The sequence below is a fragment of the Flavobacterium aciduliphilum genome, assembly GCF_003268855.1.
Classification (GTDB): Bacteria; Bacteroidota; Bacteroidia; order Flavobacteriales; family Flavobacteriaceae; genus Flavobacterium; species Flavobacterium aciduliphilum.
The window spans coordinates 115344-214229 of sequence record NZ_QLSZ01000005.1; the positions used below are offsets into that span (position 1 = coordinate 115344).

At 34.7% G+C, this 98886-nt stretch carries 85 protein-coding genes and 1 pseudogene (1 of these 86 cut by a window edge); 48 read left to right on the top strand and 38 right to left on the bottom strand.

Going from position 1 to position 98886, the window contains the following annotated elements:
• From CLV55_RS12840 to CLV55_RS07025, 7 genes are all read right to left on the bottom strand, one after another.
• On the bottom strand, positions 1 to 1287 hold the 5' portion of the coding sequence (locus tag CLV55_RS12840) for an energy transducer TonB (RefSeq protein ID WP_158527026.1). Its footprint begins 99 nt before the window's first position; 1287 of the gene's 1386 nt are visible here — the first part of the coding sequence; it begins with the start codon at positions 1285 to 1287; the stop codon falls past the left edge of the window.
• Complete coding sequence (locus CLV55_RS07000; RefSeq protein ID WP_112113033.1) at positions 1284 to 1643, bottom strand: zinc ribbon domain-containing protein; 360 nt, start codon at positions 1641 to 1643, stop codon at positions 1284 to 1286. Before CLV55_RS07000 ends, CLV55_RS12840 begins: the two co-directional genes overlap by 4 nt.
• Before the next feature lie 4 nt (positions 1644 to 1647).
• A complete protein-coding gene (locus tag CLV55_RS07005) occupies positions 1648 to 2127 on the bottom strand; it encodes a zinc-ribbon domain-containing protein (RefSeq protein ID WP_112113034.1) in 480 nt (159 codons plus the stop codon).
• Between the two features lie 58 nt (positions 2128 to 2185).
• The gene (locus CLV55_RS07010) at positions 2186 to 2605 is read right to left on the bottom strand and encodes a hypothetical protein (protein WP_112113035.1); all 420 of its coding nucleotides are present in this window, start codon (positions 2603 to 2605) and stop codon (positions 2186 to 2188) included.
• 37 nt (positions 2606 to 2642) lie between these two features.
• The gene (locus CLV55_RS07015) at positions 2643 to 3041 is read right to left on the bottom strand and encodes a hypothetical protein (RefSeq protein WP_112113036.1); all 399 of its coding nucleotides are present in this window, start codon (positions 3039 to 3041) and stop codon (positions 2643 to 2645) included.
• An 87-nt stretch (positions 3042 to 3128) separates the two neighbouring features.
• Positions 3129 to 6116, bottom strand: a complete 2988-nt coding sequence (locus CLV55_RS07020; protein ID WP_112113037.1) for a sensor histidine kinase — start codon at positions 6114 to 6116, stop codon at positions 3129 to 3131.
• The gene (locus CLV55_RS07025; RefSeq protein ID WP_112113038.1) at positions 6076 to 6837 is read right to left on the bottom strand and encodes a LytR/AlgR family response regulator transcription factor; all 762 of its coding nucleotides are present in this window, start codon (positions 6835 to 6837) and stop codon (positions 6076 to 6078) included. Before CLV55_RS07025 ends, CLV55_RS07020 begins: the two co-directional genes overlap by 41 nt.
• A 203-nt stretch (positions 6838 to 7040) precedes the next feature.
• On the opposite strand from CLV55_RS07025, the gene CLV55_RS07030 reads away from it, so the two are divergent.
• Both CLV55_RS07030 and CLV55_RS12940 read left to right on the top strand, forming a co-directional pair.
• The gene (locus CLV55_RS07030; RefSeq protein ID WP_112113039.1) at positions 7041 to 7322 is read left to right on the top strand and encodes a hypothetical protein; all 282 of its coding nucleotides are present in this window, start codon (positions 7041 to 7043) and stop codon (positions 7320 to 7322) included.
• Positions 7323 to 8039: 717 nt separating this feature from the next.
• A complete protein-coding gene (locus CLV55_RS12940; RefSeq protein WP_112113040.1) occupies positions 8040 to 8240 on the top strand; it encodes a hypothetical protein in 201 nt (66 codons plus the stop codon).
• Positions 8241 to 8266: 26 nt separating this feature from the next.
• Here the strand turns inward: CLV55_RS12940 and CLV55_RS07040 are convergent, their stop codons facing one another.
• The gene (locus CLV55_RS07040; RefSeq protein ID WP_112113041.1) at positions 8267 to 8854 is read right to left on the bottom strand and encodes a riboflavin synthase; all 588 of its coding nucleotides are present in this window, start codon (positions 8852 to 8854) and stop codon (positions 8267 to 8269) included.
• 60 nt (positions 8855 to 8914) lie between these two features.
• On the opposite strand from CLV55_RS07040, the gene pdxA reads away from it, so the two are divergent.
• The 6 genes from pdxA to accC all read left to right on the top strand — a co-directional run bounded on the left by pdxA (position 8915) and on the right by accC (position 13866).
• On the top strand, positions 8915 to 9955 hold the full coding sequence (gene pdxA, locus CLV55_RS07045; protein ID WP_112113042.1) for a 4-hydroxythreonine-4-phosphate dehydrogenase PdxA: 1041 nt from the start codon (positions 8915 to 8917) through the stop codon (positions 9953 to 9955).
• A gap of 104 nt (positions 9956 to 10059) precedes the next feature.
• Positions 10060 to 10602 carry a YceD family protein gene (locus tag CLV55_RS07050; RefSeq protein ID WP_112113043.1) on the top strand — a complete coding sequence of 181 codons (543 nt, stop codon included), beginning with the start codon at positions 10060 to 10062 and terminating at the stop codon, positions 10600 to 10602.
• A 9-nt stretch (positions 10603 to 10611) separates the two neighbouring features.
• Complete coding sequence (gene rpmF / locus CLV55_RS07055; RefSeq protein WP_112113044.1) at positions 10612 to 10806, top strand: 50S ribosomal protein L32; 195 nt, start codon at positions 10612 to 10614, stop codon at positions 10804 to 10806.
• Positions 10807 to 10929: 123 nt separating this feature from the next.
• Positions 10930 to 11928: a beta-ketoacyl-ACP synthase III gene (locus CLV55_RS07060; protein WP_112113045.1), complete on the top strand. Its 999-nt coding sequence runs from the start codon at positions 10930 to 10932 to the stop codon at positions 11926 to 11928.
• 24 nt (positions 11929 to 11952) lie between these two features.
• Positions 11953 to 12435, top strand: a complete 483-nt coding sequence (accB, locus tag CLV55_RS07065; RefSeq protein ID WP_112113046.1) for an acetyl-CoA carboxylase biotin carboxyl carrier protein — start codon at positions 11953 to 11955, stop codon at positions 12433 to 12435.
• 84 nt (positions 12436 to 12519) lie between these two features.
• Positions 12520 to 13866, top strand: coding sequence for an acetyl-CoA carboxylase biotin carboxylase subunit (accC, locus tag CLV55_RS07070; RefSeq protein WP_112113047.1), 1347 nt, complete (start codon positions 12520 to 12522; stop codon positions 13864 to 13866).
• Positions 13867 to 14018: 152 nt separating this feature from the next.
• On the opposite strand, the gene CLV55_RS07075 is transcribed toward accC, so the two are convergent.
• On the bottom strand, positions 14019 to 19331 hold the full coding sequence (locus tag CLV55_RS07075) for a putative Ig domain-containing protein (RefSeq protein ID WP_112113048.1): 5313 nt from the start codon (positions 19329 to 19331) through the stop codon (positions 14019 to 14021).
• A 157-nt stretch (positions 19332 to 19488) separates the two neighbouring features.
• On the opposite strand from CLV55_RS07075, the gene CLV55_RS07080 reads away from it, so the two are divergent.
• Positions 19489 to 19932: a regulatory protein RecX gene (locus CLV55_RS07080; RefSeq protein ID WP_112113049.1), complete on the top strand. Its 444-nt coding sequence runs from the start codon at positions 19489 to 19491 to the stop codon at positions 19930 to 19932.
• Here CLV55_RS07080 and CLV55_RS07085 read toward each other — a convergent pair.
• From CLV55_RS07085 to CLV55_RS07140, 12 genes are all read right to left on the bottom strand, one after another.
• Complete coding sequence (locus CLV55_RS07085; RefSeq protein WP_112113050.1) at positions 19929 to 21089, bottom strand: beta-ketoacyl synthase N-terminal-like domain-containing protein; 1161 nt, start codon at positions 21087 to 21089, stop codon at positions 19929 to 19931. The genes CLV55_RS07080 and CLV55_RS07085 overlap by 4 nt on opposite strands.
• Positions 21090 to 21144: 55 nt before the next feature.
• A complete protein-coding gene (bioA, locus tag CLV55_RS07090; RefSeq protein ID WP_112113051.1) occupies positions 21145 to 22416 on the bottom strand; it encodes an adenosylmethionine--8-amino-7-oxononanoate transaminase in 1272 nt (423 codons plus the stop codon).
• A gap of 102 nt (positions 22417 to 22518) precedes the next feature.
• A complete protein-coding gene (gene bioD, locus CLV55_RS07095; protein ID WP_112113052.1) occupies positions 22519 to 23136 on the bottom strand; it encodes a dethiobiotin synthase in 618 nt (205 codons plus the stop codon).
• 65 nt (positions 23137 to 23201) lie between these two features.
• On the bottom strand, positions 23202 to 24356 hold the full coding sequence (locus CLV55_RS07100) for an aminotransferase class I/II-fold pyridoxal phosphate-dependent enzyme (RefSeq protein WP_112113053.1): 1155 nt from the start codon (positions 24354 to 24356) through the stop codon (positions 23202 to 23204).
• A 32-nt stretch (positions 24357 to 24388) separates the two neighbouring features.
• Positions 24389 to 24880 (bottom strand): hypothetical protein, encoded by a 492-nt coding sequence (locus CLV55_RS07105; protein ID WP_112113054.1) that lies wholly within the window; start codon positions 24878 to 24880, stop codon positions 24389 to 24391.
• A gap of 64 nt (positions 24881 to 24944) precedes the next feature.
• A complete protein-coding gene (locus CLV55_RS07110) occupies positions 24945 to 25226 on the bottom strand; it encodes a F0F1 ATP synthase subunit epsilon (RefSeq protein WP_112113055.1) in 282 nt (93 codons plus the stop codon).
• 74 nt (positions 25227 to 25300) lie between these two features.
• A complete protein-coding gene (atpD, locus tag CLV55_RS07115) occupies positions 25301 to 26812 on the bottom strand; it encodes a F0F1 ATP synthase subunit beta (RefSeq protein ID WP_112113056.1) in 1512 nt (503 codons plus the stop codon).
• Positions 26813 to 27098: 286 nt separating this feature from the next.
• Entirely contained in the window at positions 27099 to 28610 is a 1512-nt protein-coding gene (locus CLV55_RS07120; protein ID WP_112113057.1) for an SGNH/GDSL hydrolase family protein, read from the bottom strand.
• 34 nt (positions 28611 to 28644) lie between these two features.
• Positions 28645 to 31488: a TonB-dependent receptor gene (locus tag CLV55_RS07125; protein WP_112113119.1), complete on the bottom strand. Its 2844-nt coding sequence runs from the start codon at positions 31486 to 31488 to the stop codon at positions 28645 to 28647.
• A 175-nt stretch (positions 31489 to 31663) separates the two neighbouring features.
• Positions 31664 to 33511 carry a glutamine--fructose-6-phosphate transaminase (isomerizing) gene (glmS, locus tag CLV55_RS07130; protein ID WP_112113058.1) on the bottom strand — a complete coding sequence of 616 codons (1848 nt, stop codon included), beginning with the start codon at positions 33509 to 33511 and terminating at the stop codon, positions 31664 to 31666.
• An 11-nt stretch (positions 33512 to 33522) separates the two neighbouring features.
• On the bottom strand, positions 33523 to 35220 hold the full coding sequence (locus CLV55_RS07135; RefSeq protein WP_112113120.1) for a DUF4270 domain-containing protein: 1698 nt from the start codon (positions 35218 to 35220) through the stop codon (positions 33523 to 33525).
• Between the two features lie 13 nt (positions 35221 to 35233).
• Entirely contained in the window at positions 35234 to 36040 is an 807-nt protein-coding gene (locus tag CLV55_RS07140) for a glycogen/starch synthase (protein ID WP_112113059.1), read from the bottom strand.
• A 105-nt stretch (positions 36041 to 36145) separates the two neighbouring features.
• Between CLV55_RS07140 and panC the strand changes: the two genes are divergently transcribed.
• The 8 genes from panC (at position 36146) to CLV55_RS07180 (ending at position 45543) form a co-directional block, all read left to right on the top strand.
• Positions 36146 to 36994, top strand: coding sequence for a pantoate--beta-alanine ligase (gene panC / locus CLV55_RS07145; RefSeq protein WP_112113060.1), 849 nt, complete (start codon positions 36146 to 36148; stop codon positions 36992 to 36994).
• A 14-nt stretch (positions 36995 to 37008) separates the two neighbouring features.
• Positions 37009 to 37359, top strand: a complete 351-nt coding sequence (panD, locus tag CLV55_RS07150) for an aspartate 1-decarboxylase (protein WP_112113061.1) — start codon at positions 37009 to 37011, stop codon at positions 37357 to 37359.
• A 4-nt stretch (positions 37360 to 37363) separates the two neighbouring features.
• On the top strand, positions 37364 to 38323 hold the full coding sequence (locus tag CLV55_RS07155; protein ID WP_112113062.1) for a lysylphosphatidylglycerol synthase transmembrane domain-containing protein: 960 nt from the start codon (positions 37364 to 37366) through the stop codon (positions 38321 to 38323).
• A gap of 53 nt (positions 38324 to 38376) precedes the next feature.
• On the top strand, positions 38377 to 39528 hold the full coding sequence (locus CLV55_RS07160) for an alpha/beta hydrolase (RefSeq protein WP_112113063.1): 1152 nt from the start codon (positions 38377 to 38379) through the stop codon (positions 39526 to 39528).
• A gap of 25 nt (positions 39529 to 39553) precedes the next feature.
• Entirely contained in the window at positions 39554 to 40912 is a 1359-nt protein-coding gene (radA, locus tag CLV55_RS07165; RefSeq protein WP_112113064.1) for a DNA repair protein RadA, read from the top strand.
• A gap of 9 nt (positions 40913 to 40921) precedes the next feature.
• Positions 40922 to 42880, top strand: a complete 1959-nt coding sequence (locus CLV55_RS07170; protein WP_112113065.1) for a transglycosylase domain-containing protein — start codon at positions 40922 to 40924, stop codon at positions 42878 to 42880.
• Between the two features lie 81 nt (positions 42881 to 42961).
• A complete protein-coding gene (locus tag CLV55_RS07175) occupies positions 42962 to 43714 on the top strand; it encodes a hypothetical protein (protein WP_112113066.1) in 753 nt (250 codons plus the stop codon).
• A gap of 11 nt (positions 43715 to 43725) precedes the next feature.
• A complete protein-coding gene (locus tag CLV55_RS07180; protein ID WP_112113067.1) occupies positions 43726 to 45543 on the top strand; it encodes a DUF4139 domain-containing protein in 1818 nt (605 codons plus the stop codon).
• A 235-nt stretch (positions 45544 to 45778) separates the two neighbouring features.
• Here CLV55_RS07180 and CLV55_RS07185 read toward each other — a convergent pair whose 3' ends face one another.
• Together CLV55_RS07185 and CLV55_RS07190 are read right to left on the bottom strand one after the other, a co-directional pair.
• Positions 45779 to 46372: a dual specificity protein phosphatase family protein gene (locus CLV55_RS07185; protein WP_112113068.1), complete on the bottom strand. Its 594-nt coding sequence runs from the start codon at positions 46370 to 46372 to the stop codon at positions 45779 to 45781.
• Positions 46372 to 48291, bottom strand: coding sequence for an LTA synthase family protein (locus CLV55_RS07190; protein WP_112113069.1), 1920 nt, complete (start codon positions 48289 to 48291; stop codon positions 46372 to 46374). The genes CLV55_RS07185 and CLV55_RS07190 overlap by 1 nt, the downstream gene beginning before the upstream one ends.
• Before the next feature lie 113 nt (positions 48292 to 48404).
• Here CLV55_RS07190 and CLV55_RS07195 point away from each other — a divergent pair, with 113 nt between their 5' ends.
• From CLV55_RS07195 to CLV55_RS07230, 8 genes are all read left to right on the top strand, one after another.
• Positions 48405 to 50180: an AMP-dependent synthetase/ligase gene (locus CLV55_RS07195; protein WP_112113070.1), complete on the top strand. Its 1776-nt coding sequence runs from the start codon at positions 48405 to 48407 to the stop codon at positions 50178 to 50180.
• Positions 50181 to 50263: 83 nt separating this feature from the next.
• On the top strand, positions 50264 to 51025 hold the full coding sequence (locus CLV55_RS07200) for a Rossmann-like and DUF2520 domain-containing protein (RefSeq protein ID WP_112113071.1): 762 nt from the start codon (positions 50264 to 50266) through the stop codon (positions 51023 to 51025).
• The gene (locus CLV55_RS07205; RefSeq protein ID WP_112113072.1) at positions 51009 to 51536 is read left to right on the top strand and encodes a KdsC family phosphatase; all 528 of its coding nucleotides are present in this window, start codon (positions 51009 to 51011) and stop codon (positions 51534 to 51536) included. The genes CLV55_RS07200 and CLV55_RS07205 overlap by 17 nt, the downstream gene beginning before the upstream one ends.
• Before the next feature lie 6 nt (positions 51537 to 51542).
• Positions 51543 to 52469, top strand: a complete 927-nt coding sequence (locus CLV55_RS07210) for a geranylgeranylglycerol-phosphate geranylgeranyltransferase (protein WP_112113073.1) — start codon at positions 51543 to 51545, stop codon at positions 52467 to 52469.
• Positions 52462 to 53052 (top strand): Maf family nucleotide pyrophosphatase, encoded by a 591-nt coding sequence (locus tag CLV55_RS07215; protein WP_112113074.1) that lies wholly within the window; start codon positions 52462 to 52464, stop codon positions 53050 to 53052. The genes CLV55_RS07210 and CLV55_RS07215 overlap by 8 nt, the downstream gene beginning before the upstream one ends.
• Positions 53053 to 53096: 44 nt before the next feature.
• Positions 53097 to 53342, top strand: a complete 246-nt coding sequence (locus CLV55_RS07220) for a hypothetical protein (RefSeq protein WP_112113075.1) — start codon at positions 53097 to 53099, stop codon at positions 53340 to 53342.
• 116 nt (positions 53343 to 53458) lie between these two features.
• On the top strand, positions 53459 to 55174 hold the full coding sequence (locus CLV55_RS07225; RefSeq protein WP_112113076.1) for a sodium:solute symporter: 1716 nt from the start codon (positions 53459 to 53461) through the stop codon (positions 55172 to 55174).
• Positions 55175 to 55183: 9 nt separating this feature from the next.
• Positions 55184 to 56470, top strand: coding sequence for a cryptochrome/photolyase family protein (locus CLV55_RS07230; protein WP_112113077.1), 1287 nt, complete (start codon positions 55184 to 55186; stop codon positions 56468 to 56470).
• A 10-nt stretch (positions 56471 to 56480) separates the two neighbouring features.
• Here CLV55_RS07230 and CLV55_RS07235 read toward each other — a convergent pair whose 3' ends face one another.
• From CLV55_RS07235 to CLV55_RS07245, 3 genes are read right to left on the bottom strand one after another with little or no spacing between them, the layout of a single operon-like run.
• Entirely contained in the window at positions 56481 to 57140 is a 660-nt protein-coding gene (locus tag CLV55_RS07235) for an HAD family hydrolase (RefSeq protein WP_112113078.1), read from the bottom strand.
• Positions 57137 to 57859, bottom strand: a complete 723-nt coding sequence (locus CLV55_RS07240) for a tRNA threonylcarbamoyladenosine dehydratase (RefSeq protein ID WP_112113079.1) — start codon at positions 57857 to 57859, stop codon at positions 57137 to 57139. The genes CLV55_RS07235 and CLV55_RS07240 overlap by 4 nt, the downstream gene beginning before the upstream one ends.
• Before the next feature lie 12 nt (positions 57860 to 57871).
• Positions 57872 to 58531 carry a TatD family hydrolase gene (locus CLV55_RS07245; RefSeq protein WP_112113080.1) on the bottom strand — a complete coding sequence of 220 codons (660 nt, stop codon included), beginning with the start codon at positions 58529 to 58531 and terminating at the stop codon, positions 57872 to 57874.
• Positions 58532 to 58634: 103 nt separating this feature from the next.
• Between CLV55_RS07245 and CLV55_RS07250 the strand changes: the two genes are divergently transcribed.
• The 7 genes from CLV55_RS07250 to CLV55_RS07275 all read left to right on the top strand — a co-directional run bounded on the left by CLV55_RS07250 (position 58635) and on the right by CLV55_RS07275 (position 63880).
• Complete coding sequence (locus CLV55_RS07250; RefSeq protein WP_112113081.1) at positions 58635 to 59861, top strand: MDR family MFS transporter; 1227 nt, start codon at positions 58635 to 58637, stop codon at positions 59859 to 59861.
• A gap of 581 nt (positions 59862 to 60442) precedes the next feature.
• Positions 60443 to 61234: a DUF4145 domain-containing protein gene (locus CLV55_RS07255; RefSeq protein WP_112113082.1), complete on the top strand. Its 792-nt coding sequence runs from the start codon at positions 60443 to 60445 to the stop codon at positions 61232 to 61234.
• A gap of 199 nt (positions 61235 to 61433) precedes the next feature.
• Positions 61434 to 61922, top strand: coding sequence for a hypothetical protein (locus tag CLV55_RS07260; protein ID WP_146739548.1), 489 nt, complete (start codon positions 61434 to 61436; stop codon positions 61920 to 61922).
• A 161-nt stretch (positions 61923 to 62083) separates the two neighbouring features.
• Positions 62084 to 62530 (top strand): hypothetical protein, encoded by a 447-nt coding sequence (locus CLV55_RS07265; protein ID WP_112113084.1) that lies wholly within the window; start codon positions 62084 to 62086, stop codon positions 62528 to 62530.
• Complete coding sequence (locus tag CLV55_RS07270; RefSeq protein ID WP_112113085.1) at positions 62523 to 62729, top strand: hypothetical protein; 207 nt, start codon at positions 62523 to 62525, stop codon at positions 62727 to 62729. Before CLV55_RS07265 ends, CLV55_RS07270 begins: the two co-directional genes overlap by 8 nt.
• 4 nt (positions 62730 to 62733) lie before the next feature.
• Positions 62734 to 62901 carry a hypothetical protein gene (locus tag CLV55_RS12885; protein WP_170122244.1) on the top strand — a complete coding sequence of 56 codons (168 nt, stop codon included), beginning with the start codon at positions 62734 to 62736 and terminating at the stop codon, positions 62899 to 62901.
• 508 nt (positions 62902 to 63409) lie between these two features.
• Entirely contained in the window at positions 63410 to 63880 is a 471-nt protein-coding gene (locus CLV55_RS07275) for an SRPBCC family protein (RefSeq protein ID WP_112113086.1), read from the top strand.
• Positions 63881 to 64015: 135 nt separating this feature from the next.
• On the opposite strand, the gene CLV55_RS07280 is transcribed toward CLV55_RS07275, so the two are convergent.
• Positions 64016 to 68464 carry a translocation/assembly module TamB domain-containing protein gene (locus CLV55_RS07280; RefSeq protein WP_146739549.1) on the bottom strand — a complete coding sequence of 1483 codons (4449 nt, stop codon included), beginning with the start codon at positions 68462 to 68464 and terminating at the stop codon, positions 64016 to 64018.
• A 136-nt stretch (positions 68465 to 68600) separates the two neighbouring features.
• Between CLV55_RS07280 and tsaD the strand changes: the two genes are divergently transcribed.
• Genes tsaD through CLV55_RS07315 form a run of 7 tightly spaced genes read left to right on the top strand, consistent with a single transcriptional unit; the run spans position 68601 to position 75026 of the window.
• Entirely contained in the window at positions 68601 to 69623 is a 1023-nt protein-coding gene (tsaD, locus tag CLV55_RS07285; RefSeq protein WP_112113088.1) for a tRNA (adenosine(37)-N6)-threonylcarbamoyltransferase complex transferase subunit TsaD, read from the top strand.
• Between the two features lie 2 nt (positions 69624 to 69625).
• Positions 69626 to 70333 (top strand): 16S rRNA (uracil(1498)-N(3))-methyltransferase, encoded by a 708-nt coding sequence (locus CLV55_RS07290; protein ID WP_112113089.1) that lies wholly within the window; start codon positions 69626 to 69628, stop codon positions 70331 to 70333.
• Position 70334: 1 nt separating this feature from the next.
• The gene (locus CLV55_RS07295; protein ID WP_158527027.1) at positions 70335 to 71522 is read left to right on the top strand and encodes a thioredoxin family protein; all 1188 of its coding nucleotides are present in this window, start codon (positions 70335 to 70337) and stop codon (positions 71520 to 71522) included.
• Positions 71522 to 72166: a DUF4159 domain-containing protein gene (locus tag CLV55_RS07300; RefSeq protein WP_112113121.1), complete on the top strand. Its 645-nt coding sequence runs from the start codon at positions 71522 to 71524 to the stop codon at positions 72164 to 72166. The genes CLV55_RS07295 and CLV55_RS07300 overlap by 1 nt, the downstream gene beginning before the upstream one ends.
• 2 nt (positions 72167 to 72168) lie before the next feature.
• Positions 72169 to 73260, top strand: coding sequence for an AI-2E family transporter (locus CLV55_RS07305; RefSeq protein ID WP_112113122.1), 1092 nt, complete (start codon positions 72169 to 72171; stop codon positions 73258 to 73260).
• A gap of 11 nt (positions 73261 to 73271) precedes the next feature.
• On the top strand, positions 73272 to 74453 hold the full coding sequence (locus tag CLV55_RS07310) for a THUMP-like domain-containing protein (protein WP_112113091.1): 1182 nt from the start codon (positions 73272 to 73274) through the stop codon (positions 74451 to 74453).
• A 9-nt stretch (positions 74454 to 74462) separates the two neighbouring features.
• Positions 74463 to 75026 carry a hypothetical protein gene (locus CLV55_RS07315; RefSeq protein ID WP_112113092.1) on the top strand — a complete coding sequence of 188 codons (564 nt, stop codon included), beginning with the start codon at positions 74463 to 74465 and terminating at the stop codon, positions 75024 to 75026.
• On the opposite strand, the gene CLV55_RS07320 is transcribed toward CLV55_RS07315, so the two are convergent.
• The 5 genes from CLV55_RS07320 to CLV55_RS07340 form a co-directional block, all read right to left on the bottom strand.
• A complete protein-coding gene (locus tag CLV55_RS07320) occupies positions 75005 to 75718 on the bottom strand; it encodes a M15 family metallopeptidase (protein WP_112113093.1) in 714 nt (237 codons plus the stop codon). The genes CLV55_RS07315 and CLV55_RS07320 overlap by 22 nt on opposite strands.
• Before the next feature lie 15 nt (positions 75719 to 75733).
• Positions 75734 to 76327, bottom strand: coding sequence for a hypothetical protein (locus tag CLV55_RS07325; RefSeq protein WP_146739550.1), 594 nt, complete (start codon positions 76325 to 76327; stop codon positions 75734 to 75736).
• Between the two features lie 178 nt (positions 76328 to 76505).
• Positions 76506 to 78704 (bottom strand): M12 family metallo-peptidase, encoded by a 2199-nt coding sequence (locus CLV55_RS07330; protein ID WP_112113095.1) that lies wholly within the window; start codon positions 78702 to 78704, stop codon positions 76506 to 76508.
• A 56-nt stretch (positions 78705 to 78760) separates the two neighbouring features.
• Entirely contained in the window at positions 78761 to 79120 is a 360-nt protein-coding gene (locus tag CLV55_RS07335; RefSeq protein ID WP_112113123.1) for a YraN family protein, read from the bottom strand.
• A gap of 25 nt (positions 79121 to 79145) precedes the next feature.
• Complete coding sequence (locus CLV55_RS07340; RefSeq protein ID WP_112113124.1) at positions 79146 to 80042, bottom strand: S66 peptidase family protein; 897 nt, start codon at positions 80040 to 80042, stop codon at positions 79146 to 79148.
• Between the two features lie 323 nt (positions 80043 to 80365).
• Between CLV55_RS07340 and metG the strand changes: the two genes are divergently transcribed.
• From metG to CLV55_RS07355, 3 genes are all read left to right on the top strand, one after another.
• Positions 80366 to 82456: a methionine--tRNA ligase gene (metG, locus tag CLV55_RS07345; RefSeq protein WP_112113096.1), complete on the top strand. Its 2091-nt coding sequence runs from the start codon at positions 80366 to 80368 to the stop codon at positions 82454 to 82456.
• A gap of 252 nt (positions 82457 to 82708) precedes the next feature.
• Entirely contained in the window at positions 82709 to 83398 is a 690-nt protein-coding gene (locus tag CLV55_RS07350; RefSeq protein WP_112113097.1) for an HAD family hydrolase, read from the top strand.
• Between the two features lie 32 nt (positions 83399 to 83430).
• Positions 83431 to 84057, top strand: a complete 627-nt coding sequence (locus tag CLV55_RS07355) for a chloramphenicol acetyltransferase (RefSeq protein ID WP_112113098.1) — start codon at positions 83431 to 83433, stop codon at positions 84055 to 84057.
• On the opposite strand, the gene CLV55_RS07360 is transcribed toward CLV55_RS07355, so the two are convergent.
• Both CLV55_RS07360 and CLV55_RS07370 read right to left on the bottom strand, forming a co-directional pair.
• Entirely contained in the window at positions 84054 to 84530 is a 477-nt protein-coding gene (locus CLV55_RS07360; RefSeq protein ID WP_112113099.1) for a hypothetical protein, read from the bottom strand. The genes CLV55_RS07355 and CLV55_RS07360 overlap by 4 nt on opposite strands.
• A gap of 359 nt (positions 84531 to 84889) precedes the next feature.
• On the bottom strand, positions 84890 to 85216 hold the full coding sequence (locus CLV55_RS07370) for a single-stranded DNA-binding protein (protein ID WP_112113101.1): 327 nt from the start codon (positions 85214 to 85216) through the stop codon (positions 84890 to 84892).
• Positions 85217 to 85436: 220 nt separating this feature from the next.
• Between CLV55_RS07370 and CLV55_RS07375 the strand changes: the two genes are divergently transcribed.
• Both CLV55_RS07375 and CLV55_RS07380 read left to right on the top strand, forming a co-directional pair.
• A complete protein-coding gene (locus CLV55_RS07375; protein WP_112113125.1) occupies positions 85437 to 85787 on the top strand; it encodes a hypothetical protein in 351 nt (116 codons plus the stop codon).
• Between the two features lie 61 nt (positions 85788 to 85848).
• Positions 85849 to 86664: a Rossmann-fold NAD(P)-binding domain-containing protein gene (locus CLV55_RS07380; RefSeq protein WP_112113102.1), complete on the top strand. Its 816-nt coding sequence runs from the start codon at positions 85849 to 85851 to the stop codon at positions 86662 to 86664.
• On the opposite strand, the gene CLV55_RS07385 is transcribed toward CLV55_RS07380, so the two are convergent.
• Positions 86642 to 87574, bottom strand: a complete 933-nt coding sequence (locus CLV55_RS07385) for a bifunctional riboflavin kinase/FAD synthetase (protein WP_112113103.1) — start codon at positions 87572 to 87574, stop codon at positions 86642 to 86644. The genes CLV55_RS07380 and CLV55_RS07385 overlap by 23 nt on opposite strands.
• A 157-nt stretch (positions 87575 to 87731) precedes the next feature.
• On the opposite strand from CLV55_RS07385, the gene CLV55_RS07390 reads away from it, so the two are divergent.
• Complete coding sequence (locus CLV55_RS07390) at positions 87732 to 90104, top strand: zinc-dependent metalloprotease (protein WP_112113104.1); 2373 nt, start codon at positions 87732 to 87734, stop codon at positions 90102 to 90104.
• Positions 90105 to 91261: 1157 nt separating this feature from the next.
• Here CLV55_RS07390 and pth read toward each other — a convergent pair.
• The gene (gene pth / locus CLV55_RS07400) at positions 91262 to 91828 is read right to left on the bottom strand and encodes an aminoacyl-tRNA hydrolase (RefSeq protein WP_112113126.1); all 567 of its coding nucleotides are present in this window, start codon (positions 91826 to 91828) and stop codon (positions 91262 to 91264) included.
• 211 nt (positions 91829 to 92039) lie between these two features.
• Positions 92040 to 93581, bottom strand: coding sequence for a glycine--tRNA ligase (locus CLV55_RS07405; protein WP_112113106.1), 1542 nt, complete (start codon positions 93579 to 93581; stop codon positions 92040 to 92042).
• 96 nt (positions 93582 to 93677) lie between these two features.
• Between CLV55_RS07405 and CLV55_RS07410 the strand changes: the two genes are divergently transcribed.
• Positions 93678 to 94358, top strand: coding sequence for a ComF family protein (locus tag CLV55_RS07410; protein WP_112113107.1), 681 nt, complete (start codon positions 93678 to 93680; stop codon positions 94356 to 94358).
• A gap of 79 nt (positions 94359 to 94437) precedes the next feature.
• Positions 94438 to 96036: an Ig-like domain-containing protein gene (locus CLV55_RS07415; RefSeq protein ID WP_112113108.1), complete on the top strand. Its 1599-nt coding sequence runs from the start codon at positions 94438 to 94440 to the stop codon at positions 96034 to 96036.
• On the opposite strand, the gene CLV55_RS07420 is transcribed toward CLV55_RS07415, so the two are convergent.
• Positions 96033 to 96800 (bottom strand): amidohydrolase, encoded by a 768-nt coding sequence (locus CLV55_RS07420; protein WP_112113109.1) that lies wholly within the window; start codon positions 96798 to 96800, stop codon positions 96033 to 96035. The two genes, CLV55_RS07415 and CLV55_RS07420, sit on opposite strands and share 4 nt — an antisense overlap.
• 223 nt (positions 96801 to 97023) lie before the next feature.
• On the opposite strand from CLV55_RS07420, the pseudogene CLV55_RS07425 reads away from it, so the two are divergent.
• Positions 97024 to 98886 (top strand): annotated as a pseudogene (locus CLV55_RS07425) (SusF/SusE family outer membrane protein); the annotation flags it as partial.

Consider the following 98886-nt stretch of genomic DNA (forward strand, 5'->3'; position numbering starts at 1 on the left):
TCTTATAGCTTCTTTTCCTGTATTGTAACCAATATCTCTAATTACTTTGATGTCAGACAATGAACCATCTTTTTCAACTACAAAGGTTACAAATATTTTACCTTTCAATCCTTCTTCCTCTGGAACTTGGAAATTTTGACCAATAAACTTGTAGAATTTCTCTATTCCTCCAGGGAAGTCAGGTTTTTCATCTAAACTAGCTGTGTTATAAATATTATCATCAATATTTTCAACACTATTTTGATTGTATTGTTCGGAATCATTATTAATATAAATGTTTGAATTATCAATAGTGTCAACTGAGTTGGGTGTTTGTACTTCAATTGGTTCGACGATGTTATTAACTGTATCTGATGTTTCAACTTTTGTAGAGTCTTGGGCTGTAGCAACTGCTGCATCTTCAGATTTTTCGAATATATGGCTAGTCATAAAAAAATATACGACTCCTATAAGTAATAAACAACCAGCTAATAATATAAATAATTTTTTATTTGGGTCATTGTCTTTATTTATGACATTATCATTTGTTATATTAGATTTTGTTTCTTTACAGAAACCACAATCATTACTTTCTAATGATATACTATTACCACAATTTGTACATGTTTTTTCATTACTTTTTTCGTTTATAAAATTTGAACCACCGCATTCCATACAAAATTTATGTTCATTAGAAGTTGGGGCTCCACAATTAGAACATGTTTTATTATTTTTTATTTGATATAAAGATTTATTATATTCTTTTTGAGTTGATTCGTTATAATCTGATTTAAAATTTATTAATATGCTTTTATATTTATCTATTTTTACCCAATAAATAATGAAAAAAAATATAGTTAATAACGATACTAACGGAATTAATATTAATGATGGTTTTATTTCATTTTTAAAATTTTCTAGTAATGAATCACTATAATTTTGAATAAATAACAATTTGAAATTGGAAAATAATTTAAAATAAAAAAAAATTATTAATCCTAAATTTATTCTGCCTAAGAACCAATACATTAAACCATAGTTTTTACCATAAGGATATTCATTATAGTCATCAATTCCTTTTTTTTCAAAATCTTTTTGAATTGTTTTTGATATTCTAATAATGTGAGATAAATGAAAAAACACACCAACAATAGGTATTAGACATAACCAAACTTCGTATGGTTCAATAACTCTAATTGATGCGTCTGTTTTTTTAATTGTATTTTGAAGTGAATTCAAAAACAAAAAAGGAACAGCAATTAATATTATAATTAATATTATAACTATGAATAAATTATGTTGTATCATAATGCACTAAATAAATTAAAAATTAAACTTAGAAAACTTAGAAACATACCTATTGTGCCAAATAATATTGAAATGACTATTTGAGCAGTTCCATGGCCTTTTTCTCCTTTAGAAATATTTAATATTCCAATAGTAACACCCGCTATCAAAAAAACTATAGGAAATACAAATAAAGAAAAAAACGAAACAATGTAACCAGCTATAATCATTCCATTATCACTTTGTGTATTTGAAGATTTTTTATACTCAATTGATGGTTTAAAAATCTGTTTATATAGAGGAAAACCACACTTTATACATTTATCAGCAAATTCGGAAACTTTTTCACCGCACTCTGAACAAAAAATTAACCCCATTACATTAAATAAATAGACTTATTAAAAAGGCAAGTATCCATATCCAAAAGTAAGTTTGATTTTGGTTTAATAATTCTGCCCTTTTGAATAAATAAACAGGAACAAAAAAGAACCCCCATAGACTTAAATATTTACCCTTTGTGTTAATATTATTTTTTTGTAAATTTTGAATATCAACGACACAAAAAATACTGTTTAAAACAATGTAAACCCACCAAAAACTATCAAAATTATAATAATGATTGCTATTAAATGAGTTCATAAAACCAAACATGAAACCTTGAACAAAAGTTCCAATGATTGGTGTGAAAGCAATTATCCATGCATATACATTACTGACTTCGGAGTTATTTATTTTATCATTTGACAAATAACTTGTTTTAGAAATGTTGTTGTTTGAATTTATAGGATAACCACATTTAATACATTGAATAGCAAATTCTGAAACTTGAGAACCACATTCAGGACAATATTTTAATGCCATATTTTAGAAGATATTAATATATTTATTTTGTAAACTTGATAGGATAATAGTTGTGTAATTAATATTCTGAATATAATGCTGTTCTTATTCCATTAACACAATTTTCATGAGCTCGATTTCCAAGTGGACCTAAAAATGATTTATTTATTAAAGATTTATTATCAGTCCCAATTTGTATCATTACTTCTGATTCATTTTTTTCAAAAATGTTAATAGGATAAATATATCCATTTGTGTTTGTTGAAAATGATGCAGAATCACTTAAAATTATAACACCTTTACTTTCATCAAAATCATCTACTTTATAGCCATTATTTTGAGCAAATTTTATAATTACTTTTAAAGTTTTCTGCAATGATAAATTTGATTTAATGGTTGTAATGTTTTTAGATGTATCCATATCAACTGACCCTTTTTTGTTTTGATTTAAAACAAAAATCCCAATACTTATTATTAAAGCTATAATAATTCCGAACATTATATTATTAGTTATTCAGTTATATTTTTAAATGGTTTTATTTTTTAAGTTTAGCCAACCTTGCTGTTACCGTAACTTCTGCATTTGTGAAAATAAACCCAGAAGATTTGGTTTCAAACTTTGGATAAAATACTACGTCATACCCTGGGTGCTCTTTTAATAATTTATATATAGCCACATCTTCAGCTTTATCTAGTTTGGTTCTGAAACCAATAATTTGGATACTGTTTTTACTGAATCTCCCTATTTTTTTTGTGTCTGATAATGGGAATCCAAATAGGAAATTAATTTTGGTGGTGGCAGATATTTGGTCTGTGAATTCAAAATCATTTTTATTAAATTCAACCAAATTGTTTGGCTCTTTAATAGAACTACTAGATACAGAACAGCTCGTAACTAAAAATGCAGAAAATAAAATAAGAATAACTCTTTTCATGTGTTTAAGATTTTAAAATTAAACCACAAACAAAAAGAAAAATATTTTAGTTTTTTTTAAGAATTAGTTAACGTGTGTTTTTAAGAGTTATCGTATGGAAATTGAAATCTGAACCAAAGTTCCATGAACCAATTTTTGAATATTTAAACTGTTTTTAGGCTCCGTTTGAAACAGTTGTAGTCTTTCTTGAACCAAGTTCAGCCCTTTAGAAGTTTTACCTTTGCCATCATATCCTTTGCCATTATCGGTGACTTTGCAAATAAGAGTGTTACTTTCTAACAAAAATGCAATATCAAGTTGGCAATTTTTCATAGCGCTATCAAACGCATGTACAAATACGTTCTCAACCAAAGGTTCAAGTAACATTGGAGGTATTTGAATTTCATGTGTGTCAATTGCCTCATCAATCGTTAATGTATAGGATACTTTATGCTTTCTTCTTAGGTTTTCTAGTTCAATGTAGCGGTTCAAATAATCTATTTCCTCTTCTAATTGAATAGTAGTTTTAGATGAAAAATCGAGTGTTTGACGCATTAGCTTAGAAAATTCGCCCATATACCAAAGAGCATCATCCGTTTGGTTGTCAATCACAAAGTTTTGTATTGAGCTCATAGCATTAAAAACAAAATGAGGGTTCATTTGGCTTTGTAAAGCTTGGAGTTTGGTTTCGGCTATGCGCTTTTCTAATTCTGCTTTGTGCTTGATAGCTTTAATTTTCCTTTTTAAATATAGAAATAACAAAAGGATAAGTGTCAAAGTAACAAATCCCATGAACCAAGTCGTTTGCCAAAAAGGAGGAAAAATTGTAAATCGCATTGAGATAGGCGCAATGAGTTCATTGGTTCCTATATTTTTCCCTTGAATGATGAGCTTGTAGTTACCACTTTTTAATCCAAATAACTTTAAGCTGTTTTCAGAAGAATAAGCACTCCAACTATTCTTCAATCCCACTATTTTGTATCGGTATCTGTTTTTGGTGGCGTTGTATAAATTGTTACTGTTAAAATAGAATTCTATATTGTTTTCATTGTAGTTTAATTGCAAATCAGATTGGTTCTTAATCGATTTGTCATTTACCTTAACACCCGTGATTCGAGTTGGACTGTTTACTTTTTGTTTTCTTAATATAGTTTCTATGTTTATGCTTAACAAACCATTATTAGTTGATATAATTAATTTATTGTTCTTGAAGTCAATTTGAGCATCGGTGTAAATAGTTTGTTTAAGATTTTCTGTTTGGTTAATAAATTTAAACAACTTAAAGTCTTTTATGATGTTTAATCCCTTATTGGTTCCAATAAAATAGTATTTATCATATTGCCGAATAAAGAAAATAGCGTTTCCGATAAGGTCTTTATCTGGAACCATAATTTTAAAATGTGATAAACGATTGTTCTTCCATCGGCTGAAATAGACTTTGCCACTTATTGTGCTTGTGACGACGTTTTGATTGGAGTCAACAAATACTTCATTGATATTTTTATCATAAAGAAACCCCATGTCGGTCATAGATTTCAAAGTACCATTTTCTAATAAAAGTAATCCTTTGGAATAGGATGCAATCCATAAACCTTGATTTGATTTGAATATCTTTGTGGCATCGAGTCCAATTGGTTTTTCCTTGTATAGAAGTGTTTTATATTGTTTTATATTTTCATAACGTACAATATATCCATCATAATAGTTTTGACTCAATAAAATAGTTTTGGAGTCAATAAAATCGAATACACCTCCTGTTCCTTGGTAATATAGAAACGTAATTATTTTTAAATGTTCATCTAATGAAAATAGCCCATAATTTGTCAAAGCCCAGATGGTTCCTGATTCGTCTTTTTTTATAGAATGGCAAACAAAGTTTTTTGAATTCTTTAAAAAGATTTTATAGTTATTTTTATCTAAGTTGGTTTTATCGCTTATGAGTCTAAGTATTTGAATTTTAATATTTTCGTTGGTAAGAGACTTTATTCCATCTGTATCTTTTTTAGCAATAAAATTGTTCCCACCATACCAAATAGCATTATTCTTGTCAATGCAAATGCTATTAATTTCTGGCTTTTGGATTCCTAAAATGTCTTTGCTATAATAGGTTATATCCTTACTTAAATTAATTACAAATACACCTTGGTCAACTGAACCAACCCATAATTGATTCGTTACTTTGTCAAAATACAAACACCAAAACAAAGACGTTGGTAGTTGTAGTTTTTCAGAAAGATTACTTAACTTATTTTTTTCAAAACATAGTAATCCTCCCCTAGGTTCATTGACATCCCAACAAGCAGCATAAATATTATTTTGATTATCAGACGCATAATCCCAAATCACAGGGCAAAAGCCATAACTTGTTTTTTGATGTGTTTTTAAATTGTATACATCAAAATCATTTAAAAAATCATGCCCGTAAAAATTATCACCAACAATTAAACCTGAATAATTTTTAGTCTCAGGAAATAAATAATCGAGAACTTGTGAATTTTGAATGTTATTTGGGTTTATTTTTAACTCATAGATATTGTAATGATTGACTCCAAACACTATTTTATCATTGTATTTTGAAATAAAATTAACTTGAAAATTTTTGTTTGGATTATTTATTTCAAAATCAAAGTTTTTAAATTTTTTACCATCAAACACACTCAATCCATCTTCGGTGCCAAAGACCATGCAATTGTGTTTTTCAGAAAAACACATACTTCTGACAGCATTATTTATTAAACCTTCCTTTTTAGAATAATAGGTGAATTTTTTACCATCGTATTTAGCAACACCATTACCATATAGTGACAACCAAATATTCTTTTTGTTGTCTTCTGTTATTTTCCAAATTAAATTGTATTTAAGTCCTTGCTCTTCTCCTATAATTCTATAATGCAAGCCATCATAGGTACACAATCCCGTTTCTGTTCCAATCCACATCAACCCATTAGAATCTTTGAATAAACATTTTATTGCATTCCCAGGCAATCCATCAGCAATGGTAAGATTCTTAACCGATTGACTTTGGGTAAGTAAAAAGAAAAAAAATAAAACAATACTAAGCGTTTGTTTTTTGGGTAATAGCACTAATAAATTCATCTTTCTTTCGGATTGAAACTGGAAGCTTTTGACCAGTTATGAGTTCAGCCAAGAATTCATCTGTTTTACTAAATCGTTTAACAAAATTCATATTTACTAAATACGATTTGTGGATACGGAAAAATAATTCGACAGGTAGTAACTCCTCAAAGTGTTTTAATGTTTTTGAAGTAGTGACACTTGTACCATCGGTTAAGTAAAACTTAGTATAGTTACTTTGTGCTTCTGAATAAATAATAGTATTAAACTTTACAAATTCAAAACCTGTCTCAGTAGCAATCGCAATTTTCTTATGAGCAGTATCGCCCGAATCAATGTTTTCAATCAAAATATTTAATTGTTTTTCTTGATTCCCTTTTTTATTTTTTTGTTCAAATCGGTTCACTGCTCCCAATAAATCAACATAATTGATTGGTTTCAATAAATAATCTAATGCACTTCTCTTAATAGCATCTATGGCGTATTCAGAGTGTGCGGTGGTGAATATTACTTCAAAGTTGATATTTTTAATCTCTTTAAAAAGTTCAAAGCCGTTTTTTTTTGGCATCTGTATATCCAAAAAAACTAGTTCGGGCTGGTATTCTTCAATTGCTTCTACAGCATCATCAATACTTTCGCAAGTTTTACAGATATGAAATTTGTTTGGAAAATAGCGTTTAAGCATTTTTTCCAAAAACTCACTAGCATTGTGTTCGTCATCAATCAATATTGTTTTTATCATTTGATAAAAATAGGAAAATATTAAAAACTAGAATTCACCTAGTTAGTTAACGTAGAATTATGTTATTTAACGTATTTCTATCCTTTGTTAAGTGTTAATATCTACTCATAATAACACCGTGTATATCTTTAATTTTTTCTGAACCAATTTTCATCAAAAATTTAAGTTCATATATATCCATATATTTATATTAAAAAACACTTATGCATATCCGAGAACAAATCTTTAACAAACACAATATAAAGCTTCCTATTATGGGTGGCGATGGTGCCACCATTGAAACATGCGTTATTATAACGGCCGATGGCAAGTATGACTATATATCAATACAAAATCGATATATCAATTGTTTTTTGGGCATGGGTAATTGGAGAAAAGTCAAACAATCTTTGATAATTCAAGAAGACAAAAAAATTGATAAAATTGTAATTGATTATGGTGGAGAAACTATAGAATACTACTTTGATATAACGGAATGTTTCTAATAAAGTAAATTTTCCTAAGTGGTGTTTTTAAGTGGAAAAATGACAAAAAATGTTTATATTTGCACGGTTTTAAAATGGTCTAGCCTTGAATATCAGCTGATTGTGATTGTTTAATCCCACTCATAATCAGGTGGTCCCTGGTTCGAGCCCAGGTGGGACCACTAATAAAATCAAAGCCTTACAGAAATGTAGGGCTTTTTTATGAATGTTACTTCAAAATCATGAAAGACATAGGTTGTTATATTTTATGGTCGGACAAAATTAAAAAATACTACGTCGGGGTTTGTCAAGATAATCTTGAAAGTAGAATTCTTGCACATAACGAACATCTTTATGGAACAAAATCTTTCTCATCAATTACAAACGATTGAACTTTGTTTCTTTTTATTAAAACGGATGATTTCTCTAAGGCCTTTAGAATTGAACGAAAAATAAAATCTATGAAAAGTAAAATTTACATCCAAAATCTTACAAAATACCCCGAACTTATTCATAAAATTTTAAACGAAACAAAATAAGCACCTGACTCTCCCGATAGCTTTTAAAAGAACCAAGACAAAACAGAAGTTTTCACTAAAAAAATTTTTTGTGTACTATTATTGTATTTTGCTTGTTTTAAATGAATTGAAAATTATTCATTTCAATTTTTAAAAAGTAATACCAAAATATAAAACAAAAAATTTTGATACAGAATTTTTTTTTATACTTTTACGCCCTATGAAAAAAACAACAAGCAAAATACCATTTCTTCTTCTGAGTTTGCTTTTTAGCAATTTAATTTTTGCTACGCCAACTCCTCCTCAGCCAGCACCTCCAGGGCCTCCAGGATTTCCAATAGATGAGAATATTCTTGTTTTGGTAATAGCTTGTCTCGTTCTTGGTTTTTATAAAATATATCATACAAAAAAAGCTTCCTAACGAAGCTTTTTCTTTTTTTAAGTATTTTATCGAATACTGTTGAGTTTTGTGACGTACTTTCCTATAACATCAAATTCCAAATTGACTGTAGAGCCTATAGTAATGTTTTTAAAATTAGTATGCTCAAAAGTATAGGGAATAATAGCCACACTAAACGTGTTTATTTTAGAGTCAACTACCGTTAAACTCACCCCATTGATGGTTATGGAACCTTTTTCTATAGTAAGATTATGTAACGTCGCATCATATTCAAAGGTAAATTTCCAACTTCCGTTTTGATCCTCACGCGCAATGCAAGTTCCTATTTGATCCACATGACCTTGAACAATATGTCCGTCCAGCCGATCCCCCAGCTTCATCGCGCGTTCTAAATTCACTATATCGGACACTTTCCAAGTTCCAATAGTCGTTTTTACAATCGTCTCGTGTATGGCGGTAACCACATAATCATTGCTATCAATTGCGACTACAGTCAAACAAATACCATTGTGTGCCACACTTTGATCAATTTTCAATTCAGAAGTCACCTCAGACCATACTTTAATTTGGAGGTTATCATCACTTTTTTGAATCTCTTTTATGATTCCAAGGGTTTCTATGATTCCTGTAAACATTCTCGTTTTATTTTACTAAATTTGCACCTCAAAATTAGCAATAAATAATAAGAATTCGCTATGAAAAAAGCAGAAAATATAATTATTGGCGTTTCAATTGGAGATTTAAATGGTATTGGAAGCGAAGTTATTCTTAAAACATTCGAAGACTCGCGCATGCTTGAATTATGCACGCCTGTTATTTTTGCGAATGTAAAAATTCTATCCTTCATTAAAAGAAATCTAAATTTAGAAACACCCTTGCATGGGATTGATAAATTAGACCAAATACTAAAAGGAAAAATCAATGTCCTGAATGTATGGAGAGAAGGCGTTGATTTAAACTTTGGCCAAAACGATGAAACCGTTGGAAAATATGCTATAAAATCTTTTGAAGCAACAACTAAAGCCTTAAAAGAAGGATTGATTGACGTGATGGTAACGGCACCAATTAACAAATACAACATCCAATCGGAGGCGTTTAAATTCCCCGGACATACCGATTATTTAAATCAAGAACTTGAAGGAAATGCGTTGATGCTTATGGTTCAAGATAATTTACGGGTTGGCTTGTTAACCGATCATGTTCCCGTTCATGAAGTGGCAAAACATCTTACAGAATCTCTTATCCTTCAAAAAGTAGAAACCATCAACAAAACCTTAATTCAAGATTTTAGAATCAACAGACCTAAAATTGCGTTGTTGGCACTCAATCCGCATGCGGGTGATAACGGAGTGATTGGTAAAGAAGAAGAAATGATTTTTAAACCTGCCATAAAAAAATTATTTGAAAAAGGAATAATGGCTTTCGGCCCTTATCCTGCTGATGGATTCTTTGGAAGTGGTCAATATGAAAAATTTGATGCCGTTCTTGCTAGTTATCACGACCAAGGATTGATTCCTTTTAAAACATTGTCTTTTGGAAATGGGGTAAATTATACCGCTGGACTAAACAAAATCAGAACCTCGCCCGATCATGGTACGGCCTATGATATTGCTGGAAAAGGTGTGGCTGATTATACTTCTTTCAAAGAAGCAGTATACCTTGCCATCGACCTATACCATTCGAGAAACGAACATTTCGAACTTACAAAAAATCCATTACTTGTAAAAGAAAAGTAGTTATAAACAAAAAAATGTATACAACGCTTTTGGATTTATAATAATTTTATATCTTTGCACACCCAAACCTAAAATATATAGGTTTAGGTCAAATTGATGACATGATGAAAGTTACAAATGAATTTTTAATTCCTTTTATAGGACTAAAATTAGGAAAACATCAATTTGAGTTTGAAATTAAGAAATCGTTCTTTGATGAATTTGAATATCATGAATATGATGATTGTTTGGTTCACGTTAAGGTAGTTTTAGAAAAAAAGACTACTATGCTTGAAATACAGTTTAAACACAAAGGTACCGTTTTGGTTCCATGTGATTTAACTGGTGAAATGTTTGATTTACCTATAAAAGGAAAATTAAAACTAGTAGTGCAATTTAGCGATGAATTTAACAATGACAACGAAGAATTATTAATTCTTCCTCACGGGGAACATCAAATAGATCTTTCTCAATATATTTATGAAATGATTGTGCTTTCGGTTCCTTTTAAACGGGTTCATCCCGGAATAAAAGAAGGAACTTTACAAGTAGAAACCTTAGAAACACTATCACAAAAAGACAACAAAGAAGCTAAAGAAACGCAAAAAGAAGAAATACATACTGACCCTAGATGGGACAAATTAAAACAACTATTAACGGATAAATAATATAGTAAAATGGCACATCCTAAGAGAAAGACCTCGAAAACAAGAAGAGACAAAAGAAGAACGCACTACAAAGCAACTGTAGCTACAATTGCAACTTGTCCAGTAACTGGTGAGGCACATTTGTACCACAGAGCGTATTGGCATGAAGGTAAAATGTATTACAGAGGTCAAGTAGTTATTGATAAATCAGTAGCTGTTGCCTAATATACGCTTAAAATAACATTTAAACTCTCACTATGTGAGAGTTTTTGTTTTTTTAAATCTATTTTTTTTGTAAATTCAGCCACTTTTTAAAATACTTTTTTAAAGAGTACATAAAATACTATTATGAATACAATAACAGCTGCAATCACCGCGGTGGGTGGTTATGTACCCGATTTTGTTTTGTCTAATCAAGTTCTTGAAACTTTGGTAGATACTAATGATGAATGGATTACAACAAGAACTGGAATAAAAGAAAGACGTCTACTAAAGGAAAACGGAAAAGGAACGTCCTATTTAGCTATAAAAGCAGCTCAAGATTTAATACAAAAATCGAATCTAAATCCTGCAGAAATTGATTTAGTTATTGTAGCCACTGCCACACCCGACATGCCTGTTGCTGCCACTGCCGTTTTTGTAGCTACACAAATTGGTGCCGTAAATGCCTTTGCCTACGATCTTTCTGCGGCTTGTTCGAGTTTTCTTTACGGAATGTCAACTGCAGCAGCCTATATTCAATCGGGGCGTTATAAAAAAGTGCTTTTGATTGGCGCCGATAAAATGTCCTCAATCATAGATTATACTGATCGTGCTACGTGCATCATTTTTGGTGATGGAGGGGGCGCTGTTTTATTTGAACCTAACTATGACGGATTAGGTCTTCAAGATGAATATTTGCGCTCGGATGGAATTGGTCGTGAATATTTAAAAATTGACGCAGGGGGTTCTATTCTTCCGGCTTCAAAAGAAACAGTAGAAAACAGCCAACATTATGTTTTTCAAGACGGAAAAACCGTGTTTAAATATGCTGTTTCTGGAATGGCCGATGTGAGTGAAAAAATCATGCAACGCAATAATCTAACCAAAGACAGTATTGACTGGTTGGTTGCACATCAAGCCAATAAGCGAATTATCGATGCTACGGCTTCAAGAATGGAACTTGATGAGTCAAAAGTATTGGTAAACATACAAAGATACGGTAACACGACCTCAGCCACTTTACCTTTATTGTTGAGTGATTTTGAAAGTCAGTTAAAAAAAGGAGATAATTTAATATTTGCTGCATTTGGAGGTGGTTTCACATGGGGAGCTATCTATTTAAAATGGGCATACGACAAAAAATAAATAATAAACTAAAAGAAAAATAGTATGGATTTAAAAGAAATTCAAAATTTAATCAAGTTTGTTTCAAATTCTGGTGTAGCAGAGGTGAAATTAGAAACTGGTGATGTTAAAATTACCATCAAAACTACTTTAGAATCTAGTGCTCCAGAAGTAACTTATGTACAACAAGCTCCTATGGCGCAAGCCATGCCACAAGTAGTTTCTGTACCACAAGTTGCGGCTCCAGCGGAAACAGCTCCAGCAGCTCCGGCAGCAGACAACTCAAAATACATTACAGTAAAATCTCCAATGATTGGAACCTTCTACAGAAAACCTGCTCCAGATAAAGCGCCTTTCGTAGAAGTGGGTTCTTCTATAGGAAAAGGAGATGTACTTTGTGTGGTGGAGGCGATGAAACTTTTCAATGAAATTGAAGCTGAAATTTCAGGAAAAATCGTTAAAATTCTTGTAGACGATATGTCTCCAGTGGAGTTTGATCAACCTTTATTCTTAGTAGACCCATCATAGTCATTTTGAAATTCCAATAATCAAAATACAAATTCCAATATTGGATTTTGGGATTTGGGATTTGTAATTTTAAAATTTAAAAAGATGTTTAAAAAAATATTAATTGCCAATAGAGGGGAAATTGCGCTTCGAGTAATTAGAACCTGTAGAGAAATGGGCATTAAAACCGTTGCGGTTTATTCTACTGCAGACGCAGAAAGTTTGCACGTAAAATTTGCAGATGAAGCGGTATGTATTGGGCCTCCTCCAAGTAATTTATCTTATTTAAAGATGTCAAATATTATAGCAGCTGCCGAAATTACAAATGCTGATGCGATACATCCAGGATACGGATTCTTATCTGAAAATGCTAAATTTTCTAAAATCTGTCAAGAACACGGAATCAAATTTATTGGTGCTACTCCTGAGATGATTGAGAAAATGGGAGACAAAGCTACCGCTAAAGCTACGATGAAAGCAGCGGGAGTTCCTTGTGTACCTGGTTCTGATGGCATTTTAGAAGACTTTGAACAAGCTAAAAAAGTAGCCAAAGAAACGGGATATCCTGTGATGATGAAAGCTACCGCTGGTGGTGGAGGAAAAGGAATGCGTGCCATTTGGAAGGAAGAAGAGCTTGAAAAAGCATGGGAAAGTGCTCGTATGGAAGCCGCAGCTGCCTTCGGAAATGATGGGATGTACATGGAAAAACTAATCGAAGAACCTCGCCATATTGAAATTCAAGTAGTGGGCGATTCGTATGGAAAAGCCTGTCACCTTTCTGAAAGAGATTGTTCGGTACAAAGACGTCACCAAAAATTGACTGAAGAAACTCCTTCTCCATTCATGACCGATGAATTACGTCACAAAATGGGTGAAGCCGCTGTGAAAGCAGCAGAATATATCAAATATGAAGGTGCGGGTACGGTAGAATTTTTAGTAGATAAACACCGTAATTTCTACTTCATGGAAATGAATACGCGTATTCAAGTAGAACATCCTATTACAGAGCAAGTCATAGATTATGATTTGATTCGCGAACAGATTCTTGTGGCTGCTGGGGTGCCAATTTCTGGTAAAAACTATTTGCCTCAATTGCATTCTATTGAATGTCGTATCAATGCGGAAGATCCTTATAACGATTTCCGACCATCTCCAGGAAAAATAACCGTTTTACACGCTCCAGGGGGACACGGAGTTCGATTGGATACGCATGTTTATGCTGGGTATACAATTCCACCAAATTACGATTCTATGATTGCTAAATTAATCACAACAGCTCAAACTCGTGAAGAAGCAATCAATAAAATGAAACGAGCGTTGGATGAATTTTATATTGAAGGCATCAAAACAACGATTCCTTTCCATAGACAATTGATGGATGATCCTGATTATATTTCAGGGAATTATACTACCAAATTTATGGAAACGTTTCAAATGAAAGAAAGAGACTAGACCAAAATAAAAAAAACGGCTTTTCGCCGTTTTTTTTATTGCTTATTATGTTAGAAAAAAACTTAAACTTCTCTTTATTTGATGTAATACCCCAAAGATTCATGAAGCTTATTTTGGGATTTTGAAAAATATTATTAGTTCACGAAATTTCTCTACATCGCTGTCTTCTTAGTGAGTACTTTCCCGTTTTCTAAAACAATTTTTACTATCAAAACTTGGTTTCTGAAAGCATTATTTTGCAATACTACTTCATAGGCATCAACATTAGTTTGTGTGGCGATAGGACGGCCTAAAAGATCATAAACAGTTACCTCACTAATTTTTTCAAGAGTCGATTTAACAACCATCTGACTTTCTTTAGGATGGTAGACTACTACATTGGCCAACGAATCGGATATAGAATCTGTGCTTAAAGAGGCATTCGTATATCGCAATTCAAAACGGTTATCATAGGTTCCGTAGTTGGTGTCAAATGAATATGCACTTTGTTTTAAATCGTGAACGATACCCAAAAGTTTGTCATACAAATACACCTCTTGCGTGTCGAAAAGCCCATCATAGGATTCTAAACCTATAGAAAAATTTCCAGTAGCCGCACTAAAATAGCCAAGAGGAACTACATCATTTTCATCAAATGTGCCACGAGCTTGAATTGTATATGGATCGTCCTCTAGCAAAGAATAAAAGCGTACATAATTATTCGATCTATTACTCAATCCATCATAGCCTTGATCATATCCCATAGTAGATTGTGGTAGATAGGCTATCAATTGTTGACTGAACATTCCTTCTGGGTTTTGAAAATTCAACCACAAACGACTTTTTTGAGCCTCGGTTTGTGTTTGTGTGAGGCTGTGTTTATAAAAAGCGTTGTTGGCATAACTTTTACTACGCATCGAGTTGTTAAACAACACATTACCCGCGGTAACTGCTTCTACAAAAAATCCTTGCCCTGATGCAATATATCCTGTTGGTGTAGCCCCTCCATTCAACCCAGCACGAGTTCCTCCTGTCAAATTATAGACCGCATAATCATCGGCTGTAAAGTTATATAAATCAGGTCCTGGATAGGATGTGGAGATAGCCATGGTATGCGTCCAAAAATATAACGTGCCTGAAATATTCGAATTAGCATTGATAAAAGCATCAGCATAAATTGCTGAAGGATAAGGGTTTCCTATCAAATTCCAATCATCATTTGCATTAGCGCTATTGCCACTCAACGCAATAGTAGGAGTAATAACTCCATTATTTTGTCGGCCTACAAAACTCACAGATGCAGTGGCAGTTGGTGTAAAAGACAATGTACTTGGCCCCATAATGGCATAGCCTTGACCCGGTGTCATACTGCTGGTATAATTACTCCAAGCCCATGGCGCATAATCATCAAACCCATCAGGAGTATTCGCTGTAATCGTTCCTAAATTATTTATCGTTAACGTATCTGAAAAATTAGGCGCTACAAATTGGAACGAATAATCCGTTCGCCATCCTGTAAAGATTGAGATAATCGTGGCGGTTTCTATGGGAGTAGACCAATAGGTGTAATCAAATTTTTTGAAAGGAGAGGTTCTTCGAACAATAGTGGTCGTCCCAGTATTGGTGTTTACAGCCTCATCATTCAATTGCACTAAACTGGCGTTATTAGTTACATTTATTGAACCATAATTTGTTAAGTCACTCTGTACTTCTACATAATCACCTGCCGAAACATTTAACGTGTTTCCTAAGTTAATTTGACATTCACAGGTTTGTAAACTTCCGTTTGAAGTGGTATCGTAATACCCGTTGATGATAGCTTTTGTACTGCTGGTAGGTATTCCTGCCGACCAGGTACTTCCATCCCATGTAGTGGTTAAAGCTGATTGTCCTTTGATGGAAATATTGTCAATAGCCCAAATTTCTGTTGCAGAATTAGACAAAAAAGTAAACTTTACCACTAAACTTGAAACATTAGGTAACTTGGTAATTTTAAACAACGAACCTGTAGTGTTTGTTGAATTATTTAATGTTCCCAATCGTGTTGGATTTGTTGCATTTGCTTTATAAGTGACCGAATTTGCAGAAAGTGAATTATTTATATCAAAAATTGAATTGTTGTTTCCTGTAATTTTCAATTGATCGTAGAATGTAGTGCCTCCATCTGTACTTATTGACACCATAACATAATCAGACGTTTCCATTCCATCACCAGTAGCAGATGCATAAGCCCCTAAATTAAAATCCAATTCTAAATTTTGATATTGCATGGTACTAATACCTGCAAATGTCATTGTATTTAATACGGTACTCGATTGGAAACTATTCATACCTGTAAACATATTCGTTTTTGAGGTTCTATTGTCTCCATAATTGGTTCCGCCAGTAACACTATTGTTTGTATTTGTTCCTCCAATAGTATAAGTGTAGGCAACATTACTATCAAAATCATTTTGAGCAATCGCGCTTGGTGCTGTCAACGTACAACGTGTATAATTGTATACTTTCGTACTGATTAAAAAATTGTATGTCCCATTTAGTGGATCATCGCTAGTTAAAGTTACTGTAGCCGTTTTTAAACCTGTAGCTGTCGAATTAAAAGTAATTGAAAACGTGGCGCTTTGTCCTGCTGATAAAGTGGTACTCGATAATGCGCTCGTAATGATATAATAGGTTGTAGACGATAGCGATAGACCCGACAAGTTTAGAGTTCCAGTCCCGTTATTGGTCACTACAAACGTTTTAACTATGGGTGTATCTCCTACAAAGAACGACGAACTAAAATTAGTATTATTATTATCTGAAACCGTTACTGAATTGTTAAATATCGTTGTTGCATTACCAAAAACTTCAATGTCTTTAGTAGCCCCAACATAATCACAAATGCTTAAATTATCAATATTTAATCTCACGTTATTATCTTCTGTACCCGATGCAAACACAATTCGAACACGTATAGGTCCTGATTGATTAATTGCCGCACTTGTATAGGTTGCCACTGTAGTTGAAGATGGAGAAATACTTCCTATATAAATCCAAGTATTCCCAGAATCTTTACTGTATTCCACATTAAAAGTCTGATTCACATACGTTCCAGCATAATACTTTTTATAATCAAAAGAAATAGTAGAAATTCCGTTTTGTTTATCTTGAGCCATAGTAATTCCTGCATAGCTGTTTGAGCGAATTCGTGCACAATAGGTACCGATTCCAAAATCGGATGTTGTGTTGGTTCCTCCTATTAGCGCCTCTGAAAAAGTCCAAGATTTTCCATTTAATGTGACCACATCGGCTACATAGGCACTTTTTGCTGTTCCATCATCGAAGTTTACGGTATAACATCCCGCAACGTAGGCACTTATAGTATAGCTAATGGTTGTTGCGACACTGGTTCCTCCTGCATTGGTAGCCGTTACCGAAATGGAATAACTCCCTGCTGTAGTAGGTGCTCCCGATATTTGCCCTGTTGTTGTATTGAACGTCAACCCCGGAGGCAACGTCCCTGTATAGGCGTAACTGGTTGGAAAATTAGTGGCCGATATAAAATAAGAATAAGCCGAACCCACTGTTCCTGTTTCTGTAGCAGCAGTTACCACAGGGGCATTCACCGCAATACTTGTACAACTAATAGAAATATCATCTATGGCAAGGTTTCCAGAGCCTTTTAAATAGGTCAATCGGAAACGAACAAAACCTGAATTTAAAGCTGGTGACGAACTCGAATTGTACGTTCTGGTCACAGCGGTACTGCTACTTGCAATAAGCGTCGCACTCGAAATTGTCTCTATATTGGTCCACGTAGCTCCATCATAGCCATCTACTTGTAAGGTTGACGTAGAACCCGAAGTAATTCCTTGTCCTTTAAACCAAAACGAAAATTGTGCAGCCCCATTTCCTGTAGGCAACACCTCTGTGGTTATCACACTATTTGGGGAACTACTTGACATACTTACTGATGGTGAGGCGGCACCATAATTTCCCGCTGTGGTATAGGTTCCCGTAATCCCTGTAAAAATCCAACCTGTAGGTGCAGTAGCTCCCGAGGCAAACCCTTGTGTCACACACGCTGAAGCCACGATGGTAAACGTAAGTGTAGCTGGTGCACTTGTTCCTGTACCGTTGGTTGCGGTTACCGTTACCGAAAACGAACCTGCCGTTGTGGGCGTACCTGTAATTTGTCCTGTGGTACTATTTAATGACAATCCATTCGGCAGTGCCCCACTCGCTACTGCATAATTCGTAGGCGAATTGGTGGCTGAAATTGTATACGTAAATGCCGTGCTTACGGTACCTGATAATGTTCCTCCCGTTACTACTGGGGCGGGCAACGAAATCGTAAACCCTATGGTAGCAGCTGCACTCGTTCCCGCTGCATTGGTAGCGGTTACCGAAATAGAATAAGATCCCGCAGTAGTGGGTGTTCCTGTAATAGCTCCCGTACTTGTACTAAAACTCAACCCTGGAGGCAATGTTCCCGTGTAAGCATAACTTGTGGGTGAATTGGTGGCCGATACAGTGTTACTAAAAGCTGTTCCTGTCGTTCCTGTATAGGTTGTTGCTGTCACAACTGGAACTGCTGCGGCCGCAATATTGAACGTAATAGTAGCAGCCGAACTCGTACCCGCTGTATTAGTGGCCGTTACAGAAATGGTTGATGAACCAATAGTAGTAGGCGTACCTGTAATAGCTCCGGTGGCATTATTAAAACTCAATCCTCCTGGGAGCGTACCTGTGTAGGCATAACTCGTAGGCGAATTGGTAGCCACTATCGAATTGTTAAACGCCGTACCCACATTCCCCGAAAAGGTAGAGGCTGTAACTACGGGTGGGGATGAAACGCTTAAAGAAGTAATATTAATGTTATCTATAGAAAAACCTGGTCTATTTCCTGAACCAGATACGTCTCTAATTATCCATCTTAATTGTAAAACAGAAACATTCTCGCATGCAGATGGTAAAGTAACAGAAACGTTAACAGTATTGACAGAAGTTGTTCCAGTAGTGTTTGTCGGACTCATTTGATTAAGATAAGTTGCAGAAGAAACATTTGTAAAGGTTCCACTAGTCCCTATCCTATATTGTAATCCTAATTCATTTTGTCTTGTGTTTTCTGTTCTTTGTGTTGATGCATCAAAAGTAACTTGAATTGAAGTCAAACTTGTAGTATTAATTGCTAAACAAACAGATTTAATAGCACTAGAAGTTGACAATATACCTAATTTACCATTAAAATCCCCAACATGTGCTGATGTAGAGGTATTTGTAGCTCCTGCTAATGCTTGATCTCCATTTGGTGCCAAGGAACTATAAGAAGTCCCAAGAGATCCTGACACTGTCCAGCCCTGCCATCCAGCAGGATAAGTTGTTGTAGCCCCAGTAAATGAAGAAAAATCTTGTGAATATGGTAAATTTTGTGCAGTTGGATTTGTTTGCCCCCAAGAAAAAACGCTTACGAAAAGTGCTACAAGTACTAATTTTAACTTCATAAAAACAAAAAATTTTTATTAGAATTTCGAACATACAAAATTACGTTCAATTTACAGAATTTCAATACATTTGTGTTATTAAATTATCAACATTAATACAATACGTAAGTCCTTGAACGCCAAGTCTAGCCTAACTTTAACAGAAATCCTCAAAAAAATGGAGTACTATTGTGCCTATCAAGATCGGTGTCATGCTGATGTTCAAGAGAAACTTCGTCACTTTTCCCTCACAGAAATCGAACGTCAAGAAGTTATAGTCCATTTACTTACAGAAGGTTTTCTTCATGAAGAACGGTTTGCTTTGGCTTTTGCAATAGGAAAATTCCATCAAAAATTGTGGGGAAAAAACCGTATTAAAAACGAACTACAAGCGCGTCAAATTTCTGATTATTTGATTCGAAAAGCCCTTGACAGTCTTCCTAATGACGAATACGAAATCACATTTGAAAATCTTTCCAGCCAGGTTTGGCAAAGCATCACCGAAAAAAACAGCTTGAAAAAACGCAAAAAATTCTGCGATACCCTCCTCCGAAAAGGCTGGGAAAGCGATAAAGTGTATGCTCAAATGAAAGCGTTGGAAAAGAATTCTGAAACCAACTAGGGCGTTTTAGACAATAAAATACTCACGGCATTGCCCCCAAAACCTACTGCATTAATTAAAATTTTCGAAAAGGAAGACCTGCTTTGTGTTTGCATCACATAAGGAATTCCAATAAACTGTTGGTGTTGCAAGATGATTAGTGCCAGTTCAATATTGAGCATTCCCGAAGCGCCAAACGTATGCCCTACTTTCCATTTATTGGTAGTGAGTAACGGCATTTGATCTCCAAATACTTTTTGAATGGCGCGGTATTCTGAGGCATCCCCTTTTATGGTACCAGGCGCATGGAGCACCACTACATCTACAGCTTCCAAAGGCGTTTCTTGCAAGGCCATCTTCATCGACTTTTGAAAACAATCAGCTTCCATCGAAATGGACGTATTGTGCTCAATGGTATCCGTTGCATATCCTATACCCGCTATATAGGCTAGCGCATGGGCGGAAATTCCTGTCTCTAAGCACGCTACTGCAGCGGCTTCACCTAAGACCATTGTGTTTTTTGTTTTCTCCAAATCGAAAGCGCGACAAGGGTATTCTTGTTCGTCTTTGGCATATATTTTCAAAGCATGCATTTGAGCCAGCGTAAACGGCGTTAAAGGCGCTTCGCTACCGCCTACCAAAAATTTGTTTGCCATCCCCGACTGCAGCCACGCCACAGCATTCAAAACCGCATGGAGTGCCGTAGCACACGTAATGGAATGTGATATCTCGGGACCTTGTGTTTTTAAATCGCGTGCCACCCACGAGGCAATATTCCCAAGGGTTGTGGTGGGCGATGCTAATGTCGCTGTTTTACCTGTTTCTATAAATTCTTGGTGGTATTTTTCAAAAAGTTGGGTAGCGCCACGAGACGACCCTATATTGATTCCGAAGGTGTCGTTGGCGTGCCATCCTGCTTGTTTTACAGCTTGACGAGCCACCAAAATAGCGAGTAAAACGGTTTCGTCGAGCGCCTTGTATTTAGGTTCTGAATGTCGAAGTGTCTCTATCGCTTGACGCTGAAAAGCAGGAATTTTGGCAGCAAACTGTTTTTGGCCGTCAAAATCATAGCTTGCTATCGTTGTTTTGGATGTGCCATAGGCTTCCCAAGCCGTTTCTGTATAAGAACCCAACGGCGATAAAGAAGCAAAGGAAGTAACGGCAATCTTCGTTTTCAACGGAATGATTTTGTTGGCAAAGGTCGCAAAGTTTTTTCGGGTTAACTAAAAAATTTTAGACTATTTCAAGGGCTTTTTCTATGGTCTCGTATACGTTTTGCAACTGCGTATCGGTAATGATATAAGGCGGTAAAACATAAATTGTATTCGCCACGGGACGCAAAATAATGCCCTTTTCAATAAAGAAATGATACAGTTTGTTGCGCAGAGTTCCGTAATAACTTTCTTCTGAATCGGTTCTAATTTCTAAAGCAAAAATAACACCGAGTACCCGAGTAGTTTTTACTCTAGGGTGATTCTTTATCTTAGTTTCAAAATCTAAATGCCTGAGATGAATGCGTGAAATATGGTTTTGCATTTCGGGTGTTAGCAACAAATCGATACTTGCCAATGCTGCTGCGCATCCCGTTGGATTGGCCGTAAAGGTATGTCCGTGAAACAAGGCTTTGTTTACATCATTGTCATAAAATCCGTCGTATATTTCTTGAGAAAATGAGGTAATCGCCATGGGAATTGTTCCGCCAGTAAGGGCTTTAGAAAGACACATCATGTCGGGTTGATGCATGAGATAATCGCAGGCAAATGTTTTACCTGTTTTCCCGAATCCCGTCATGACTTCATCGGCAATGGTAAAGACATCATGCGCGCGACACATCGCAATCATTTGGTCGAGCACTTCTGGAGCATACATTACCATACCTGCTGCTCCTAGAACGAGTGGTTCAAAAATGAACGCCGCATAATCTTTGGATTCTACCAAGGCTTGTAATTGTGCCAAGGTTTCGGTTTCTTTTCCCTTTGTGGGAACGGGGATACGTGTGACTTCCAACATCGCACCCTGAAAGGCTTCCGAATAAAAAGTAATGCCACTCGCCGCCATAGCTCCAAAAGTATCGCCGTGAAAAGCATCTTCAAAAGCAATGAATTTTGTTTTTTTAATTCCTTTGTTGTAATAATATTGAAAAGCCCCTTTGAGAGCTACTTCTACGGCTGTTGAGCCATTATCGGAATAAAAAAGTTTCTTTTGGTTGGAAGGCAGTAAGGGAATTAATTTTTCAGAAAGCAATACGGCTTTATCATGAGTAAATCCCCCAAAAAGAACATGCTCAAGCGTGGTAAGCTGTTGGTAGATAGCCTCGGCAATCACTGTGTTTGAATGCCCAAAAGGATTAACCCACCAAGAAGCGATGGCGTCAATAAACTCCTTTCCGTGTTCATCCCAAAGCAAAGCACCTTTCCCTTTAACAATAGCGGGGTGAATCGCTGCGGTTTTATGTTGGGTATACGGATGCCAGTTATATAATAGGTCTCTTTCGGATAAGTTCATTTGTCAAAACATATAGAAAATGGAGAATAGAATATAGACTACGCTCCAATAATTTATACAAAGATAGAAAAGTCTATTCTCTTTATTCTTGTTTCTGTTCTCTTATAAAGTTAAAAGATTTTCACGAAACTTATCAGCGTAATATTGGATGACATTTTGATCAAAATAAGGTTCATTGTCTATTCTTCCAATGAATTTTGCGCCTGTTTTTTTAAGTATGATTTCTTCAGAAGCTTTGTTTTCATCCCCAGAAAAAACAATCCCAGAAATGGCTATTTTTCTAGTTTTTAAAGCTTCATAAGTCAAAAGTGTGTGATTGATACTCCCTAAGTAATGTCTTGAAACCACAATTACCTTATAGTCTTTCTGAATCAAGTCAACAATACAATCCGAATCATTCAATGGAACTAATATTCCGCCCGCGCCTTCAATAACCAAATGGTTCTTTGTCTTAGGTTCCTTGATTTGTTTAATGTGTATTGTAATGCCATCTAACGCAGCAGCTAAATGCGGACTTGCAGGTGTGTTTAATTTGTAGCTGTTTTCAAAAATTTGAGATTTGGGATTTGAGATTTGAGCTTTGACTTTGTGACTATCCGAATTGTCTAAATCACCTGCCTGAACAGGTTTCCAATAGTCGGCTTCCAGAGCTTGAGTTATTATGGCTGATGTAACGGTTTTACCAACATCGGTGCCAATTCCTGTTATAAATAGTTTCATAATTTTACTTTAATTGCAAAGTTCGAATTTATTTTTTGGAATACAGAATTTGAAATGTCAAAATTCTAAAAAATTAGATTACGTAACAAATCTAAAACCTCTAAAATTTCCTTTTCGGAATTGTACGCATGTAAACAAAAACGCAACCGTTCTTGGCCTTCGGGAACGGTGGGAGAAAGAATGGCTTTGACATCAAACCCTTTTTCTTGCAATTGGGTAGCAATTGTTTTTACGTTATCGTTTCCAGGAAGTATCGCCGATTGAATCGCCGATTTACTGTAAACAAACAAGGGTTTTAATCCGAAAAGTTTCTGCTGTTGTATAAAGAATTGAATGTTGTTTTTAAGTTGTTCAAGCGTTTCTTGTTGCTGTATTAAATGTTGGTAGGCACAGATGATTGTAGCTACCGCGTGTGGCGAAAGTCCAGTAGTATAGATAAAACTTCGTGCAAAATTAACCAGATACCTTTTCAACTCTTGACTTCCTAAAATTGCTGCGCCATGGCAACCCAATCCCTTTCCGAAAGTGACAATTCGGGCGAAAATTTGGTCTTGCAAACCTAAACTTTGAAGTAATCCTTCTCCTTTCACGCCATAAACTCCCAGAGCATGGGCTTCGTCAAGGACAACATACGCGTTATACTTTTGAGAAAGCGCAATCAATTTCTCAAGATTTGGTGAATCTCCGTCCATTGAAAAAACAGATTCTGTAACTATGTAAAAAGTTGTGCGTTGTGCGTTGTGTGTTGTGCGTTTTAAAATTAATTGTTCTAAATCATAGAGATCATTATGCTGAAATTTATACGATTTAGCATGACTCATTTGGATTCCGTCTCGGATGGAGGCATGACATAATGCATCATAAAGAACCACATCATGACGTTGCGGAACACAACTAAAAAATCCAACATTGGCATCATAACCTGAATTAAAAATCAAGGCAGCCTCAGCTTGATGAAACTGTGCTATTTGAAATTCAGCTTGTTGATATAGGCTATGATTTCCAGAAATTAATCGTGACCCTGTGGCGCCATTTATTTTACAATTATTCTCTAAAAGATACTTATGTGTTTGATTAAAAATGACTTCCGAATGTGCAAAACCAAGATAATCGTTGGAAGAAAAATCAACTAAACGGTTTGGGGAAGGCAAATAGCGCAAGGCATTATTGACCTCGCGTTGTTGTAGTTTTTGAGATAAATCTTTTGGAAACTGTTTCATAATTTAGTTTTATCAACCCATTTAAAATCTCCTTATACAGTTGCGTCTAGCACATCAATATTTAATTTTGTAGAAGTTATCATAGCTAAATTCATGGCTTCCTCTTTCTTTTCAAAACGATACATTTGATAATGTTTATTTCCTTGATACCATAAGTTGACTTCAAATTCCTCTTTAGAATTAAAAAAAACAGCAACATATTCAAGTTCGGGAATTTTTGATAAAACATCTTTAGAAAATGAACTTAATTGATACCTTGAAATTAATTTATCTTTATCCGTATCAATTAATATCGTTTTAGTCATACTTAATGAAACGATTAAAAACATAGGATAAGTAATTAATTTAATAACTCTTGCAAGGCTTTTAAAAGCCATTTCCGTAAAACCTAAATAATAAAAAAAGGTTAATGCTAAATATAAATAGTATAAAACCAGCGTTAATAAAGCCGAAGCTATTACTAATCTCCAAATAGGTATTTTTCCGGGAAAAATTATTAATTCGTATTCGTTGATTTTTTTCATCTACCAAAAATAAAAAAAAGCCAAACAAAGATGCTTGGCTTTTGATAATTATTTTTTTTAAGGTTTAGTCAGCAAGTACAATAACCTTATTGTCTTTCATTTCAATAGTACCTGAATTAATTTCAAGAGTATAATTCTGATCATTTACTCGAGTGAATTTATTCTCAACTTCTTTTTCAAAATGAAAACTGGTTGCTGAAATTTTTATGGCACCTTGTTTTAAAATAGAAACTATAGGAGCGTGGTTATTCAATATTTGAAAAGACCCGTCAACTCCTGGTAAAGAAACTGAAGTAACTTCACCTTTAAATAAGGTAGCTTCTGGTGATACTATTTCTAAAATCATAATTTAATTAATTACGAATTTAAAATTACGAATTACGAAAATTAATAATTCGTAATTCATAATTCATAATTCTATTACGCTTCTGCTAACATTTTTTGACCTGCTTCGATAACGTCTTCAATAGTCCCTTTCAAGTTGAATGCCGCTTCTGGTAAGTGATCTAATTCCCCATCAATAATCATATTAAATCCTTTGATAGTGTCTTTAATATCTACCAATACTCCTGGGATACCTGTAAATTGTTCCGCCACGTGGAAAGGTTGAGACAAGAAACGTTGAACTCTACGCGCTCTTGATACAGCTAATTTATCTTCTTCAGATAATTCTTCCATTCCAAGGATTGCGATGATATCTTGAAGTTGTTTGTATTTTTGAAGAATTTCTTTTACTCTTTGCGCACAGTTATAGTGGTCATTTCCTAAGATAAGAGGCGTTAAGATACGAGAAGTAGAATCAAGAGGATCAACCGCTGGATAGATACCCAACTCCGCAATTTTACGAGACAATACGGTAGTAGCATCTAAGTGCGCAAACGTTGTTGCAGGCGCAGGGTCAGTTAAGTCATCCGCAGGTACATAAACCGCTTGTACTGAAGTAATAGATCCTTTTTTAGTAGATGTAATACGTTCTTGCATTGCACCCATCTCCGTTGCCAATGTGGGTTGGTACCCTACCGCAGAAGGCATACGCCCTAAAAGAGCCGATACCTCAGAACCTGCTTGTGTAAAACGGAAGATATTATCTACGAAAAACAATACGTCTTTCCCTTGGTCAGAACCTGCTCCATCACGGAAATATTCAGCGATAGAAAGTCCTGATAAAGCCACACGAGCACGAGCTCCAGGTGGTTCATTCATCTGACCGAAAACGAAAGTCGCTTTGGATTCACGCATTCCAGTTTTATCTACTTTGGTTAAATCCCAACCTCCATTTTCCATAGAGTGCATGAAATCATCACCATATTTAATAATTCCTGACTCCAACATTTCACGAAGTAAGTCATTTCCTTCACGAGTTCTTTCCCCTACTCCTGCGAATACAGAAAGACCCCCGTGACCTTTAGCGATATTATTAATTAATTCTTGAATCAATACCGTTTTACCAACTCCAGCACCACCAAACAAACCAATTTTACCTCCTTTTGCGTAAGGCTCAATCAAATCGATTACTTTGATTCCTGTAAACAATACTTCTGTAGAAGTTGATAAATCTTCAAATTTTGGAGCTTGTTTGTGAATAGGCATTCCATTTGCACCGTCTTTTGGTAAATCCCCTAAACCGTCAATAGCATCACCCACAACATTAAACAATCTTCCATAAATATCACTACCAATTGGCATTTGAATTGGAGCCCCAGTAGCGTGTACATCAACCCCTCTACTCAAACCATCTGTCGAGTCCATAGATACGGTACGCACTGTATCTTCTCCGATGTGGGATTGCACTTCAAGAACCAATTTAGTTCCGTCTTTTTTAATGATTTCTAATGAATCATAAATTTTTGGTAATTCAGAATCGTTTGTGTTGAATACCACGTCAACTACTGGTCCGATAATCTGTGAAACTTTTCCTATTGCTTTTGACATAGTTTATGTATTTATTTAATAGCGTTTTAGAAATAAAAAAACGAAGTGTTTTTCAGAGTGCAAAGATAAATTTTCTGAATAGAAAATCAATAGTAAAAGTTGATTTTTTTATATGTTTTTTGATTTTTTTATTATGATAGACCTAAATCTTGAAAAAATCAATAGGATTTAACCCAACAAACTCACTTGGAACTAAACTTTTATTATAAAGTTATTAGTCTTGCATTGTAAAACAAAAAAGGGTTGTCAGTATAGACAACCCTTCTTGAAGTAATTTTATCTTTTATTATAAAGAAGCAGGAAAAAGAATTCTATAGATTCCCAAATCAACTCCTTTAAAGTTAGAACCATAGGCTGTATTGATAGCCTCTAAAAACTTATTTGCTATCAAGGCATATCCTCTTGGACTAGGGTGCACCCCATCTAAAGAGAACGAATTCCCTGTAACATAGGTTGAGGTCATAGTAAATCCATTCAACGGAATACCTGTAGTTTCTAATTTACTCATAATGGCTTTAGCGTCTACAAAAGCTAAATTATGTGCTGTAGCCGCGGCTTGAATTGTAACATTATAAGCGTCAGTTGCTGTTTTAATCTCTTGTGACTCAGATGGAATTAAAATATGTTTATCTTGCAAAGGGAATGTAATTCCAAATTTATTAAGCGGAGATGGAGGAGCAACTCCCAATCCCGAATCACTGGCTGTAGGTGCCGTACCTATAGCTGCTTTTGTCGACAACAGAACATAATCTGAAGGGGTTGTTTGTCTAGCCTTCCCAAATACCGCACCATAAAAAGCTGCATTAGCTGCACCCAATGTTGGAGTAAATGCAGCGGTCAACTGAGCAGATAAATCTGTTAAATTTTCATCTTTAATTAAAAGTGGATTTGAATTTGTAGTTGACAACAAATTAATTCTATCTCCAGCTCCAAATACAGTTAATGCTTGTTTTAAAGGTCCATATAATTGAGCATTCAACGCATTGATGGTTGTCACTCCAGCAGACTGACTACCTTGCCCTAAAACAGTTGCACTTAACGGATTGTATGGTACAGTGGTAAAGAATGGTAAAGAACTAACATAAGGCAAATTGGCAATTACTCCTTTTCTACCCCCAGTTGTAAGCTGAGATACTAAAGCATTATAAGCTATATCGAAAGTTCCAGAGGGTGTGATTGGATTTGAGCCGTCTCCTCCAGATGTTGCATAGCCTAAAACATCATTTCCTCCAATCCATAATGAAAAAAATGTAGGATTTTGAGCTACAGCATCTCCAATAACAGTAGCCGTTGAACTAGAAGCCATTCGACCAAAATATGGATTCGCTAACGCATAACCACTATAGCCTAAATGAATTGCTTTTGCACCAGGAATACCCAAATTATTAAATGGTCCGGTCAAAACTGTTGTTGGATTTGTCGAAGGTGTTCCTGAAACTGGCATTGGAGCACTAGAACCATCAGGCATAGTTGCTAAATATAACCTAGGTGTTTGACCAATAAATCCTCCTACATTATCTGCCATAAATGGAGTTTTAAAATCACCCCCTCCAACAAGAGAAAATTGTTGTGCTAAAATGTTTGGATAAGCTCCTTTTTGTCCTTCAATAAAAAGGGCACCATCACTAAATCCTGCAGCAAAAGAATCTCCTAAAGCCACATATTTAGAAAAATCTGCAGTACCAGCCGTCAACGGTAATCCGTCTGAGGAATTGGCAACGGTTGCAACATCATCGCTGTTGTCACAAGCTATAAAGGTCAACGAAACCAATGCTAGCCATTTTAAATTTTTTATCATAATACTACTTATTATTTGTTATTGAATGAACTTATTATGGATTGATGATTAAAGACGCAAAATATTGATGTCCTATATATCCCGCTCCTAAAACTTGTTGGTATTCTTTTCCTCCAATGTTGGCCGCACCTAATTTAAGAACGGATTTTAATTTTGGAATAGAATAGTTTATTTGGGCATCAAAAACAGTTGCTGAAGGAATCATACCATCCGCAAAAGTAGATTGCCACAAATAGCTTGTGCTCCATCTTCCGCTTACATTGAATCCGAAGTTTTTGAATAATTTTTCATTTCCAAACGACGCTTTTACTCTGTGTTTTGGTGTATTAAATCCTGCTTCAAAACTTGGATCTTTTGCTTGGTCAAAATCAAATTGAGCATAATTGTAATTAGCACTAACTTCGAAATTTTTATATACTTTTTTTGCTACACCAATTCCAAAACCTAAAGATTTAATTTCAATATCTGTATTTGTATATAATTGATAAGCTCTAGTATTTCCAGAAGTTAATGCATGAATAGATTGAAATCCTGGATCAGTAGGACCTGCTGCAATATTTGGAGAATCCATTGCTGTTCCATATAAAGGAGCAACAACCGTAAGATTACCCAAGAAATTATTATACACATTATAGTAGGTGTTAATATCAAAAGAGAATCCTTTAAACTGTCCTCTATAGCCTAATTCAAATGCTTTAACCGTTTCTGGCTTAACATAAGTTGCATTAGATTTTCTCAATAAAGCTGCTGCTGCTACAGGATTGGTCCCTGCCATTGCAGCAAAAGCTTGCGCTGATGCTGCGGTATAAGAATTGTTGTATGCGTTAACTCCAGTCATAACTACAGTAGTACCACCAGCATAATTTTGTCCATTCCCATAAATATCATTTGCTACTGGCAAAGTTTCAGTATATCTTACCAAGTTATCTGGAGCAGAACCAACTAATACCGCACTACCTACATTAAACCCAATGTATTGATCTTGAGTAGATGGATTACGAAATCCTGTTTGAAAAGACCCTCTAAAGGTATGATTTTTCTGAGCTCCTGCAGAATAAACTGCTGAAAATCTTGGAGAAAAATTACCATCAAAATTTTTAGATTTATCATAACGAACAGAAGCTGTAAGTTTTAAACGATCTTCCATTAATTTCTTTTGGGCTTGAGTATATAATCCATATTCATTGTAATAAATAGGACCCGTTGCATCTGTATAAATTCTACCATGAGAATTTAACCGGTATTGTCTAAAAGATCCTCCAACTTGTATTTCTACAGGTTTAAAAACGTCTTTAAAATTGTAGTTAGCATCTGAATGGTAAATTCTTGAATTATCTACTAATTTAGAACCTGAAAGCACATCTGGATTAGAAATTACATTATTAAATGCGGCTTTAAACGCATCTGTACCAGGAATCAATCTTCCTGTATCAGCTATTGCTCTTGCTGCAGCATGTGCTTGATCAGGAGTTGCACCACCCAACGTTGACTGTATAAATTGTCCTGCATATTGTCCAAACCATGTTGCATCACTTTTCCAAGCTCTGTTTATATTAAGTGCTGTAAACAACATGTCATATGATTTTCCACCATCTTCTGTTGTAGTATAACCTCTTAAGAAGAAATTTTTACCTTTTAATTCTAATTTATGTTGTTCCATAAAAAAGTCATTCAAGTAATATCTATTAGCTCCTTGATATACGGTGTTTCCAAAACCAAATTTACTTTGCCATATAATTTCTAATTTTTCATTACCAAATGGTCTTGCATGTAAAGAGAAATCTATTTTTGCGTTTCTAACTTTGTTATCGGTTAAATCTACCTCATTATATCCTGTTCTACTTACATTGTAATTTGGTAATAAGTTAACAGCAGATGCTGGAATTAAACCCATATTTGCTAAAGTTTGTCCTACATTTTTAATATTTGTGGAAGCCTCGTCACCATAAACATTAAGACCGTTATAGTTATAATAAGATCTGTCTTTTCCTGGATTATTAATATCTCTGTAATCTGTAGCAAACCAGTCAGTTGCTTTCAAAAAGGTAAAGTTTGCTTTCGCAGCAAAATGATTATCGAAGGCTTTCGCTACACGAACTCCATAATCGGCATAATCGTTTGTCCCTGCTGCTTTTTGATTCGTTTGACCATATTTTACATAAGCCGAAACCCCTTGACTCGTAAACGGACTTTTACTGTTCATAAACATGATACCGTTGAAGGCATTTGCACCATACAAAGCCGATGAAGCTCCTGGTAACAATTCTACACTTTGTACATCAATTTCAGAAATACCAATCATATTTCCGATTACAAAGTTTAATAAGGGAGAGGAGTTATCCATACCATCTACTAACTGCATAAAACGCGTGTTAGCCACGGTTGCAAACCCACGAGTATTAATCGATTTAAACGACATACTACTCGTATTCATTTGAACTTCTTTTAAATTTTCCAAACCATCATAGAATGTTGGTGAAGCTGTTTTTTTGATGTCTTTTACACTCATTCGTTCAATCGTAACTGGCGATTCTTTTACACGCTCTGGAGTACGAGAAGCAGCCACTACAATTTCGTCAAGTTGTGTATCCGTACTGTTTAGCACCACATCAACTTTTTGTGAAGCAGAAGTCACTTGTACTTTTTGAGTAGCATAACCAATGCTTGATATCTCAAGAGTAAATGGAGGCTTTTTTGTTACTTTGATAACAAACTTACCATCTACATCTGAAACACTTCCTGCTGATTCACCAACTACTTTAATGTTAGCACCAGGAATCGGTTCGTTTTTATTGTCTTTTACCGAACCAGAAATTGTACTTTGCGCAAAGGAAATGCTGCAAAAAAACAATGTCAAAATAAAATAATAAATCTTCATTAGGTTTTGATTTTCTTGGTTTAAGTAGCCAAAATACAACTTTTTTTTATACTATTAAAAAATTGTTAATTTATTTTACACTTTTGTTATTTTAAGGATAAAAAAAAGTAATATGAAAATAAAAAAAGGCTGAACTCTTACATGAGTCAGCCTTTAGTTTTGGATATCATTAAGGTTATTCTACAGTAACTGATTTTGCTAAATTTCTAGGTTGATCAACATTACATCCTCTCATAACCGCAATGTGGTAAGACAATAATTGTAGCGGAATAGTAGTTAATAAAGGAGATAAAGCGTCTGATGAATCAGGAATTTCAATAACATGGTCTGCTAAATCTTTAACTTGCACATCGCCTTTGGTCACAATAGCGATAATTTTACCACTTCTTGATTTTATTTCCTGGATGTTACTTACTACTTTATCATAATGATTTTGCTTAGGTGCAATCACGACAACTGGCATTTTTTCATCAATCAAAGCAATAGGCCCGTGCTTCATCTCTGCTGCTGGATACCCCTCTGCATGGATGTATGAAATCTCTTTAAGTTTTAGCGCTCCTTCCAAAGCTACTGGAAAATTATAACCTCTACCTAGATACAAACAGTTTGGTGCATCTTTATATATGGCCGCAATTTCTTTGGAAATATCATTGGTTTGAAGTGCTTCCATTACTTTTTCTGGAATCACCTCCAATTCTAACAAATAACGGTGAAAATCAGAATTTGAGATAGTCCCTTTAGCTTTTGCTAGACGTAGAGCCATCATCGTCAAGACCGTAATTTGAGTTGTAAAAGCTTTTGTAGAAGCTACTCCAATTTCAGGACCTGCATGAGTGTAAGCACCCGCGTGAGTTTCTCTTGAAATAGAAGAACCTACAACATTACAAACTCCAAATACAAAAGCGCCTTTTTCTTTAGACAATTTAATCGCTGCCAACGTATCTGCTGTTTCTCCCGATTGAGAAATGGCAATAACCACATCTTTATTCGTAATAATTGGATTTCTATAACGGAATTCTGAAGCGTATTCCACTTCAACAGGAATTCTTGCAAATTCTTCAATAATATATTCTGCGACCAACCCAGCGTGCCAAGACGTACCACATGCAATAATTAAGATTCTATCAGCATTTAAAAATTTCTCGATATTATCTTCAATACCAGCCATTTGGATGATGCCACTATTCGCCAACAACCTTCCTCTGTAGGTGTCTTTTATAACATTAGGTTGTTCGTAAATTTCTTTTAACATGAAATGTTCGTATCCTCCTTTTTCAATTTGTTCCAAATTCATTTGGAGTTCTTGAACATAAGGATCAACTAATGTATCATCTTTAATCTTTCTAATTTTAATAGGCTTGTATAGACGAACAATTGCCATTTCTTCATCTTCTAAATAAATTGCATTAGAAGTATACTCTATAAAAGGAGAAGCATCAGAAGCGATAAAAAACTCTCCTTCACCAACTCCAATTGCCAAAGGACTTCCTAAACGAGCTGCTACAATTTCATTTGGCTTTTTCGTATCAAAAACACAAATTGCATAAGCACCTACTACTTGGTTTAAAGCTACTTGAACCGCCTTACCTAATTTAAGTTTATCCTTTTTTTGAACATCTTCAATCAAATTAATCAAGACTTCAGTATCTGTATCCGAATGAAAAACATACCCTCTATTGATGAGTTCTTTTTTCAACGGCTCATAATTTTCAATAATTCCATTGTGAATAATAGCTAACTCACCTGAATTTGATAGATGTGGGTGCGAATTCACATCATTGGGTACTCCGTGTGTAGCCCAACGGGTATGCCCCATACCAATACTTCCATTAATTGTATTTTCTGAAGCTGATTTCTCCTCTAAATTTGAAACCTTCCCTTTCGTCTTTGAAACATTAAGTGCTTTACCGTCATAAAGCATAACTCCAGCACTATCATATCCTCTGTATTCTAATCGTTTTAACCCTTTTATTACAATAGGGTACGCTTCTCTATATCCAATATATCCAACTATTCCACACATAATTTTTCTTTTTAATTTGGTTTTGTGTAATAAATTTCTAGTTTTAATCTTTTATTTGAAGGAACACTTGGGTTGGACCCATACAATATTGTTCCTAGTGGATTTATGACAGACATTTGGGGAATGTATTTACTAAGTTGAGTTCCTGTTCCATTTAATGGTGCTGGAGAATTTGTAGAAAATGGTGATTGTAAATAAACATTAGCGCTATTACTTATATTTTCTGTTATAACCAATCCTAATCTTACATTTGTTGAGTCTTTTAAAGGATCGGTATTTAATCCATTTTTAACCAACATTCTAAGGTAATTTGTAATTCTTATTTTATATTTCGTTCCTCTTTCTCCATTTGCCTTATTGACAATTTTTTCATTATCATCCATTAAAATACCTCCAAATATTTGTTTATTGAATTTTGATGTTGAAGCACTTGTACTAATATCCGTATACAAGTCAATCAAAGGCCTTCTGTTAGTCAAATCATATAGATAAACTCGATTTGGTTCTGGCGCTCCAGTCATAGCATCTTTATCAATTGAAAAAGTAAGATTGGCTTCGTTAATCATCCAATTTTCATTTCTCATTTTGTTCAAATCTGCGTTATTACTATTCTTCTCTCCATTAAATAAATCAATTACCGCCATGGAACCATTACCACCTTTTAAAAAGAGCCTGTTGTCTCCTTGTGTTGGATTTGGCGTGACATAACCCGGATAGGTATTGTCATTTTCCAGCAAGTTTACACTATGCCCTGAAAGATTAATCGTCATTTCTTTTCTTGTGATTGTGGTATCAGTAGACGAAACTTGATCTTTATATACAATAGTGATGACCCCTCTTGAAAAATTCATCATGGCTAAGGTTCCTTGACTTTCAGAACCTGAAGCTTCCTCCACATTAAAATACAGCCCTCTAAAATATTCTTTAAACACATTGTTATTAAATAATTTCCCAGATGGAGCTTGCATTATTTTTGAAGTAAAAAACGTTTTGTCTAAATTGACAAATAACCCTGGAGCAAGTCTAGTCCTAACATTAGTATAATCAGGATTCCCATCGGAACCATTTTTGTAAAATTTAATTTGTTTTGGACTGAATACGAATTGGTCATTTTGACTGTAATCGGGTGCTGTTACAGTATGATCGTACACATTGCTGTTATCATTATTTAAACGGTTGGCAGAATGATAGGTGTCAAAAACGGATTTCTGATTAGAATAGTATTTTTGTGGTTGCTGAAAACCTGTTGAAGCATCATAATCTTCTAGCATTTTAGTAGATTCGTATATACTTAGTTTAATTTTTCCTGAACCCTGAATAGAATCTAGTTTATATGTACTATCTCCTGAATCTGTATCGGTACTTTGAAAGGTGCTAAAATAAGGTACATAAAGATATACTGAATCAATTACAGGAGTATAAAAAGTAGGATTAGTAACCGCTAATGCAACTTGAGACACAAAACTGGCTTTTGTTTTTCCAAAAACAGGATTGTTATAATATCCAAATTGATTAAGGGATAAATCGTTGGTTTGTACTGGGCCTAAATCTTGATTGTATGCATTGACATCAAATTGAGCCACATTCAATCCAAAGTGATCATCTCCCACAATATTTGATCCAATTTCGTTGATGTCTCTATCACAAGATGCGAAAAAAACGATTAAAACCCCAACTATAAATGCTTTTACTAAAATACTACCTTTCATGTTTTTTAAATAATTACGATAACAAATTTTTATAGAAAGAAGCATACGAATTCGCAAACTCTTCTTTTGGAACGAAAGGTAAAAAAGGTTTACCAGAAGATTCTATATATTTTGTTAAACTTGAAGCTAAATTTTCTGAGGCTATAATCACGCCGTCGGAATGATTTATCGTGGTTTTTATTAAATTCTCGTAGTTGGGTACTTCCATATCGGTCAGCGCGGCATGAGGAATACCGTCATATTTTATTTTATTAATCATTTCAGTATCTAAAGTTCCATCAAAAGATTGTCCATAAACCGAAGTTATAATTTTAGTTTCAGAAAACAATGCTTCATCTTTATAAAAATGCTTTAAATACACAGGAAGTAGAGAAGCCATCCACCCGTGAACATGAATAATATCGGGAACCCAGTTCAGTTTTTTTACTGTTTCAACCACACCTTTGGCAAAAAAAATAGTACGCTCATCATTATCGGGATACAACACCCCGTCTTCATCAGAGAACGTAGCTTTTCTTTTGAAATACTCATCATTGTCAATAAAATATACTTGTATTCGTTCCCTTGGAATAGAGGCTACTTTAATAATTAATGGCATATCCACATCATTGACCACTAAATTCATTCCAGATAATCGAATCACTTCGTGCAATTGGTGTCGACGCTCATTAATATTTCCATATCTCGGCATGAAAATTCGAATTTGCCCCCCTTGATCATTCACCATTTTAGGCACATCATAAGACATTAAAGACACTTCATTTTCCGCTAAATAAGGCACCACTTCAGATGATACAAATAATATCCTCTTATCTTCCATTATAATTTGTATATAGTATTGGCAATAAAAATTATGCAAAATTACAAAATTTTATGTAGATATTTACTAAAGTAGTAAGTTTGTACCCTATTTAATACAATTCAAATGGTAATTTTTAGCAAAAAAGCAGATGTAATAAGCGTTTTAGAGCAAAAAAAGCATCCAAATTCTACTATCGGATTCGTGCCAACCATGGGTGCATTACATCAAGGACACCTTTCTTTGCTAAAAAAATCATTGGAAGAAAACACCATTACTGTCATCAGTATTTTTGTGAACCCGACACAATTCAACAATCTCGAAGATTTAGAAAAATATCCGCGAACTCTAGAGCAAGACCTTAATCAAATTGGAACGATTTCAAAGGATATTATTGTATTTGCCCCCACAGTTGATGAAATATATGAAGGAAATACCGCTGCTAAACATTTTGAATTTGATGGTCTAGAACACCAAATGGAGGGCAAGTTTAGACCTGGTCATTTTGATGGAGTGGGAACCATCGTTAAACGTCTTTTTGAAATCATCTCTCCTACTAACGCCTATTTTGGAGAAAAAGATTTTCAACAATTACAGATTGTGAAAAAACTTGTAAATAAATATCACATCCCAGTCACTATTGTTGGATGTCCTATTTTTAGAGAAGCAAATGGATTGGCGATGAGTTCTAGAAACGAGCGGTTGACAGCCACCGAACGTGAACTTGGTTCGCTAATCTATAAAACCTTATGCGAAGCCAAAAACCAATTTTCAAAAAAATCGACGAAAAAAATCACTGATTTTGTTAAAAACACATTCGATAAAAATTCTCATTTTGAGTTTGAATATTTTGAAATTGCTGACGAAGAAACTCTTTTACCTTGTATACGAAAAAGTAAACATAAGAAATATCGTGCATTTATTGCAGTTTTTATCAACAAAATACGTTTGATAGATACAATTTCACTAAATTAATTTAACTTTGCCCCATGCAAATTCAGGTAGTAAAATCAAAGATTCATCGCGTCAAAGTTACAGGCGCTGATTTAAATTATATCGGGAGTATCACTATTGATGAGGCTTTAATGGATGCTTCCAATATTATTGAAGGAGAAAAAGTCTCTATTGTAAACATCAATAATGGGGAGCGATTTGAGACGTATGCTATTAAAGGGGAGCACAATTCGGGTGAAATTACACTTAACGGTCCTGCCGCACGAAAAGTGCAACCCGGCGACATCATTATCATTATTTCTTATGCCATATTAGAATTTGAAGAGGCTAAATCATTCAAACCTTGGCTGGTGTTTCCAAATGAAAATGACAACTCACTGAAATAATCTTTTGAAAAGTACGATTCGCAAATGGATATCCATTTTAATCCCTGTTTTCATAGGGCTTGGGATTGTCTTTTATCAATATCAACAATTCACCAAAGAACAGCTTACAGAAATTGAAGGGTATTTCAAAAACGCCCAGTACTTCTATGTTTTTCTTGCTGTTTTTGTAGGTTTTTTAGGAAATACGATTCGGGCCTATCGCTGGAAATACATGCTCGATCACTTGGGGTACCACTCTACTTTCAAAAATAACTTTATGGCTGTAAACGTAGGCTATCTCTTAAACTTAACCCTACCAAAATCGGGAGAAATTTCTAGAGCGGTTATCGTAAAAAAGTATAATAAAATTCCGTTTGATAAAGGTTTTGGAACCATTGTCGCTGAGAGAATCATCGACATGTTGTTTCTTTTACTCTTCATGGTGTTAACCATCGCCATTCAATATGATATCGTAAAGGCATTTATTTTAGATAAAATTCCGTTACATTTTATAGTACTCTTGCTATTTGTTGGAATCATTTGTTTTGTAGGTTTTATCTTATTATACAAATATTCAAAACTTAAAATAGTTGTACTATTCAAAGAAAAAATCGCAGGATTAAAAGAGGGCTTGATGAGTATTATTCACATGAAAAAAAAAGGGCTGTACTTTTTTCATACCCTTTTAATATGGTTTTCCTACATCGTCACTTATTTAATTGCCACTAAAGCACTTCCAGAAACGACAAACCTATCCATGGGGGCGAGTATTACTGCTTTTGTTGTGGGAAGTATTGCCATCTCATTTACCAATAGTGGTTTTGGAGCATTCCCTTTTTTAACCTCAAAAGTCTTACTTTTCTATGCCATTGCAGAACCTGTTGGAGCTGCGTTTGGTTGGATTATATGGACCTCCCAAATGCTGCTTGTATTATTGTTGGGGCTCCTCTCTTTTTTGTTATTGCCTATTTTGAATAGAAAATAATTTAGTATCTTGCTTGATTTTAGACAACAATCGTCTGTAATACAACAACTCTTATGAAAAAAACTATAGTTCTACTTGCTCTAATCCTAGGATTTAATGGTTTTGCACAAATTATTAAAGATAGTATTTTATCAAAAAAACAAGACAAATACCGATACATTACGGTTTCGCTTCCTAAATCCTTTAAAAAAGATTCTAAAAAAACCTATCCCTTACTTTTCTTACTTGATGGAGATTATCTTTTTGACCCTTTTAATGGCGCTATAAGTTATGGAAATTATTGGGATGATTTACCTGAAGTAGTCCTTGTAGGTTTGGACCAAAATAAAGAAAATGAAAGAGCTGACGATTGTACTTTTGACGAAACCACAGGGCTTCCAGAAGGAAAAGGAGCTGATTTTTTCGAATTTATTGCTGGCGAATTATTGCCACAAATTCAATCTAAATACCACCTGTCAAACTTCAAAATCATTGCTGGACATGACATCACAGCAGGTTTCATGAATGTTTTTCTCTATAAAGATGCCCCTCTATTTAATGCTTATATTTCTATAAGTCCAGAATTACAACTTGATATGGAAACCCATATTGCTGAGAGACTGTCTATTTTTAAGCAACCTATGTTTTATTATCAATCGGTGGGAGAAGGCGATATTAAAAGCATGAAAGAGAAAATTGCTACGCTTGATGAAAACATCAAAGCACTTAAAAATCCGACATTAAATTATAAATATGACGAAATTAAAGGAGCTTCTCATTATTCGCTTGTTTTATTTTCGATTCCAAGTGCTTTATATCAAATCTTTAGTTGTTATCAACCGATATCAACCTCTGAATTTCAGGAAAAAATTGTCAAATTAGAATCGGGTTATGTAGAGTATTTAAAGAATAAATACGACACCTTGGAAAAAGTTTTAAACCTTAAAATGCCCATCCGTATCAATGATTTCAGAGCAATAGAAGCCGCTATCTTAAAAAACAAAGCGTATGCTGAATTTGAACTATTGGCGCAACTTTCACACAAAATGTATCCTAAAACCATGTTGGGAGATTATCACATGGCGATGTACTACGAAAATATTGGCGACGCTAAAAATGCTGTTAAATATTATTTAAATGCCTTTCAACTTCAGCCAATTGGAGAACTCACCAAAGATCTTATGCTCGAAAAAGCAGATGCATTAAAAAGTCAGGTGAAAAAATAATTCTGTAGAACCTAAATATAGCTTAATGACCAAACTCAAAACGTCATTTTTTTGTCAAAATTGCGGTACTCAATATGCGAAATGGCAAGGTCAATGTCATACCTGTAAGCAATGGAATACGCTTGCAGAAGAAATCATTCAAAAAGAAGAAAAAAAGAGTTGGAATCCTGTTTCTGAGTCAAAGAAAGCCGCAAAACCTTTAAAAATTGCCGAAATTGATTCGTCGCAAGAAGTGCGAATGGATACTTTGGACGGGGAATTAAACCGAGTGCTTGGTGGCGGAATCGTACCTGGTTCGTTAACCTTATTAGGCGGTGAACCCGGTATCGGAAAAAGTACCTTACTGCTTCAAATTTCTTTAAAACTCCCATACAAAACCTTATATGTTTCTGGAGAAGAAAGCCAGAAACAAATTAAAATGCGTGCGGAACGAATTACACCCAATGGTGACAATTGTTACATTCTGACCGAAACCAAAACGCAAAACATTTTCAGACAAATTCAAGACATTGAACCCGAAATTGTAATTATAGATTCCATTCAAACCCTACATACCGATTATATTGAATCAACAGCCGGAAGCATCTCGCAAATTAGAGAATGTACCGCCGAATTGATCAAATTTGCTAAAGAAACCAATGTGCCTGTCATTTTAATCGGTCATATCACCAAAGATGGAACCATTGCAGGACCCAAAATTTTGGAACACATGGTCGATACAGTTCTCCAATTTGAAGGCGATCGAAATCATATTTACAGAATTTTACGCAGTTTAAAAAATCGATTCGGTTCTACTGCCGAACTCGGTATCTATGAAATGCAAGGTTCGGGATTGCGTGAAGTTGCCAATCCCTCCGAAATTTTGCTTTCTCATCGTGAAGAAGAACTCTCAGGTACCGCTATTGCAGCTACTTTAGAGGGAGTGCGTCCTTTGATGATTGAAATTCAAGCGCTCGTCTCAACTGCAGTATATGGAACCCCGCAACGCAGTACCACAGGATACAATGCCAAACGATTGAACATGATCTTGGCCGTTTTAGAAAAAAGAGCTGGCTTCCGACTCGGAACAAAAGATGTCTTTTTAAATATCACTGGAGGTATCACCGTAGACGATCCAGCCATTGACTTGGCGGTTGTAGCATCAATACTTTCGTCCAATGAGGATATAGCCGTTGGAAAAGATGTTTGCTTTGCAGGGGAAGTTGGTCTTTCGGGAGAAATTCGACCCATAAATCGAGTGGAACAACGCATTCAAGAAGCCGAAAAGCTTGGTTTTGCCTCTATCTTAGTATCGAAATACAATAAAATTTCTTTAAAAAATACGCTGATAAAAATCGTTATGGTCTCAAAAATTGAAGAGGTTGTAGAACATTTATTTGGATAGCAGAAGTACATGAGAACCAAAAAACAAAAAATTCAGCTCTTTCTTAAAATTACTTTTGGCATCCTCGCTGTCGGTTTATCGCTGCTTTTCTTTTTTAGAAATTCTATTTTAGAGCGCGCACTAGCGCGAATAGATGCAAAACTAACTCGGGATTATCAGTGTGAATTTCATGTTAAAAGCGCAGAATTTCACGGAATTTCTAATATTGAGTTTCGCGACATTTCGTTAGTCCCAAAAAAAGCAGACACCTTGATATGCATCAAATACCTTAACACTTCTGTAAATTTTTGGCATTTGTTATTGGGAACCGTTCAGCTTGGAAAACTTGAGATAAATCAGGGCTACATTCAATTAGTAAAAAATAAAAATGGCCTTAATTTTGATGCCTTCCTAAAACGTAAGAAAGAAGAAAAAACGGATGACCAACAAGTAAATTACGCTAAACTAGCCTATCGCATATTGTCCAAAACACTAAATTTAGTTCCTACCGATATGAATGTAAAAGGATTTGCCTTTCGCATGGATGATATGGGTAATCAAGTCATTTTTGATTTTTTACAATTGCAACTAGAAAATAAAAAACTTCAATTCCTAATCCAAGTAAAAGAAGATGACACTAAGCAAAATTGGAGCATCAGTGGTTTTGCCGATCCAAGAGAACGAAAAGCTAATTTAACGTTTTTCAACACCCAAAATGACAGCATCCGATTGCCCTATCTAGCAAAAAAAATCCATTTAAAAACAAGTTTTAAAACCATACATTTCAATCTTGAAAATCTAGATATGAGTGGGGGCGAATTGCATATTGACGGTTTTACTTCTATTGAAGATTTTAAAATTAATCATGCCAAAATTGCTAAAAATGATGTACTCATTAAAAAAGCGCGTTTCGATTATCGATTCGTTTTTGGTGCTCGATTTATGGCAATTGACAGCACATCGCAAGTGAAAATTAATGATATAAAATGTGTGCCGTATCTCTCTTATATTAATGATACCGATAAAATTGTAGCATTCAAGTGGAACATCCCAAAAATGAAAGCGCAAAATTTTATAACATCATTGCCAGAAGGTTTATTCAGTCATTTTAAAGGTATGGAAGCTCAAGGGAATTTTAGTTATCGTTTGAACTTTGAATTCAATAAAAGTAAGCCCGATCAGGTGGTGTTTGAAAGCAAATTGAAACCCGAAAATCTCAAAATTACCAAATATGGTGAAGCCGATTTGAACAAAATTAATTCGGAATTTACCTATCGCGCTATTGAAAAAGGAATTGCACAACGTCCTATTTTAGTGGGACAATCTAATGTAAACTACACCCCTTTAGATGCGATTTCACCCTTTCTTCAAAAATGTGTCCTAACTAGTGAAGACCCCTCTTTTTTTAGTCACCGCGGATTTATTACAGAGGCCTTTAAGCAATCGATTGCTAAAAATATTCGGACGAAAAAATTTGCACGAGGCGCCAGCACCATCAGCATGCAATTAATCAAAAATGTTTTTTTGACTCGAGAGAAAACGTTGTCTCGCAAACTAGAAGAAATTTTATTGGTTTATATTTTAGAAAATAACCGAATTGCCAGCAAAGAACGCATGTTGGAAGTGTACTTCAACATTATCGAATGGGGCCCAAACATCTATGGAATTGGAGAAGCTTCTCATTTTTATTTCCAAAAAAAACCTTCCGATTTAACGCTGAAAGAATGTTTGTTTTTGGCAACTATTATTCCAAGACCTAAAGGTTTTATGTATCGCTTTGATGCCGAGCATCGATTAAAATCGTTTGCCAACCAACAAAATGATTTTTTAACCCGATTGTTGTTGCGTAGAAATTTAATTACTCCAACAGACACCATTGGTTATCATTTGCCCCTTACGATTTCGGGGCCTGCTCAAACCTTTCTAAAAAGTAACATGTCTTCTACTCCAAACATCGATTCTACAGCCGTGGAAGATTTTGGGTTGTAATTTTTTTATGTCCCTTCCAACCTTTTCAGTTAAAAAGTTATCTATGTAAATGAGATGAATTTTTAACCAAACTACATTATTATGAAAAAGAAGTTTTCACTAGAAATAAAAACGCCTTGTCACGAGAATTTTAACAATATGATTTCGAATGCCAATGGTTCGTTTTGCAATTCATGTGCGAAAAACGTAATTGATTTAAGTACAAAAACCAATCGCGAAGTAGCACAATTTATTGCCGAAGCTAAGGACAAAAACATCTGTGTGAGATTAAATGTTTCCCAATTAGAACAAACTTTTGAATATGAAACCCATCCAAAAAACAACAATTTTAAATATGCAGTTGCAGTTGCAGCATCAATTTTAGTAACTTCCAATAGTGTTGCTCAAGACAACAAACAACCTTTTACTACGGTGCAAACCTGTGAAGCAAAACCGCCAAAACACCTACTAGGGAAAGTTGCGATTCAACAACAAAAAACGAAGGTAGTTACTGTAAAAGGATACGTTTTAGACAAAAAAACCAACAAACCCATTTCGGCAGAAAACTATCCAAACTTATCTATTTATGCCTACGGCGCTGCGAAAAGTACTTCAATCGATCCAAAAACTGGAGCCTATTCGCTAGATGTTGAGCTCCATGAAAATACCAAAATCATTACGATATACATTAGTAATAATGATTTTCGTTATTCTAAAGAATTTACGATAAATCCGAAAGAAAAAAACAAAATACTACCCATTTTAGTAGATCCAGAAAAAGAATTCCAAGCACTCAAAATAATGGGCGGCATGGGTGTGAATTATAGAACCAACAAAAAAAACAATCCCTCTTAATTTAGTATTTTATGAAAAAGATTTTCCTTGCTTTTCTAGTTTCGGCTGTGGCCTTAGCACAAAAACCAATTTTTACATCGGCTAAAGTCAAAGCGGCAACGGTGTATTTCAATGCAGCCGAATTGCAGCAAACTACTTCGGTCAATCTTCCTGTGGGAACGAGCGAAATTGTGATTAAAAATGTCGCCGATTATTTGAATGAAAACACAGTTCAAATTGGCGCGCCATCTTCAGTTACCGTGTTGTCGGTGCAGTTTACGCAGAATTACATGTCAGAATACGAAATTGACGAAAGCAATCCTGCTATTAAAAAAGTGCGCGATAGCATAACGAGAGTGCAAAAAGAAATCAACAAAGTGCAAATTGAGAAGGTTTCCAATAGTAAAACTACCGAATTGTTAGACAAAAATCAGATGGTTGCGGGAGCCAATACTGGGTTGAATGTAACCGAATTGATAAAATTAGCGGATTATTACAAAATCAAACGAACAGAATTGAGTACTACCTATCTTGTTTTAGAAGAAAAAGAGACTCTTTTAAACAAGAAGCTACAAGCCTTAAACGAAAAATTAGCCGTCAATACTCAAAAAGAAGAAAAAACTTCTAAAGGAAAATTAGTCCTTCAAGTCATGAACGAAGTAGCCGGAAACGTGAATTTGGATATCAATTACATTACCAACACAGCCTCATGGAATCCGTTTTATGATTTGAGAGTTGACAGTGTGAAAGATCCCATCAACATGATGTACAAAGCACAAGTAACACAAAATTCGGGCATCGATTGGAAGAAGGTAAAACTTACCTTATCCAGCGGCAATCCAAATCAGAATAATCAAGCCCCTTTGTTGAGTTCTTGGTTTTTGAGGTATGGAAATTTATACAAAGCCCATGAGGAGTTGTACGATAGAAAAAATGTGATTCAATCATTAACAGGAAAAGTTACCGGATTGCAAATAGAACCTTCACAGGGAATCAAAAAAGAAACAAGAATTCAATTGCGAGGCAGCAGAACAATAACAGACGATAATCAATCATTAGTAGTTATAGACAATCAAATTTCAACTGCCGAAGTCATGAAACAATTACCGCAAGAGTCAATAAAATCAGTCAATGTGCTTAAAGGTGATCAAGCAGCGGCATTATACGGAGATCAAGGTGCCCATGGTGTAATTATAGTAACAACTAAACAAATGGATGACTACACTTCCATCAACGAGAACCAACTCAACGTTTCTTTCGATATAGATATTCCGTATGATATTTTATCCAATGGAAAAGCACATTCCGTAGCCTTAAAAGAAATTAAATTACCTGCTACGTACAAATATTATGCAGCGCCACGAGTAGATAAAGAAGCCTTTTTATTAGCAGAAATTAATGAGTATTCAAAATACAATTTGTTGCCTGGAGAAGCCAACATTATCTTTGAAGGATTGTATGTAGGTAAAACGAGCATCAACCCTAATCAAACTGCCGATACCTTAAACTTAAGCATGGGACGCGATAAAAAAATTGTGGTTAAACGTGAAAAAGTAGCCGATAAATCGGGAACTCGATTCTTATCTTCTTATAAAGAACAAACGTTTACGTACGATTTAACCATCAGAAACAATAAAAAAGAAGAAGTACAAATGCTATTGAAAGACCAATATCCGTTGAGCACGGACAAAGACATCACGATAGAAGTATTAGAAGACGGAAAAGCCAAAGTAAACACTGAAACAGGCATCATGACTTGGGATTTAAAACTTCCTCCAAACGAAACAAAAAAAATCAGAATCAGTTATAAAGTGAAATACCCTAAGGATAAAGTGATTGAGAATTTATAAACTTTTCTTGTTTATCAGAATTCTAGAATGAGAACTTTTCTAATAGAGCATTAGGTTTATTTAAACCTGATGCTTTATTTCTTTTATAGAATTAGAAGATTGAATAACAGAAAAAATCTAAAAAAGGACACAAAACAGGTTAAACAAAAAACCAAGAAATTCTTTACGTTTAATCACACCCCTTTTTAAAATAAAATACTAGTAAAAAAAGGCAAGCATTAGATTATTAAAAAATTTACTTATTCTTGCTCATACACTGTTTTCGACTTTTGTATTGTTTTAAATAATCGCCTTTAGGCTTACCATCATCAAAAGAACTATACAACAGCGGAAATGGATAAGCCGCTTTACTTCGAGCTTCCTCATTGGTCCACCCTTCATATTCGATTCGATAAATTGCCGAATACATTTGCGCACGACCTATACCATGAAAACAGTGAATTAAAACAGGATAATTTTTCTTGTTATCCATAATTTTAAAAAACAAATCTAAATTCTTCTGATTAGGTACTTGATCGGAGCCATCGTTAAAATAATTTACCCCAGGGATCTTTGAGACAGCCAATTTTTCTGCTTTGAGTTCGCTTGGTACTTCAGGATTGTTCACATCATCTCCCGTACCTGGAAAACGAAGATCTACAATAGATTTAATATGGTATTTTTTTACATAATCGGCAATTTCATCTGGTGGAATGGCCCCACTTTTATAGACTTTACCTTCTGTAATAGTCATAAAATTGTGGTTTATGTGTCGGTCGTAAATATATTTTCCGGTCAATGCCACTACAACAAGTAACACACCAAGGCTGATTTTCTTTTTTACACTCATTATTTATCTAATTTTTTGTCAATGATACGCGCCATGAAATCTTGTAAAAAGGCTTGACATTTTTTTTCTAACAAATTCATCGCAGCAGTTCTGTGTTTTATTAAATTGTGCTTTAATTCCTTGTCATTCTTATCATAAAAACCAACCGCTTTTTCACCATCCAAAGTGCAAATATAATTGCCACTCATCATTTGATACTGATCTGAAGAATAGCGCATCACAAAAGGAGTAGGAGCTTCTTTGCTGATGAGGCTTCGTCCCCAACTTCTAAAAGGTTTTTCATAACCTATCATATCCAACAATGTGGGATAAATATCTATTTGTTGCGCCCAATCTTTATTGATTCCTTTATATCGTTCACTTGGCGTAAAAAACAAAATAGGTACTGTATGAAAATTTTGATCTTTACCGTACTCAGGATAATAAATTAAATTATCATGATCGGCTACCAATACAAAAATCGTATTGGAATACCAAGGTTGTTTTTTGGCTGCTTTAAAAAATTGTTTTAATGAATAATCGGTATACCCAATACATTGATGGATTGGGTTGTCTCCTTTTGGAAATTTGCCTTCATATTTTTCTGGAATCACATAGGGTTCATGCGAAGAAACCGAAAAAAGAGTTGCCATGAAAGGCGATTTCTTTCGACTCAAAGTTGTATTAAAATACTGAAAAAAGGGTTCGTCCCAAATGCCCCATGACCCATCAAAATCGTCATCGTTATTGTATTCATTCTTTCCATAATAATGATCAAAACCAAGGATGTTGCTAAAGCCTAAAAAACCCATGGATCCATTGGGAGCCCCATGAAAAAATGACGTATCATAGCCCTCACTTTTGAGCACTGAAACTAAAGATTCTATCTTTTGCTTCGGATAAGGCGACGAGGTAAACGCATCTTTAAACGAAGGAATTCCTGCCAAAACCGATGACATCCCGTGAATAGACTTATACCCATTCGCGTAAGCATTGGTAAAAATCAGGCTGTGTTGAGCCAAAGAATCGACAAACGGCGCATATCCTTTATAATTTGGTATTTTATTGTCTTTGTTAAAAGCACTGATGTATTCTTTACCGAAACTTTCCAATATAAATATAACAATATTGGGTTTAATTTTAGGATTTTTGTTGTAGTGTTTCACAGGAATAACTAGTGAATCAATTGTTTGTTGATTTACCAAGTGTACTTTTTTAAATGTATTGGTATTCCAAGTTCTGATAATAGCAAATGGCGTATTGAGTACAAAATCAGCTTGAGAAGCATCAGTAACATATTTACTTGCATCGAGCATGTTGATGGGTCGAGTACTTTTTTTAAAATCGCCTCGAATACCTCCCACACACAAAGTAGCCACAAGCAAAAGACTAAGTATCGACACTGTGAAAAACCGTGGGGATGGTTGATGTTTAATATGTCTAACTTTTACTTTTTTGTAGCCATACACCCAGAGAAAAGCACAACAGAAAAACAACAAAAAGACATGCCAATATTCAACTACAAAATTTAGAAACAACCGTGTTTTGTTGCTTTCATGCTCCAAGGTATCGAGCGAGGCTCTCGTACTTCTGTTAAAAGTATATTTGTAATAAATAAAATCAATAAAATTGGCAGCATAAGCCAAAAGATTGGTCACAAAGTATAGATAAAACAACCCTTTTTGAAAGGATTGACGCGTGTTGATAAGTAGAGGCAACAAAGACAAAACAATGAAAAGCGCATTGATATATAAAATAGTGGTTGTATCAAATGCGATACCGTGATAGGCTAGCTTTAAAAAATCGGAAATTGAATCTATTTTAATTAAATCCTTGTTATAAATAAAGAAAAGCAATCGTGCAATCATATAAAACACGTATGCCAATCCGATTCTATACAATAAGGCTTTATATTCGTTGATTCGTAAATGTTTTTTCATTCTTGAAAGACATCAATTTTAGTGCAAAACTACTAAATCCTAAAACTATAATATAAAATATATTGTTAATATATAAATTATTGGTTAATTTGCATCAAATAATGTTGTTTATAATGAGTACGATAACACGTCTTTTCGATTTTCCCTATCATCAATTAGAAAAAAATAATTTATCCGATTGTTTGGTTACCAAATATAATGGAAAATGGGTAAAGACCTCAACAAAAGAATATATTACTAAATCGAATGTAATTTCACGTGCTTTGCTTCGATTGGGTGTTGAAAAAAACGACAAAATTGCTATCATTTCGTCTACAAATCGCACGGAGTGGAATATTATGGATATCGGGGTGTTACAAACAGGAGCGCAAACAGTCCCTATTTACCCCACCATTTCAGAAGACGATTATGAATATATTTTAAATCATTGCGAAGCAAAATATTGTATCGTTTCTGATGTAGAAGTCTTATACAAAGTAAACTTGATTCGTGAAAAGCTTACTTTTTTAAAAGAAGTCTATTCGTTTAATGAAATTGAAGGGTGCAAAAATTGGAAAGAACTCTTAAAACTAGGAGAAGACGAAAGCAATCAACTAGAGGTAGAAGACAGAAAAAACAACGTACAATCTGACGAATTAGCCACAATTATCTATACTTCTGGAACCACAGGAAAACCAAAAGGTGTCATGCTCTCTCACAACAATATTGTTTCAAACGTGTTGGATAGTGCTTCTCGAATCCCTTTTAAAGAAAGCAGCAGTAAAGCGTTAAGTTTTTTGCCGATTTGCCATATTTTTGAACGGGTCATTTTGTATATCTATCAATATTATTCGGTATCCATTTACTTTGCCGAAAGCATAGACAAATTATCCGACAATATAAAAGAAGTACAACCTACAGTTTTTTCGGTTGTGCCTCGTTTACTCGAAAAAGTATACGATAAAATCATCGAAAAAGGCTCTGCGTTAACAGGAATTAAGAGAAAATTATTCTTTTGGGCGGTAGATCTCGGTCTGCAATATGAACCTTATGGCGCCAATGGAATCTGGTACAACTTTAAATTGGGCATCGCTCGAAAATTAATTTTTAGCCAATGGCAAAAAGGTCTCGGTGGAAATTTAACCGTGATGGTTTCTGGAAGTGCCGCTTTACAAACTCGTCTCACTCGTATTTTTGCAGCCGCACAAATGCCTGTTATGGAAGGGTATGGTTTAACTGAAACTTCACCCGTAATTACTGTAAACGACAAGAGAAACCGCTTGTTTAAAATAGGAACAGTTGGAAAACCAATTCACAATGTCACAGTAAAAATTGCTGAAGATGGCGAAATTTTATGCAAGGGACCCAATGTAATGCTAGGGTATTTCAAAGACAAAACCCTTACAAAAGAAGTACTTGTCGAGGGCTATTTTCATACGGGAGATATTGGCGAAATTGATGCGGAAGGATTTTTAAAAATCACCGATAGAAAAAAAGAAATGTTTAAAACTTCGGGAGGAAAATACATCGCACCTCAAGTTATTGAAAACACTATGAAACAATCCTTATTTATTGAGCAAATCATGGTGATTGGCGATGGTGAAAAAATGCCTGCCGCTTTTATTCAACCGAATTTTGAATACACCAAACAATGGGCTTCTTCACTTGGTATAGAATTGGGTGCAACTCATGAATCATTAATTACACATCCAAAAGTGTTGCAAAAATTCCAAGAAGAAATCGAACACTACAATGAAAAATTTGGAAATTGGGAAAAAATCAAAAAATTTGAATTGACATCAAATGTTTGGAGTATTGATGGAGGCGAATTAACTCCAACCTTAAAATTAAAACGTATAATAATCAAAGAAAAGTATAAGGCTCTTTACGAGAAAATTTACAACGAATAATTGTATGTAGACTTGCTTTTTAGAGTTAGATCTTCCTCCTTTTTCAACAAAACGTTTAATATAATTTTACTACTTTAGCACCCATGAATAGTGTAGTAATTATAGGTTCGGGAAATGTAGCACAACATCTTATCAAAGCGGTTGAAAAGGCCCCCGATTTGGACTTGGTGCAAGTGTTTTCTAGATCGCATTCGGGATTAAAACACCTTGTCCCTCAAGAAAAAATTACTTCAAACTACGAAGAACTTAAAGACGCTACGATATACCTAATCTGCGTATCAGACAATGCGATTCCTAGTGTGTCTTATGCTCTGCCGTTTCAAGGAAAATTAGTAGCACATACTTCGGGTAGTGTGACGCTACAAGAGATGAGCACTCAAAATAGAAGAGCGGTTTTATATCCACTACAAACATTTTCTAAACAAAAAGAACTTGATTTTACAAAGGTCCCCCTTTGTTTAGAAAGCGAGTATGAGACCGATTATGAAATTCTCGAAAAAATAGCTTCTGCCCTCTCCCATACGGTATACAAGATTGATTCTACACAACGTCAGGCATTGCATGTTGCTGCTGTTTTCGTTTGTAATTTTGTCAATCATTTGTATAAAATAGGAAACGATATTTGTGATGAATACGACATTCCTTTTGCTATATTGCGTCCACTTATTATGGAAACTGCTTCAAAAATAACCGTTTTGTCGCCCAACGAAGCGCAAACAGGACCTGCCAAAAGAAATGACACTACTACAATAAATAAGCATCTGAATGGGTTAACAAAACCAAACCAAAAAGAACTTTACAAAATACTAACAAAATCTATCATTGATGATGTCGAAAAACTATAAAGAACTATTAAACCAAATTACAACATTTGTTTTTGATGTAGACGGCGTACTTACCGATAGCTCGGTACACATCACTCCTACTGGAGAAATGTTACGAATCATGAACATCCGTGATGGATTTGCGATGAAAGCTGCCTTGGAAAGTGGTTATCGCGTATGCATCATCTCGGGAGGCAATAACGAAGGGGTTCGAATTCGTTTGCGCAATTTAGGCATTTACGACATTCATTTGGCGAGTCCAAACAAAGTTGATACGTTCAACGAATATATTGAATTGTATGGCATTCAACCTGAAAATGTATTATACATGGGCGATGATATTCCCGACTATCATGTGATGCAATTGGTAGGATTGCCAACATGCCCCCAAGATGCGAGCCCAGAAATTAAAACTCTTTCAAAATATATTTCACATAAAAATGGTGGAAAAGGCGCCGTTAGAGATGTCATTGAACAAGTGATGAAAGTACAAGGAAAATGGCATTTGTATTATAATGGTAAACACGATTAAAGTAACATGAACTATTTACGATTCATTCGCTATAAAAATTTACTTCTTTTAGCCTTAATGCAATTGGTATTTCGATTGGGTTATCTAGAACTTATCAAAATCCCTTTGTCTTTATTTTATTGGCAATATGCTCTATTGATGGCTTCTACAGTATTAATAGCAGCTGGAGGTTATATCATTAACGATATTTTTGATCAAGACATTGACGGAATAAATAGACCCCATCAAAATTATATTGGGTCATTGATTTCAGAAAACAATGCCTACACCCTCTATGCAGTGCTCACTATTATGGGTGTGGGTTGTGGGTTTCTATTAGCCAATTCCGTGGACCATGCCAACTTTGTCATTATCTTTGTTCTTGTCGCTACCTTGCTATATTTCTATGCCAGTTATTTGAAACGAATAGCCTTACTAGGTAATATTCTCATTGCAGCCTTGCTGGCTTTTAGTGTTATTATTATTGGCATTTTTGATATTTTCCCCAATACTTTTGATGTCAATCGGGCGCAAATGGCGGTGGCTTTTTCCATTTTGCTAGATTATGCAAAATTTGCCTTTTGTCTTAATTTAGTTCGCGAAATCGTCAAAGATATCGAAGACATAAGTGGTGATGCAACCTATGGTTTACAAACCTTACCTATTCTAATTGGAGCTACCAAAACCCGAATTATTGCTTTTGTATTGCTTATACTCCCTGCACTTTATTTACTATACTACACCTACAATTATCTTTTTGCAAATGGATTGTACTATGCCATTGCGTATATGGTTTTGCTCGTACTTTCACCGCTATTTGTATGTGCAATAAAAATTATACACGCCCGCGAAAAGCAAGAATACCATCAAATCAGTACGCTTTTAAAGTGGATTTTATTTTTCGGAATCATTTCTGTTGCAGTCATTACATTAAACATTATCCACCATGCCTAATAAAATAAAAATCATACTCGCATCAGGTTCGCCAAGACGGCAACAATTTTTAAAAGATTTGGATTTAGATGCCTTTTTCGATTTGGAAATACGAGTAAAAGAAATCGAAGAACACTATCCCAAGGATTTAAAAGCAGCCGAAATCACCAACTATTTAGCGCTATTAAAAGCACAAGCTTTTGACAATGAACTTGCTCCAAACGAGGTGTTAATCACTAGCGACACAATTGTTTGGCACAAAGAACAAGCCCTTGGCAAACCCAAAGATTATGAAGATGCTGTGCGTATTCTACAATCCTTGTCTGAGGCTACACACCAAGTAATCACATCGGTTTGTTTTAAAACTAACGAAAAAACAGCGCTCATACACGAAGTGACAGAAGTAACTTTTTCAAAATTAACTCCTTCACAAATTCACTATTATTTAGACCACTACAAACCCTTTGATAAAGCGGGGGCTTATGGGATTCAAGATTGGATTGGATTAATTGGGATTTCAAAAATTGATGGTTCTTATACAAATGTGGTAGGGTTGCCAACAGAAAAAGTATATCATTATTTAACAACACATTTCATAAAATAATCGTAACTTTCGACTTGTAAAATGATTTTTAATAGACTATTACTATGGAAACCGAACAAGAAATCAATGCGAAAATTATGAAAGTGACTATGGTAATTCATGAAAACTATCCCGAATTATCAAAATATTTAAACGAAATGCCTATCACAGTTCCTGTGGATTCAAATCCCGAGGTGAATGTGAAAAACCTTCAAAAATATTATGATACTTTGCTTACCTTGTTTCGGAATTATGTTGCCGAGCATCAGTTAAAATATGTAAACCAACATAACGATCAAGGGCATTTATAAAAACTAAAAACATGGCAAAAGATTTTACTTGGAAAACGAGCTACTCTTGGTTGTTAATTATCAATATTGTGTATGTCGTTTTTTTCTACATTTTAATGCAAATTTTTTCCTAAACCATGAAACAACTCGACTGGATTATTCTCTCCATTACGTTACTCTTTATTGTTTTTTATGGCGTTTATAAAACCCGTGGAAGTAGAAATGTAGAAGAATATATTCTAGCCAATAAAGAAACACCGTGGTGGCTCGTAGGCCTTTCTGTAATGGCGACTCAAGCCAGTGCCATTACCTTTTTGTCTACACCAGGACAAGCTTATCACGACGGAATGGGTTTTATACAGTTTTATTTTGGATTGCCTCTTGCGATGGTAGTCATCAGCTTGGTATTTATTCCTATCTACCATAAAGCTAAAATATTTACCGCTTATGAATACCTCGAAGGTCGTTTTGACATTAAAACACGTTCCTTGGCTTCTCTGCTTTTTTTATTGCAACGAGGATTAGCCGCAGGCATTACCATATATGCACCCGCCATCATTTTATCGACACTACTGGGCTGGAATTTAACTTTGCTCAACATCATTATTGGGGTTTTAGTCATTTCATACACTTTTATTGGCGGTACCCGAGCAGTCAATGTCACGCACAAACAACAAATGTTTATCATTATGCTTGGGATGGCGCTTGCATTTTACCTCATTTTACACCTATTGCCAAATGAAATGACGTTTTCTAATGCGTTGCATATCGCTGGAGCCAATGATAAAATGACCCTTTTAGATTTTTCTTTTGATACCGAAACACGATATACTTTTTGGAGTGGCATCACTGGAGGTTTTTTCTTGATGCTCTCTTATTTTGGAACCGACCAAACGCAAGTGGGACGCTATTTGTCAGGCAAAACCGTTCGAGAAAGTCAAATGGGGTTGATCATGAATGGTTTTTTAAAAGTCCCCATGCAGTTTTTTATTCTATTAACAGGTGTGATGGTGTTTGTCTTTTATCAGTTTAATCCCGTGCCGCTCAATTTCAATCCGAACAATAGCGAATTGGTGAAACATTCCAAATATCAAGAAGCCTATGCGACTCTAGAAAAACGTTTGGCAGCCTTAGGCGAAGAAAAGAAAGAATACAACCTTTTGTATATTGACCATTTAAATCAGAATTTTGACAACCCTATTCTAAGAAACAAACTCATAGATTTGGCAGGTCGTGAAAAAGATTTGCGCGATCAAGCCAAAGAACTCATCGGAAAGGCCGATCGAAAAGCCGAAACTAATGATAAGGATTATGTTTTTCTTCATTTCATTTTACATTACCTCCCTACAGGTCTGATAGGCTTGTTACTCGCCGTAATCCTATCGGCAGCGATGTCGTCTTCGGCTTCAGAATTAACTGCCTTAGCCTCGACTACCGCTATAGATATCTACAAAAGGAATTTAAAAAATGAAAAATCAGACAAACACTATCTAAGAGCCACCCAGCTCTTTACCTTATTTTGGGGATGCGTCGCTATTCTGTTTGCTTGCATTTGCACCTTATTTGAAAATCTAATCCAATTGGTCAACATCTTAGGGTCGGTTTTTTATGGCACGCTACTGGGTATTTTTTTAGTCGCTTTTTTGCTCAAGTATGTCCGTGGGAATGCGGTCTTTTGGAGTGCCGTTTTAAGTCAAATTTCAATTTTTTTAATCTATTATTTTTTCATTCATCAGTATCCAAGTGGTCAAGAACGATTGGGGTATTTATGGCTTAATTTTATTGGAGCAGTACTTACTATTGGTTTTTCCCTTATCTTTCAATTTGTTCAAAATCGTAAAATAACAATTTAAAAAATATTTATGGTCCTTTTTTGGTTTCGAAGAGATTTAAGACTCGATGATAATGTAGGGTTGTATCATGCCCTAAATAGTGGCGCTCCTGTTTTACCTATTTTTATATTTGACAGCAGTATTTTAGACCAGTTGGAGCCCAATGATGCCCGAGTGACTTTCATTGCACAACAATTGGAAAAAATCCAATCGCAACTGCAACGTATCGGAAAATCACTGGCTGTGTTTCATGGAAAACCTCTCGATATTTTCAAAAAGCTACTTGCCGAAAACACCTTTGAAGCCGTCTACACGAATCACGATTATGAACCTTATGCTCGCAAAAGAGATGTAGAATTGTATCAGCTCTTCAAAACACACGATGTTGCCTTTAAAACAAGTAAAGACCAAGTGATTTTTGAAAAAAATGATATTAGTAAAGACGATGGAAGTCCCTATGTGGTGTATACGCCTTATTCAAAAAAATGGAAAGAGACCTTACAAAAAAACCAATGGAGCGCATTACCTTCTGAGGAAGTTCTTGACCGGATTGCCTCCCACAATTATCCTTTTTTATCCTTATCGGATATCGGATTTGTGGTGTCTTCGATTAAAATTCCTGACTACAATGTTTCGCATGATTTGATTGTTCATTATGAAGCCACTCGAAATTTTCCTGCGCTAAACAAAACCTCCTTTTTGGGAATATACCTCCGATTTGGCGCGGTTTCCATTCGAAAAATTGTGACCAAAGCATTAGAACATCAAAACGATACGTTCTTAAAAGAGCTCATTTGGCGTGAATTTTTTATGCAGATACTATGGCATTTTCCCCATACGGTACACGCGAGTTTCAAACCCAAATATGATGCCATTGCCTGGGAAAATAATGAAACTCTATTTAAAAAATGGTGTGAAGGAAAAACAGGCTATCCTTTTGTGGATGCTGGCATGCGCGAACTCAATGCTACGGGGCACATGCACAACAGAGTTCGCATGATTGTAGCCAGTTTTTTGTGCAAACATCTGCTCATCGATTGGCGTTGGGGCGAAGCTTATTTTGCCAGCAAGTTATTAGATTATGATCAATCGAGCAATGTAGGGAATTGGCAATGGGCTGCTGGAAGTGGCGTCGATGCAGCACCCTATTTTAGGATTTTTAATCCTACAGAACAAATCAAAAAATTTGATTCTGACTACAAATACATCAAAAAATGGGTGCCCGAATGGAATACGGCTCGGTACCCTAAACCGATTGTAGACCATAAAGAAGCACGAGAAAAATGCTTGCAAACCTATAAAGCGGCTGTGGGTTAATTGCGTTGGATTAGAATTTGAGATTGGAAATGAGCTCAAAATTTAAGGTTCTAAAATCGGAAATTACCACATCGGCTCGAGAATAATCTTGAAGTTTTGAATGTGGACTATCATACCCAATGCAGAATATTCCCGCACCTTTGGCGGCATGAATGCCATTGGTACTGTCTTCAATGACCACACACTGAGTTGCCGTATTTTGTGAAAGACGCACCGCTTCTTCAAAAATAGCGGGGTGGGGTTTTGATTGAGGGAACTCTTCACCAGACAAGATATGTGTAAAATAGGGATGTAATGCAAAACGTGTAAATACTTTCTCGATGGTTACTTTTGCCGAACTGGAGGCCAAAATTAGTTGCATTCCCTTTTGATGCAAGTCTACTATCAACTCATGAACGCCATCTAGAAGTTGTAATTCATTAGCCTGATCAAAAGCTTCGTTAAACAACCTGCGTTTGGTATCAATCAACGTATCTACAGACTCGTTTATATCGAAAAGCGCTTGTAGTTTTTGATAGACATTTTTAGTTGAATTACCCGTAAATGAGGCATACAACTCGTTTGACACCTCAATTCCTAATTGCTCAAAATGTTGTTGAAAAGCAAAATGATGGAGTGGTTCGGTATCGACAATCACACCATCCATATCAAAAATTACAGTGCGTATCATTTTTTGTGTTTTATCAAATAGCGCACCACTGTTTCTGCGGCATGCAACCCAAAGAGACAGGGCATCCAACTATTGGTTCCGTAAAACGATTTTTTAAAATTGGTTCCATCAGTCATTTTTAAGCTGCTTTCGTCGGGACGCTCATAGGAATAAACTACTTTCACACCAGAGGAAATGCCTTCTTTCTTTAATCGTTTTCGAATGACTTTAGCCAACGGGCAATAGTCTGTTTTTCGGATATCGGTTACTTTTACCTTGGAGGCTTCAAATTTTCCTCCTGCACCCATACTACTAATGACTTTGACCCCTTTTCGTTTCGCCGCTAGAATTAAGTTTAATTTTGGCGTAATGCTGTCTATACAATCAAAAACATAATCAAATTGTGGCGTGACCAATTCGAAAGCACGCTCGGGAGATAAAAACTCTTCGATTCGGGTTAAATGCAATTCAGGATTAATATCCATGAGGCGATCGCCCACCACATGCACTTTTGGCATCCCTACAGTAGAATGTAACGCGGGTAATTGTCTATTGATGTTCGTGATGTCTACCACATCACCATCCACAATGGTCATGTTGCCCACTCCTGCACGAGCTAAAAACTCGGCTGCAAAAGACCCAACACCTCCTAATCCGACTACTAAAACATTTGCTTTAGTTAAATTTTCTAACCCTTCTTCTTTAAAAAGAAGTGCCGCACGTTCTTGCCACTTTGCCATGATTCTCTGTTTTTATTTTATTTGGTTCGTTTGGAACACTTGATTAAAATTATGTTGTATTTGATTTTGTATCACTGTCACCGATTGTTTTTTATAGCGTGCCGCTACCTCATAGACGGTTTCAATAGAGGCGCTGGTCGTATCGGTTTCTAAAAAAAATCGGTCGTTGGGCACCGCTTCAAATACCGCTTCCAATTCGGGATTTTGCAATAAATATTTCCCAAAAGAAAGGTAAAATCCCTGTTCTACTAACTGTTTTGCCAAGGGCTTGCTTTTTGAAAATCCATGAATAATCATCGGAACGGTGGGATTGTATTTCTTTTTTACGTGCAATAATTCCTCAAAAGCGGCTACAATATGCAATACCAAAGGTTTTTGATGCTGTTCTGCCCATTGAAGATGTTGCTCAAAAACACGCAACTGCAGGTCAAAAGGTATCGAAATCCTTTTATCCAATCCGCATTCACCAAGCGCCAAACATTCGGGTTGCGTGAGTTGTTGTTCTATAATTCTCACATCTTCTGCCATTCGAGCTTCATCGATATACCACGGATGAATGCCAATAGAATAGCAAGGCAAGGACGCGTCGAATTCCCAAGGATATTGATTGACCAATTCAACCACATGGGGTGTATTAGTGCCTTGATGCGTATGAAGATTGAAAAATTGCATCCGCAAAAATAATCGAAAACTTTTAAAGTGAAAAAAAGAAAAGATTCAAAAAAACGGCTTTAAGTTTGTAGTTTTGTACTTTCTAAAGTCTCGAACCTCGTCCATGCTAAAAAACGCCTTCCGCAAATACATCAACAATTTTAAAGGTTTTTCTAGAGAAATTTGGATTCTCACTTTCATTACCTTTATCAATCGTGCGGGAACGATGGTCTTGCCCTTTCTTTCAAAATATTTAAAAGAAGATTTACATTTTACCTATGCACAAGTGGGTTGGATTATGGTATGTTTTGGGTCGGGCTCCATGATTGGGTCGTGGTTGGGAGGCAAACTCTCTGATAAAATTGGGTTTTACAAAATCATGATTTTTAGTTTGTTTACGAGTGGATTGGCCTTTTTTGTACTGCAATTCATCACAACATTCTCTGCGTTGTGTATCAGTATTTTTATTCTGATGATTATTGCCGATATGTTTCGTCCAGCTATGTTTGTTTCGCTCGGTGCCTATGCCCCTGCCGAAGATCGCACACGGGCGTTAACTTTGGTGCGTCTTGCCATCAATCTAGGCTTTGCGGCGGGACCCGCTTTAGGAGGACTCATCATTATGAATGTTGGCTATAACGGGCTGTTTTGGGTAGATGGTGCTACGTGTATTCTCGCCATTTCTATTTTTGGCTTGACCGTAGCAAATAAAAATACAAACGTTGTGCCCCATGATGAAAAACAACGCTTGGATTCCAACAGACCTTCTGTGTTTAAAGACCTTCCGTTTTGGATTTTTCTATTTTGTTGTGTCATTACGGGTGTGCTTTTCTTTCAATTGTTTACAACCATTCCGTTGTATCATAAAGAACAATTTAATTTAACCGAATTTCAAACGGGCTTGTTGCTTACCCTCAATGGCGTTTTGGTTTTTTTCCTCGAAATGCCCATTGTGAGCTATGTAGAACGCAAAAAAATAGACAAAGCCTTGATGGTTACTTTGGGGTGTTTGTTGATGGCGGTGAGTCTATTCTTGCTTCTCATTCATACCTGGACAGGCATTTTGCTGGTGATGATGGTATGCATGACTTTTGCCGAAATGTTTTCGTTTCCCTTTTCCAATTCCTTTGCGATGAGTAGAGCCCCAAAAGGGCATGAAGGCCGCTATATGGCTATTTTTACGATGAGTTATAGTTTGGCGCATATTATTAGTGCCAAACTGGGCATGTTTATTATTGACACACTAGGCTATCAAGCCAATTGGTTTTTTATGGGATTACTAGGTTTGATAGGCGTTCTTTTGGGGTATTATGTGGTGTATTTGATTCGACAAGAGAAAAAAATAGCCTAACCTTTCTACCCTTTTTTAAGACCAACGCACCTTGACAGCGTGGTAACATTAGATTTCAGAGTTATAACTCTACTTTTTAGAACTACATCTCTATTTTTCAGAACTACATCTCTACTTTTTAGAACTATAACTCTACTTTTCAGAACTACAACTCTCCTTTTTAGATTTAAAAATTCTTTCACTCATGTTCTAGATTCCAGAACCCCTATTCTAGATTTCAGAACTCATGTTCTAGATTTCAGAACTCATGTTCTGGATTTCAGAGCTCATGTTTTAGATTTCAGAGCCCTTGCTATAGATTTCAGAACTCATGTTCTAGATTTCAGAACTCTTGTTCTGGATTTCAGAACTCATGTTCTGGATTTCAAGGCATACACTAGTAAATACTTCGTCAGAAATCTCTATCTCATTAAATCTTACAGAGAATAGCCTAAAAAAGACACAGTTCATTTATAACTATACGTAAAATTTTCTATTTTTGGAATGAATAAAGCCTGACGTTTGTCAGACATATACACCCAAATAAGGGTCTGATTGTGTCAGACATATAAACGAGTTACCAGCAATTATAAACACACCATATGAAATTACTTGACGAAAAAGAATTTAAAAGTTATATTGAAGAAAATTTTGAATCTATTTATAAAGATGTAGATGATTCTACAATTTCTCAACAAATTCCTGGCACTTGTGATTCTTGCTCAAGAGATGTTTTCTTGAAAATATATTCTGAAACTTTCAACCAAGCATATTATAGTGACAATGGATTACCGAGATTTGTAAATATTTTCGTTGAATGTCCAAACTGTAGAAAAAAGAGTTTCATTTTTGCTGTTCAATTTGTTGATGAAAAAAGAATTCCACATGTCACAGGTGGTAGTAGTTTAGTCTATAAATTTTCATTATATAGATTATATCGGTTACCTATTCAAAATGAAAATTACATAAACGAAGATATACCTGCAAAATATGACTCACTCAGAAAAACAGCAACAGAGGCTAGCTATTGTTTAACTAATTCAAAATTTATTGCTTCTGCAATTTTATTTAGGAGAGCTATACAAATTCTAGCTAAAAGTGTCCTGGGTGCAAAAGGGAAAACTTTGTTTAATCAGTTGGAATGGTTAAAATCTAATCAAAATCTTCTAGCTATAGACCTAACGGAAATATTTCATGAGAATGCACAAATAATAAAAGACATTGGTAATCAAGGTGCACATCCCGATGACGACATAACCCTACATGATTTTACAAAAGAAGACGCAAATGGACTTCATGATTTATTCATTTCTATTATACATGAAATTTTTGTTAAACCAGAAAAAATGAAAGCATTACAAGAAGAACTAAAAAAGAACCGAAAGCTAAAATAACTGCTGGTAACAGCCGTTTGCACCAATGGCGTGGCTCGGGATTTATCAGAATGCGGAAGTAATTATCTTTTTTCTTTCTATAGCGCTTTTTCTTTCTAACTTTTCGGTATATTTGTTATCGTCAGTGTGTGAAAATCGCCACTGGCGCAAGCGACAGGACGTTAGCGGTAAGTTAGCACCAATTTTAAACTCACATTAAATGAGACAAATTCTTTTCCTATTCACATTCTTTCTATTTTGGAGTTGTGATACTAAAAAGTATCCGTTAGATATGCCAAATGACTTTGCAATTAAAATAGATTTTGGCCATCAAAAATATAATTCAAAAACTGGAATTCTTACAAGGGAATTTATGAGAAGTCCTGATAAGCATATTAGAATAAATCTGACTGTTGAACAGAAAATGGAAATTTATGACTATTATAAAAAAGTAGATTTTTTATCTTTCCCTTCAGAATTTGAATGTGACACATTAAAACCTGGTGGAGTTATTCCATGCTATGATTTTGAAATAGAAATAACATCAAATAAAATTGTCAAAAGTTCAAGAACAAGTGATTATTGTCAAAATAAAATCGAAAAAGAAAAAGAGAAGAAATTAATTGTATTAGAACATATGATTTTGAAAATCATCGAAAATGATGAAGGATATAAAAAAATGCCTGATAGTGACTATATAAGTTTATAAAAAACTGGTGCTAACAGCCGTGTCTCGCAATTGCGAATTTTGTGGTAAGTTCACGTTTACGTTTCGCAAGAATTTTTATCTTTAACAGAAAATAATTCGTTCCGAAGTTCGCAACTGACGCCAAGCGTGGAAACGTTAGCAGTAATTGTCAATCAAGATTCATGAGAAAAAAACATTTAATATTGACGTTTGTATTTTCTCTCTCTTTTTTCTCTTGTGGAAATGGAGAATTCGAACAATTTTATGCCAATTACGAAGACTTTAAAAAGATACCAAATAAGAGACTTACGGGTTGGTTTCCTGAAATTATAACTCGTGATAGCTATGAAATCAAAAATTCGTCTCATTTGGATATTTGTGCATTCTGTTCAATAAAATACAGAAATAAAAAAAGTATAGATTCTATATTTAGTATTTACAAATCAGTTCCTGTTTCAAACTTTAAAATAGTTTTAGAAAAATATTCCGAGAAAACTCCAGAGTGGTTTCCGAATATAGATTCCGAAAGAAAATTTTATAATGTAATAAAACTTAATAATCACGTTTGGGCCTTAAGAGAGAAAAATAAAAAACAAGTGTTTACAATTTCTTTGCTAATGAATGAATAGCAACTACTGCCAACATCGGTTACTATTTAGTAAACTCTCATTTCAGCGTGGACATGAAGGGTTTGTTTCGTTTATTGCTAAAACACAATTAATTGAACATTACAAAAAATCATTAGGAGCTATAAATTTTGGAGGGCAGTTAATGATTATTAACAATAAAGCAGCATTAAGTTTAATTGGTAAATATTTTAAAAATTAGTAAAATGGGATTAATTAAAGAACCTTTAAACATAGATTTTGTAGTTGAAAACAGACCACTAACAAAGGAAGAAGAAAAACAAATTAGTGAATATATAATTTCTCAAAAAAAGAAAAGAGAATCAAAAAACAACACTAATTCTAGAATTTCAAAAACTAAACAAAAAGTATAAATGTACTTCTGTTAATAGCTAGGATTCGTTGGGCTTGCAAAAAACCATAAATAAAACGAATGAGGTAAACCCCAGCTCCTCAAATATCTCCTGAGTTTTCGTAATTTTTTATACAAGATTACCCCTATAGTATGCTTCAATATACGTTGATGGCAAAGAAATTGTTGAAGTAGAAATAGTTCAAATTCTAATTGTAAATGTTATGAATCTTAAATTCAATTTTAAAATATAGTAGTTGTGGTAAATAACTAGAGAAAAAATAGTCTAACCTTTCTACACCTTTTTAAAACCAACGCACCATGACTGCGAGGTAACACTAGATTTCAGAGTTACAACTCTACTTTTCAGATTTAGAATTCTTTCACTCAAAATTTTGCATGTAGGTACCGTTTCACAGATAAACAGAACTTGGGCTGGTTTGTCGTAAGAAACCCAAAAGTAAACCTTACAATTTGGATTTATTTTTTGACTTTTTTAAATTTGACTATTCGATTTTAATTGAAACACTATGGCATTTTATCAATTTACACAAACACAAAAGATACCTGCAACTATTGATGCTGTGTGGGACTTTATATCAAATCCAGCAAACTTAAAGGATATTACACCAAGCTATATGGGTTTTAAAGTAACAAGCAATAGCGGAAGCAACAAAATGTATGCAGGAATGATTATTACTTACATCGTGAAACCAGTATTTGGCATCCCTATGAAATGGATGACCGAAATAAGCCATGTAAAAGATAAAGAATACTTTGTAGACGAACAACGCATGGGACCCTACAAACTGTGGCATCATCAACATAAAATAACGGTTATTGATGGTGGCGTTTTAATGACTGATATTGTTACTTATATTCCACCCTTTGGAATTATTGGGGCGTTAGCAAATGCTCTTTTTATTAAAAACCAACTTAAAAAAATCTTTGAATTCAGAACAAAAGCTGTTGAAGAAAAATTCGGTGTGTTTAAACCCTAAAAATTAACATTTAGCTTTGCGATATGATACATGTTGTAATCTATACGATTGTCAGTTCTGTATTTTACGCTAAAGTTTTAAGTCAAATTAGGTAGGAACGTAAATGTATTTTATGTTCAATAGACAAGGTAGTCGCTACTTTTTTTTATTGTTTTCTATTTCAATATAAGCAGGGAGCATCTCTTGTTTTTCGGGTTGTGGCGGATCTTTAGGAACTCTATCGATGATTATTTTTTTCTTAAATATTTTGTTGACTAATTCCTTGAACGTATCAAAATCTACTTCATAAGAAAGTCCTGCACCTTGGGTGTAGCCAATTCCTTGTCCGATGTAATTGATATCGTTTTCTCTATTAAAAACCCTCAAATTTAATGTCCCATCTTCGTTAACACGATATTGCAATTCGAAATTTCCCACTACAGCCGTTTCTGAAACCCCCCCAGTAGGAACACCTACTTTTCCATTTATACTAATTCTATCGCTAATAACGGTCGATACCGTGGCGACAACTCGACCCGTTTCTGTTGGGTTTACCGTATTTTTATTAGTGGCAGAATACGTTACATCGACATTAATTTTATCGCCTTCTCCATTAAATAAATCCCTGAAAAGCCCACTCGCTTTTTCATAGAAACTGTTGGTAACTTGTGACTGACTCAATCCTTCTGGACTTAAAAATCCTCCTGTAGAAAGCAAATATAACGCTTGCTTTTGTCGAGTATCACTATCGGCTAATTTGGTCTCAATTTCCGAGCGGAGCACCGAACTAACATTAGGAAAATTGATGTTAAAATCGGGTTCTGGATTTAATATTGTTCCCTTCAATCCGATGACCACTTCTACGGGAATAATTTTGTTAAAGGAAGCATTGTCTACCAATACAGCTGGATTTGCCATAATATTTTTAGATACTGCTTCTAGATTGAGCGTAGCATTGTAGGGATTTCCAGACCAAGAAATATAGCCAAATTTTTTAACATCAAATTTTTTATCAATAAGTCCCCCGTATTTAAAGTTATAGGACCCTTCCCAAACAGTAAAGTCCCCAAACATCTCAAACTTTCCAAGGGTATTGATATTCATGTTTAACGTTCCTTTTCCTTTTCCTCGCATACCATGTCCCGATTCTCGGTTGAGGATGACTTCAATATTGGCATTCGTTTCAATATCAAAATCAAAATTCATTTGAAGTCCGTTGTAGTTTCGAATAAATTCAACTTCTTTCTTTTTAATTCCTAGTTTTTCTTCTCGAGTTAGAAAGTGTATGTAGTCGTTGTCGCTTACCGCTTCGGCATCATTTATGGGGATTTTAATATCAGTCCCTTTGGAAGATTTGGCTTTTACATTAATCTCTAACGCATTTGTGGGGCCTTTGATTGTAGCATTTCCCTCTATAAAAGCGGTTCCAAAGTAAGCTACATCTTCATGATCTTTGGTGTCTAAAGCTAAAATTCTATCGGAGTCAATGGCTAAATCGAGTTCCCAATCGCCAAATTGCTTGTGTTTTACAAAACCTTGAATACTTCCCTCGGTATTAAATTTTGTATCGTTTACCTTTGATTTATAAATGATAAACTTATTCTGTGTTACGTCAACAATGGAGTGCTGAGCAACTTTATAATCTACATTCAAATAGGGAATTGTGACTCCAGCATCGTCTACAAACAAGCGTCCTTTATAATCGATATCATTAACATCTCCACTCAAATTGGCATTTCCAGATACATTCCCTCGAATGTTGGATAAAACGGTGCCTCCAAACTTACTTAAAACACCTAAGTTGAATTTCTGGAAATTTAAATCCAAGTCAATTAATGTTGCATCATTTACTATTTCAAGGTTTCCGTTGGCGGTAAAGGATTTTATATTTTCATTTTCAATTTGAGAAGAAATTGCAAAATTTGAAAAATCATTATTCCCTTTAATATCCAAATTCATAGTCCCTAACACATTGTCATTCACATAAAAATTATTTATGTTGAGGGCTGCTGTAGGCTGATAGACCGCATTATTTTGTTTCAAATAGGCATTCCCATTTAATTTTCCTTCAAAACGGAATTGATTGATTTCTGGGGTAATTTTGTTCAAATTTACATCATGAAAGGTAACCTGAATGTCTTTATTTTTGGTTCCGTTTACAGTCCCTTTCAATAAAATAGATTGATTTTCGTGCGAAAGCATCACATCTTCAAAGGTAAACTGCTTGAAATCTTTATCAAAAACGACTTTGTTTTTTTCGTTTTCTTCTTTATTAATGTACCATAAATAGTCTTTAAACATCACTTCAGATTGATTAAAACCAATGATATTGTGATTGTTTTTATCTAAAGTATGATACAGGTTTAAATTATAATAATCGTTGCCCGAAACTCCGCCTTTAAATTCTGTTCTAAAAGATAAAGTATCTCGTGCCGTAGCGTTAATCAAGGAAAAATCCCTGAATTTATAGTATTTTGTTTTTATACTATCCATTTGTACGTAGGTATTGTACAAAGGGTTTTTATTATCTATTTCAAGCGCTACTTTATCAAAATGCACTTGATAAGCATCGATTGTTTTGGCGTTAAAGTTAAGTTTGAAATTGTTATTGTCTGCATATATGATTCCATCGAGAGTAGCACCATCATCTAGTGTAATTTGCGGATATAGAATTTCTATGATTTCGCTAAACTTAGAAAAATCAAATTTCATATACTGTCCTTTTTTAAGAAGTATTGGTTTGTAATTAGTATATAAACTACCTAGTGAATTTTCAATCATCCCGGGAATTTGATTGAAATCGAATTTTCCTTTTATAAATCCTTTCAATTGATTGGGCGATGCCATCGTAATGGTTCGCTCTTGGTTGGCATCAAAAGTTGATTGCACCCGTAAATCATCAAAAAAATAAATATCCTTACTGTTTTGATAGGAAGCATTGCTTAGATGTGCTTCCCCTACAGCATTATTTAGGCTTGTTCCTGTTATATTTAAAACCACATCACCCTTAAAAACAGCTATTTCATCATTTACAAAATGCAACTTACTTAGATTTGCATAATCGGTTTTAGCGTGAAAACTATAGATGTTTTCCTTTTTACTTAAATCGATTACTCCATCAAAGTCTAGAAATAAATTAGGGTCATTGCAATTTACTTTACCCTTAAAAATGGGTTTTTTAAAACTCCCATCGGCAATAATATTTTGATAGGAATAGGAATTATAATCCAATCGAGAAATAGTTCCTGAGAACTTTGTATCGAGGTATTTTTCTACAAATCCCTTACCGTCTACATCCATATTCATTGATACTTTACCAATTGTTTTTCTATTGATTAAAGTACCCACATCAAAGGCATCAAAAACTACATTTCCTTTATATTCCGCATTGTCAATATTGTCAATATGCACCATACTCAAATTGGATATGATGGTGCCCAATGCGGTGTGAAGTGTGAAATCGGTATTGATTTTCTGAGTCGTCACTTCAATATCCCCAGCAAAAGTAAATTGACCGAGTTTTTTTAATGATGAGGGTAGTTTTTTCCCCAACACATTGGGTAATAATTTAGAAAGGTTCTCATAATTGGAAGTGACTTTACGAAACGACCCTTTCATAAAAAACGTGCCTTGATTCTTTCTAGCAAATAAATTTCTAAAGTTTACATTCCCTGCAATAATCGATTTTTTATCATCAATAAGAAGTAAATGTTTAGCATAAAAATTATTTAATGTTCCGTCTATTTTCCCTTTAAGGGTAAAATATTTGTTTCTGCCTATTTCTTTATAAAAATACCAAACATCATTAGACGCTATTTTGGCATGGCGTGTGGTTACATCAAAAAGCACTTTGTTATTAAAATCTCTAAAATCTTTTCGATCATATCGTAAAATTACCTTTCCCGAAAAACTCGACTCAGCGGTTTTTAAATCGAGTTGTTCCAAACGTATGTTCTTTTTTGTGTAGGTAAATTGCGATTTTAAATGAGTTACAAAAACCCCACGATGGTCAAGAAAAGACATATCGTTTATATTGAAATAAACATTAGGCCCTTTGATTCTAAAACGATTAATCTCGGCATCAATTTTAGTAAAATCAACATCTAAAGGCACCTCGCGATTGTAATCTATTTCTCTAAAACGACAAGATTGTAGCAAAATCTTATTGGTAATCATCCTGAATTTTCCTGAAGCCGGTTTGCCGTCATCAAATGCCGCAACGAATTTGTCTAAATTAGTATCAACATCTCCTTTGTAGGTTTTGACATTCACAAATAAGTCATTGGCTCGAATGGTTCCAAAAAACAATTTCCCATCAATCAGTTTTTTTGCATCAATAATGTTGGTATTGATTCTTTTAGAAAAAATTAAGGTGTCTTTTTTCTCATCTTTAATCAATACTTTTTTGAGTTGTACGCCTCCAAAAATATTGATTTCCACTTCATCAACCTCTATATGAACGCCAAATTGCTTATTTAAATCTGCCGTGACGTAGTGCGCTATTTTGGTTTGTACAAAAGGAAGCGATAGGATAATACCCAAGAAAACAAGAAGCAAGAACAAAAACAAGAACGTGCGCCACACAATCTTTTTGATCCTCTTCAAACGGGTATTTTCTTTTTTTTCTTTCAATTTTATTCAGGGCTATCGATAAGAACCTTTAAAATAATTACCTTTGTAATCGTTGTAAAAATAATCGTTTTATAGCGGTTTATCAAATATTATTCAAAAAATATGCCTCATGAAACCCCATGATGTTTACATTCTTGCGATTGAAAGTTCTTGCGATGACACCGCAGCCGCGATATTAAAGAACAACACGGTATTGTCAAATGTGGTGGCAGGTCAAAAGATACACGAAGAATACGGAGGCGTTGTCCCCGAGTTGGCGTCACGTGCTCATCAGCAAAACATAGTTCCAGTGGTTGATGCAGTACTTAAACAAGCGAAAATAACGCTACAAGAACTCCATGCTGTTGCTTTTACTCAAGGTCCCGGATTGATGGGGTCGCTACTAGTGGGCACTTCCTTTGCAAAATCGTTAGCCTTAGCCCTAGGAATTCCTTTGCTTGCTGTGAATCACATGCATGCCCACATTTTAGCCCATTTTATCAAAGAAGAAGGATTTGACCAGCCTGAATTTCCCTTCTTAGCCTTAACTATTTCTGGTGGACATACCCAAATTGTGAAAGTAACTGGTTTTTTTGACATGGAAATTATTGGTGAAACCACAGACGATGCTGTTGGCGAAGCCTTCGATAAATCGGCAAAAATTTTAGGTCTACCCTATCCAGGTGGTCCACTCATTGATAAATTGGCAAAAGAAGGCAATCCTAAAGCCTTTCATTTTACCAAACCTAAAGTAGACGGATTGAATTTTAGTTTTTCAGGGCTCAAAACCCAAATTTTATATTTCATCCAGAAACAAACAGCCGTAAATCCCGAATTTATTGAAACTTATAAAGCCGACATTTGTGCCTCCATTCAGCATACTATTATTGAAATTCTAATGGAAAAAATCAAATTGGCTGTCCAAGAAACTGGCATTACACAAATTGCTATTGGAGGAGGTGTATCGGCTAATTCAGGCATTCGGGCGGCATTAAAAGCAACTGAATCAAAATATGGATGGAAAACCTTTATTCCAAAGTTTGAATACACAACCGACAATGCTGCTATGATTGGGATTGTAGGATATCAAAAATATAAAGAGCAACAATTTAACGATGCAACCGTCGCATCAAAAGCAAGAATCGCGTTTTAATTATGCAATTGTTTTACAACCCAACGATTTCAGAACACCAAAATTCATTTGTTTTTGACAAAGACGAAAGCAAACATATTATTAAAGTTTTACGAAAAAAAGAAGGCGATATTTTATATGTTACTAACGGTTTAGGTAAGCTATTTACTACGGAAATCATTTTGGCATCTGACTCAAAGTGTACGGTTAAAATTAACGATACTACGACGCAAGAAGCTCCAAAATATCGACTGCATATTGCTGTGGCTCCAACAAAAATGAACGAGCGTCTGGAATGGTTTTTAGAAAAAGCTACTGAAATTGGGATTCAAGAAATCACGCCTATTATTTGTGAGCATTCCGAACGAAAAGTGATTAAAATTGAACGCTTCGAAAAAATCATCGAATCGGCCATGAAACAATCGCTACATTCCTTTTTACCCAAAATACATGCGCCTGTTTCTTTTAAAGATTTTATTAAAAAAATACATGCTGGGCAGAAATTTATTGCTCATTGCGAAGATACGCCTAAAAACAGCCTTAAAACCCGTCTCGAATTAGGAAAAGATGTATTAATTTTAATAGGGCCAGAAGGTGATTTTTCTGTTAAAGAAATTGAAATGGCCTTGCAACATGATTTTATTCCTGTATCTTTGGGAGAGACTAGACTCAGAACCGAAACAGCTGCCCTAGTAGCCTGTCATAGTGTTGTATTATTAAATGAATCATAACATGAAAAAAATCATACTTTTATTTTGTTTTTTGGTATGTGTTTGGGGTAATGCGCAAAATCAAACTCTATTTTTAGATAAAAACTATCAAGAGGTTTTACGAGAAGCTCAACAATCTAACAAGCCCATTGCTTTGATGTTTTATGCTACATGGTGTCAACATTGCAAAAAAATGAAAAATGAGGTTTTCACGGATGCTGATGTTGCAACCTACTATAGTTCTCATTTCGTTTGTATGGCTATTGATAGTGAATCGAAAGACGGTACGCAACTAAAAGAATACTTTCAAAAAAAATTTAATGTAAAATATTATCCTACTATTGCATATTTAGATGCTCATGAGAATTTACTGAACTGCATTTCGGGTGAGTTTAAAAAAGAAGATTTTATAAAAGAAGGGCTACTAGCCTTAACTCCCGAAACTCAATTTGGCACCATTAAAAACGAATTTTACAAAGACGTAAGTCAGGGAGAAAATTGTTTGCGTTACATCGTTTTTGCACGAAAAGCAGGATTGGACGCAACTAGCATTGCCCAAACGTATCTAAAAACCAAAAAAGAAGACGATTATTTTACCGAATTGAATTGGAAAATAATGGCTAATGGTATTAACAATATTGAAGCTAAAGAAGTATCTTTTATCAATTTGCACAAAGAGGATTTTGCTAAAGTATCGTCTCCGATTCGAGTGGAAAAAAAGCTTGTGTTTCTAGCATCCGATAATTTGAGACCTTTAGCCGAGCTTACCGATACCCTTAATTATTTTAGAATCAGACCTATTGCTGCTGCTTTTCATATACGAAAAGTTGATTCGTTACTATTTAAGTTTGATTTAACGATTTGTGCCAATGCCAAAAACTGGAAAAAATATCAAAAATACGCAGAAACATCTGTATCTGATTTTGCTTGGAAAGATTCCAATACTTTAATTCAAATAGCAACCGATTTCAAGGATTTTATTGCTGAACCTAAAGCATTAGAACTTGCCATTTCATGGACACAACAAGCGATAACACTTGGCCCTGCTATGAACAAATATGTTTTACTTACACAATTGTATATGAAAACAAAAGCCTATACTAAAGCTCTTGAGAGTGCAGAACAAGGTAAAAGTATCGCAACTTCTTTTGGCTGGAAGACAGACGAAATTGACCGACTCATAACAGAAATTAAAACCAAAAAGAAATGATGAAACGCTTTACAATTGCTGCCCTATTATTTTTCTGTTTTTCAGTGGGCTTTTCACAACAAATCGCACTATTGAAATATAATGGCGGGGGTGATTGGTATGCCAATCCTACCTCGTTGCCTAATTTGATTAAATTTTGCAATCAAAATTCAAATATGACGCTTTCATCAAAACCAGCTACGGTTGAACCAGGAAGCCCCGATATTTTTTCTTATCCTTATGTACATGCTACGGGTCATGGGAATATTCTTTTTAGTGATGCTGAAATTTTAAATCTTCGCAATTATATGCTTTCAGGAGGCTTTATGCATTTTGATGACAATTATGGAATGGATGAGTATTTGAGACGTGAAGTGAAACGTATTTTTCCTACTGAAAATTTGGTCGAAATCCCTGCCAATCACCCTATATTTCAAAAACCGTATGTTTTTCCAAGTGGTTTGCCTAAGATTCACGAACATGACGGCAAAAGACCTCAAGCTTTTGGAATTTTTATCGAAAATCGGTTGGTGTTTTTATACACTTACGAATGTGATTTAGGAGACGGTTGGGAAGATGCCGAAGTACACAACGATCCTAAAGAAGTACGAGAAAAAGCTTTGAAAATGGGAGCAAACATTTTGTACTATATTTTTACCAATTAATGATGATGACTTCTAAAACCCTAGCTCATGGAATGGTTCGCGCCGTAGGAATCCTTGTTCTGATTGGACTAGGTTTGTTTGTTGTATATCAAATTCAAACGGTACTGGTTTATCTCGTAGTCGCAATGATTGTGTCTTTGATTGCAAACCCTATAACAGAATTTTTAAGAAAAAAACTAAAAGTTCCCAATACACTCGCAGTAGCCGTTACTTTATTATTCTTTTTAGCCTTACTTTTAGGATTATTTTCCTTGTTTGTCCCTCTTATCACCGCTCAAGGGAATAATCTTTCATTACTAGATACCCAAGCCATTCAAAACAAAACCATTCAATTATACACACAAATTGATCAGTATTTGAGCCGTCATCATATTGATTTGGGACGAATTCTCAAAGAAAGCAATCTTACTTCCAAACTAAAATTTAATTATTTCACCGATTTTGTGAATACCGTTTTTTCAACCATTAGTTCCTTTGGAATGGGGATAGTGAGTGTCTTTTTTATTAGTTTTTTCTTCTTGAGAGATAAAGTGAAATGGATTGTTGGAATAAAAAAAATACTTCCCGATAAAAACGAAACCAAAATTCTCAATTCTATTGATAAGATTCGAACCTTATTGACAAGATATTTTATTGGTTTGCTGGTACAACTTACGATTATTTGTCTCTTATATTTAATAGTATTGCTTATTTTTGGTGTAGAAAATGCTTTTGTTATCGCTTTTCTTTGCGCCCTCTTGAACGTGATTCCTTATATTGGCCCCTTTATAGGAAGTGTTTTAGCAGGTATCCTCACAATGTTAAACAACATTAATCATGATTTTCAAACGGTTACACTTCCCACCACAATATATGTGCTCCTTGGTTTTTTCATAGTGCAAATGATTGACAACAATGTATCGTCTCCCATTATTTTTTCAAAAAGCATTCATTCTCATCCTCTGGAAATATTTTTAGTTATTCTCATCGTAGGAATTTTATTTGGTATCACTGGAATGATAATTGCAGTACCTCTATATACCATTTTAAAAGTAATTGGCAAAGAGTTTTTTCCTGATAACAAAATCATTCAGGTACTAACCAAAAACCTCTAACTCTTTGGATTATGAATTACGATGCATTGCTACGTCAAGAGGTACAAGATTTTATTCAAGAAAACACTACTCGTGAGATTTCTGCATTGGCTTTGCAGAAGAATCCGTTTCCAGACCTTGATTATAAACTCATTTTGAATCAAATAGAGGCGCGTGCTAAATGCCAACAAAAATTACCTACGTGGCATCAAGCAACAGGACTTATTTTTCCTAGTAAAGTATCGATTGAGCAAACGTCTTCAGAAATTGCGGCTGCTTACAAATCGCAATTGGTTTCTGGCAATCGTTTGATTGACATGACAGGAGGCTTTGGCGTTGACAGTTACTATTTTGCCAAACAAATGAACGCTGTGATTCATTGCGAACTTGATGAGAATTTGTCGCAATGGGTTGCCCACAATTACAAAAAACTAGGTTCAACTAACATCACTTGTGTGGCTAACGATGGACTAACTTATTTAGAGCAACAACAAGAACGTTTTGATTGGATATATATCGATCCCTCTCGTCGAAATGAGGTGAAAGGAAAAGTTTTTCTATTAAAAGATTGCACCCCCGATGTGGTTTCTTTAATGGATTGCTATTTTCAGTACTCGAATCAGATCTTGATAAAAACGGCTCCCCTTTTAGATCTTAAAGCTGGATTAAAGGATTTTCAGTTTGTAAAATGTATTCATATCGTAGCGGTAGAAAATGAGGTGAAAGAATTATTGTGGGAATTGGAATATCACTATTCAGGTGCGGTGACCATCAAAACGCGAAACTTTACAAAAAATCATTGCGACACTTTTGATTTTGAGATGACATCCGAAACATTGACATCATTAGCACTACCTCAGCAATACTTGTATGAACCCAATAGTGCGCTGATGAAGTCGGGAGGGTTTGTAGCTTTGGCAAATCATTATAATATCCCTAAATTACATTCGCATTCACATCTTTTTACAAGTGATTCATATATTGATTTTCCTGGAAGACGGTTTGAAATTGTTTCTGTTTTTCCTTACACTAAAAAAGATATGGCCACCCACTTTACTTTTAAAAAAGCGAACATCAGCATTCGAAATTTTCCTGAATCGGTTGAAACTATTCGAAAGAAATGGAACATTAGTGATGGAGGTACTTTATATAGTTTCTTTACAACCGATAAAAATGATCAAAAAATAGTGTTACTTTGCCACAAAATTAACTGAAATGTTTCTATGAAAAAGATTTTTTGTTTTCTTTTCTTACTGAATTCTCTGTGTTTTTGGGCTCAAACAGATTGTGATTATGCTGTGAATACCAAAGACAGTTTGGGCATCTATAAAGCCACGCAAGACTATGTTGTACACGAACGTATTTTTGGAAATACGCAAACTTCAATTTTCTTTTCTTTGATTAATGCCGATGGGGTTTTGTCTTTAAATTTTCAATTGTTGCAAAAAAGTAAAGATTTTGTTCCCGCTCATTGTTTCGATAAAAATTCTAAAATTTATTTGCAACTTAATAACGGTAAAATTGTAACTTTAGTTGGAATTAGTCAAGAAAGTTGCGGCAACAATTTAAGAACCAATGAGGGCAACAATCGTTTATTAACAGGTTATTTTCTTTTTAAAAAAGACACGTTCGAACATTTAAAAAACTGTCCCATCACGATGATTCGAGTACTTTACTCAGGAGAACAAATAGACTATGTTATGAAAGACACTCTTGTTTCAGAAGTTGATAAAAAAACATACCATCCTGATCATTTCTTTATGGATTATCTCAAATGTGTAGAGTGAGCACAAGACCATTTAAAATTGGCCAATTTGTCTTGATAACTGTCTTGTAAGTTGTAATGCCACCATTCTGAATCGAACGCTTTAAAATGATGCTTAAGCATTACTTTTTTTAAATAAGCTCTATTTTTTCTGACTTTTCTGGGTAAATCTTGAAAATGATGCGACGCTTCGGAGCCAAAAAAATCAAACGAAGTTCCCATATCGAGTTCCTTTCCCTCTGCATCAACCAAAGTAATATCAACGGCTCCTCCTCTATTGTGAATGGACCCTTTTTTTGGATCGGCTACAAAATCGGGATTGGGTACGAGTTCCCACATTTTTTTCTGAATATCAAGTGGCCGATAACAATCAAATAATTTGATGCGATACCCTTTTTCAAGAAATTCGGCATTAGCTTCAATGAGGTTTTTTACAGTTTTCAGCCTAAGAAAACATTCATCGCACTCATAAACTTGAGCTTTAAGAAAATTATCTGCCGTGGCATATTTCATATCCCAAACAAAATCGGTGCTAAAATCTTTGAGTTTAACAAAAGTACTATCGTTGATCCCCGCATAAAGTGCCATAGAAGTTCCTTTCAAATAATTATTTTTTAGAACTTCTTTTTTAGAAATGGCTGTTTCACCTGTTCTACAAGCATGTAAAGTCACAAATAAAATACCAAGTAAAAAAAAACATCTGGGAGATTTCATAACTTACGTTAACTATTATTTTTGATCATTAATAAATATTTGAGGCATGTTGGTTTGCATCATATCATTAATTAAAAAACCATGATCTATAGCTAATTTTCGAAAAACGCTTTCAGCTTGTGTACCATACCCCCTTCTAGTATAGGAATAAAGTAAAATCACTTTTCTTTTATTCTGAAGCGTAATTTTAACATAACGATACATGTTGAACTCGATTTGGCTTAAACCCATTTTGTTTTCAGTACTGATGACATAATCCAGCACCAATTGTCTACCATCTTGACTGGGTGAAAGAGTATAATTGCACAAATTATCCGTTTGTTTTCTAATAATGAGTTCGTTAATTTTTGTAGTTGCGGCATCATGAATGCTTGTGTTTGTAACAACTACCTGAACTGTCATCATTTGATTAAACTTATTTAGCAATTCATTCTCAGGAATGTATTGTTGAATGTAGGTGTTTTCATCTGGCTTGTATGACTTTGCCAATAAAAAGACAGTATTTTGAAAATGTATAGGACCTGATACACCAATTCTGTCTTTAGGAAGCTGCTGAAGAGGAGTAAAAGAGAAACTGAGAAAAGAGAAAAATAACCAAAATGTTTTCATTTTATAGTGTAATTTGTGATACATTCAAAAATATTTTTTTTCAAAATGTAATTTATCTATTTTAAATTATCTGTTCTTGCTTTTTGTATTGTGAACACAAAAGTACACTCAATTTATACAATCTACTTTTCAATATCTTATTGATTGAATCTAAAAAACGGTTTATTTATAAAAAGCACTATTTTTTTATGACTCTAAATACCGCATCTTTATTATCTTCAAATTTGAGCTTGAAAAAATAGGTTCCTTCTGCAAAGGAAGAAATATCTATATTTTTATCCAATCCTGCTTCATTATTTTGATATAATAGTTGTCCCATAACGTTATAAACGGCAACATCAAGAACATCTGTTTTCGAATGAATGTTAACCATGCCTTTTGTTGGATTAGGTTGGTAACTAAAATCAATATACCCCGAATGATCGTTGACACTTAAATTTGGTATACAAGAAATAGTAGCAACAAATCCTAAATAGTTGAGGTATTGATCGGAAACATATTTTACAGTTAATGAACCGTCTGGCGCTGATGACGTATATGTTCCAGGTAAATCAGGACCTGTTAAACCTCCAAAAGTAATATCGGTTGCCGCGGTTGAATTCCCATCGTAGATGTACAAAAAGTCATAATCTTGTTCAAATTCGAATTCGGAAAAGGAAATTGAGATGGCGTTGTTTGGAACATTTGGTATTATAGTTCTTACAACCGTTTCCGAATCACTATAATTTGCACTAATTCCTCCCGAGTCTGTAAAAACAATCCCACTACAAAAATCGGCTGCCGTGACAAACATCATGGTTCTCCCACCAGATATTAATCCAGAAGTACAATCTGGACGCACTTGAACTACATAATACGTATCCGGCAAAAGATTTGACACTGTATAAGTAGTTGAAGTAACAGAAATCCAATTTGATGCAGTAGTTCCAAAAGGATATACTGCAATTTGCCATGTGGTAAATGTTCCTGACTCCACCCAGTTTATTACAGCGGTCGTCGTCGTGACATTATCAACAGACACTTCTGAAATCGTATTGATACAAGTATTGACACAATCTGTACTCAAACAAGTTCCACCATTAACAGCACTTAAAATTCTATTTTTAGGTTGTGTCCCAAATCCGTTCGTCAATTTTATTCCAACATTTGAAACCAAATGACAATAACTCATAATAGTCCCTTTTGTGGTAGAACTAGGAAGTGTTGCAGGATTGGTCATACATGAATACCCTTCTGCACTAGATCCCATAGCATAAGGCGCACAATTGTCTATAGCAGTGTTATTCCCATTCCATACACAGGCATGAGTATGTGGAGAGCCTAACAAATGCCCAAATTCATGCGTAACTACTTCAACTTCCCATGAATAGGTTGTAAAGGGTACTACTGTAGTGCTATTCAAATCGGAATAACTGAAATTGTTTTGAGAACAAAGACCATTAATCCCAACGGCTACGCCACCAAGCCCTCCGGGGTCTATTCCTACCAACTGCCCTACGTCGCCATTAAAAACCGGCCTTACCTCGTTAAACTTATACAAATAATCTGTTGAGGAAGTTCCAACACCTTCGTAAGGATCTTGAGTTGTCCAAATGTACATTGATTTTAGTGCTACCGATATGCCATCATTGGCATAAATTGTTTGTACATTATTAAACAGAGAGGTCATCCAATTGGTGGTGGTGGTGGTATTGCTGTTATTTTGTTGAAAAAGATCATAATCAATTTCAAAATACATCGTCACACATCTTGTACTAGTGACACTTTTATTAAGAATCGGAGTTACTGGAACAGATTCCTTATCTTCATAATCACATGTAAACATATTAGCTACTTTTAGTTTAGCATCTGAATATATAATATAGTCATTAGTAGTTCCTTTTTTACTCGATTTACTAATTACTAAGTTAGTAAATTCATCATTTGAGATGACGCCATTCATCTCGTCTTTAAAAAAGTTTATACTTGCTATTGACGTATAATCTCCATTTACAATCCCTCTATAATATACTCCTTTTTGATATGGAATGTTTTTTTGTTTATCCGTATCAATCTGAAACCCTTCTGCAAATAAATTAACTTGATATAAATCGAGTAGCACTGTACTTCCATTATAAGGAATAGCCAATTGAAGATAGTCGTACCGATTTGTTACAACATCATTCACTATATTTTTGTCAATAGTCGCTCCTGTAGCATTGTCAACTACTTTTTTCACACTACTGTCTACAAGGTTAGCTGACTCATGCAGGGGTGTATAGGGTCTAAAAAAAACTTTTTGTTGTTGTTGTAAATCCAACACTTTTTGAGCCACTTCATTCTGAGAAAACAACGTGAAAACACAAAAAAAGCCAATAATGGATGCCATTTTTTTCATACTGATGCCATTTTTAAGTGGTAAAGTTAGCAAAAATGAACAATCCTTTAAAAATATTAAAAATAAAAAAACGCAGCTTCTATGTGTTCCAACTGACAATCGTGAGTTGTTTTATGAATAGCTATAACATCAAAACGAACCTCAACGTCTAAATCCTTACTAATAATGTATTCGTTGATGGCTTTGACAAGCAATTGTATCTTTTTGGGTTTGACAAATTCTTGTGGCAAGCCAAATTCTATGGAAGATCTTGTTTTTACCTCAACAACAGCTAAAACAGAATCCTTTTGTGCAATAATATCTATTTCTGCTTTTTGATACGTCCAGTTCCTCTCGAGAATTTTATATCCTTGGTTTTGCAAATAATCAACGGCTTGAGCTTCTCCAAATTTTCCAAGTTCGTTATGTGTTGCCATTTTTTTAGGGTGCAATAGCTGTTGGCTAATAGTCAAATATCACTTTACTTTCCAAATCATTCACTTCTATAGAAACCTGTTTCCCAAAAATTAATGCCCTATTATCGGCAATATGTCCTGCAGGAAAATTATAGATGATTGGTATATTGTATATTTTGGTGACATCATCAATAATTTCCAGCGCATTTTTCCCCCAAGGGACTTCATTGTCGTGCATTTTGGTCATTCCGCCTACAATGATTCCTTTCAAACGTTCCAAACAACCGTTGCGTTTTAAATTCATCATCATTCGATCAATGTGGTATAAATACTCATCTAAATCTTCAATAAAAAGAATTTTAGCATCACAATTTACCGCCGACGGAGAACCCAATAAACTAAATAGAATAGAAAGATTTCCTCCAACCAATTCCCCTTGAGCGCTACCATAACGATTCAAATTCTCACAAGGAAGCGTATAGCTTAGTTTTTCTCCAAACAATGCTTTTCGTAATGTTTCTTTTGCTTCTGCAGTGGCAGTACCATTGACGGGCATAATTCCATGAATGGAAGCGATTCCTAAATTATTCAAATGACTGTGCAACACCGTAACATCACTAAAACCAACAATCCACTTGGGATTTTGTTTGAATTTTGAAAAGTCTAACAAATCAATCATTCGCACCGTTCCATAACCTCCTCTAACACACCAAATTGCTTTGATATTAGGATTATCCATCATGGCTTGAAAATCTTCAGCACGTTCTTGGTCGGTTCCAGCCAATTGATTTTTTTCCAATCCTATGGTTTTTCCGAGTTTTACTTCGAGTCCCCAACTTTGGAGCAATGTTATGGCGGGTTGCAGATTGTCTTCAATATTTTTACGAGCTGTAGCAACAATAGCAACGGTGTCGCCTTTTTTTACATTCGGTGGAAAAATCATTTTTTTTTGTGCTAGAAGATTACTTGAAAGTATTAAAATTAGAATACAACATAAACGCTTTTTCATGTTCTGATTTAAAACGGAATGACAAATATATAAATAAAGTTCTATTGAAACCTATTGCCCTAGCCCAGATAGAAACGGCATCCTCCGTTTGGGTAAAACAAAGACTTTTTTGACTATAACTTTTTGCCAAACGGAGATATAGTGAATAGCTGGACACAAGCTCCTAAAAAAGCAAAACGACTAAGTAAATCGCTTCAAATAAAAATAAAACTATCAAATCTATTCCTTATTTTTGCGTCTTATATTCAGAATTTACGATGTTAGAAAATCCAACCCGAGGCTATGCCGAACAGAGCGAAGCTAAAAGATATACCATTACGGCAGCGTTGCCATATACTAACGGACCTATTCATATTGGGCATTTGGCTGGAGTTTATGTTCCTTCCGATATTTATGCCCGTTATTTACGATTGCAAGGCAATGATGTAGCTTTCATTTGCGGAAGCGACGAACACGGTGTTGCCATTTCGATGAAAGCCAAGAAAGAAGGCATCACACCACAACAGGTTATTGACAAATACGACGGCATCATCCGTCAGTCGTTTATTGATTTTGGGATTTCTTTTGATAATTATTCACGAACTTCATACCAAATTCATCACGATACGGCTCAAGCTTTTTTCAAAAAATTGTATGAAAACAACGATTTTATTGAAGAAGTAACCGAACAATTGTATGATGCTAAAGCAGACCAATTCTTGGCAGACCGCTTTGTTACAGGAACGTGTCCTAAATGTGATAATCCCGAAGCCTATGGCGACCAATGTGAAAAATGCGGTTCGACCTTGAATGCGACCGATTTAATCCATCCAAAATCAACAATAACAGGAGAAACACCTATTTTAAAATCGACTAAACACTGGTTTTTACCCTTAGAACGATACCAAGATTTTTTACAGAAGTGGATTTTAGAAGACCATGCCAAAGATTGGAAAACGAATGTCTTGGGTCAAGTAAAATCATGGTTAGACGATGGATTAAAACCTCGTGCAGTAACACGGGATTTAGATTGGGGCATTGATGTTCCTGTGAAAGGTGCCGAAGGGAAGAAATTATATGTGTGGTTTGATGCACCTATTGGATACATTTCAGCCACCAAAGAATGGGCAGCACGTGTAGGAAAAAATTGGGAAGATTATTGGAAATCCAACGATACTAAATTGGTTCACTTCATAGGGAAAGACAATATTGTATTCCATTGTATTATTTTTCCAGCGATGTTGAAAGCCGAAGGAACCTATATTTTACCCGACAATGTGCCTGCGAATGAGTTTTTAAATTTGGAAGGAAACAAATTGTCTACTTCAAAAAACTGGGCGGTTTGGTTGCACGAATATTTACAAGATTTTCCTGATAAACAAGATGTGTTGCGTTATACTTTAACTGCCAATGCTCCCGAAACGAAAGACAACGACTTTACTTGGAAAGATTTTCAAGCGCGAAACAATAATGAATTAGCGGCCATTTTTGGAAATTTCATCAATCGTGTAGTGGTTTTGACAAATAAATATTATAACGGAATTGTTCCAACACCAAACGAATTTACTGAAATAGACGAACAAACCTTAGCCGAATTGAAGGCGTATCCTGCCGTTATTTCTTCATCTATTGAAAGATATCGATTTAGAGAAGCACAAGGGGAATTGATGAATGTAGCTCGATTGGGGAACAAATACTTGGCTGATGAAGAGCCTTGGAAAATGGTAAAAGAAAATCCTGAACGCGTAAAAACACAAATGTATATAGCGCTTCAAATTGGCGCAGCTTTGAGAGTTTTGTCAGAGCCTTTTTTACCGTTTACAGCTTGCAAACTATCAGGGATTTTAAAAACCGATTTGAATTTACGTTGGAAAGATGTTTCAGAACGAACTGATTTAGTTCCTGCTGGTCATCAAATAGGTCAAGCTGAAATCTTGTTTGCTCAAATAGAAGATGCCGACATTCAAAAACAAATAGACAAACTTGAAGCTACGAAAGTGGCCAATAAAGCAGAAAATAAAGTGATAGAACCACAAAAAGAAACAGCCACTTTTGAAGATTTTTCTAAATTAGATTTGCGTGTGGGAACTATTTTGGAAGCCGAAAAAATGCCCAAAGCCAACAAACTTTTAGTATTAAAAGTCGATACAGGAATTGACGTTCGTACCATCGTTTCAGGAATTGCCGAGCATTTTTCTCCTGAAGAAGTGGTAGGTAAACGCGTGACAGTTTTAGTAAACTTAGCGCCAAGAGCCTTACGCAGTGTGGAAAGTCAAGGGATGATTTTGATGACAAATAACGCCGAAGGTAAATTGGTTTTTGTCAATCCAGATGCTGATGGCGTGAACAATGGTGCTTTAATTAGTTAATGAAAAGCTACACTGGCATTATAGTTAGTTTGATTCTATTTCTTTTTTCTTTGTTGGAAATTTATAATTTTTCAGCATTGACAAAGATCAGGTAGCATTTAAAGCAATAATGACAAGAAACTCATCTAGTAATTTTTGTTTAGACCTGATAGAAAGATGTTCCTATTTAACTTCTATAATTAATTTGTTTTATTTCATTGCTTTTACATCATCTTCAGTGTTGTTGTATTTGATTTATAAAAAAATAAAATCATGAACCTAAAAGTAGTTGCTTTTGATGCCGACGACACCTTGTTTGTCAACGAACCTTATTTTCAAGAGACGGAAGAAAAATTTTGCGCATTAATGCAAGATTATTTATCACATCAAGGATTGTCTCAGGAACTGTTTAAAACAGAGATCGCCAATTTGGATTTATACGGATACGGAATAAAGGGCTATACGCTTTCTATGATTGAAGCAGCAATAACCCTTTCCAACCATACTCTTTCGGTAGAAACTATTGAAAAAATAATTCAATACGGAAAAGAATTGCTTCAAAAACCCATCGAATTATTAGAGGGTGTGGAAGAAACCTTACAAGCTTTACATGGAAAATACAAATTAATTGTAGCTACAAAAGGCGATTTAAAAGACCAGCAACGCAAGTTACACGATTCGGGTTTGGGGCATTATTTTCATCATATAGAGGTTATGGCCGATAAACAAGTAGTCAATTATGAAAAATTATTGAAACGTTTAGAAATCAATGCCGACGAATTTTTTATGATTGGAAATTCCTTAAAATCAGATGTCCTTCCTGTATTAGCTCTCGGTGGTTATGCGGTACATGTTCCCTACCATACTAATTGGGAACACGAAAAAATAGCGCATCAGGTGGTTCATCCTAATTTTAGAACATTAAATAAAATTACAGAAGTTATTCCAATTTTAGTACAATAAATTTCACCTTTTTTCTTGTACATTCTTTTATCATGAAACAGAAGTTAGACTTAGATTCTTGGAATCGAAAAGAACATTTTCTATTTTTCAAACAAATGGAAGAACCCTTTTTTGGCATTGTCACAACGATAAACTGTACCAAAGCCTATCATAAAGCAAAAGAATTGGGCGTTTCTTTTTTTACTTATTATCTACACAAAACACTTATGGCAAGCAATGCCATTGAATCGTTTCGATATAGAATTATTGATGATGAAGTATACCTGTTTGACCAAATTGATGCCTCTTCTACCATTTTGCGCGAAGACAATACTTTTGGGTTTTCGCTTATAAAATACGACCCCGACTTGCATGTTTTCGCTGAAAACTTAGCAAAAGAAATCGAACGGGTTAAACAAACACAAGGGCTTTTTACAAGATCGTTTTCTGAAAATTTGATTCATTTTTCCACCCTACCATGGGTAAGTGTCACAGGAGTTTCTCATGCTCGAAGTTTTACTTGGCCAGATAGCTGTCCAAAAATAAGCTTTGATAAATTATTGGATGATGATGGAATTAAAACCATGTCTATGTCAATTCACGTTCATCATGGCTTGATGGATGGCGTGCATTTAGGTCAATTTGTGAATTATTTTCAAGAAATAATGGATGCGGATTAGAAAAAATATGTCCAATTCTGACCGTCACTGATCACAATTACTGATTTTAACGTTCCTGTCGTTGGAAGGGTTAAAGGGGCTGTTGTAGCAGAGCTAGAGTCTTTAGCATAGAATGACCCTCCGAAAGTATAAATTTTTGCTGCCGCAGAGGTTGAGATATTTCGCATGATATAAATTCGTCCAGGAACTGTTACAGCATCTGGCAAAATAAACTCCGGACTCCCTGAAGTAGGATTTAAAGACAAATATACTCCATCGCTTATTGGTGTTGCACTTCCTGATGACCCTCCATTAAATACTCCTGAGCCAGAAACATTCACATTAGCAATTCCAATTTCTTTGACGTTCAAATTTCCATTAATATCAAGGGTACTTAAAGGTGTTGTTGTATTAATACCAACCTGAGAATAGCCAAAAGAAATGCTACAAACAAATAGAACTAGTGTTAGAATATATCTTAAATGAAATCTCATTAGTACTATTTTTAAATGATTAAATAAAATTTTAATAAAAGTATCAAAAAAAATTAATGTTCCTAATTAATAATAAATCGAAAACGTTTTCGTGTTAAAAACTTCTGTTTTATGGTTAAAAATTTTACCTTGAAAGGGAATAAATGAATTCTTTAAAAGTTTTTCAATAACAAAATCCGAAATTATGTTGAAACCTACTCAATATATATTTGGATTATTAAAAAAAATTAAAATAATTATTCAGTGCCATACTATGTTTCAAACTCCATTGAAAAAAAAGATATATTATAATAAATCGTTTATATCAAAAAAAGCGGTAGTTCTCACTACCGCTTTACAGAAAAAAGAATCACTTAGTATTACTTTGCACCAATAAGTAGTAATTCATTCGCAACTATTTCTGTGACATAACGTTTATTGCCATCTTTGTCGTCATAGCTACGATGGGTTAACTTCCCTTCAATGGCAATTTCTTTGCCTTTTGTAACGAATTTTTCAACAATTTCTGCCGTTTTCCCCCAAGCAGTTACTTTGTGCCATTCTGTTTGCTCCACTTTATCTCCGTTTTCTCTGTAATAAACTTCGTGAGTGGCAATTGTAAAATTAGCGACTTTTTTTCCTTTTTCAAGATTTTTAATTTCAGGTTCTTGTCCTACATTTCCGATTAATTGAACTTTGTTTCTCATGGCGTGTAAAAATTAAATGATTATTGTTATTATTTTTGTCTTATGCCAATAGCTTTTGTAAATGATTAGCAAGAGTAATTCACATTTCGACGAGGCAAAGTTGTAACAGCTAGCTTCTTTTATTCGGTAGATAACCACTTAATTTCGATTGTAATTATTTGTAACCGTTTGTAAATGGGTTTTTTTTTACTATATTTGATTGATTTTAAAAGAATTGTATATGGAAAAAACGTGTTTAGAATGTCATGAAAAAATTGTAGGTCGAGAAGATAAAAAATTTTGTAGTGATGGGTGTCGCAATGCCTACAACAATAAAATAAACAAAGATAGCACCAACTATATGCGTAATGTAAATAACAAATTACGTAAAAATTACAGAATATTGGCAGCTCAAAATCAAGAGGGAAAATCGAAAACCACCAAAAACAAATTACTAAGCAAAGGGTTTGATTTTGATTTTTTTACCAATATATTACACACCAATAACGGAAATACATATTTTTTTGTTTACGATCAAGGGTATCGAAAACTTGATGATGATTACATCATGTTAGTAAAAAAAGATTTTTAATCTTAAACGTATGAATTATAAACCCATACCTAAACAAATACATCCCTCAAAATAAAACTTCATGACACAGATTAGTATATTAGGTTGTGGCTGGCTCGGATTGCCCCTAGCAAAGGCACTGCAAAAAAAAGGATTCCGAATCAAAGGGTCTACCACAACATTTGAAAAATTGAATATCCTAGACTCAGAAGGAATAGAAGCTTATCAAATTCAACTTACAAACGAGGAAATTTTGGGACCCATAGCGTCTTTCCTTGAGGATTCGGAGATTCTTATTGTTGATATTCCACCAAAATTACGAAATCAAAGCGAAGAAAATTTTGTAAAAAAAATAAAAAACGTACTAATCGCTATAAAGAAATCTTCTATAAAAAAAGTCCTCTTTGTAAGCTCTACAAGTGTTTTTGCTGACCATACTTCTTGGAAAAAAAGCATTGCTGAAGATGACATTCCAAATCCCGATACCGAAAGTGGTCAACAACTATGGACATGTGAAAAATTATTTTTTGAACAAAACACTTTTACTACTACAATTGTTCGATTTGGAGGTTTGATAGGTGCCCAACGTCATCCTGTTTATATGCTCTCTGGTAAAAAAAATATTGTAAACCCTTTAGCACCCATAAATCTTATCCATTTAGATGATTGTATAGAAATTCTCATACAGATTATAGAACAAAACGCATGGTCAGAACTAATTCACGGCGTGGCTCCTTTTCATCCTTCACGAAAAGAGTATTATCAGAATGTTGCGAAAGAATTGCATCTCAGTCAACCAGAATTTAATGAAAACATCGAATCTGTTGGAAAATGTATAACAAGTTTAAAACTAAACTCTATTTTAAACTATAAATTTAAAAAGCCTTTTTTGAAATAACTTCTAGAGCACTGATTTTATCTTTTTGTATTTGTTCTTTCAAGAGTTCAAAAGAGTCAAATTTTTCTTCATTTCTAATAAAATGGAGCACTTCTATTGTTAAAAATGTTCCGTAAATATCTTTATCAAAATCGAAAAAGTGTACCTCAATCGTTTGATGTTTTCCGTTTAATGTGGGACGAAATCCAATATTCATCATTCCATATCTTTCGATTCCATCGATAGTGCTTTTCACGACATACACCCCGATTTTTGGAATTAATTTATACGTTTCTTTAATGTTGATATTGGCAGTAGGAAAACCAATAGTTCGACCCAGTTGATTTCCTTGAACCACTTCTCCTGAAAGCAAATAGGAATATCCTAAATAAGAATTAGCTAAAGCAATATTTCCTTCTAAAATCGCATTGCGAATCAAGGTCGAACTCACAACATTTTCCTGTATTTCTTGAGCTGTAATCTGAGACACCTCAAAACCATATTGTACTCCATAATCTATCAAATCATCAATAGTTGCCGACCTATCTTTACCAAAACGATGATCATAACCGATAATCATTTTTTTTATTTCTAGTTGATTGACCAAGACATCTCTAACAAAATCATCAGCAGTCATCATAGAAAACATTTTATCAAAAGGATGAATGATTAAAACATCAAGACCTATTTTCTCTAGAAGCTGTTTTTTTTCAGCTAGGGTTGTAAGCAATTGCAGTTCTGATTCCGATTGCAACACCATACGAGGATGTGGAAAAAAAGTAATAACCAAACTGTTACAATCAAGTTCTTTGGAATTTTGAATAATTTTTTCCAATATCTTTTTATGGCCTATATGTACTCCATCAAAAGCTCCTAGTGTAAGAACAGACTGCCCTTGATGGTAATCAAAAATAGAATTGTAGGTTTTCAACTTTTAAGAATTATTTTACAAATGTACTTTTTTTAGGTAGATTTCTTAAAATATCATTAAAAATAGTTCCAAAAAGGGTGTAATTAGGTAATTATTTGACATGTAGAAATAAAAAACATATATTTGTTTCCTTAATTTCTATTAAATCAACTAAAAAATGAAAAAACCATTATTATTTTTGGCATTAGCCCTCTCTTTTGGGCAAGTAATCGCTCAAAAAAGTTCCGTTTGGCATAAGGCTACTTTGAATGTGGCTTCTAAATTTGCTAAAGTAAGAACTGACATTAATGAAGAAAGTGCCCAATATTTCTCTCTCGATATTGATACTTTCAGACAATCTTTAACCAACGCAAAAAATAAATTCTCTAATTTGCCTGGTGTTGTTGTAGAATTTCCAAACATGAATGGTGAGATTGAAAAATTTCAAGTGTGGGAAAATTCTAATATGGAACCTTCTTTTCAAGCTCAATTTCCACAAATTAGAGCTTATGTAGGGAAAGGGATTAGCGACAAAGGAGCAACCATCAACTTTAGTGTTTCACCAAAAGGGGTGCAAACCATGTTATTCAGAGCAGACAATGCCACTGAATTCATTGAAGCATATGATAAAGGTGCCCATGCTTACATGGTTTTTAATAACACATGCAAAACAGGTCATAAAGCACCATTTACATGTGGAACACCCGAAGCTGCACTAAATGCTGATTTATTTCAAAATCCTACTATTACTGCAAAATCAAGTGCGGGGAGTTACAAAACAATGCGTTTAGCGTTGTCTTGTACTGGAGAATATGCAGCGTCTTTTGGGGCCACTACTTCAGGAACAGCTTCAGATAAGGCTCTAGTTTTAGCTGCTATGAATGCTACCATGACACGTGTAAATGGTGTTTTTGAAAAAGATTTTGCTGTGCATTTAAACATGATTGACAACACAAGTGTGATCTATTACGATAGTACTACTGACCCTTATTCTGATGCAGCCAATATGAACAATTGGAATACTGAGTTAATGAATACACTACACTCTGTTTTAGGAGATGCTGCTTTTGATATCGGACATATGTTCGGAGCTTCAGGTGGTGGAGGAAATGCAGGATGTATAGGTTGTGTATGTACTAATGTTTTATCAACAGGTGGTGGAGCAACATCAAGTTATAAAGGAAGTGGAATTACTTCACCAGGGTCAGGTTTACCTCAAGGAGATTCTTTCGACATTGACTATGTGGCTCACGAAATGGGACACCAATTAGGAGGAAATCATACGTTTACGTTTTCTGGAGAAGGAAACAGTGCTGGAACAAAATTGGCTAACTATCAAGTAGAACCTGGAAGTGGTTCTACAATTATGGGGTATGCTGGAATTACATCTTATGATGTTCAAGCGCATTCAGACCCCTATTTTTCATATAAAAGTATCGCTCAAGTACAAACGAATTTAAACACAAAAACATGTCCTGTTTCTACTTCATTGACGGGTACAAATGCAGCTCCTGTTGTAAATGCTGGTGCTGATTACACTATTCCAATCGGAACGGCTTTTATGCTTTCAGGAACAGCTACCGATGCCGATGCGTCAGATGTGCTAACATACTTGTGGGAAGAAAGTGATTTTGACACCACATCTACAACTTTAACAGGTACAGGAAGTAGAGTATTAGCAACTAAAACAACAGGTCCTAACTTCAGAACTTTCAAGCCTAGCACTAACAATTTCCGTTATTTTCCTCAAATGGGTAAAATTATGTCAGGGGTTTTAACTGTAACTACTGCAGGAAATTCAAACTGGGAAACTTGTTCTACAGTAGCAAGAACATTAAATTTCTCATTGACAGCAAGAGACAATCGTGCAGGAATGGGACAAACAGGTGTTGATGCTATGATTGTAACAGTAAACGCTACTGGTGGTGCTTTTTCAGTTACTTCGCAGGGAACTACTGGAATTTCTTATGCTGGAAACTCCACACAAACTGTTACTTGGAACCCAGGTAGTACTGCTTCTGCCCCATTTAATTCACCAACTGTTGATATTTTAATGACTACTAATGCTTCTACAGCATTAGAAGTTTTTAATTCTACTACACCATCCTCACCAAACCCTACAACATGGACAACTATTGCATCTGGAGTGCCTAATACTGGGTCTTATGACGTAACTATTCCTAATGTAGCATCATCTACATCAACTTGTAGATTTATGGTAAAAGCTGTAGGAAATATCTTTTTGGCTGTAAATAGCAAAAACTTTACAGTAACTCCAGCTCTTGCTAATGAAACCTTTGAATTCACTAACTTCTCACTATATCCAAATCCAAGTCACGGTAGTTTTAACGTAAAATTTGATTCTACTTCTGAAAAGGATATTACTGTTTCAATCTTCGATATTAGAGGCAGAGAAGTTTTCAATAAATCATATCAAAACAATGGTGTTTTTGACCAAGACATCAATTTAAGCCAAGTTGAATCAGGTGTTTATATGGTTAACATTGTTGATGGAGGCAAAAAAATGGTTAAAAAATTAGTTATCGAATAATTAATTTTTACTTAAAAAAATGAAAAGCACCTAATAAGGTGCTTTTTTTATTAAGGGGTAATGTTCCAAAGTTAGTGATAAACAATTTTATTAAACTTAACTATTTGTAAACCAGATAATCTCAGCTCCGCAAAGAGTTCCTGTAAAAAGCTCCGCATTTTATGATAAAAAACAATTAAATATGAAAAGAAACATTTTTTATTTCCTTATTTTAAGTTTGTTTTTAAGTTGTAAAACAGATAGTTATTTAATTAAATATTCAATAACAAAATACAAAGAAGTTGGTACTAATTATCAATACTCAAAAGAAATGTTTTGGTTTAAGAAAAAAAATACCAACCAATTATTACTTATGAATACAATAATGATACACTTGAATCGGTTGCCATATACAAATCTGAAGGAAAATTATTTTATGATAAATTAGAAATAGAAAAAGAACCTTTACTTATGGAATTGTATGGAGTTTCGAAGATAAAAAAAACAAAAATAGATCGTACTATTTTTTATGAGGATAATAAGACTTATCCCATCAAAGAACAAAAAAAAGATAGTATTTTTTGTTTATCAAACAAAAATCTATTAATAATAAAGTTAATTCAATAATTGAAATATTTAACAACCCCAGATAGCTCGGATTTGCACCTTAAACCCGCGCCATCGGATAGCGCATTTAACTTGGTAATTTCTTTTTGAATATTAAACTCAACCCTATTAATATAGGTAGTGAAAGCCATGCAGTAAATACAAAAATTAATCCCCCATCACTTTGTCCAAAACAAATTGAATTTGATGTCGTAAAAAAAGGACTAATGCCGATTTGCAAAGAAATATATTCTACAATATTAAATAGAAGCAAATTAGATTGAGTTGGTTTACGATATTTTTCAAGACATTTGAAATACATCATAGGAGAAACTATTGCTAAAACGCTAAATATTAATATTATGGATTTCCAATAGGTTTCACAGTTTACTCCAAAATTATTAAATAACATTTGAAATAGAAAGAATGGAATTATAGTGAACGCTGGAATAAAAACTCCAATTAAAAAAAATTATAGTTGGCTTTAAAAAGTTAAAATTCATTTTACTTTCGTTTTTCCAAATTGTAGCAAATTATTTCCTATATTTTCCTAAAAGTTTATTCAAAACGTCCTATTTCCCATTGAAGGCATTCATCGTTTCGGAAAGGCCTGACAAAACAAAAGAGTTGATTACGGCTGCAGCAACTTCATAACGGCTTTTTAATTGTTCTTGTTCTTCTGCTTGCCATTCACCCAACACATAGTCTACCTGTTGTCCTTTTTTAAATTGATCACTAATTCCAAATCGGAACCGGGGGTATTCTGTTGAATTCAATATCAATTGTATGTTTTTGAGACCGTTGTGTCCGCCATCACTGCCTTTGGGTTTGATTCGGATGGTACCAAAAGGTAAATTTAAATCGTCGGTGATGACTAAAATATTTTCTTTAGGAATATTTTCTTTGTCCATCCAATATTTAAGGGCTTTTCCACTCAAATTCATATAGGTATTGGGTTTTAACAAAAGAACTGTTCTCCCTTTTATTTTGTAGGTAGCTAGTGCTCCCAATTTGACGGTCTCAAAAGAAACAGCCTCTTGTTGGGCTATAAAATCTACAATTTTGAAACCAATATTGTGACGGGTATTTACATATTCTACCCCTATATTACCCAATCCAACAATGAGAAATTTTTTCATTTCTTGATTATTATTGTGTTCCATTTCATTAAATTCTGAGGCTCGAGAAAAGGGTGCTCTTGGCGCTTCCTTTTTTTCTACCTTTTTATTTCGCTGAAATATTTTTAAACCCATTTCATGATAGGCTATTTAATGCTCTGCTTATGGTGATTATCCTAATGTTAAAAGAAAGAGTCAGAAGGAATCTGACTCTTTTATATAGAAATGACGATTACATTTTCATCAACCAATTTCGCATAGACACCTCATTGGAAATAATAGATCTTAGTTCCGAAATCTTTACACGATCTTGTTGCATTGAATCTCTATGACGAATGGTTACAGTTTGGTCTTCTAGCGTTTGATGGTCTACTGTAACGCAGAACGGAGTTCCTAGTGCATCTTGTCTTCTGTAGCGTCTTCCCACGGCATCTTTTTCATCATACGCTACATTAAAATCCCATTTTAAATCATCAATAATTTGTTGTGCAACTTCTGGCAATCCGTCTTTTTTCACCAAAGGTAGAACGGCTACTTTTGTAGGTGCCAAAACGCTTGGCAAACGCAAAACGGTTCGTGAAGAGCCATCTTCCAACGTTTCTTCTTGTAGCGCTGTAGCAAAAACGGCCAAAAACATTCTGTCAAGTCCAACCGACGTTTCCACCACATAGGGCACATAACTTGAGTTGGTTTCGTTGTCAAAATATTGCAATTTTTTTCCAGAATACTGCTCATGCGCTTTTAAATCGAAATCCGTACGCGAGTGAATTCCTTCCAATTCTTTAAATCCGAATGGGAAATTAAACTCAATATCGGCAGCAGCATTAGCATAGTGAGCCAATTTTTCATGGTCATGAAAACGGTAGTTTTCTTTTCCTAAACCTAAAGACACGTGCCATTTTAAGCGGGTTTCTTTCCAATACTTATACCACTTCATTTCCTCGCCTGGTTTTACAAAAAATTGCATTTCCATTTGTTCAAATTCACGCATGCGGAAAATAAACTGACGGGCTACAATCTCATTTCGAAAGGCTTTTCCAGTTTGTGCTATTCCAAAAGGAATTTTCATTCGTCCTGTTTTTTGAACATTTATAAAATTGACAAAAATTCCTTGTGCCGTTTCAGGACGAAGGTACAAATCCATAGCGTTTTCGGCTGAAGCACCCAGTTTTGTTCCAAACATCAAATTGAATTGTTTGACATCTGTCCAATTTTTCGAACCGCTTTCGGGACACGCAATATCTAATTCTTCTATAAGCGCTTTTACATCATCTAAATCACCCGAATCGAGAGAACGTGCCATGCGCTCAAGAACTTCTTTCTTTTTAGAAAGATACTCCATCACGCGGGGATTGGTAGTTTTATATTGTTCTTCGTCAAAAGCAGCGCCAAAACGCTCTCGAGCTTTGTCGATTTCTTTTTGTGCTTTTTGGTTTAATTTCTCGGCATAATCCTCAATTAAAACGTCTGCACGATATCTTTTTTTAGAATCTTTATTATCAATCAAAGGGTCGTTAAATGCATCTACGTGACCAGAGGCTTTCCAAGTAGTAGGATGCATCAAAATTGCAGCATCTAATCCCACAATATTTTCGTGCATTTGCACCATGGATTTCCACCAATATTCACGAATGTTTTTCTTTAACTCGACACCATTTTGAGCATAGTCGTATACGGCACTGAGTCCGTCATAAATTTCGCTAGAAGGGAATATAAATCCGTATTCTTTTGCATGCGAAATAACATTTTTAAATAAATCTTCTTGTTTTGCCATAATGGTGCAAAAATATAAAAAGAGAAACAAAATTTCCTATTTTATTGTTGTGGAATCGTTGTTTTTTATATTTTTATACCATAAACGCCAAAATATATGATTAAAAGCATCGTTAATCTCTTCTTTCCTAAAACCTGTTGTGGCTGTAACGCCTATTTATTGCATCAAGAGATTATTTTGTGTGGGAGGTGTCGCCATGAGATTCCGCTAACCCATCACCATGAAAACGAAACCAATGAAGTGGTTCAAAAATTTTATGGTAGAGTCGCCCTTGAATTTGGCGCGGCTCAATTCTATTTTCACAAAAAAGGCATTGTTCAAGGATTGATACATCATTTAAAATATAAAGGACAACAAGAAATTGGGACCGTTTTGGGGTATTGGTATGCGGAAGATTTAAAACCTATAGTCACAAGCAAAAAAATAACCTGCATCATTCCCGTGCCGTTGCACAAAAGACGACTGCGAACCAGAGGATACAACCAAGTAACAACCTATGGTAAAGCCCTTTCAGAAAAACTGGAAATTCCTTACAACGAAACCCTTTTATTTCGTAAGTTGTATTCCAAAACACAGACTAAAAAATCGTTGCTTAAAAGAAGTGAAGTCGAATCGTCTTTGTTTGAAGTAGATTGTAACGAATCCCATCACAACCAACATTTTCTTTTGGTAGACGACGTAATTACAACAGGTGCTACGCTTGAAGCTTGTGCAAAAGCCTTGCTTAAAATTCCGGGCGCTCGTGTGAGTATCGTTTGTATTGCTCTCTCACAATGAGTATTTTCGTTAATATTAAAAAAAGATTTTAATTCGTCTAAATATAATTGTTATTTTGCGTGGTGAAAACTTTGATTAGATGCAAAAATTAGCTTTAAAATATTCCCTTTTTATTATACTTCTCGGTTTGGTAAGTTGTGCCAAAAAAGGAACGATTTCTGGAGGTGCTAAAGACACGATAGCTCCAAAAATAATAAGCAGTATTCCTAAAAATTTTAGCAAAAATGTTACCGCAAAAGAAATCAAAATTACCTTTGATGAGTATGTAAAACTCAAAGACCTCAACAAACAACTTATTGTTTCACCTCCAATGAAACAACAACCCGATGTTTTGCCCTACACTGCAAGCAAAACGGTAACTATAAAAATCAAAGATACTTTACAACCCAATACAACATATAGTTTTAATTTTGGCAACAGTATTCAAGACAATAATGAAGGGAATGCTTACCAACAGTTTAAATATGTGTTTTCAACAGGCAACACATTAGATTCTTTGCAATTGGGTGTTAAAGTTAAGGATGCCCGAGAAAAAAATGTAGATAATTTTGTATCCATTATGCTCTATGAAGTCGACAACAACTATTCAGATTCTTTAGTATACAAACAAGCGCCAAGATATATCACGAATACATTGGACAGCATTAAAATTGCAAAGATTGAAAACATCAAAGCGGGTAAGTACAAACTCATTGCCCTCAAAGACAAAAATGGAAATAACAAATACGATCCAAAACTAGACAAAATAGGATTTATAAAAGACTTTATTACCATTCCAAATGATACGGTTTACGAATTAGAATTGTTTAAAGAAGCGGTCCCTTTCAAAGCACTTAATGTGTCACAAGCCACTAAAAACAAATTCACTATTGGCTATGAAGGAAATTCCAAAGAAGTGAAAATTGATGTTAAAAAAAATGGGGTGTCTCTTCCTTTTTTAGTGACCAAGTTTCCTCAGAAAGATTCACTTCAAGTGTGGTGTCATGTGGTAAAAGGAGATTCTCTAAAAATAGATGTTAGTAAAAAAGCGTTTCATAAAACGTATGATGTAGCCGTTCGCGATTTAAAAAAAGATTCTATTGGTTTTAGTGCCGATTATACGACTACTTTGCATTATCGCGATACGTATGCGATTCGAAGCAATACGCCTCTTACCAAATGGGATGTTACTAAAATAAAACTACTCAGAAAAGACTCGACCGCAGTGAAATTTGATGTCGCTTATGACGAATATTACCAAAAGCTGCGTTTTTTATTTGAAAAAGAACCGCTACAAAAATACAAGTTGAAACTCTTAAAAGGTGCTTTGACCGATTTTAATGACAAAACAAACGATTCTCTTTCATTTTCGTTCAATACCAATAACATCTCCGATTATGGAAACCTAAAAATTGTACTCGAAAATGTGAAACGCTTTCCTATTCTTGTTGAACTCACGAATGCTAAGGGAGAAATAAAAGCGCGGGAATATTCAGAAAGCAGCAATATCATAAATTTTGAAGCTTTAGAACCCTATAAATATACCTTGAGAGTGATTTATGACGATAACAAGGACACGTTTTGGACACCTGGAAATTTCATGGAACAAAAACAAAGCGAAGAGGTTTATTATTTCCCAAAAGAAATCGATGTTAGAGGCAATTGGGATGTAGAACAACCGATCAATTTGAGTAATTAGTCAATAATTTCAAAAGAATCTCTATCCCTCAAGAATGAGAGTTTTTCACGGCTATTGTACATCTCCTCTGTAGTAATCGAAATGAGATAAACCCCATCTTTTTCTTGAGGTGTTAAAAGATAATTTCCGAGAAAATCAAGAGCTTGTGTGTGTCCGTTATATTCCAAATTATTGGGATCAACGCCTACTCTATTTACCCCAATTACATAACACATATTTTCTATGGCACGTGCCTTAAGTAAGGCATCCCAAGCTGCAATGCGTATACTTGGCCAATTGGCTACATAAAGAAGTACATCATAGTTTTCTGTATTTCTAGAAAATACAGGAAAACGAAGATCGTAGCAGATAAGTGGACAAAACTTCAACCCCCTATAAGTGATAATTTGTTTGTGCATCCCTTTAGCATAATACTCATCTTCATGAGCTAATGAAAATAAATGGCGTTTGTCATAATGTGTCACCTTTCCATTGGGTTCAACGAAAAGCAATCGATTTGTATAATTTCCATCGGTTTCAATCACAACACTTCCAACCAAAGCGGCATTTATTTTTAACGCCCATTGTTTCATCCATAAAACCGTCTCTTGTTCCATAGTTTCAGCCACATTTTTAGGATGCATGGTAAATCCAGAGGTAAACATTTCGGGCAATACCACGAGATCAACCTTTTCAGAAAGCGTAACGAAAAAATCTTCCAATCTTTTTCGATTTTGTGTAGGATTTTCCCAAATTAATACGGTTTGAATCAAAGCAATTTTCATAAATGATTTTATAAGATTTGTCAAAATTAACAAATAATCATAAAGTCGCTATAAAAGACAAAAACATACTTTATTCATTTGGCCAAAAGAAAAGGAATTATACTGTAATTGAAAAACTTATCAACACGAAAACGTTTTAGTAAATCAAAAGCTCTTTTTTTTTTATTTTGAATGATTTTTTTAAATAATTTTATGACATTATTAACAAAAAAACCAAATCAATATGATTAAAAAAATCTTTTTTTACACTATTGCATTGTTTTTGTTTTCATTAAATAGTGGCGCACAGTCCATCTCAATGATTGGAGATGCTGTGAGCGGATGGAGCACGGACGTTGCAATGAGCACGACTGATAATGTGAATTATACATTATCAAATTTTACTTTCTCAAATGGAGGAGCAAAATTTAGACAAGACTCAAGTTGGAATACCAATTGGGGATCAAGTTCATTCCCTTCAGGGACTGCGACTTCTAATGGAAGCAACATTCCTGTTACTGCAGGAATATACAATGTTGCATTCAATAGAACCACAGGGGTTTATAGTTTTACTACAGTATCAACTGGTTTTGATGCAATTAGTATTTCTGGTTCGGCTGGACCTGGTTCAAATCAAGATGTTTCAATGTACACTGTTGATGGAGTAAATTATTCTCTTGATAACTATACATTAACTACAGGCTCATTAATTTTTAGAAAAGACAATTCCTCTTCAACAACATGGGCATCATCTAGTTTCCCTAGTGGTACTGCCACACAAGGAGGGGATCCTATTTCTGTAACAACTGCAGGAACTTATGACATCAAATTCAATAAAACAACTGGAGCCTACAGCTTTAGTTTTGCTAATATTGGAATTATTGGTAGCGCAACAAGTGGTGGATGGAACACTGACACTTTAATGAGTACTACTGACGGTGTAAATTATTTGCTTTCAGGAGTTACTTTAACTTCTGGAGAATTAAAGTTCAGACAAAATCAAACTTGGGCAGTAAATTGGGGTTCTAATTCATTCCCTAATGGAACAGCAACTTTAAATGGAAATAATATTCCTATTACAGCTGGAACATACTCTATTACATTTAACAGAATTACTGGTGCTTTTTCTTTCAGAGCTGGATATCCTATTGTTACGTTGTATACATCAGGAGGTTCGGAACTTGAATTAATCACTTTAAATGGCACTAACTATTATTTAAATAATGCAACAGTTAGTACTGGAAATTATGTATTTAGACAAGATAATTCCAATTCAGTTACATGGGGAGCCAATGCATTCCCTACTGGTACAGCAACACAAGGCGGAGCTTCTATTCCAGTTGTAGGTGGTGATTACAACATTACATTCAACAAAAGTACTGGTGAATTTAGTTTTAATTATCTAGTAATTAGTGTTATTGGTAGTGCTACTGCTGGAGGATGGTCTACAGACACAAATCTTTCAACTACTGACGGTGTAAACTATAAATTATCGGGATTAACTTTAACTACAGGTGATATTAAATTCCGTCAAGGAAATGATTGGTCTGTGAATTGGGGAGGAAATGTTTTCCCAGGAGGAACAGCAACTTTAAATAGTTCAAATATTGGTGTGACAAGTGCCTCAAATTTTACAGTAACATTTAATAGAACTACAGGAGCCTATTATTTTTATGATGAGGTAAATCTTCAAGTAGCTTCTCCAGTTAATTTATGTAAAGGAACAGTAGCAACTTCTTTAACAAATTATGTTTATAATGTACCAGGTAGTACTTTAAAATGGTACACGAACAGCAGTACCACTTCAATCCCAAGATATGTGTTAATTACAACTGGTGCTCCAACTCCATCTACTTCTGTGTTGGGTACTAAAACATATTATGTCTCACAAACAATAAATGGTGTGGAAGGTGCTAAAGTTGCTGTTGTTGTAAATGTATTGGCAATTCCAACTACTCCAACTACTTTAACAGGTACTGCTGCAGTAGGACCACTTGTAGGCACAACAACATCGGCTACTTTCACAACAACAGCCGTTAGTGGAGCAACTTCATATTTATGGACTGTTCCTGCTGGAGTTACTATTGTTTCTGGACAAGGAACAACA

Excerpts from the sequence above, each read along its gene's own strand:
- CLV55_RS07000 (WP_112113033.1), bottom strand. The coding sequence starts at position 1,643 with ATGGGGTTAATTTTTTGTTCAGAGTGCGGTGAAAAAGTTTCCGAATTT.
- CLV55_RS07005 (WP_112113034.1), bottom strand. The coding sequence starts at position 2,127 with ATGGCATTAAAATATTGTCCTGAATGTGGTTCTCAAGTTTCAGAATTT.
- CLV55_RS07010 (WP_112113035.1), bottom strand. The coding sequence starts at position 2,605 with ATGTTCGGAATTATTATAGCTTTAATAATAAGTATTGGGATTTTTGTT.
- CLV55_RS07015 (WP_112113036.1), bottom strand. The coding sequence starts at position 3,041 with ATGAAAAGAGTTATTCTTATTTTATTTTCTGCATTTTTAGTTACGAGC.
- CLV55_RS07020 (WP_112113037.1), bottom strand. The coding sequence starts at position 6,116 with ATGAATTTATTAGTGCTATTACCCAAAAAACAAACGCTTAGTATTGTT.
- CLV55_RS07025 (WP_112113038.1), bottom strand. The coding sequence starts at position 6,837 with ATGATAAAAACAATATTGATTGATGACGAACACAATGCTAGTGAGTTT.
- CLV55_RS07030 (WP_112113039.1), top strand. The coding sequence starts at position 7,041 with ATGCATATCCGAGAACAAATCTTTAACAAACACAATATAAAGCTTCCT.
- CLV55_RS12940 (WP_112113040.1), top strand. The coding sequence starts at position 8,040 with ATGAAAAAAACAACAAGCAAAATACCATTTCTTCTTCTGAGTTTGCTT.
- CLV55_RS07040 (WP_112113041.1), bottom strand. The coding sequence starts at position 8,854 with ATGTTTACAGGAATCATAGAAACCCTTGGAATCATAAAAGAGATTCAA.
- pdxA (WP_112113042.1), top strand. The coding sequence starts at position 8,915 with ATGAAAAAAGCAGAAAATATAATTATTGGCGTTTCAATTGGAGATTTA.
- CLV55_RS07050 (WP_112113043.1), top strand. The coding sequence starts at position 10,060 with ATGAAAGTTACAAATGAATTTTTAATTCCTTTTATAGGACTAAAATTA.
- rpmF (WP_112113044.1), top strand. The coding sequence starts at position 10,612 with ATGGCACATCCTAAGAGAAAGACCTCGAAAACAAGAAGAGACAAAAGA.
- CLV55_RS07060 (WP_112113045.1), top strand. The coding sequence starts at position 10,930 with ATGAATACAATAACAGCTGCAATCACCGCGGTGGGTGGTTATGTACCC.
- accB (WP_112113046.1), top strand. The coding sequence starts at position 11,953 with ATGGATTTAAAAGAAATTCAAAATTTAATCAAGTTTGTTTCAAATTCT.
- accC (WP_112113047.1), top strand. The coding sequence starts at position 12,520 with ATGTTTAAAAAAATATTAATTGCCAATAGAGGGGAAATTGCGCTTCGA.
- CLV55_RS07075 (WP_112113048.1), bottom strand. The coding sequence starts at position 19,331 with ATGAAGTTAAAATTAGTACTTGTAGCACTTTTCGTAAGCGTTTTTTCT.
- CLV55_RS07080 (WP_112113049.1), top strand. The coding sequence starts at position 19,489 with ATGGAGTACTATTGTGCCTATCAAGATCGGTGTCATGCTGATGTTCAA.
- bioA (WP_112113051.1), bottom strand. The coding sequence starts at position 22,416 with ATGAACTTATCCGAAAGAGACCTATTATATAACTGGCATCCGTATACC.
- bioD (WP_112113052.1), bottom strand. The coding sequence starts at position 23,136 with ATGAAACTATTTATAACAGGAATTGGCACCGATGTTGGTAAAACCGTT.
- CLV55_RS07100 (WP_112113053.1), bottom strand. The coding sequence starts at position 24,356 with ATGAAACAGTTTCCAAAAGATTTATCTCAAAAACTACAACAACGCGAG.
- CLV55_RS07105 (WP_112113054.1), bottom strand. The coding sequence starts at position 24,880 with ATGAAAAAAATCAACGAATACGAATTAATAATTTTTCCCGGAAAAATA.
- CLV55_RS07110 (WP_112113055.1), bottom strand. The coding sequence starts at position 25,226 with ATGATTTTAGAAATAGTATCACCAGAAGCTACCTTATTTAAAGGTGAA.
- atpD (WP_112113056.1), bottom strand. The coding sequence starts at position 26,812 with ATGTCAAAAGCAATAGGAAAAGTTTCACAGATTATCGGACCAGTAGTT.
- CLV55_RS07120 (WP_112113057.1), bottom strand. The coding sequence starts at position 28,610 with ATGATAAAAAATTTAAAATGGCTAGCATTGGTTTCGTTGACCTTTATA.
- CLV55_RS07125 (WP_112113119.1), bottom strand. The coding sequence starts at position 31,488 with ATGAAGATTTATTATTTTATTTTGACATTGTTTTTTTGCAGCATTTCC.
- glmS (WP_112113058.1), bottom strand. The coding sequence starts at position 33,511 with ATGTGTGGAATAGTTGGATATATTGGATATAGAGAAGCGTACCCTATT.
- CLV55_RS07135 (WP_112113120.1), bottom strand. The coding sequence starts at position 35,220 with ATGAAAGGTAGTATTTTAGTAAAAGCATTTATAGTTGGGGTTTTAATC.
- CLV55_RS07140 (WP_112113059.1), bottom strand. The coding sequence starts at position 36,040 with ATGGAAGATAAGAGGATATTATTTGTATCATCTGAAGTGGTGCCTTAT.
- panC (WP_112113060.1), top strand. The coding sequence starts at position 36,146 with ATGGTAATTTTTAGCAAAAAAGCAGATGTAATAAGCGTTTTAGAGCAA.
- panD (WP_112113061.1), top strand. The coding sequence starts at position 37,009 with ATGCAAATTCAGGTAGTAAAATCAAAGATTCATCGCGTCAAAGTTACA.
- CLV55_RS07160 (WP_112113063.1), top strand. The coding sequence starts at position 38,377 with ATGAAAAAAACTATAGTTCTACTTGCTCTAATCCTAGGATTTAATGGT.
- radA (WP_112113064.1), top strand. The coding sequence starts at position 39,554 with ATGACCAAACTCAAAACGTCATTTTTTTGTCAAAATTGCGGTACTCAA.
- CLV55_RS07170 (WP_112113065.1), top strand. The coding sequence starts at position 40,922 with ATGAGAACCAAAAAACAAAAAATTCAGCTCTTTCTTAAAATTACTTTT.
- CLV55_RS07175 (WP_112113066.1), top strand. The coding sequence starts at position 42,962 with ATGAAAAAGAAGTTTTCACTAGAAATAAAAACGCCTTGTCACGAGAAT.
- CLV55_RS07180 (WP_112113067.1), top strand. The coding sequence starts at position 43,726 with ATGAAAAAGATTTTCCTTGCTTTTCTAGTTTCGGCTGTGGCCTTAGCA.
- CLV55_RS07185 (WP_112113068.1), bottom strand. The coding sequence starts at position 46,372 with ATGAGTGTAAAAAAGAAAATCAGCCTTGGTGTGTTACTTGTTGTAGTG.
- CLV55_RS07190 (WP_112113069.1), bottom strand. The coding sequence starts at position 48,291 with ATGAAAAAACATTTACGAATCAACGAATATAAAGCCTTATTGTATAGA.
- CLV55_RS07195 (WP_112113070.1), top strand. The coding sequence starts at position 48,405 with ATGAGTACGATAACACGTCTTTTCGATTTTCCCTATCATCAATTAGAA.
- CLV55_RS07200 (WP_112113071.1), top strand. The coding sequence starts at position 50,264 with ATGAATAGTGTAGTAATTATAGGTTCGGGAAATGTAGCACAACATCTT.
- CLV55_RS07205 (WP_112113072.1), top strand. The coding sequence starts at position 51,009 with ATGTCGAAAAACTATAAAGAACTATTAAACCAAATTACAACATTTGTT.
- CLV55_RS07210 (WP_112113073.1), top strand. The coding sequence starts at position 51,543 with ATGAACTATTTACGATTCATTCGCTATAAAAATTTACTTCTTTTAGCC.
- CLV55_RS07215 (WP_112113074.1), top strand. The coding sequence starts at position 52,462 with ATGCCTAATAAAATAAAAATCATACTCGCATCAGGTTCGCCAAGACGG.
- CLV55_RS07220 (WP_112113075.1), top strand. The coding sequence starts at position 53,097 with ATGGAAACCGAACAAGAAATCAATGCGAAAATTATGAAAGTGACTATG.
- CLV55_RS07225 (WP_112113076.1), top strand. The coding sequence starts at position 53,459 with ATGAAACAACTCGACTGGATTATTCTCTCCATTACGTTACTCTTTATT.
- CLV55_RS07230 (WP_112113077.1), top strand. The coding sequence starts at position 55,184 with ATGGTCCTTTTTTGGTTTCGAAGAGATTTAAGACTCGATGATAATGTA.
- CLV55_RS07235 (WP_112113078.1), bottom strand. The coding sequence starts at position 57,140 with ATGATACGCACTGTAATTTTTGATATGGATGGTGTGATTGTCGATACC.
- CLV55_RS07240 (WP_112113079.1), bottom strand. The coding sequence starts at position 57,859 with ATGGCAAAGTGGCAAGAACGTGCGGCACTTCTTTTTAAAGAAGAAGGG.
- CLV55_RS07245 (WP_112113080.1), bottom strand. The coding sequence starts at position 58,531 with ATGCAATTTTTCAATCTTCATACGCATCAAGGCACTAATACACCCCAT.
- CLV55_RS07250 (WP_112113081.1), top strand. The coding sequence starts at position 58,635 with ATGCTAAAAAACGCCTTCCGCAAATACATCAACAATTTTAAAGGTTTT.
- CLV55_RS07255 (WP_112113082.1), top strand. The coding sequence starts at position 60,443 with ATGAAATTACTTGACGAAAAAGAATTTAAAAGTTATATTGAAGAAAAT.
- CLV55_RS07260 (WP_146739548.1), top strand. The coding sequence starts at position 61,434 with ATGAGACAAATTCTTTTCCTATTCACATTCTTTCTATTTTGGAGTTGT.
- CLV55_RS07265 (WP_112113084.1), top strand. The coding sequence starts at position 62,084 with ATGAGAAAAAAACATTTAATATTGACGTTTGTATTTTCTCTCTCTTTT.
- CLV55_RS07270 (WP_112113085.1), top strand. The coding sequence starts at position 62,523 with ATGAATAGCAACTACTGCCAACATCGGTTACTATTTAGTAAACTCTCA.
- CLV55_RS12885 (WP_170122244.1), top strand. The coding sequence starts at position 62,734 with ATGGGATTAATTAAAGAACCTTTAAACATAGATTTTGTAGTTGAAAAC.
- CLV55_RS07275 (WP_112113086.1), top strand. The coding sequence starts at position 63,410 with ATGGCATTTTATCAATTTACACAAACACAAAAGATACCTGCAACTATT.
- tsaD (WP_112113088.1), top strand. The coding sequence starts at position 68,601 with ATGAAACCCCATGATGTTTACATTCTTGCGATTGAAAGTTCTTGCGAT.
- CLV55_RS07290 (WP_112113089.1), top strand. The coding sequence starts at position 69,626 with ATGCAATTGTTTTACAACCCAACGATTTCAGAACACCAAAATTCATTT.
- CLV55_RS07295 (WP_158527027.1), top strand. The coding sequence starts at position 70,335 with ATGAAAAAAATCATACTTTTATTTTGTTTTTTGGTATGTGTTTGGGGT.
- CLV55_RS07300 (WP_112113121.1), top strand. The coding sequence starts at position 71,522 with ATGAAACGCTTTACAATTGCTGCCCTATTATTTTTCTGTTTTTCAGTG.
- CLV55_RS07305 (WP_112113122.1), top strand. The coding sequence starts at position 72,169 with ATGATGACTTCTAAAACCCTAGCTCATGGAATGGTTCGCGCCGTAGGA.
- CLV55_RS07310 (WP_112113091.1), top strand. The coding sequence starts at position 73,272 with ATGAATTACGATGCATTGCTACGTCAAGAGGTACAAGATTTTATTCAA.
- CLV55_RS07315 (WP_112113092.1), top strand. The coding sequence starts at position 74,463 with ATGAAAAAGATTTTTTGTTTTCTTTTCTTACTGAATTCTCTGTGTTTT.
- CLV55_RS07320 (WP_112113093.1), bottom strand. The coding sequence starts at position 75,718 with ATGAAATCTCCCAGATGTTTTTTTTTACTTGGTATTTTATTTGTGACT.
- CLV55_RS07325 (WP_146739550.1), bottom strand. The coding sequence starts at position 76,327 with ATGAAAACATTTTGGTTATTTTTCTCTTTTCTCAGTTTCTCTTTTACT.
- CLV55_RS07330 (WP_112113095.1), bottom strand. The coding sequence starts at position 78,704 with ATGAAAAAAATGGCATCCATTATTGGCTTTTTTTGTGTTTTCACGTTG.
- CLV55_RS07335 (WP_112113123.1), bottom strand. The coding sequence starts at position 79,120 with ATGGCAACACATAACGAACTTGGAAAATTTGGAGAAGCTCAAGCCGTT.
- CLV55_RS07340 (WP_112113124.1), bottom strand. The coding sequence starts at position 80,042 with ATGATTTTTCCACCGAATGTAAAAAAAGGCGACACCGTTGCTATTGTT.
- metG (WP_112113096.1), top strand. The coding sequence starts at position 80,366 with ATGTTAGAAAATCCAACCCGAGGCTATGCCGAACAGAGCGAAGCTAAA.
- CLV55_RS07350 (WP_112113097.1), top strand. The coding sequence starts at position 82,709 with ATGAACCTAAAAGTAGTTGCTTTTGATGCCGACGACACCTTGTTTGTC.
- CLV55_RS07355 (WP_112113098.1), top strand. The coding sequence starts at position 83,431 with ATGAAACAGAAGTTAGACTTAGATTCTTGGAATCGAAAAGAACATTTT.
- CLV55_RS07360 (WP_112113099.1), bottom strand. The coding sequence starts at position 84,530 with ATGAGATTTCATTTAAGATATATTCTAACACTAGTTCTATTTGTTTGT.
- CLV55_RS07370 (WP_112113101.1), bottom strand. The coding sequence starts at position 85,216 with ATGAGAAACAAAGTTCAATTAATCGGAAATGTAGGACAAGAACCTGAA.
- CLV55_RS07375 (WP_112113125.1), top strand. The coding sequence starts at position 85,437 with ATGGAAAAAACGTGTTTAGAATGTCATGAAAAAATTGTAGGTCGAGAA.
- CLV55_RS07380 (WP_112113102.1), top strand. The coding sequence starts at position 85,849 with ATGACACAGATTAGTATATTAGGTTGTGGCTGGCTCGGATTGCCCCTA.
- CLV55_RS07390 (WP_112113104.1), top strand. The coding sequence starts at position 87,732 with ATGAAAAAACCATTATTATTTTTGGCATTAGCCCTCTCTTTTGGGCAA.
- pth (WP_112113126.1), bottom strand. The coding sequence starts at position 91,828 with ATGAAAAAATTTCTCATTGTTGGATTGGGTAATATAGGGGTAGAATAT.
- CLV55_RS07405 (WP_112113106.1), bottom strand. The coding sequence starts at position 93,581 with ATGGCAAAACAAGAAGATTTATTTAAAAATGTTATTTCGCATGCAAAA.
- CLV55_RS07410 (WP_112113107.1), top strand. The coding sequence starts at position 93,678 with ATGATTAAAAGCATCGTTAATCTCTTCTTTCCTAAAACCTGTTGTGGC.
- CLV55_RS07415 (WP_112113108.1), top strand. The coding sequence starts at position 94,438 with ATGCAAAAATTAGCTTTAAAATATTCCCTTTTTATTATACTTCTCGGT.
- CLV55_RS07420 (WP_112113109.1), bottom strand. The coding sequence starts at position 96,800 with ATGAAAATTGCTTTGATTCAAACCGTATTAATTTGGGAAAATCCTACA.